This is a genomic window from Azospirillum sp. UENF 111221 (assembly GCF_058780625.1).
Genome location: NZ_JBSNCH010000002.1, coordinates 671,698 through 787,040, shown reverse-complemented (window position 1 = coordinate 787,040; position 115,343 = coordinate 671,698). Strand labels below are relative to the sequence as shown.

General features: G+C 66.5%; 89 protein-coding genes and 6 pseudogenes (2 of these 95 only partly in view). 47 read left to right on the top strand and 48 right to left on the bottom strand.

Annotated features, from left to right (window positions below):
- The 4 genes from ACWPN3_RS08145 to ACWPN3_RS08130 form a co-directional block, all read right to left on the bottom strand.
- Positions 1-1,823, bottom strand: partial view of an Ig-like domain-containing protein gene (locus ACWPN3_RS08145; RefSeq protein WP_492261227.1) — the start only. 10,015 nt of this gene lie to the left of the window's left edge; only the first 1,823 of its 11,838 coding nucleotides appear in the window; the start codon lies at positions 1,821-1,823; the stop codon falls past the left edge of the window.
- Positions 1,824-2,355: 532 nt separating this feature from the next.
- The gene (locus ACWPN3_RS08140) at positions 2,356-3,042 is read right to left on the bottom strand and encodes a phage tail protein (RefSeq protein ID WP_492243594.1); all 687 of its coding nucleotides are present in this window, start codon (positions 3,040-3,042) and stop codon (positions 2,356-2,358) included.
- A gap of 77 nt (positions 3,043-3,119) precedes the next feature.
- Complete coding sequence (locus ACWPN3_RS08135; RefSeq protein ID WP_109095380.1) at positions 3,120-3,440, bottom strand: DUF6916 family protein; 321 nt, start codon at positions 3,438-3,440, stop codon at positions 3,120-3,122.
- Positions 3,441-3,550: 110 nt separating this feature from the next.
- Positions 3,551-4,222 carry a phage tail protein gene (locus tag ACWPN3_RS08130; protein WP_492243595.1) on the bottom strand — a complete coding sequence of 224 codons (672 nt, stop codon included), beginning with the start codon at positions 4,220-4,222 and terminating at the stop codon, positions 3,551-3,553.
- 421 nt (positions 4,223-4,643) lie between these two features.
- On the opposite strand from ACWPN3_RS08130, the gene ACWPN3_RS08125 reads away from it, so the two are divergent.
- From ACWPN3_RS08125 to ACWPN3_RS08115, 3 genes are all read left to right on the top strand, one after another.
- On the top strand, positions 4,644-5,213 hold the full coding sequence (locus ACWPN3_RS08125) for a GNAT family N-acetyltransferase (protein WP_492243596.1): 570 nt from the start codon (positions 4,644-4,646) through the stop codon (positions 5,211-5,213).
- A 217-nt stretch (positions 5,214-5,430) separates the two neighbouring features.
- On the top strand, positions 5,431-5,922 hold the full coding sequence (locus tag ACWPN3_RS08120) for an RT0821/Lpp0805 family surface protein (RefSeq protein ID WP_492243597.1): 492 nt from the start codon (positions 5,431-5,433) through the stop codon (positions 5,920-5,922).
- Between the two features lie 115 nt (positions 5,923-6,037).
- Entirely contained in the window at positions 6,038-8,404 is a 2,367-nt protein-coding gene (locus ACWPN3_RS08115; protein WP_492243598.1) for an HAD family hydrolase, read from the top strand.
- Here the strand turns inward: ACWPN3_RS08115 and ACWPN3_RS08110 are convergent, their stop codons facing one another.
- The 4 genes from ACWPN3_RS08110 to ACWPN3_RS08095 all read right to left on the bottom strand — a co-directional run bounded on the left by ACWPN3_RS08110 (position 8,405) and on the right by ACWPN3_RS08095 (position 12,495).
- On the bottom strand, positions 8,405-9,760 hold the full coding sequence (locus tag ACWPN3_RS08110) for a nucleotide sugar dehydrogenase (RefSeq protein WP_492243599.1): 1,356 nt from the start codon (positions 9,758-9,760) through the stop codon (positions 8,405-8,407).
- A gap of 71 nt (positions 9,761-9,831) precedes the next feature.
- Positions 9,832-10,956, bottom strand: coding sequence for a DegT/DnrJ/EryC1/StrS family aminotransferase (locus ACWPN3_RS08105; protein WP_492243600.1), 1,125 nt, complete (start codon positions 10,954-10,956; stop codon positions 9,832-9,834).
- Positions 10,953-11,537 (bottom strand): acyltransferase, encoded by a 585-nt coding sequence (locus ACWPN3_RS08100; protein WP_492243601.1) that lies wholly within the window; start codon positions 11,535-11,537, stop codon positions 10,953-10,955. The genes ACWPN3_RS08105 and ACWPN3_RS08100 overlap by 4 nt, the downstream gene beginning before the upstream one ends.
- 13 nt (positions 11,538-11,550) lie before the next feature.
- Positions 11,551-12,495, bottom strand: a complete 945-nt coding sequence (locus ACWPN3_RS08095) for a Gfo/Idh/MocA family protein (RefSeq protein ID WP_492243602.1) — start codon at positions 12,493-12,495, stop codon at positions 11,551-11,553.
- Between the two features lie 194 nt (positions 12,496-12,689).
- On the opposite strand from ACWPN3_RS08095, the gene ACWPN3_RS08090 reads away from it, so the two are divergent.
- Genes ACWPN3_RS08090 through ACWPN3_RS08065 form a run of 6 tightly spaced genes read left to right on the top strand, consistent with a single transcriptional unit; the run spans position 12,690 to position 21,258 of the window.
- Positions 12,690-14,519, top strand: a complete 1,830-nt coding sequence (locus ACWPN3_RS08090) for a glycosyltransferase (RefSeq protein WP_492261226.1) — start codon at positions 12,690-12,692, stop codon at positions 14,517-14,519.
- A complete protein-coding gene (locus ACWPN3_RS08085) occupies positions 14,507-15,805 on the top strand; it encodes an adenylyl-sulfate kinase (protein ID WP_492243604.1) in 1,299 nt (432 codons plus the stop codon). The genes ACWPN3_RS08090 and ACWPN3_RS08085 overlap by 13 nt, the downstream gene beginning before the upstream one ends.
- A gap of 8 nt (positions 15,806-15,813) precedes the next feature.
- Positions 15,814-18,168 (top strand): PEP-utilizing enzyme, encoded by a 2,355-nt coding sequence (locus tag ACWPN3_RS08080; protein ID WP_492261225.1) that lies wholly within the window; start codon positions 15,814-15,816, stop codon positions 18,166-18,168.
- Positions 18,165-18,767 carry a gamma-glutamyl-gamma-aminobutyrate hydrolase family protein gene (locus ACWPN3_RS08075; RefSeq protein ID WP_492243606.1) on the top strand — a complete coding sequence of 201 codons (603 nt, stop codon included), beginning with the start codon at positions 18,165-18,167 and terminating at the stop codon, positions 18,765-18,767. Before ACWPN3_RS08080 ends, ACWPN3_RS08075 begins: the two co-directional genes overlap by 4 nt.
- The gene (locus ACWPN3_RS08070; RefSeq protein WP_492243607.1) at positions 18,767-19,546 is read left to right on the top strand and encodes a phosphocholine cytidylyltransferase family protein; all 780 of its coding nucleotides are present in this window, start codon (positions 18,767-18,769) and stop codon (positions 19,544-19,546) included. Before ACWPN3_RS08075 ends, ACWPN3_RS08070 begins: the two co-directional genes overlap by 1 nt.
- Positions 19,547-19,560: 14 nt before the next feature.
- Positions 19,561-21,258 (top strand): hypothetical protein, encoded by a 1,698-nt coding sequence (locus ACWPN3_RS08065; protein WP_492261224.1) that lies wholly within the window; start codon positions 19,561-19,563, stop codon positions 21,256-21,258.
- A 12-nt stretch (positions 21,259-21,270) separates the two neighbouring features.
- On the opposite strand, the gene ACWPN3_RS08060 is transcribed toward ACWPN3_RS08065, so the two are convergent.
- From ACWPN3_RS08060 to ACWPN3_RS08050, 3 genes and pseudogenes are all read right to left on the bottom strand, one after another.
- Positions 21,271-22,506, bottom strand: coding sequence for a tetratricopeptide repeat protein (locus ACWPN3_RS08060; protein WP_492243609.1), 1,236 nt, complete (start codon positions 22,504-22,506; stop codon positions 21,271-21,273).
- 377 nt (positions 22,507-22,883) lie between these two features.
- Positions 22,884-23,641: pseudogene (locus ACWPN3_RS08055) on the bottom strand (IS5 family transposase).
- Positions 23,642-23,750: 109 nt separating this feature from the next.
- Positions 23,751-24,533, bottom strand: a complete 783-nt coding sequence (locus ACWPN3_RS08050; RefSeq protein WP_492243611.1) for a polysaccharide deacetylase family protein — start codon at positions 24,531-24,533, stop codon at positions 23,751-23,753.
- 244 nt (positions 24,534-24,777) lie between these two features.
- Here ACWPN3_RS08050 and ACWPN3_RS08045 point away from each other — a divergent pair.
- Positions 24,778-25,586 (top strand): annotated as a pseudogene (locus tag ACWPN3_RS08045) (IS5 family transposase).
- A 142-nt stretch (positions 25,587-25,728) separates the two neighbouring features.
- Here the strand turns inward: ACWPN3_RS08045 and ACWPN3_RS08040 are convergent.
- Entirely contained in the window at positions 25,729-27,069 is a 1,341-nt protein-coding gene (locus tag ACWPN3_RS08040) for an IS1380 family transposase (protein WP_492243612.1), read from the bottom strand.
- 361 nt (positions 27,070-27,430) lie between these two features.
- Here ACWPN3_RS08040 and ACWPN3_RS08035 point away from each other — a divergent pair, with 361 nt between their 5' ends.
- The gene (locus ACWPN3_RS08035) at positions 27,431-28,390 is read left to right on the top strand and encodes a UDP-3-O-(3-hydroxymyristoyl)glucosamine N-acyltransferase (RefSeq protein ID WP_492261223.1); all 960 of its coding nucleotides are present in this window, start codon (positions 27,431-27,433) and stop codon (positions 28,388-28,390) included.
- A 76-nt stretch (positions 28,391-28,466) separates the two neighbouring features.
- Here the strand turns inward: ACWPN3_RS08035 and asnB are convergent, their stop codons facing one another.
- Complete coding sequence (gene asnB / locus ACWPN3_RS08030; protein ID WP_492261222.1) at positions 28,467-30,323, bottom strand: asparagine synthase (glutamine-hydrolyzing); 1,857 nt, start codon at positions 30,321-30,323, stop codon at positions 28,467-28,469.
- A 495-nt stretch (positions 30,324-30,818) separates the two neighbouring features.
- On the opposite strand from asnB, the gene ACWPN3_RS08025 reads away from it, so the two are divergent.
- Positions 30,819-31,547, top strand: coding sequence for a class I SAM-dependent methyltransferase (locus ACWPN3_RS08025; RefSeq protein WP_492243615.1), 729 nt, complete (start codon positions 30,819-30,821; stop codon positions 31,545-31,547).
- Entirely contained in the window at positions 31,522-32,772 is a 1,251-nt protein-coding gene (locus ACWPN3_RS08020; protein WP_492243616.1) for a glycosyltransferase family protein, read from the top strand. Before ACWPN3_RS08025 ends, ACWPN3_RS08020 begins: the two co-directional genes overlap by 26 nt.
- Positions 32,773-32,914: 142 nt before the next feature.
- Here ACWPN3_RS08020 and ACWPN3_RS08015 read toward each other — a convergent pair.
- Both ACWPN3_RS08015 and ACWPN3_RS08010 read right to left on the bottom strand, forming a co-directional pair.
- Positions 32,915-33,678 (bottom strand): annotated as a pseudogene (locus ACWPN3_RS08015) (IS5 family transposase).
- A 243-nt stretch (positions 33,679-33,921) separates the two neighbouring features.
- Entirely contained in the window at positions 33,922-35,010 is a 1,089-nt protein-coding gene (locus ACWPN3_RS08010; protein ID WP_492243618.1) for a 3-oxoacyl-ACP synthase III family protein, read from the bottom strand.
- Positions 35,011-35,271: 261 nt separating this feature from the next.
- Between ACWPN3_RS08010 and ACWPN3_RS08005 the strand changes: the two genes are divergently transcribed.
- From ACWPN3_RS08005 to ACWPN3_RS07980, 6 genes are all read left to right on the top strand, one after another.
- Positions 35,272-36,048 (top strand): SDR family NAD(P)-dependent oxidoreductase, encoded by a 777-nt coding sequence (locus tag ACWPN3_RS08005; RefSeq protein WP_492243619.1) that lies wholly within the window; start codon positions 35,272-35,274, stop codon positions 36,046-36,048.
- Positions 36,049-36,057: 9 nt separating this feature from the next.
- Positions 36,058-36,726, top strand: coding sequence for a Rieske 2Fe-2S domain-containing protein (locus ACWPN3_RS08000; RefSeq protein ID WP_492243620.1), 669 nt, complete (start codon positions 36,058-36,060; stop codon positions 36,724-36,726).
- Positions 36,723-37,712, top strand: a complete 990-nt coding sequence (locus ACWPN3_RS07995; RefSeq protein ID WP_492243621.1) for an RHO alpha subunit C-terminal catalytic domain-containing protein — start codon at positions 36,723-36,725, stop codon at positions 37,710-37,712. Before ACWPN3_RS08000 ends, ACWPN3_RS07995 begins: the two co-directional genes overlap by 4 nt.
- The gene (locus ACWPN3_RS07990; protein ID WP_109095190.1) at positions 37,709-38,272 is read left to right on the top strand and encodes a GNAT family N-acetyltransferase; all 564 of its coding nucleotides are present in this window, start codon (positions 37,709-37,711) and stop codon (positions 38,270-38,272) included. The genes ACWPN3_RS07995 and ACWPN3_RS07990 overlap by 4 nt, the downstream gene beginning before the upstream one ends.
- Positions 38,273-38,345: 73 nt before the next feature.
- Complete coding sequence (locus tag ACWPN3_RS07985; RefSeq protein ID WP_109095191.1) at positions 38,346-38,591, top strand: FitA-like ribbon-helix-helix domain-containing protein; 246 nt, start codon at positions 38,346-38,348, stop codon at positions 38,589-38,591.
- On the top strand, positions 38,591-39,010 hold the full coding sequence (locus ACWPN3_RS07980) for a type II toxin-antitoxin system VapC family toxin (RefSeq protein WP_492243622.1): 420 nt from the start codon (positions 38,591-38,593) through the stop codon (positions 39,008-39,010). The genes ACWPN3_RS07985 and ACWPN3_RS07980 overlap by 1 nt, the downstream gene beginning before the upstream one ends.
- A 139-nt stretch (positions 39,011-39,149) precedes the next feature.
- Here the strand turns inward: ACWPN3_RS07980 and ACWPN3_RS07975 are convergent, their stop codons facing one another.
- The 4 genes and pseudogenes from ACWPN3_RS07975 to ACWPN3_RS07960 form a co-directional block, all read right to left on the bottom strand.
- Entirely contained in the window at positions 39,150-40,433 is a 1,284-nt protein-coding gene (locus ACWPN3_RS07975; protein WP_492243623.1) for a DUF1501 domain-containing protein, read from the bottom strand.
- A gap of 14 nt (positions 40,434-40,447) precedes the next feature.
- Positions 40,448-42,064: a DUF1800 domain-containing protein gene (locus tag ACWPN3_RS07970; protein WP_492243624.1), complete on the bottom strand. Its 1,617-nt coding sequence runs from the start codon at positions 42,062-42,064 to the stop codon at positions 40,448-40,450.
- Between the two features lie 99 nt (positions 42,065-42,163).
- A complete protein-coding gene (locus ACWPN3_RS07965; protein ID WP_492243625.1) occupies positions 42,164-43,282 on the bottom strand; it encodes an aromatic ring-hydroxylating oxygenase subunit alpha in 1,119 nt (372 codons plus the stop codon).
- A 350-nt stretch (positions 43,283-43,632) separates the two neighbouring features.
- Positions 43,633-44,409: pseudogene (locus tag ACWPN3_RS07960) on the bottom strand (sialidase family protein); the annotation flags it as partial.
- Between the two features lie 392 nt (positions 44,410-44,801).
- Here ACWPN3_RS07960 and ACWPN3_RS07955 point away from each other — a divergent pair.
- From ACWPN3_RS07955 to ACWPN3_RS07935, 5 genes are all read left to right on the top strand, one after another.
- The gene (locus ACWPN3_RS07955) at positions 44,802-45,416 is read left to right on the top strand and encodes an NUDIX hydrolase (protein WP_492243627.1); all 615 of its coding nucleotides are present in this window, start codon (positions 44,802-44,804) and stop codon (positions 45,414-45,416) included.
- A 6-nt stretch (positions 45,417-45,422) separates the two neighbouring features.
- Positions 45,423-45,716, top strand: a complete 294-nt coding sequence (locus tag ACWPN3_RS07950; protein ID WP_109095198.1) for a hypothetical protein — start codon at positions 45,423-45,425, stop codon at positions 45,714-45,716.
- A 136-nt stretch (positions 45,717-45,852) separates the two neighbouring features.
- Positions 45,853-47,781, top strand: a complete 1,929-nt coding sequence (locus tag ACWPN3_RS07945; protein ID WP_109095199.1) for a PhoX family protein — start codon at positions 45,853-45,855, stop codon at positions 47,779-47,781.
- Positions 47,782-48,058: 277 nt separating this feature from the next.
- On the top strand, positions 48,059-48,283 hold the full coding sequence (locus ACWPN3_RS07940; RefSeq protein WP_492243628.1) for a hypothetical protein: 225 nt from the start codon (positions 48,059-48,061) through the stop codon (positions 48,281-48,283).
- A gap of 57 nt (positions 48,284-48,340) precedes the next feature.
- Complete coding sequence (locus ACWPN3_RS07935; RefSeq protein WP_109095201.1) at positions 48,341-48,574, top strand: hypothetical protein; 234 nt, start codon at positions 48,341-48,343, stop codon at positions 48,572-48,574.
- Here the strand turns inward: ACWPN3_RS07935 and ACWPN3_RS07930 are convergent.
- The 5 genes from ACWPN3_RS07930 to ACWPN3_RS07910 form a co-directional block, all read right to left on the bottom strand.
- Entirely contained in the window at positions 48,535-50,124 is a 1,590-nt protein-coding gene (locus tag ACWPN3_RS07930; protein WP_492261221.1) for a glycosyltransferase, read from the bottom strand. The two genes, ACWPN3_RS07935 and ACWPN3_RS07930, sit on opposite strands and share 40 nt — an antisense overlap.
- Positions 50,121-51,155, bottom strand: coding sequence for a lysylphosphatidylglycerol synthase transmembrane domain-containing protein (locus ACWPN3_RS07925; RefSeq protein ID WP_492243630.1), 1,035 nt, complete (start codon positions 51,153-51,155; stop codon positions 50,121-50,123). Before ACWPN3_RS07925 ends, ACWPN3_RS07930 begins: the two co-directional genes overlap by 4 nt.
- Before the next feature lie 300 nt (positions 51,156-51,455).
- Positions 51,456-52,394 carry a hypothetical protein gene (locus tag ACWPN3_RS07920; protein WP_492243631.1) on the bottom strand — a complete coding sequence of 313 codons (939 nt, stop codon included), beginning with the start codon at positions 52,392-52,394 and terminating at the stop codon, positions 51,456-51,458.
- 164 nt (positions 52,395-52,558) lie between these two features.
- Positions 52,559-55,165 carry a right-handed parallel beta-helix repeat-containing protein gene (locus ACWPN3_RS07915; protein WP_492261220.1) on the bottom strand — a complete coding sequence of 869 codons (2,607 nt, stop codon included), beginning with the start codon at positions 55,163-55,165 and terminating at the stop codon, positions 52,559-52,561.
- Positions 55,166-55,354: 189 nt separating this feature from the next.
- Complete coding sequence (locus ACWPN3_RS07910; protein ID WP_492243634.1) at positions 55,355-56,407, bottom strand: M23 family metallopeptidase; 1,053 nt, start codon at positions 56,405-56,407, stop codon at positions 55,355-55,357.
- 29 nt (positions 56,408-56,436) lie between these two features.
- Between ACWPN3_RS07910 and ACWPN3_RS07905 the strand changes: the two genes are divergently transcribed.
- From ACWPN3_RS07905 to ACWPN3_RS07895, 3 genes are all read left to right on the top strand, one after another.
- Positions 56,437-56,790, top strand: coding sequence for a type II toxin-antitoxin system RelE family toxin (locus ACWPN3_RS07905; protein ID WP_492243635.1), 354 nt, complete (start codon positions 56,437-56,439; stop codon positions 56,788-56,790).
- On the top strand, positions 56,783-57,151 hold the full coding sequence (locus ACWPN3_RS07900) for a helix-turn-helix domain-containing protein (RefSeq protein ID WP_109095206.1): 369 nt from the start codon (positions 56,783-56,785) through the stop codon (positions 57,149-57,151). Before ACWPN3_RS07905 ends, ACWPN3_RS07900 begins: the two co-directional genes overlap by 8 nt.
- Before the next feature lie 145 nt (positions 57,152-57,296).
- Entirely contained in the window at positions 57,297-58,736 is a 1,440-nt protein-coding gene (locus ACWPN3_RS07895; protein WP_492243636.1) for a carbohydrate-binding domain-containing protein, read from the top strand.
- 68 nt (positions 58,737-58,804) lie between these two features.
- On the opposite strand, the gene ACWPN3_RS07890 is transcribed toward ACWPN3_RS07895, so the two are convergent.
- Complete coding sequence (locus tag ACWPN3_RS07890; protein WP_109095277.1) at positions 58,805-60,319, bottom strand: HlyD family type I secretion periplasmic adaptor subunit; 1,515 nt, start codon at positions 60,317-60,319, stop codon at positions 58,805-58,807.
- Positions 60,320-60,335: 16 nt separating this feature from the next.
- On the bottom strand, positions 60,336-62,627 hold the full coding sequence (locus ACWPN3_RS07885; protein ID WP_492243637.1) for a type I secretion system permease/ATPase: 2,292 nt from the start codon (positions 62,625-62,627) through the stop codon (positions 60,336-60,338).
- A gap of 288 nt (positions 62,628-62,915) precedes the next feature.
- On the opposite strand from ACWPN3_RS07885, the gene ACWPN3_RS07880 reads away from it, so the two are divergent.
- From ACWPN3_RS07880 to ACWPN3_RS07870, 3 genes are all read left to right on the top strand, one after another.
- Positions 62,916-63,908 (top strand): hypothetical protein, encoded by a 993-nt coding sequence (locus ACWPN3_RS07880; RefSeq protein WP_492243638.1) that lies wholly within the window; start codon positions 62,916-62,918, stop codon positions 63,906-63,908.
- Positions 63,909-64,131: 223 nt separating this feature from the next.
- Positions 64,132-65,388: an arabinose transporter gene (locus ACWPN3_RS07875; protein ID WP_492243639.1), complete on the top strand. Its 1,257-nt coding sequence runs from the start codon at positions 64,132-64,134 to the stop codon at positions 65,386-65,388.
- Between the two features lie 179 nt (positions 65,389-65,567).
- Complete coding sequence (locus ACWPN3_RS07870) at positions 65,568-66,806, top strand: glycosyltransferase (protein ID WP_492243640.1); 1,239 nt, start codon at positions 65,568-65,570, stop codon at positions 66,804-66,806.
- A 28-nt stretch (positions 66,807-66,834) separates the two neighbouring features.
- Here ACWPN3_RS07870 and ACWPN3_RS07865 read toward each other — a convergent pair whose 3' ends face one another.
- Positions 66,835-68,271 (bottom strand): Ig-like domain-containing protein, encoded by a 1,437-nt coding sequence (locus tag ACWPN3_RS07865; RefSeq protein WP_492261250.1) that lies wholly within the window; start codon positions 68,269-68,271, stop codon positions 66,835-66,837.
- On the opposite strand from ACWPN3_RS07865, the gene ACWPN3_RS07860 reads away from it, so the two are divergent.
- Positions 68,165-68,491: a hypothetical protein gene (locus ACWPN3_RS07860; protein ID WP_492261219.1), complete on the top strand. Its 327-nt coding sequence runs from the start codon at positions 68,165-68,167 to the stop codon at positions 68,489-68,491. The two genes, ACWPN3_RS07865 and ACWPN3_RS07860, sit on opposite strands and share 107 nt — an antisense overlap.
- Before the next feature lie 5 nt (positions 68,492-68,496).
- On the opposite strand, the pseudogene ACWPN3_RS07855 reads toward ACWPN3_RS07860, so the two are convergent.
- Positions 68,497-69,417, bottom strand: a pseudogene (locus ACWPN3_RS07855) (Ig-like domain-containing protein); the annotation flags it as partial.
- A pseudogene (locus ACWPN3_RS07850) lies at positions 69,410-71,779 on the bottom strand (DUF4347 domain-containing protein); the annotation flags it as partial. The pseudogenes ACWPN3_RS07850 and ACWPN3_RS07855, both read right to left, overlap by 8 nt.
- A 521-nt stretch (positions 71,780-72,300) precedes the next feature.
- Here ACWPN3_RS07850 and ACWPN3_RS07845 point away from each other — a divergent pair.
- The gene (locus ACWPN3_RS07845; protein WP_492261218.1) at positions 72,301-72,963 is read left to right on the top strand and encodes an SGNH/GDSL hydrolase family protein; all 663 of its coding nucleotides are present in this window, start codon (positions 72,301-72,303) and stop codon (positions 72,961-72,963) included.
- A gap of 20 nt (positions 72,964-72,983) precedes the next feature.
- Here the strand turns inward: ACWPN3_RS07845 and ACWPN3_RS07840 are convergent, their stop codons facing one another.
- The 8 genes from ACWPN3_RS07840 to ACWPN3_RS07805 form a co-directional block, all read right to left on the bottom strand.
- The gene (locus ACWPN3_RS07840; protein WP_492243643.1) at positions 72,984-73,709 is read right to left on the bottom strand and encodes a hypothetical protein; all 726 of its coding nucleotides are present in this window, start codon (positions 73,707-73,709) and stop codon (positions 72,984-72,986) included.
- A gap of 164 nt (positions 73,710-73,873) precedes the next feature.
- Positions 73,874-74,467 carry an IMPACT family protein gene (locus ACWPN3_RS07835; RefSeq protein WP_492243644.1) on the bottom strand — a complete coding sequence of 198 codons (594 nt, stop codon included), beginning with the start codon at positions 74,465-74,467 and terminating at the stop codon, positions 73,874-73,876.
- A 16-nt stretch (positions 74,468-74,483) separates the two neighbouring features.
- Positions 74,484-76,892, bottom strand: a complete 2,409-nt coding sequence (locus tag ACWPN3_RS07830) for a calcium-binding protein (RefSeq protein ID WP_492243645.1) — start codon at positions 76,890-76,892, stop codon at positions 74,484-74,486.
- Positions 76,893-76,991: 99 nt separating this feature from the next.
- Complete coding sequence (locus ACWPN3_RS07825) at positions 76,992-77,288, bottom strand: hypothetical protein (RefSeq protein ID WP_098734685.1); 297 nt, start codon at positions 77,286-77,288, stop codon at positions 76,992-76,994.
- 140 nt (positions 77,289-77,428) lie between these two features.
- Positions 77,429-78,994, bottom strand: coding sequence for a flippase (locus ACWPN3_RS07820; RefSeq protein ID WP_109095215.1), 1,566 nt, complete (start codon positions 78,992-78,994; stop codon positions 77,429-77,431).
- Positions 78,995-79,214: 220 nt separating this feature from the next.
- Positions 79,215-81,488 (bottom strand): UDP-N-acetylglucosamine 4,6-dehydratase (inverting), encoded by a 2,274-nt coding sequence (pseB, locus tag ACWPN3_RS07815; protein WP_492261217.1) that lies wholly within the window; start codon positions 81,486-81,488, stop codon positions 79,215-79,217.
- Between the two features lie 239 nt (positions 81,489-81,727).
- A complete protein-coding gene (locus ACWPN3_RS07810; RefSeq protein ID WP_492243647.1) occupies positions 81,728-82,981 on the bottom strand; it encodes a glycosyltransferase family 4 protein in 1,254 nt (417 codons plus the stop codon).
- 106 nt (positions 82,982-83,087) lie between these two features.
- Positions 83,088-83,705 carry a hypothetical protein gene (locus ACWPN3_RS07805; RefSeq protein WP_492243648.1) on the bottom strand — a complete coding sequence of 206 codons (618 nt, stop codon included), beginning with the start codon at positions 83,703-83,705 and terminating at the stop codon, positions 83,088-83,090.
- A gap of 407 nt (positions 83,706-84,112) precedes the next feature.
- Between ACWPN3_RS07805 and ACWPN3_RS07800 the strand changes: the two genes are divergently transcribed.
- Both ACWPN3_RS07800 and ACWPN3_RS07795 read left to right on the top strand, forming a co-directional pair.
- Positions 84,113-85,810 carry an ABC transporter ATP-binding protein gene (locus ACWPN3_RS07800; RefSeq protein ID WP_492261216.1) on the top strand — a complete coding sequence of 566 codons (1,698 nt, stop codon included), beginning with the start codon at positions 84,113-84,115 and terminating at the stop codon, positions 85,808-85,810.
- Positions 85,807-86,334 carry a hypothetical protein gene (locus tag ACWPN3_RS07795; RefSeq protein WP_492243650.1) on the top strand — a complete coding sequence of 176 codons (528 nt, stop codon included), beginning with the start codon at positions 85,807-85,809 and terminating at the stop codon, positions 86,332-86,334. Before ACWPN3_RS07800 ends, ACWPN3_RS07795 begins: the two co-directional genes overlap by 4 nt.
- 188 nt (positions 86,335-86,522) lie before the next feature.
- Here the strand turns inward: ACWPN3_RS07795 and ACWPN3_RS07790 are convergent, their stop codons facing one another.
- Together ACWPN3_RS07790 and ACWPN3_RS07785 are read right to left on the bottom strand one after the other, a co-directional pair.
- Complete coding sequence (locus tag ACWPN3_RS07790) at positions 86,523-87,164, bottom strand: replication protein RepA (protein WP_492261215.1); 642 nt, start codon at positions 87,162-87,164, stop codon at positions 86,523-86,525.
- 34 nt (positions 87,165-87,198) lie between these two features.
- On the bottom strand, positions 87,199-87,468 hold the full coding sequence (locus ACWPN3_RS07785; RefSeq protein ID WP_492261214.1) for a hypothetical protein: 270 nt from the start codon (positions 87,466-87,468) through the stop codon (positions 87,199-87,201).
- A 707-nt stretch (positions 87,469-88,175) separates the two neighbouring features.
- Here ACWPN3_RS07785 and ACWPN3_RS07780 point away from each other — a divergent pair.
- The 8 genes from ACWPN3_RS07780 to galE all read left to right on the top strand — a co-directional run bounded on the left by ACWPN3_RS07780 (position 88,176) and on the right by galE (position 98,279).
- A complete protein-coding gene (locus ACWPN3_RS07780) occupies positions 88,176-89,663 on the top strand; it encodes a mannose-1-phosphate guanylyltransferase/mannose-6-phosphate isomerase (RefSeq protein WP_492243652.1) in 1,488 nt (495 codons plus the stop codon).
- A 455-nt stretch (positions 89,664-90,118) separates the two neighbouring features.
- On the top strand, positions 90,119-91,240 hold the full coding sequence (locus ACWPN3_RS07775; protein WP_492261213.1) for a pre-peptidase C-terminal domain-containing protein: 1,122 nt from the start codon (positions 90,119-90,121) through the stop codon (positions 91,238-91,240).
- Positions 91,241-91,443: 203 nt separating this feature from the next.
- The gene (locus ACWPN3_RS07770; RefSeq protein WP_492243654.1) at positions 91,444-91,887 is read left to right on the top strand and encodes a hypothetical protein; all 444 of its coding nucleotides are present in this window, start codon (positions 91,444-91,446) and stop codon (positions 91,885-91,887) included.
- Between the two features lie 3 nt (positions 91,888-91,890).
- Positions 91,891-92,202, top strand: a complete 312-nt coding sequence (locus ACWPN3_RS07765; RefSeq protein ID WP_492261212.1) for a cysteine peptidase family C39 domain-containing protein — start codon at positions 91,891-91,893, stop codon at positions 92,200-92,202.
- Positions 92,203-92,240: 38 nt separating this feature from the next.
- Positions 92,241-94,094 (top strand): peptidase domain-containing ABC transporter, encoded by a 1,854-nt coding sequence (locus tag ACWPN3_RS07760; protein WP_492261211.1) that lies wholly within the window; start codon positions 92,241-92,243, stop codon positions 94,092-94,094.
- 252 nt (positions 94,095-94,346) lie between these two features.
- Positions 94,347-95,606 (top strand): HlyD family type I secretion periplasmic adaptor subunit, encoded by a 1,260-nt coding sequence (locus ACWPN3_RS07755; RefSeq protein ID WP_492261210.1) that lies wholly within the window; start codon positions 94,347-94,349, stop codon positions 95,604-95,606.
- Between the two features lie 141 nt (positions 95,607-95,747).
- A complete protein-coding gene (locus ACWPN3_RS07750; RefSeq protein WP_492243656.1) occupies positions 95,748-97,118 on the top strand; it encodes a DUF2142 domain-containing protein in 1,371 nt (456 codons plus the stop codon).
- A gap of 165 nt (positions 97,119-97,283) precedes the next feature.
- Positions 97,284-98,279, top strand: a complete 996-nt coding sequence (gene galE, locus ACWPN3_RS07745) for a UDP-glucose 4-epimerase GalE (RefSeq protein ID WP_492243657.1) — start codon at positions 97,284-97,286, stop codon at positions 98,277-98,279.
- Positions 98,280-98,318: 39 nt separating this feature from the next.
- Here galE and ACWPN3_RS07740 read toward each other — a convergent pair whose 3' ends face one another.
- From ACWPN3_RS07740 to ACWPN3_RS07705, 8 genes are all read right to left on the bottom strand, one after another.
- On the bottom strand, positions 98,319-99,275 hold the full coding sequence (locus tag ACWPN3_RS07740) for a UDP-glucuronic acid decarboxylase family protein (protein WP_492243658.1): 957 nt from the start codon (positions 99,273-99,275) through the stop codon (positions 98,319-98,321).
- A 46-nt stretch (positions 99,276-99,321) separates the two neighbouring features.
- Positions 99,322-100,185 carry a glucose-1-phosphate thymidylyltransferase RfbA gene (gene rfbA, locus ACWPN3_RS07735; RefSeq protein WP_492243659.1) on the bottom strand — a complete coding sequence of 288 codons (864 nt, stop codon included), beginning with the start codon at positions 100,183-100,185 and terminating at the stop codon, positions 99,322-99,324.
- A gap of 12 nt (positions 100,186-100,197) precedes the next feature.
- Complete coding sequence (rfbD, locus tag ACWPN3_RS07730; RefSeq protein WP_492243660.1) at positions 100,198-101,088, bottom strand: dTDP-4-dehydrorhamnose reductase; 891 nt, start codon at positions 101,086-101,088, stop codon at positions 100,198-100,200.
- Positions 101,085-102,152: a dTDP-glucose 4,6-dehydratase gene (rfbB, locus tag ACWPN3_RS07725; protein ID WP_492243661.1), complete on the bottom strand. Its 1,068-nt coding sequence runs from the start codon at positions 102,150-102,152 to the stop codon at positions 101,085-101,087. Before rfbB ends, rfbD begins: the two co-directional genes overlap by 4 nt.
- Positions 102,153-102,234: 82 nt before the next feature.
- Complete coding sequence (gene rfbC / locus ACWPN3_RS07720) at positions 102,235-102,786, bottom strand: dTDP-4-dehydrorhamnose 3,5-epimerase (protein WP_109095231.1); 552 nt, start codon at positions 102,784-102,786, stop codon at positions 102,235-102,237.
- Between the two features lie 3 nt (positions 102,787-102,789).
- Entirely contained in the window at positions 102,790-106,224 is a 3,435-nt protein-coding gene (locus ACWPN3_RS07715; protein WP_492243662.1) for a glycosyltransferase family 2 protein, read from the bottom strand.
- A 213-nt stretch (positions 106,225-106,437) separates the two neighbouring features.
- Positions 106,438-107,904 (bottom strand): ABC transporter ATP-binding protein, encoded by a 1,467-nt coding sequence (locus ACWPN3_RS07710; protein ID WP_492261209.1) that lies wholly within the window; start codon positions 107,902-107,904, stop codon positions 106,438-106,440.
- On the bottom strand, positions 107,847-108,695 hold the full coding sequence (locus tag ACWPN3_RS07705) for an ABC transporter permease (RefSeq protein WP_199237388.1): 849 nt from the start codon (positions 108,693-108,695) through the stop codon (positions 107,847-107,849). Before ACWPN3_RS07705 ends, ACWPN3_RS07710 begins: the two co-directional genes overlap by 58 nt.
- An 811-nt stretch (positions 108,696-109,506) precedes the next feature.
- On the opposite strand from ACWPN3_RS07705, the gene ACWPN3_RS07700 reads away from it, so the two are divergent.
- The 5 genes from ACWPN3_RS07700 to ACWPN3_RS07680 all read left to right on the top strand — a co-directional run bounded on the left by ACWPN3_RS07700 (position 109,507) and on the right by ACWPN3_RS07680 (position 114,168).
- The gene (locus ACWPN3_RS07700) at positions 109,507-110,337 is read left to right on the top strand and encodes a sulfotransferase family protein (RefSeq protein ID WP_109095234.1); all 831 of its coding nucleotides are present in this window, start codon (positions 109,507-109,509) and stop codon (positions 110,335-110,337) included.
- Complete coding sequence (cysD, locus tag ACWPN3_RS07695) at positions 110,327-111,334, top strand: sulfate adenylyltransferase subunit CysD (protein WP_282188090.1); 1,008 nt, start codon at positions 110,327-110,329, stop codon at positions 111,332-111,334. Before ACWPN3_RS07700 ends, cysD begins: the two co-directional genes overlap by 11 nt.
- A complete protein-coding gene (gene cysN, locus ACWPN3_RS07690) occupies positions 111,334-113,268 on the top strand; it encodes a sulfate adenylyltransferase subunit CysN (RefSeq protein WP_492243663.1) in 1,935 nt (644 codons plus the stop codon). Before cysD ends, cysN begins: the two co-directional genes overlap by 1 nt.
- Before the next feature lie 126 nt (positions 113,269-113,394).
- Positions 113,395-113,637, top strand: coding sequence for a DUF4160 domain-containing protein (locus ACWPN3_RS07685; protein WP_492243664.1), 243 nt, complete (start codon positions 113,395-113,397; stop codon positions 113,635-113,637).
- Between the two features lie 12 nt (positions 113,638-113,649).
- On the top strand, positions 113,650-114,168 hold the full coding sequence (locus tag ACWPN3_RS07680; RefSeq protein WP_492243665.1) for a DUF2442 domain-containing protein: 519 nt from the start codon (positions 113,650-113,652) through the stop codon (positions 114,166-114,168).
- A 40-nt stretch (positions 114,169-114,208) separates the two neighbouring features.
- Here the strand turns inward: ACWPN3_RS07680 and ACWPN3_RS07675 are convergent, their stop codons facing one another.
- Positions 114,209-115,343, bottom strand: partial view of a UdgX family uracil-DNA binding protein gene (locus ACWPN3_RS07675; RefSeq protein ID WP_492243666.1) — the 3' portion only. Its footprint extends 290 nt past the window's final position; 1,135 of the gene's 1,425 nt are visible here — the last part of the coding sequence; the start codon falls outside the window, past its right edge; its stop codon occupies positions 114,209-114,211.

Here is a 115,343-nt window from a genome sequence, read left to right as displayed (position 1 = left end):
CGGATGCGGTCGATGCCGCGGATGTCGTAGCTGCCGCCGTAGCGGTTCGTGTTGCTGCTGTCGCCGGCGTTGAGGAAGGTCGTCGCGGTCGAGGCCGGACGATAGTCGCGCAGGCTCTTGGTGGCGTTGGTGGAGTCGACGAAGATCGCGTTGCCGGTTATGGCGCCCTGGTAATTGCTTCCTGTGTTGAGGGTGACCTTGCCGCTGTTGTAAATGATTGCGTTCGGGTCGGAGAAGTTCGTTGTGCCAAGTTTTCCCGAGTTTCCGGCAATGATCGTGTTGTAGACATTGACCGTGGCCGTGCCCGTCGATCCGCCGTAATAGGTGCCGATCGCCGCGGTCTGGATGGCGGCAGCCGCGGTATCGTTGTTGATGTAGCTGTTGTTGGCAATGGTGACGTTCCGGATATTGGCCGTAAAGGCCGACGTGGTGCTTTGCACCATGATGACGCCACCCGGATAAGAGACCGAGGCTGCGCCAGCATTCATCAGGTATGTGTTGTCGACAAAGAGGCTGTTTTCGATCGTGGTCGTTCCTGTCACCAATGACTTGATCGTCGAGAAAGCAGCGGTCCCGACCACAACGCTCGAATTCTCACGAAATACGGAATTTTTGACCGTCAAATCTGTCGCTGTATTTGCTGTGGCGATGATGTTGCTCAAATTATTTTTGAAGGTCACGCCATCCACTACGAGAGACCCGTTCTGCAACGTCAGAAGGCCCTGGTTACCAAGCGAGGTGTAAAATCGCTCGAAGACCAAATTCTTGACCGTCAGCGTCTTGCCTGTCGCGTTGAAGGAGATGCCCCGGTAGTCACTCGACGTTGTTGTATTGTCACCATTGTCGCCGGAGATCGTGATATCGGCGATACCGTCGCCATCCACGTCGCCGTTGATCGTGAAGTCCTGAGCCGCCGCCGCCACGAGGGCCGTCGTGTTGCCCAGGGAAACCGTGCCGGACGTCAGCGTCGAGCTGAACTCGATCACGTCCCCGGCGGCCGCGTTCACGATCGCGTTGTTCAGCGTCCCGGCCCCCGTTCCAGTCGCCGTGGTGACGACGACGGTTGTCAGGCGCCCGGCGAAGCTGTCCATGGAGGAGCGGGCGAAGGGATTCGTCGCCTCGATGGCTCCGCTCTGCACCTCCAGCGTCCAGTTCTGCCCGGCGGCGTTGCCGGTCTCGTCGTTGGACACCGCCACGTCGGCGCCGGTGAGCCGATGGACCGTCTGAACGAACTCCTGCCCCGCCTGTCCGGCGCCGACGTTGCAGGCATAGAAAAGAATGTCGCCGCCGGGCTTCAGCGCGGCGCCGATCGCCTGGAGATCCTGCCCACGGTTCGCCAAGCCGTCCGCCCAATAGGAGCGGCCGGAGATATAAAGATGGCCTTCGTTGCCGTGACTGACGACCTGGACCGAATCCAGGCCGGACATCCCGGACAGGGCGTCCGCCATCTGGCCCAGCGCTTCCTTCTGGGGATCGAGCAGGACGACCTTGGCATCGGGGGCGATGTCCTTGATCAGCGTCTGGTAGTCGGGCACCGACGTATCGACGAACACCACCGACCGGTAGCTTTGCTCGTTCTGCGGCTGCGCGTCCGAGGGCAAGCCTGAAGCGGGGAAAGACGCCCTGTCGGCCGCCGGCGCATCCGGTGCCTGTGGCGTCGCCGCGGCATCGGGTTGCAAGGCGTCGGTGGCATGCGGCTGGCTGTCAGGCGTCGGTTGGTCAGGCTGGACATGCTGCTCTGCCGCCGTCGCCGCACCGGCGGCGTCGAACATGAAGCGCGGCTCCAGCGCCATGGCAAACGATGGGGTCGGTTTGCGCGCCATGCCGGAACCCTTCTTCCCGCCAACGCCCTTCGCATTCCAAATCCGCATAGTATCCCCCACCGCTAGACCGCCCGGTCCCATGCCGAAATCGATTATCTATGAGTGTGCAAAGTGGGTAAAAATACCCTTTATCTGGCGCATAGCAATAGCTTGAAAATCCAAATTGAAGCTGTCATCCGGACATTTTTTGGATATCTGCACGCATGTTGTGTAAAGTTGTTTCATCAAGAGACAAATGGTTTTAAGTCCTATACATATGACAATTTTGTCATAATCGCGTCGGCCCATCATTGGTCGGGGTCTGGCTCAGGGTCTTTTCCGTGCTGCATCAGGCACTTGCAGTCACAGCGGCAAAACCGGATTTGGATTGGAAATCCCGATTTCCGCCATTCCGGCCGGATGAAAACCGCGTGGAAAAATGATTTGATATCAATGATTTATTCCGAGAGAGGCCCCCAATTGTACGGTAGGGATCGGGACGCCGCATGGGAGAAGCGCCCCGGTCCACCGGACGGAGCCGGGGCGCTCCGTATCAATCACGCGACGGGAAATAGCCCAGCATGAAGATGAAGAAGAACAGCGACTGGTAGGGTTGCAGGTTGTTGAGCGGGACCGGGGTGGACACGACGCCTCCTCCCGGGCTCACCTGCACGGTGGCGCCCGTGGGGCCTCCGCTGACCATAGCCTGCGTGGAGAGCGCCCCCATCAGCGAGCTTCCAGTGGGTGGCGTCGGCAGGTTGGCGGCGTGGATGTACGGTCCGTCGACGGTCACGTCGGTGCTCGGGTCGATGAACGGTCCGCCCAGCACGGCAGGAATGGAGGACGGGATGTTGCTGGTGCCGACCGCGGGGTTCAGCGGCACGGTGACTGTCGCGTTGAACGGAACGGTGCCGCCCGCGCTGCCGCCCTGGAAGGTGGCGCCGTGGGTGTGCGCCGGCAGGTTGTTTCCGATGATCCCCGTGAACTGCGAGCCGCCCGCATTGCCGGTGTTGATCGTGCTGCTGGTGTAGGGGCTGGTGCCCGGCCCCACCATCACGCGGCCGCGCAGGTCCGGCAGATTGAACGTCGAGTTGTTCGATGCGCTGCCGAAGGCCCCGGCCGTGATCGCCCACAGGGCCTGGTATTGAGCGGAGTTCACCGCCTGCCCCAGGCATTGCTGCGTGTTCACGGGGGCGAAATTGCCGGCGAATGGAAAGACGGATCCTATGTAGAAATCCATGGCGAAATCTCCGGTGGAAACGATGCGCTGGGACGGACGGTGCGCGGTGTCGTGCGAAGGCGCCTGGCTGCCGGGGCTCAGTTCAGGATCAGCTCGAAGCAGCCCCGCTCGGGGTCGCGCGGAATGACGCGCACGATGTAGAATGGCCCCAGCGGTCCCATCGTCGGATGGTCGATCTGGAAATTGCCGTTCCACAGCTGGCTGGGGCCGTAGGTTTCGAACAGAGCCGAAAAGGACGTGCGTTTCGCCCAGCGCGGCGTGCATTCCGGACGAACCGTCAGCTTCGTCAGCTCGACGTCCATGATCACGGACCCGTCTTCCGGGGCCAGGAAGCGGAACGTCTGGCCGAGATGCGGGGCGAACATCTCGTGAGAGATGGTGGCAATGTCGATGGTCATCTCAAAGGTCCGGGCTCAAGTTCTGAAATCACGGCTGTCGTTCCGGTCATGCGGAGCCAACGCGCCGCGTCCGTCCATCCGGTGTTCGACGATCGGGGAAGACGTCCGGATCAGTCGCGCATCGGGAAGATGCCGCTGGTGACGATCAGCATGGTCAGTGCCAGATAGGGCTGCATGTTGTTCACCGGAGACGGGTTGGTGACGCCGCCGCCCGCCGCGATGCTGACCGTGCCAGTCAGTCCGCCCATCGTAACGGTGCCGGTGGCCGAACCGACCAGGGCGGAGCCGTTCGGCGCGGTGCCGGAGCTGTAGGGGCCCTCCATGGTGATGCCGGAGCCGTTGGGGTCGTTGATTTGAAAGGCGCCCAGATAGTTGCTGCCGCTTGCCGGGATGTTGCTGCCGCCGACGACGGTGCTCAGCGGGATGGCTGCGGCGGCGGTGACGGTCGCGCTGGTGCTGCTGCCGACCGGAGTGAAGGTCGCGGCGTGTGTGTGTGCCGGCAGGTTCTGCTGGGTGAGCGTGTTGTTCGCGACGCCGCCGAAGTTCCCTGGATTGAGCGTCTGGTTGTTGAGATAGGGGCTGGTGCCCGAGCCGACCATCACGCGGCCGCGCAGGTCCGGAAGGTTGAAGTTGGTCGTGCCGTTGCCGCCATACATCGCGCCGGTGATCGCGAACAGGGCCTGATTCTGACCGACCTGCATCTGCTGGCCCAAGCACTGCGCCGTGTATTGCGGAGCGTAGGCTCCGGTGAACGGGAAAACCAGACCGAGGTAAACTTCCATGGCGAAACCTCCTGAATATGAAACCCGTTGCGACGAGCTGTGAGCGGCATCCCTTCGAGGACGCGTCACCACGTCGAATGCGATAAAAGCATGCAGACACACTCTCTTATCAGGTTGATGGGGTGGCAATGGCCGATACAAAAAGTTACTTTTCTTCACAAAAATTTTTGATGATCTCGCCCTGATTGCATACTTTGATATGTATAATGGGCCGCGGTGCTATCCGGTGAGCTATCCGGGGCGTCCCGCTGGGGGGGCCGTCCGTTTGTCTGTCCGGCAGCGCGGGAATCATTGCGCAGAGCGGCCGTTGCCTCCGTCGACCCGCATGGCGCGCCGATGGACCGGGTGGCGATTCTTGCGTTGGATGCGCGTCATCGGCTATGCAGAACCCTCGCATATGCTACCGGGAGGGGTGTGGCCGATGGCCGTTCTGAATGGGTCGCTGCCTCTGCTCGGCGGGCTGACGGTGCGTTTCCCGCGCCCGTCGGACGATGACTTCCTGCTGGGCCTGTTCATGGACGCGCGCCCCTGGCTGGGCAAGGCGCACCACGACCGCGACTTCATCCGGACGCTCTACGAACAGCAGTACAGCGCGCGGCGCATGGGGCAGGAAACCCGCTATCCGGAACATCTCGACTTCGTCGTCGAGAAGACGGGACAGCCGGTGGGACGGATCGTCATGGATCTCGGCCGCTACGACTGGCGGGTGTCGGAGGTGGAGATCCATCGTCTGGCGCGCGGCAAGGGCATCGGTACCGATCTGCTGCGCAGCTTTCAGGGAACTGCGGCGCAGATGCGCATTCCGATCACCCTGTCGGTGGCCGAGGTGGATACGCGCGTCCACTGGTTCTACCACCGGCTTGGCTTCGATCTCCTGGCGAAGACGTCTCCGTCGCTGGAACTGATCTGGCTTCCGCCGGGCCATCCCGGTATTCAGCACCTGCCGCCGCAGATCCTGCCCGCCCAGATGCGGCAGGGCGGAGCCTCCTGACCTGACCCCGACGGTCGGCAGTGACGGCCGGGCGGACCGATGTCGCGGAGGTTGAACGCACCCCCTCGCTCCATGGCTCCGCAAGCTGGGTGGAATTGATGAGGTCGACCTGGAACGCCGCTGTGCCCTGGTGGCAGGCGTTCCGCCAAGGACGTCTGCACAAACGGCAGCGCTTGCGCTATGATCGGGGAACAATCCTCGGAAAAGAGAGCCTCCGATGCGTGCCCACATCCGCCCCACCCGTATCGCTGCCGTCGCTGTGCTTGCGCTGTCCACCGCACTGGCCGGCTGCCAGACCGGCTCGATGGGGACCAAGGAGGGGGTCGGCACCGTCGGCGGCGCCGTCGCCGGCGGCCTGATCGGGTCGCGCTTCGGCGGCGGTTCGGGCAAGCTGGTGGCGGTCGGCATCGGCACGCTCTTGGGCGCCTTCGCCGGCCGCGAGATCGGCGCTTCGCTCGACCACGCCGACCAGCAATATGCAGACCGCGCCGCCTATCAGGCCTACAGCGCGCCCATCGGCCAGCGGATCAGCTGGAACAACCCGCAGTCCGGCAACCAGGGCACCGTCGTGCCGGTTCGCGACGGCTATGACGGGTCCGGCTCCTATTGCCGCGAGTTCCAGCAGACCATCGTCGTCGGCGGCCGCACCGAACAGGCCTTCGGCACCGCCTGCCGCCAGGCGGACGGGTCGTGGAAGATCGTGGGGTAGGGGAGCAGGAGGGAGCAACGGCTTTTCTGCGTCCGCTTGCCGACCTCCGCTTGACGAAGGAAGATGGGCGGCGCTTCCCGTCGCTCCCTCTGTCTAACGATCCCGGCCAGCTCCTATGAACCTGTCCACCATTCTCGACCGCCAGCCTCTGCTGGTGTCGTTCGACGTCTTCGACACCCTCCTGCTGCGCCGGTTGGAGCAGCCTGGCGACCTGTTCGAGGTGGTGGGAGAGCGGGCGCGCGCCGCAGGGCTGATCGATCCCGGATTGACGCCCGTGCTGTTCCGTCTGGCACGCGAGGAAGCGGAGCGCCGGGCAAGGACCAGGGGCGCAAGCGCAGAGGTGGGGCTCGCCGCCATACATGCCGAACTTCGCCACCTCCTGTCCAAAACGGCCGATCCGGCGATGCTGGCCGCCCTGGAACTGGAGGTGGAGGCCGAATGCATCTTCGCCAATCCTCTGCTGCTGACCGTGCTGCAAGACCTGTCGGCAGCCGGGGTCCCGGTGGTCCTGCTGTCTGACATGTATCTGGCACCTGCCGATCTGGCGCGGCTGCTGACGGGAGTCGGGATCGGGTCGGAGCTTTATGGCCACCTTCATGTCTCCGGTGCCGAGGGCTGCTCGAAACGGGACGGCGGTCTGTTCCGGTTGCTGCTGGCCACCCATCCCGGGATCCCTCCCGGACGCATCATCCATATCGGGGATGATCCGTTGGGCGACGTCGCCATGGCGCGCGCTGCCGGGCTTGAGGCGATCCATTACGTGCCGGGACCAGGACTGACGCGCTTGCGTGAGCGCGAGCGCGGCGTAATGGGGCTGGCGGGTGAGGCATCCCCCCCGCCCCGACGGCTGGCCGCACTGGCTGGACGGGAGGACGGGGAGGACGAGGCCTTCCCGCTGGAGTTCGGCGCCCTGGTGTTGGGACCGGCGGTGGCGGAATATTGCTGTTGGGTGGTCGAGGAATGCCGGCGCCAGAACATCCGCCGCATCGCCCCGCTGATGCGCGAGGCGGCGCTGTTCGCTCCGCTGATGCGCGACTGGATCGCCCATCGCGGCTATGCCATGGAGGTGGTGGCGCTCCACCTGTCCCGTCAGGCGCTGATGCCGCTGGAGTTGGCAGGGTTGGACGCCGCTGCGGCCCGCCGCATCCTGGGGGAAAGGCCGCATCTGCCCTGGGACGGGCTGCTGGTCCAAGCGGGTGGGACGGTGTCGGCAGCTTTGCTGGACCTCGCCGGACTGACGCTGGAAGAACTTCTGGCCAAGCCGGCGACGGATGGAGGGAGTGCCGTTGACCGGGTGCTGACCCTGTTCGATGATCCGGAGCTGCGTTTCCGCGCCGCACGTCTGGCGGAGGAGGCGCGTGAGCGGCTGCTCGACTATCTGGCGCAGGTTCTGGGGCGGGAAGAGCCGGTGGCGCTGGTCGATCTCGGCGCGCGCGGCAGCACGCCCGCCGCGGTGGCCCGGCTGCTGCCGGAGGGGCGGCGGCGCTGCCGCATCTTCCTGGCCTATGCGGTTGCCGACATCGTCGCCGCCCTTGCCGACGGCATCAGAGTCCAGATTTTTGCAGGACAGGACAGGACGGGGATGGTCCTGGGCCGTGTGCTCTATCGCAGTCCGCAAATCCTGGAACGGGTGCTGACCGGGCTGGACGGCACGACATTGGGTCATCGGCGGGATGCCGATGGACGGGTGGTTCCGCTTTTGGCCCAACCTCCAGCGGCTGGGGAGGAGCGGCAGCTTTTGGCTCTGCTGCAGCAGGGCATTCGCCGCTATGCCGGCCTGATGACCGCCGTCTATCCGGCGCGGAGAGAAATGGCGGTGACGGGTGTACAGGCCCTCCTGCCTCTCGCCGCGGCACTGCTGCGGCCAACTGCGCAGGAGGCTGACATCCTGGGCGGCCTTGCCTATGACCAGAATGACGGAACGGAGGGGGAGCGCGTCCTCTGCGACGCCACGGCCCTGGCAACCGTGCAGCCGTTGGCAGAAATGGGGGAGGGGCCGGTCCTGGCCCTGGCGTTGGGGGTGCGGCCGGCTCTCGCCCCCTGGCCGCAGGGCGCGTTGACCCGCCTGGTTCCCGGGATCTTCCACCAGCCGGCCGACAGGCTGGGGTTGGAGAGCGGACATGGCCCGGTTTGCCGTGGGCTGGTGGAGCGGTTGCGGGGATGGACGGACGGACGCTTCGGCATCTTGGCCGTGGGCGGCGACGGCGGGATGGGACCGGACTTCATCCGCTACGCCCGCGAGGCCGGGCTGGAGCCGGCGGCCTATGCCGACCTGATGGGCCATCTCGTCCCGCCACGCCTGTTCCATGGGGTGGCGGTGCGGGACATGGGCGAGATGGCTAGTCTGAACCTACCTCTGGTGCTGGTGACGCTGGGCTATGCCGACCGGCTGGCGGGACTGATGCGCGATCAGGCAGCGGCTGGCGGATTGCCGCCGCCCTGCCTGATCGCCTTGGGCCGGCCAGACTTGGAGCGGGGCTGATTAGGCGGAGATGATGGTCCCCCGGGCGTGCCGGCCGGCCATCACGTTGCGGGTGTCGACAATCAGCCCCGCATAGCCTTCCAGCAGCCCGTAGTCGACGGCGTCATGGTCGGTGCAGATCAGCACCGCCCCATAGCCAGCCAGGGCCTCTGCGGTCAGGGCAACGCTGCGGCGCCCGGAATACTGGGCATGCTCGCGGGTGGGCGGGATCTCCGGCACATGCGGGTCATGATAGTTGACGACCGCTCCGCGCTCTTCTATCAGGGACAGCAGGGCGAAGGCTGGGCTTTCGCGCACATCGTCGACATTCTTCTTGTAGGCCATGCCGAGCAGCAGGACCCGGCTACCCCTGAGCGCCACGCCAGCATGATCGTTCAGAGCGTTCTGCAGCACCCCCACCACATAGCCCGGCATTTGGGAGTTGATCTCTCCCGCCAGTTCGATGAAGCGGGTGTTGACGTTGAATTCCCGGGCCTTCCAGGTCAGGTAGAAGGGGTCGATCGGGATGCAGTGGCCGCCCAGACCTGGGCCAGGATAGAAAGGCATGTAGCCAAAGGGCTTAGTCTTGGCGGCGTTGATGACTTCCCAGACATCGATGCCCATGCGGGAATAAACGACCTTTAGCTCATTGACCAAGGCGATGTTAACGGAACGGAAGATATTTTCCGTCAATTTGACCGCCTCCGCCACCTGAGTGCTGCTGACCGGCACCACCTCGCCGATGGCCTGGCGGTACAGGGCGGCAGCCATGGCGGTTGCCATCTCGCCGTCGCCGCCGACGACCTTGGGAATGGTGCGGGTGGAATAGCGGGCATTGCCCGGATCCTCGCGCTCCGGCGAATAGGCGAGGAAGACATCGCGCCCGGCGACCAGACCGCCCCGCTCCAGAATCGGGCGCATCACCTCCATCGTCGTCCCAGGCCAGGTGGTGGATTCCAGCACCACCAACTGGCCCGGCTTCAGATAGGGCTCCAGGGCCGCCGCGGTCTTCTCGATATAGCTGAGATCGGGTTCGCGCTGTGCCGTCAGCGGGGTAGGCACGCAGATGATGGCGGCGTCGGCGCCGGCCAGATCCGCCATTCTGGCGGTGGCCTTCAGCCTGCCGGAATCCAAGAGTGAGCGCAGCGGGGTGGAATCGATGTGCTGGATGTAGCAGTCGCCGCGCATCAGTCGCTCCGCCTTCTCCGGAGCGATGTCATAGCCGATGACATTGAAGCCGGCCTGCCCGAAAGCCAGGAGAAGCGGCAGTCCGACATAGCCCAGCCCGATGACGGCGACGGTTCCCCGGCGAGCCTCGAAACGTTCGGTCAGCAAGGCCGGATCGGGAAGGGAATGCTGTGGCGTCATCATGCTCATGTGGCGTTGTCCGAGGATAGGTCCCGATCATGCCCGCTGGCACAGCGGGGGAAAAGCAGCCTGTGATCCGGTCATGCCGCCAAGGTGTCGCGGACGGTCCGGATGATGCGGTCCTGCACCGCCGGCTCCAGATAGGGGTGCATCGGCAGACTGAGCACCTCCGCAGACAGGCGGTCGCTGACCGGCAGGCTGCCGACGGACGGAAAAGCGCAGTAGGCCGTCTGCCGATGCAGAGGCTTGGGATAATAGATCGCCGTCGGAACGCCTGCGTCCTTCAGCCGAGTCGCCAGCATGTCGCGCCGGCCGCCGCCGACGCGTACCGTGTATTGCGCCCAGACCGAGGTCATGCCGTCCGCTGTTGCAGGCACGCAGAGGGCATCGCCCAGTCCTTCGGCATAGCGGTCGGCGATGCGGTTGCGCGCCTTGATCTCGTCGGGGAAAATCTCCAGCTTCTCCAGCAGGATGGCGGCCTGAAGCGTGTCCAATCGGGAATTCAGTCCGACTCGGGCGTTGTCGTATTTGTCGCCGCCCTGACCATGCGCCCGCAGGCTGCGGAGCGTCCGCGCCAGATCGTCGTCGTCCGTAAACAGCGCGCCACCGTCGCCGTAACAGCCGAGCGGCTTGGCCGGGAAGAAGCTGGTCGTGGTGATCGTCCCCAGCGTCCCGACCTTTCCCTTGGGATGGATGCCGCCGAAGGACTGGGCGGCATCGGCGAGAATCCAAAGCCCATGCCCGGCGCAGACGGCGCCGATCCGCCCATAGTCGGCGGCTTGGCCGAACAGATCGACCACCACCGCCGCCATCGGCCTCAGCCCCTGGGCACGGGCGGTTTCAAGCCCCGTCTCCAGGCTGGCGGGGCAAAGATTGAAATCCTCCCCCACATCGACGAAGACCGGGGTGGCGCCGGCCAGGACCACGGCTTCGGCGGAGGCGGCGAAGGTGAAGGATGGCACCAGGACGGCATCTCCGGCCCCGACCCCCTTGGCCATGAGGGCGAGCACCAGGGCATCGGTCCCGTTGGCGCAGCCGATGGCGTGGCGGGCACCGCAGAACCCGGCGAGACGGCGTTCAAGCTCCTGCACCTCCGGACCCAGGATGTAACCGCCATGGTCCAGGACCCGCTCCATAGCCCGGTCCAGGCGCGCACCCAGCCGGCGGCGCTGGGCGGCCAGATCGATGAAGGGGATGGCCGTCATGGCATCGGCTCCAGCTGCTCGGGACCGGAAAAGCGATAGCGCGTTCCGTCGATCGGACAGACCAGATCGGCTCCCAGCCGCGCGCCGGCCCTGCTTATCCAGCCGTCCCGGCGGGCCGGCACCCCCACCATCAGCGCATAGTCGGGCACATCGCGGGTGACCACCGCACCGGCCCCGATGAAGGCATATTCGCCCACGGTGACACCGCAGACAACGGTGCAGTTGGCCCCCAGCGTGGCGCCCCTGCGGATCAGGGTATCGCGGTATTCATCCTTGCGCGGCATCTCGGCGCGCGGGTTGACGACGTTGGTGAACACGCAGGACGGTCCGCAGAACACGCCGTCTTCCAGAACCACGCTGTCATAGACCGAGACGTTGTTCTGGATCTTCACCCGGTTGCCGATGCGCACCAGGTTGGCGACGAACACGTTCTGCCCAAGAGAGCAGTCCTCGCCGATCACAGCACCGCCGCACACGTGCGTCCAATGCCAGATGCGGGTGCCCGCGCCGATCCGCGCACCGTCGTCGACGATGGCCGAGGAATGGGCGGTCCAGCCAGTTTCAGTCAGGGATTCTGTCATGGTTCGAGCCCCGTCAACCGAGCTGCCGGGCAAGCGGATGGTAATCCCCTTCCAAGCCAAGAGGTTGGCCATTGCGGATCGCATGGACCAGTTCGATGGAAGGACGGGCGTCCTTCAGCCCATAGCCCCGTCCGGCCAGGATCTCGGAGTAGCTGACGGTGTGCAGATCGGTGAAGCCCTCGCTGAACTCCAGTTCCGTCCCGTCGATGGTGATCGAGCGCCACGTGCGCTGTCCCCTCGCCCTGGCGGCATCGGGCAAATGATCGGCGTTGATGGACAGGAACCAGCGCACCCGGGCACGGGAGAACTCGAGCAGGCCCGCCGCCGCGTCGGGCCGCAGCATATGCACTCGATTGGCTCGGCTAGGCCCGAAGATCCAGCCCAGCATGTCGAAGAAATGCACGCCGATGTTGGTGGCGATGCCTCCGGACTGGTCGTCCCGCCCCTTCCAACTGGCGAAATACCAGTTCCCGCGCGAGGTCAGATAGGACAGGTCGACATCGAACACCCGGCCGGGCGGGGCTGCCGCCACCCGGTCGCGCAAGGCCAGGATCGCCGGATGATGGCGCAACTGTAGGATGGTGTGGACACGCCGTCCGGACTCCGCCTCCAGGTCGACTAGACCGTCGATGTTCCAAGGATTGAGCACCAGGGGCTTTTCGCAGATGGCGTCAGCGTGGCTGCGCAGGGCGAAGCGGATATGTGCGTCGTGCAGGTAGTTGGGGGAACAGATGGAGAGATAATCGATCCCCCGGTCGCTGCGCCGGAGCTTGTCGAGATGCCGGTCGAAGCGTTCGAACTCAGTGAAGAAATGGGCATCGGGGAAATAACTGTCGATGATACCGACACTTTGATTGGGGTCCAAGGCAGCGATCAGTCGGTTCCCAGTCTCCTTGATTGCCTTCAGGTGGCGGGGGGCTATGTAACCGGCAATACCGGTAAGGGCAAAATTTTTCATGCTGAAAGTCTTTCTTTGCCATCCGCCCCGCAAGGGCATCTGAACGTTCTTGGCAGGACCTGCCCCATCCTGTGTAGGGCGCTGCTGACAATAGTTACGCGGCCCGGAGCCGAGTTTCCAGAGTTACATGCAAGCGGATATTCAGTCCACGAGGGCAGATCACTTTCCTCTTGCCGAGGGGGAGCTGAATCAAGATGCTGACCCAGTTTAGGCCAAGCACAAGGCTAGGCTTTCAGGTCACTCTCGGAAATTGCTCCATGAACCCAAACGGTTTCCAAGCGATGAGGCGGCCCCCGACCGTTTGGTTGGTAACGCATGAGGGACATGGCGGCGGCCGTATTCTCGCCCCGATTGCCGCGTTTCAGGAATTGGGCTGGAATGTTCAGTTGTTCCATGATGTTGTCTTGCCGTCGCGAATCCAGCAACGGCAGAGGGATATTCGAGCCCCCGCATTCTCGTGGGAGACCATATCGCTTCGGTTCCGGTCGTTTGATGATTGCCCGTTCGCTAGTGTTACCCGTCTCCTGTCACCGCTCCGTCAGGCTATAAAGCGCGGCTCCCAAATTAATGCTTTAGAAAGATATATTAACACAGGGTGGTCATTTAGCAGTTTTTTCAAAAATGACGGAACAGTTCTGGTTTTTATTAATAAGCTACGCAGATTTTCGCAGGACTTTGTTTCCGTTTTTGTTTATGATTCTATTTCTGATAATATCGCCCTGATCAATGTTGCGGCAAGCCGCCTGCATCAGGGGGCGGCGGTTTTCTATGCCGTAAAAGAACTTCGCCCTGATTTAATTAGCAGAGCTTTTGCCAATTGGTGCTTCGATTGCCCCGTCAGTTTTCGTGAGAAAGGCCTCCTGTCCTCACAGAATGGAAAGCGTTGGTCCTTTGACCCAGCCAGCGGGCAGGGGAGTGTCGACGGCCGTCCTTTGCAAATCGTCAATCCTGATATTTTCCAGCATTCCTCTGAGGTTGACCAAGCCTATGATCTGATCTGGAAAGACCTCCCGGCCTCCCGGCCAATTCGCCGCTTGGCGGCGCATTTGATGCCCAGCAACGAATTGTCCCCTCCTGACCTCGTGCTGGTGGCGGATTTGCCAATGCTGGCGGCGGGGGTGCATGTATCCCGACGTTACGGATGTCCACTGATTTATGATGCCCATGAATGGTGGGCTGAACAGGAACGGGTGTGGAATTCGCACAACAGACAACGGCAGGAGGCCATGGCGCAGTTGGAGCGGCTTCTTTATCCCGAATGTGATCATCGGCTGACCTGCGGAACCCATCTGGCGACAGCCATGGGGGCGGAAACCGGGACATATTTCGCATGTCTCTATACGGCCGCTAGCCTGCAAAGAAAACTTACTCATTCTCCTCCCCCTGATGAAAGCGACTTGGGCAGGTTCTGGCAAGAGTGCGGGTTGCAGGCGAATGCGCAGGTTGCACTTTTCGTTGGCAACCTGACGGCTGAACGAAGTCTGGAAGATCTCATGGAGGCCAGTGCCCACCTGACAGACGGTCAATTTATAATTGTTATAGGGGACGGCTCCTATCTAGCTCGGATGCGGGAGGCATTGAACACAAGAGGAAACCCTGATCGGGTGAAATTTCTTGGAGCCATGAATTTCGAGCGGATGGCCGCCTATCTGAGACATGCCCATGTCGGCGTGATCCCGTACCAGCCAGCGGTTGTCGCGCGACCTGCGTATTTTTCAATGGGAATGCCCAGCAAGTTTTCCGACTATCATGAGGCTGGATTGCCCATCCTGGTGCATGCGGAAATGCGGGAATGCTCGGATATCGTCCGCGCGCAAGGAATCGGGTTGATATGGGATGGCGGCGGGGGTGCTGATCTGGGGCGGGCGGTGCAGAGAGCCCTGTCCAATCACGATGCTTTGCAACGATACCGTGTTGCCTATTCGGCCGCACCACCCCTTTTCAGTCTGGAGAGACTCATTGAGGAACTGAGATCTTTACTGCCGCTTCACCAGCAGAATACGGTATCCGCATGCATCCGCTGATCTCCGGTACTGTTTATTGGATTACAGGACTGTCGGGAGCCGGAAAAACAACCCTAGCAGGAAAGTTTGCCGACTGGCTGCGAGAACGCGGACGTTCGGTGGTGCATCTGGATGGAGACGCCTTGCGTGACCTGCTGGGGCAACGGGGAGACTATTCCTGGGAAGACAGGCGAGCGCTTGCCAGACGATATGCAGGCCTGTGCCGGGAAATTTCTCGCCAAGGGATGGATGTGGTCTGCTCTACCATCTCCATGTTTCATGAAATACACCGGTGGAACCGGGCGAATTTCCCTGACTATGTGGAGATTTTTCTATCTGTCCCGTTGGACGTCCTGAAGTCGCGAGATCAACGCGGAGTATATCAGTCGGAAAGTCCGGTGATGGGGATGCATCTGGCCCCGGAGCTTCCGGACAGCCCTGACATTGTGATATACAATCATGGCGATACCGATATTCACAGGGCTATGATAGAGCTTTTGCGGTCACTTAGCAAAATCAAACCAAACCATCCCCTTTTTCGTGAAAGAGACTTGAGCATGTCTGTTGCATGGGATTACACGACTTTGGCACCTGAGTATTCAAAGCGCCCCCCTTACGCTGATCGTGCGATTGACGACCTGATTTCCCTTGCTGGGCTGAAAGCGGGTACGGCTGCCTGCGACATTGGTGCCGGTACGGGACACCTGACCCTTGCTTTGGCTGCCCGGGGACTATCTGTTGCTGCGGTGGAGCCGAACGATGCGATGCGAGCGATCGGAATTGATCGCACCTCATGTCTATCCAATGTCCGCTGGCATGTCGGGACCGGAGAGGTGAGCGGTCAACCGTCGGATAGTTTCGACTTGGTAACCTTCGGTTCTTCCTTCAATGTCACCGACCGTCATGCCTCTCTCGTCGAAGCGGCGCGATTATTGCATGCCGGAGGCTGGTTTGCCTGCATGTGGAACCATCGCGATCTGTCCGATCCATTACAGGCCCGGATCGAGACAATGATCGCAGAAACTATCCCAGGCTATGATTACGGACTGCGTCGTGAGGATCAGACCGGCATCATCGATGCCAGCGGCCTGTTCGGCCCCGTGCATCGCCTTGAGGCCTGCTTAATTCAGCGTGTGCCGCTTGCAGATTGGCGTGACGCCTGGCGGAGTCATGCCACCTTGCAGCGTCAGGCGGGGGAACAGTTTCCGAAGATCCTGGCCGCCATAGATTCCCTTCTTGATGAGTTGAAGCTGGACGAAATACAGGTCCCCTATGTCACCCGCTTGTGGGCGGCGGAACGTCGGTAACGCAAAGCATGGCCGGTTCCGAAAAACCGATTTTCATGACTGGGAAAGCAGCAACGCTGGAGGCGTTGGCCTCCTGCCTCACCGGGGCGGAAATTCTGCCCATTTTTCGTTTCCCGGTGGAGGACTGGCAGGCCAATGCCGCAGTTGTCATCGACCGGCTGGCGGTATTGCCTTGGGCCCAGAAGTCTCTGATCGTTCGCAGCAGTGCGGGAAACGAGGATGGGGCGTGTGGATCGAATGCCGGGCACTATAAATCCATCAAGAACGTGAAGATTACGGACCTGCCATCGGCGGTATCAGACGTAATCTCTTCCTATGGACAGCCGATCCCCACTGGATCAGAAGTGTTAATTCAGCCACTCTTGATGGCGGTTTGGTTGAGTGGTGTTGCATTCAGTCATGATCCGGATACAGGCGCTCCTTACACCATCATCAACTATGATGAGGGGGATGATGCCTCTTCTGTTACTGGTGGACAAGGTCAGGGGCTGAAAACGCAGGTGATTTCCGTTGGGGCCGCTCCGGTCCGTGGACCGCTGGAGCAGGTCCGGACTCTTGTCGGGGAAGTGGCCCGTCTGACGGGCGGCGGGCCTGTTGATATCGAATTTGCGCTGACAAAGGGGAAGGAGGGCGAGCGCCTGTTCCTGCTGCAGGCCCGCCCTCTGGTGCTGCGGACAGGAAAAGAGTTGGACCCGGACAGCCAGAAGCGATCCGTCGCCGGCATTGCTGCAAGCATCGACCATGCAACCAGGCCACACCCTTATCTGCATGGCCGTCGTACTGTATTCGGAATAATGCCAGACTGGAATCCGGCGGAAATCATAGGGACACGGCCCCGACCGCTTGCCCTGTCGCTTTACCGTGAGATCATCACAGACTCGATATGGGCTTATCAAAGACACAACTATGGATACAGGAATCTTCGGAGCTTTCCGCTTCTGGTTAGTTTCTGTGGACTTCCCTATATTGATGTCAGGGTAAGCTTTAATTCATTCGTTCCCGCAGATATTGAGCAGCCTTTGGCGGAGAAACTGGTCAATTTCTATATCGACTCTTTGATTTCAGCCCCTCACCTGCATGACAAGGTTGAGTTCGAAATTGTCCATTCCTGCTATACTTTCAACATCGCGGATAGGATGGAGACTTTGAAAGCCCAGGGATTTACCCAGGAGGATGTGGAGTCGCTGACCGACAGTCTGCGCCGTCTAACCAACCATGTCATCGACCGGGAGCAGGGCCTGTGCCGACAGGATCTGAACCGTATCGAGACGCTAGTTCAACGACGGCAAACCATCATGTCTTCCGATCTGGACGATGTGGCTCGGATCTACTGGTTGTTGGAGGATTGCAAAAGATACGGCACATTGCCATTTGCCGGTCTGGCGCGTGGGGGGTTTATCGCCGTGCAGATGCTGGCTTCGTTGGTCACCATCGGAGTCTTATCACCAGAGGCGCAACAGGAGTTTATTGCCGGTCTGGACACGATATCGGCCCGTTTGGGTCGGGATCTGCAATCTTTGGATCGGGAACGGTTCCTGGCGCGCTACGGTCATTTGCGACCCGGAACCTATGATATTCTATCCCCCCGCTATGATGAGGCTCCGGATCTTTATTTCCCCTCTTCTTTCCCAATGGGGGAAGGAGTTACTCACCAGCCATCTGCTCCGCCTTTCCAACTCTCACTGGCACAACTGCGCCAGATCGGAAAATTGCTTCAAGATCACGGATTGAAAGGTGATGTGGTCGCCCTGTTCGACTTTTTGGAGACTGGCATCCGCGGGCGTGAGTATGCGAAATTCGTCTTTACACAAAGCCTTTCTGATGCCCTGGCGGTATTGGGACGGTTGGGTCAGCGATTTGGCTTCAGTCTGGATGATCTCTCGTATCTGGACATACATTGTTTGTATGATATCCATACTGGCAATCTGGATGTTTCCGAGGCTATGGCCCGCTCCATCCGACAGGGGCGTGAGATGTATGGCCGCACTCAGGAGCTGCGTCTTCCACCCCTGATCACTGGGCCAAAGGATGCCTGGGCATTCGAGTTGAAAACAGACCAACCCAATTTCATCACCCGCAGCCGTGTCACGGGCCATCTGACCAGCGTGGACCAACCGGAACGCATGCCCGGCAGCATCGTCATGATTCCCAGCGCGGATCCGGGATTCGATTGGATTTTCCATCGAGGGATTTGTGGTTTCATCACCGCCTATGGTGGTGTCAATTCGCATATGGCGATCCGGGCTGGCGAACTGGGTATTCCGGCGGTAATCGGGGCTGGCGAAGTCCTGTTTCGCCGCTGGTCCGCTGCCTCCGTCCTCGAGATTGATGCCGCCAACCGTCTCGTTCAAGTGATCCGATGAAGAGCATTGCCATAACCCAGCGTGTGGATATCCATCCTGGCCATGGAGAGCGCCGCGACGGGCTGGATCAGCGCTGGTGGCCGTTTCTGGCCAGATGCAATTTCACTCCATTGATTCTGCCCAATCAGCCTGAAGCCGCTCTGGCTCTGGTTGACAAAGCGGCTGGTCTGTTGCTGTCTGGGGGCAATGATCTGGTCGCCTATGGGGGCGACGCGCCGGAAAGGGATGCAACGGAATACAGGCTTCTGGACAAGGCCCTGGCCAGCGGACTGCCGGTATTCGGCATTTGTCGTGGCATGCAGGTGATCCTTGACCATTTTGGAGCCCCCCTGGTACCGATAGCTGGCCATGTGGCCCGCAGCCATACGATCTATTGGACAGATGGCCATACCCAACCGGTGAATTCCTTCCACAAAAGGGCAGCACTGGACCCAGGCCTCTTCCTGGAGGCGACGGCCCGATCGGCAGATGGCGTGGTGGAGGCGGTTCAGCATCCGACCCTGCCCTGCGCCGGCATCATGTGGCACCCTGAGCGGGAAAGTCCCTTTCACTTGGAAGATATCTCTATGCTGGTCAGCTTTTTCGGAAAGGACGGCTGATGCGCGCGATCTTGCTGGCGGCGGGCCGTGGCAGCCGCATGGGAAACCTGACAGAGGGCAGGCCCAAATGCCTAGTCGAACTGGGCGGCCATTCCCTGCTGGATTATCAGATTTCAGCCCTGCATGCTGCTGGAATTGAAGAAATCTGGGCAGTCCGGGGATGGAAGGGGGAATGCCTGGAGGGGCGGGGACTGTATCTGATCGACAACCCTGGCTGGGCACAAACCAATATGGTGGCATCCCTGGCACTGGCCCGCGATGTGCTCCGGCAGGCGCCCTGCATTATCAGCTACACCGACATTTTCTACACGCCGGAAGCTCCACGCCTCCTTATTGAGGCTCCCGCTTGCCCCCTTGCCATGACATATGACCCCGCTTGGCAAGCCCTCTGGACAGACCGTTTTGGGGATCCGCTGGCGGATGCGGAGACATTCCAGTTGAATGCCGATCGGACCCTCCGTGATATCGGGCGCAAGCCAACCAGTCTGGTCGAGGTAAATGGTCAATATATGGGATTGCTGAGGTTCACTCCCGAAGCCTGGACCTTGGCCGAGGAATGCCGGCATGCTCTGCTATCCGATGCGGCCGCCCGGCTTGACATGACCTCCTTGGTGCGCATGCTGATACAACGGGGCCTGCCGGTGACGGCCCTGCCTATCGGAAGTTCCTGGGGCGAAGTGGACAGTGCCGACGATCTGGCACTTTATCAGGCCCGAATGGACACGCCCCACCCCTTGCCCTTCAGAGGATTTTCCCAGTCTCGACACGAGGAGTCATGAGTAGCAGTGCGTCCGTGGAGATCCCGGATTTTGACCCCACCCTGTTGCCCTGGGGAAGCCGGCTTTTCATTTTCGGTACCGGGCGGGGTGCCCGCCTAGTGCATGATTCCCTGTGGCAGCGTCCAGATATCGTCATTGAGGGATTTGTTGATCGTAGCGCTACGGGACAGTTGCGCCAGCTTCCCATTTTTCGGCCGCAGCAAGTGCCAAAGCGGCATGATCGTCCGATCGTCATTGCCAGTAGTCATGCACCACAGATTGCCGCCGACCTGCGTCGCCAGGGGTTTCCGGCCCTTTGGGACGGTCGCGCTTCCATTGTCTATCGGCTGAGTACCCCCGCTGGTCGTTTGCTCGACTGGCATGACGTGCCGCCTTTGGACCGGATCCGGCAAATTCTGGACCGCTTCCGACTAGATGGGGGCGCGTCTGATGCCATTGACCTGCTCGTTCCCATGCCGATGGAAAAGGCAAGCCCATTGCACAGGCCCGAGCGGGTAAATCGGATCGTCGCGGTCGGCTTATGGGGACGCAGCGGTTCTTATCTGTTGTCGAACTTACTGGATGGTCATCCGCAGACCTTGGCATTGCCGCCCCACAGTTCGCACTGGATGACACATTTCATCGCCCTGTTTCTGGTCAGGGCAGAGGAGGGGGAGTTTGGCGAGGGCTGCCTGCTCGACCCATTTGTGACAGAGTTCTGTAACTGGTTCCCCAACCTGTTCAGCGACACCCAAGAAGCGCGGGCGGCCGATTACATCCGGTTAGGTCCTTTCGGCGAATGGCCGGCAGGCGTGCCGCGGGCGCAGTTCCGGACGCAGTTCCGGCAGGCTCTGGCCGGTTTGGCGGAACGGGGGGCACTGACGCCACGGACCATGTTCGCCGCGATCCACACCGCTTATGCCGCCGCTGGACAGATGAGAGTCGAACCAGATCCAGTTATAATCTGGCAGGCTCATAATGTTCAAAACTATCATTGGGAATTCTATGAAAATATCCTGGGACCAATTCAAGTACTTATGACAGTGCGAGAGCCGTTGCGCACCTATGATTCCTGGTTGTCCGCCACGCTCGACAGCCTCCCCTGTCCGCCCACCACAGTGACTGCACCCAGACTATTCCTGGACTACCTTCGGCTTACCGGCCATAATTCTCCGGCTGCCGCAGATCGGAACATCCGCGCCATTCGATTCGAGGATATGCATAATCGAACCGAACAGGTCATGCGAGCCATCGCCGAATGGATCGACATCCGCTGGGATCCCCTTCTGCTGGAGACCACATCCGACGGTAAGATCGTGTGGTTCAAAACCGGAGCCCGGCAAGTTACCGGCACGCGGCCGATCCCCCAGGTCCAGGCGATGCCAAAATTTTGCGGATGGCTTGACAGGTTGGCTCTGCAGATACTATTCGCCGATGCTTATGCCGCTTGGTATGGACGAAAAAACAGCCTCCTACGGGCAATCCGGCGACCGTTGATTGGGCTGCTTGCCTTGTTGGTACGGTTGGGCCTGTGCTTGTCTGGCGGACACTTTCAAGCACAGGTGATGGCAGTTCAGGTCGAAGGCGAGCCTTGGTCTCTCGCAGGACGATTGATTAGGGGCGAACGCCACAATCTATCCCGGCTGGTCTGGGCCCTGCGCGCGCACCACCGGCCCGTTCCCCTGCTGGCGCTTGGCGGTCCGCCGGAAGCGCAGGGCATCGCGCCGGGGTAAATGGCGGTAAACTTAGCCCAAATCCAGACAAATCCCTTCCGCGGCAAATCCGGCACGCAGTTCTGGCAGGATGCTTGGCCGCAGTTGAGCCAGGAAAGCGGCCCATTCGGGCCTGCGGCGGGCGATTTCACGAAAGAAGGGGGCGGCCTCCTGCGGGCGCCCCATGCGGCGCAGGAAGGCTCCCAGGCAACTGGCCGCCCAATCATCCGATGGAGCCAAGGCATGGGCGGTACGCAGGGCGGTTTCGGCGAGCGCCAGATTTCCATCCTGCAACCGGATCAGGCCCAGAATCGATGCCGAGAAGAACTGCTCTGCCGTCCAACCAGAGGCGTCCTGCTTGGTAATGCCAGTCCGCTCCACGGTCTGGCTAGCCGCCTGCAGATGCCCAGCCGCCAACTGCACCAGCGCCAGGGAATTGAGGGCGCGCCGAACAGGATCATCGCTGGTCAGAGTTACCGCCTGCTCACAATAGCTCAGTGCCGTGGAGATATCGCCGCCTGCCAAATAGGTTTGGCCAATATCCGTCAGAAGGTTGGCGTCGTCTGGGGATTTCTTGAGCCCGTCTAGAAAAAAATTGATGGCCTCCTGGAGATGGCCGGTTGCCTGCCCCAGGAAGGGCAACATCTTGAGGATATCTGCTTTCCCGGACTCAAATTTCCGTAGGGATAACAAGACGATCCTGGCTTCTGCAAGCTTGCCATTGTTGATCAATTCATTGCCGCATATCTCAAGATACTCCTGTATTTCCATGGGAATATGCGAGAGCTCCAGGTCATCGAGAGCCTTGAGGGATGTTTCCGCCGCGGCTACCTTGCCGCACCTTGCTGCGGCAGGAATATGCACCAGCAGGGCATGGATGTCGGTCGGTGCGATCGCCAGGGCAAGATCAGCTTCTGACAGAGCTTCGTCGCGACGGTCTTGCTGCAAGAGCGAGAGGGCCAGGGTGATTTGGCCGATCCGAGCAAAGTCCGGATCAATTCGCTGTCCAGCAGCACTCAAATCCCGTCCGCGTGGGGAGGTCTCCCCCAGAATCCGGATCAAGCGTTGCCGGCAGGCATGGTGCGCTGGCCAATGTGTCAGGGCCTTCTCAAGTTGCTCCATTGCCCGCTCTGTTTCCCCCGTGCGTGCCAAGGCCAATCCCATCTCGAAATGGTAATTGGCAAAGGTGGTTTGACGCACGGCCTGACGCCAGGCATCCACCTGACCGGCATCCGGCATCTTGGTTTCAGGCTGGGACATGACGGGCATAGGGCTGCCTTTCGTGCAGATTCCGATGAAGCGGGCCGGGTATTCCAATTTGGAGGCGGCCACCGTTCCGAATTGAAGCCCGCCAGGGTTCCGAAGCAAAGCGGCCGGGGTGGTTTATTCCCTCGAGGCGTTTTTCTGTCGCATGACCATAGCCTCGGGTCAAGCCGCGATAATCATATCGAGGTGAAGGATGTGCCCCGGCATTCCCTGGAACTTCGGAAGCGCCCAGCGGTCTCTGAGTTCCCCTTTGGCCAGAGTTGGCGACGTCGATCATGTCTCAGCATTTGGTGTAGCGGCGACAGGATTTTTACCATTGGCCGAGGTGGCGGTCATGCCCAAGTCCACCAAATCACCTCAAGCAAGATTAGGGTCCGGACTCATAACCAGTATGCGACGGTTGCAACGATGTGGACGGCGGCCATGCAGTTGATGGCGGACCGGTCGTAACGGGTGGCGATGCGCCTGAAATCCTTGAGGCGCCCGAACATGCGCTCGATGACGTTACGGTTCCGGTAGAGGTAGGGAGAGAAGCAGTTTTTCCAGCGCTTGTTGGCGCGTGGTGGAATGTTAGGCGCGGCTCCCGCCTCTTCGATCTTCCGGCGAACGGCGGCACTGTCGTAACCCTTGTCGCCGTGCAGGAGATCTGTGGCGGGCATCCAGTCGAGCAGACGGTCGGCGGCGGTGCAGTCGGCAACCTGACCGCCGGTCAATAGGAAAGCGAGCGGCCGACCGCGCGGATCGCTCAGGGCGTGGATTTTGGTGGTTCTCCCACCTCTGGACCGTCCGATGGCCTGGGCGCGCTCCCCCCTTTCCCGCCGCTCGCCGAACGATGGGCGCGGACCGCCGTGGAGTCGATCATCACCTGGGCCGGTGGGCCACCTGCCGCTGCCAACGCATGGAAGATGTCCTCCCACACGCCCTTGGCCGCCCAACGGACGAAGCGGTTGTAGAGCGTCTTGCGGGGGCCGTAGACCGGTGGAGCATCTGCCCAACGCCCGCCCGACTTCAGCACATGGACGATTCCGCTGATCACACGGCGATCATCCACGCGCGGCTTGCCGCGGGTGTCGCGCGGAAGGTGCGGCTCAAGCCGCCCAAACTGCTCCACCGTCAACCAGAACTGACCGTTGCTCATCGCATAGCCCCTTTCCAGAGCGTTGAATCACAACGGCTCCCTGGCGGAAAGGCTCTTTATGGGTCCGGACCATAAAACAATTGAAAATCGCAGCATACGATCTCCAAATTTATACCGCCTTGACAGACACTGTATTGAAAGGATCTGTTCGTGGTCGATAAGATTTGCAGTTGCGAGACAGTTCAGCCGTGAAATTCTCAATGCTGTTGTTGACATACTGGTCCAGGGCGTCTTGCGGTACGGTAGCTATGCCCGGCTGCCACCAGATCGGATGGGTCACCAGATGCAGGGCGCGTCCGGCCTGAACCGCCGGATGCTGCCAGGGAGGACCAAATCGCCAAGCGCCTGTACTGTCAGCGCAATATCCCATTTCCTTGAAATAGGCGGGAGCATAGCTATTGACCATCCCAGCGATCCGTTGCTGACTGCCAAGAAATCCGGAGGTTGGCCGATGGAAACTCACGCTTTCTACCGGACGGCCAAGGGCGGTGGCCAGCAGGGTCTTTTCCCAAGCGGCCATTGTCTCCAGGTCATGGGGCCTATCTCCATAGAGGGCGGCATCGAAATGTAGCCCGATACGATGTCCCAAGCTGGCGATCCGCTGCAGGCTGTCCAGATGGCGCGGCTCCAGCGGGTTATAGAGCGCACTGCGGACCAGCGTGAAATAGGTCGCAGCAACCCCCAGATCGGTCTCGACCTCGGCCATTGAGAGAGCGAGGCTCGGCGACATATCGATATCATGCCGCAAGATAAGATGCTGGGCTGTTGGGTCAGCCTTACCATAGTCAACAGCTTGGTATCCTTGCTCCAGGAACCAAGTTAGGAGAGCCTGATAGCCATCCAGAGAGAAGCAAAACTTGGCGGCCATTTCCGGATCGTAAAATTCAGGCATGGTCCATTGCTCCAGTCATTTCAATCTATCTCCCAGACGAGATTCCCAGCACAGATACCCGTGATGCTTGATATCCAATCTGCCTATGCTCAGCTTATGAAGAAAGAAGGGTCGGTGCGAGGTTAATTCCTGCCGTTTGTTGAGGGTCGCGGCAAAGGGTCGGACAATTCCGATAGCCCTGTAGTTGCGACTAGGTCCTGTTCTCAAAGTGCGTGACGGTTTATCCCTGCGCTGTTGAAGGGGTATGGCACGATCAGAATTGAGCAATGAGCAGCTTCAGCATCTTCTGGCACTGCTGCCGCCGGACCGCCCGAAGACGGGCCGTCCAGCGCGGGACCTGGAGCGGACGGTGCGGGCAATCCTATGGGTGAACCGCACCGGTTCTCCCTGGCGCGATCTTCCGGGCGAGTTCGGCCCTTGGCAGACGGCGGCGAACCGCTTCTACCGCTGGCGCAAGGCCGGGGTATGGGAACGTGTGCTGGAACTGGTCCAAGCCGAGGCCGATGAGGCGGGTAAGCTGGATTGGAGCCTGCATCAGGTCGAAAGCACAGTCGTGCGTGCCCATCAGCACGCCGCCGGCGCAAAAGGGGGCAACTGACCCAGGCGCTTGGCCGCTCGCGTGGTGGCTTCTCGACAAAGATTCACCTGCGTGCCGACCGTCACGGCCTGCCGCTTGCCTTCGTACTGAGCCCAGGGCAATCGGCCGACCAGGGCGCACTGACGGCGCTGATGGAAGCGGTGGCGATCCGCCGAACCGCGGGTGGACGGCCACGGCAAAGACCCGAACGCGTCGTCGCCGACCGCGCCTACTCCAGCCAAGCCATTCGCACCTATCTGCGCCGGCGCGGGATCGGCCCGGTCATTCCGCAACCCTCCAGTCAGAAGCCCTGCGCCCTGGTGGATTGGACCGCTTACCGGTCCCGTAACGCTATCGAGCGCCTGATCAATCGTCTCAAGCAGTTCCGTCGCATCGCAACCCGCTATGAGAAGCTCGCCGCCAACTACCTCGCCATGGTCCACATCGCCGCCATCCGCATATGGCTCAGAGTTTGAGAACGGAACCTAGCCCGGATCATTCATCAATGTTTTGGAACGGCTGCCCGAAGGCACGTCGATGGGTGGCGCCAATAGCGCGGCATGACTGGGCTGGAGGGTTGCGGGGACAGGTTCGTTCAGGGGCACGTCGCCCCAGCAGTCACGGCGGCAGCTTGGCGGCGCGGGCGGCCAGCATCGCGAGGCTTTCCTGGTAGGGGAAGCTGGTCGGCAGCGACACCTTGATGCGGGTCTTCATCTCGGTGACCCGCGCCGCCACCTTGATGAGGCCGAGTCGCAACGTGTCGAACTGCGCCTCGCGCCAGAACGACGCCTTCGGCGCCAAGCCGCGCAAGCTGTGCAGCAGCCAGTAGGCGGCGGTGTGGATGAGCAACTGGAACTGATTGGCGGTTGCCTTGCTGCACGACGTCCGGTCGGAGGCGAGATGCAGCTTGTGCGCCTTGATCAGGTTCTCCATCTGGCCGCGGGCGCAGTAGATCGTCTCGTACAGCGCCCTGGGCGTGCCCGCCAGATTGGTGACGATGAAGCGTGTGTCGGTGCCCTGGGCCGACGCCTCGGTCCGGGCGATGACCCGCCGCTCGACCTTCCAGGTGCGGGCGGTGTAGCGGAACTCGCCGAAACGCCGAACCTTGTCCGCCTCCCCGCCAAGCCGGCCCATGGCGGCGTCCTCGGCCAGATCGGTAATGCGCCCGAGCAGGACCGTGTTGCCGGCCAACCCGAAGACGTAGCCGATGCGGTTGTGCTCGCACCAGCTCATCGCCTCATGGCGGCCGTAATGGCTGTCGCCGCACACGAAGATATCGACGCGCGACCAGCGGGCGCGGATGGCGCGCACGACGTGGCGCAGCACCAACGCCACCTCGGCGCCGTCCGGCGTCTTGCCGGGCCGCAGGATGACGGCGACCGGCTTGCCCGTCGTCGCCTCGTAGATGTGCATCGGCAGGAAGCAGCGCCCATCGTAATGGGCGTGGAAGAGGGACAACTGCTGGGCCCCGTGGACGCGGTCCTCGGTGTCGTCGATGTCCAGAACGATGCGCCGCGGCACCGTGGCAAAGCTGTCGCAGAACAGGTCCAACATGGCGGCCATCATGCGCTTGAGCGCCAGCGGGCCGGGCAGGTTCTCCAGTCGGCTGATGATCGGTTGCGAGCACAGGTCGCCTCCGCTCTCCTGCAGCCGGCCGACCACCATCTTGAAGGCGGGATCGCTGCGCAGGGCGTCGCAGTCGTTGGCGTCCGGGTAGCCGGCGGCGATCAGCAGGGCACGGAAGCGGATCATCTCGGCCAGCGTGTGCCGAACGCGCTCGGGCGCGCGGGGATCCTGTATACAGCGCGCCAGACGCTCGCAGATCCCAAGCCGCCGGTCGATCTCGGCCAGCAGCAGAACGCCGGCGTCGGAGGTGAGGCGACCGCCATTGAAGGCGATGATGACCGGATTGCCAGCAACCGGTGACAAGCCGGGCAGAACCCCGGTATTCTCGGCCATAGCGGGCGTGAACTCCGTTGATCCGTGGTGAGACTGTTTCAGCACCAGAATCATACACGAATTCAGCGGCTTAACCTCGCGCCTGCCGCCGCAGCTTCAGCTCTGGTGAATTATCCGGGCTAAGAGCGCGGATCAAAACCGAGTAGGACCGAGGAAAATCAACGGATTCAGCCCACTCCGCTGGGGTTTTGATAGGAACTCTAAAACCCTGATTTAGTGTTCTCACAGCGTCTTCAGGCGAACGCTAAAATAGCTGGCGTGCACCGGAATCAGGGTAGATAGTACTACATAAATTCATATCCGAAAGAGTCGACAGAAAATAGTTGCGGGTTCCATGAAAGAAAAGGAAGGGAGGAGCGCCATGGTCAGTGCTGGTCCCGATTACACTGCGCAGGATGTCATTGCGTTGTTGGAAGGGGAAATATTGTCCGTCTTTGGAGATATGAGGCGGTCGTTCCGGCATCCCAGGTCGTTGTCGGAAGCTGATGAGCAATCTCTGACATTCTGCCGCAACCCAGACTCCGCTCTGTCTTCCTGCCCAGCCGCGGTTGTAATCACCACGACCGCCGCGCCTGATTATAAGGGAGGGGCAACCCTGATTCGGGTGGCAGAGCCACGTCTTGCCTTTATCCGCGTTCTGCAATCCCTGTTCGCTCCAGTTCGCCCCTCTGGAATTCATCCCAGTGCTATCATTGATTCAACCGCACAGATCGCCACTGATGTCTATGTTGGGGCCCATGCGGTTGTGGGGCGCTGTTTAATCGCGGCGGGTTGCGTCATTCATGCCGGGGTTATTCTCTATGACAATGTCCGAATCGGACGAAATGTCACTATCAACAGCGGAACGGTGATTGGGGCCGATGGATTCGGCTATGAGCGGAACGACGCCGGTGAGATGGAGAAGTTCCCCCATTTCGGCGGGGTATTGATTGAGGATGATGTGGAAATTGGATCTAATACAAGCATAGACCGTGGAACCCTGGGAGATACAAAGCTGCTTCAGGGGGCGAAGATCGATAATCAAGTTCATATTGCGCACAATGTGGTGGTAGGACGGCATGCCGTCGTCATCGCGCAAGCCATGATCGGCGGCAGTGTTATGATCGGGGACGAAGCATGGATTGCTCCCAGTGCCTGCATTCGCAATGGCATTCGCATCGGAGCACGGGCCACCGTAGGCTTGGGGGCTGTTGTCGTCAAGGATGTACCGGACGGGACGACAGTCATGGGATCCCCAGCCCGCAACGCGGCGGAATTCAAGGCCCTGACCGGGCTTTTCAATAGCATGATCCGGGACGGCGGCAGAGATTCTACCCTCTGAAGAAGATATTGCCTCGCATCTCAAAGTGAGGGTTTTACACTGTCGGCCCTGGTATTCAGCCAGGGCCGAGCGGGGATTACGTCATCTTCCGCGCAGTAGTGCGGGCCATGGCAAACAGATCCAGGACCCGGGATGCATGAATGAACGGCCAGAAATACAGCAGGGCTAACCCATGCTCGTCTTTCAGGGCCTTCTCCAGCAGATCACGCACCCGAGGGCCGTCCCAGTAGGGGGATTGTTGGAAGCTGGCAGAGGCTGCCGTATCCCGCATATAAGCGGCCAGCGGGCTGACCACCCAATCGAACACCGGAGTGACAAATCCCAGCTTCTGGCGCCGATCCCTGACGAGGGGCGGGAGCAGATCGCGCAACGCGTCCCGCAGAATAAATTTGCCAAACCCATGCCGCACTTTCGTATCCGGAGGAAGTGCAAAGGCCAGACACACCAGCCGCCAATCCATGAAGGGAGCTCTGATCTCTACCCCATGGGCCATAGAGCATCGATCAAAATTGCGCAGGATCGTTGGCAAGGTGGTGAAGTGCAGGTCGGCGTAAGCGCAGCGTGTCAAAGGATCGAACCGGTTAAAGCGCTCCAGATCCTCGTCACGTCCGGGAAGTTGGGGCGGTCTGGGAGGAGAGGCCACCAGGGAGGCGCGCGGCACCCAGTCACCGGCGCTGCCCTGACTGTATCCGGGAACAGAAAATCCGGTCAGAGCTTCCTGGTATTCAGCTCGGAGAGCGGGATCGGACATTTCGGCCAAAGCAGAATTCAGCTGCGAATGGTAACCGATAAAAAGTTCATCCCCTCCATGGCCATCCAGAGAGACGACGACACCATCCTGTCGCATTCGGCGGTACAAAATCCAGGGGGCAGAAATATTCTCGATGACTTCCTCAATATCGAATATAATCTGATCCGCATGGCTGGAGACAGCGTTTACTGCGATATTCTCAATGATCCCCTGAGCCCCGGTCTTTGCAATCACCGCCTCTGCAAAAGCCCGCTCACTTTGCAGGCTTCCAGCATAATCGGCAACATAGGCCCGTTGCCAATTGGTTGTCGTGCGCGCGCCGCCGCCATGCTGCATCAACTCGGCAAGCGCACAATGAACTGAACTGGAATCGAGGCCACCACTGAGAGCGGTGGCGATCGGAACGTCACTGCGCATTCGGATACGACAGGCATCCAAAAAAAGGGACCGGACCAAATCACGTTGATCTTCGTAGCTGTTAGGAATGGATGGAAGGTGATTCAGTGTGTTCCACCACCGGAAAAGCTGCGGTGGGCAACCCGGCTCAACAACAAGATGATGTCCGGCCGGGAGTCGGCGGATGACCTTGAACAGGCAATCTTCCGTTCCTTCCAGACGGCTGGTGAAGGTGATGCCCACAGCCAAGGCATTGGCATCGACTTCCCAGTCCATCCAGGACAGGGGCAGGAACCCTTTCATGACAGAGGAAAAGGCGAAGCATCCGTCTTTCCAGACATAATGCAGGGGCTTGACCCCGAACCGGTCGCGCGACAGGAAGAGCCGACGCCTTTCAGCATCCCAAATGGCGAAAGCCCACATGCCGTTGAATTTGAGCTGACATTCCTCTCCCCACTCGATGAAGGCTTTCAGAAGAACTTCTGTGTCGCTATTGCTGCTGAATGACCAGCCATGCTGTTGAAGTTCTTCCCTAATCTCGAGGAAATTATAGATTTCCCCGTTAAATGTGACCCAATAGCGGCCCTCTGGGCATGACATGGGCTGTTTGCCGGCCGTCGTCAAATCCAAGATTGCCAGTCGCGTATGGACCAGACCGGCACTTCCAATGATCTCCGCACCCCATCCGTCCGGCCCTCGAGTCTTGAGTTGTGCAGCCATTCCGGCCAGTTCTGCCTGATCTGGTCGCGCGTATTCGGGGAGCAAGACCCCGGCAATGCCACACATAGTTCTTCCCCAGGTTGATGCCCTTGTCCGGCATGAAGAATGAGCCCCCATCAACGGAGGGCATAATATGCAACTTTAACATCCGAGCCTGAGCCCGGGGGTAGGAGCGGGTGGCTGCGAAGGCGGAGTTTGACGACCCGGGTTTCTGCTTCTCACCAGTCCAGGGCTGATGATACCTATTTCGTATGCTCCTTGGAAAGACCAGAGAGAGGGCTTGGGATGGGGCCAAATGCCGGTACGCCGGTCTTGATGGAACCGATGACGTCGACGGCTGTGCCGGTGGAAATGGCTGCCAGTCTGTGCGGCGATGGGCCGGGACCCAGTTGCATCATCTGCCGACGTCTCTATCCGGAAGGACGGGAAATCCGGCGCTGCCCGGCCTGCGGTCATCTGTGGCGGACGGAATCCAATGCCGTTCCGCAACCATCAGCACCCATCTCTCTGTCTGAGATCCAGGTCCCATGGATAGCGCCGGCTCTCCACCTGAGGCCAGGGATGACCGTGCCTGCTCAGCAAGGGCTGGCCTACGGTTTGGTCGTCCTGGATGACGTGCTGACCTTTGTGGCGCAACCGCGCGCCCTGCTACGGCAGATACGTCGGCTATTGGCACCGGCAGGCTGGCTGTCAATTACTGGGGCGGACAGACCAGATACGGAGCCACTGACCTTGGACGCCGGCGCTTGCCGCCATTTCACTTCTCAGCAATTGGAACGCCTCACACACACCGTGGGCTTTCAAAGCCAGGATCTGCGTCGCCTGGGCGGCCGGTTTGTCCTAACGCTCAAGCTGTTGGAGGAGGTCACCCCAGCCACCATAGCGACGGGGTTCATTGCCGCGTTGAGGCACCGCCGCTGCTTAGCAGCGGAGCGCTGCAGAGCGGTAGCACTACAGGCCGATCAAAGTGCCGTGTGGGGCCTGGGTTCGGATTGGCAGGCCATGGTATCGGAGGAGCCCACTCTGCTCGATGTACTGAGCGGAGGGCGGCTGTCGTTGTTCGACCAATCTCTGGCTGGAAGTCAGGCTTGGGGCCGGCCTATTCTTTCGCCAATGGAATTGCCAGGATTTAGCGGTCCGATCTTGATAACCCCCAGTGTTCCACGCATCCGGGAAGAAATGTGTAATCGTGCCTTGACGGCCGGCTTTGCGGACCGGCTGTTTGACCCGTATGACAGCGACCTAGTCCAACCCGGAGATAGCAATGTACAGACTGGCTGTCATCACTGATACGTTTCAACCATATCAGACCTATTACAATCAGTATCCGGATTTGAAGGATCAGGATTATGAGACGCAAATAAATTACTTTCGCAACCTCCCCCCTGGGTCCTATATGCCCTATGATTACTATTTGCGCGAAATGGGAGTAGATGCCAAGTGCTTTTTTTTCGATGCAGAATATATGCATCGAACATGGGCAAAAGAAAGAGGTATTACCCTTGACCAAACATTGACATGGACGCAACAAGCGCCCGGCCTTTTACTTGGTCAATTGGCTGAATTCAGACCTGATGTGGTTTTTATCTACGCCCTTCGCTGGCGTAGCGATGATTTTCTAAATGCACTGAAAGATAATATTAGATCGATTAGAATTATCGCTGCACAGGAAGGGGGTATTCTGCGGCCAGGAAGTCTTCGTGACCTTGATCTATTGTTTGTCTGTGTCCCGTCCTATGTCGGAATGGGAAAACAAATGGGTGTCAGAACCGAACTTCTCTATCATGCATTCGACACCAGAATTCTTGATTATGCCCCGAACAGGTCAGCGGATCAACGGGACATTTCTTTTAGCTTCTCTGGTGCATCAGGCTATGGCATGGGACCTTTCCATCTACCTCGCTTCTGGGGGCTGCTGGACCTTTTCCAAAGAACCCCGCTGGAGGCATGGCTAGATGAGGCTGCGCTTTATCAACCGGAAATGATGCCGACAGCGTTAGAGATCGATGCGCGGATTTCCAAAGCATCGGATCTTATTGGAAAATATAAATCTGGCACTGTTGCAAATAATCTGCGAGCAGTATTTCAGCAACCCGGACACTCTCCACCTTTTCCCCTATCCCGCTTGTTCCCAAATCGATGCCATCCCGCCGTTTTTGGACTACCGATGTTCGAGCTATTGGGACGGTCCCGCCTGACCTTCAACATGCATTCAACTCCTCCCGGCAAAAATGTTGGGAATATTCGCCTGTTTGAGGCCACGGGCATGGGAGCATGCCTTATTACCGATTCGGCCGATAATTTAGCCGATCTCTTTGTCGAGGATGAGGAGGTGGTTTCATATAGGAACATCGATGAGGCGACAGATAAAATAAACAACCTCCTTATGAACCCGGGACTGCTGCGTAAGATCGCTGCTGCAGGAAATAAAAAAGTCAAATCTTCTCATTCATATATGAATAGGTCGGAGAAAATCAATGAGATTTTCATTGATTCAATATCAAAATCTATCTAAGACTTTGATCTTATAAGCATTAGAACATTTTCCTGTCGCTCGGAATTAAAGGGGTATTCGCGAGAAGAGTGAAATCTGATTCAAGACGAGGGCTGGGGAAGACCAGCCCACATGACAGCACCTCTTTTCCTAGGCCGTAGACTCATAATCCCTGGCACCATAGCCTGACGGCGACGAGCTTCACGGCCGCCAGGAAATTTTCGGGTCGTTTGTCGTATCGGGTGGCGATACCTCTGAACTGCTTGATCTTGTTGAAGAACCTTTCGACAAGGTTCCGCTGACGATAGACCCAGGACGAGAAGACGAAGCTGCCCTTGCGGTTGGTTTTGGGCGGAATGTTGGCCCAAGCCTTCCGCCCGGCGGCTTTGGCGCGGATGGCATTGCTGTCATAGCCTTTGTCGGCCAACAGGATGGCCCCCTCGCCAAGATCCTCCGTCAGGGCGTCGGCTTCGGTGCAGTCGGCAACCTGCCCGGCAGTCAGGCGCAGACGGACGGGGCGGCCTTCCGCATCGACGAGCGCGTGGATTTTGCTGGTGAGGCCCCCACGGGAACGTCCCATGCCGCCATCGTCTCCAGCCCCCTTTTTCCCGTGGCCGCGTGCTGGTGCACGCGAACACAGCTGCTGTCGATCATCACGATGTCGCCGTCGTAGGCTGCCGATACCGCTTCCAGAAGCCGATCCCAGACCCCGGCCTTCCGCCATCGCACGAACCGGTTGTAACAGGTCGTCGAAGGACCATACCGTTCCGGTATCTCCGCCCAGGGCGATCCGGTGCGGAACCGCCACAGAATACCATTCAGAACCCGGCGATCATCCACACGCCGCACACCGCGCGGCTTGTTCGGCAGTAGCGGCGATAGGATCGACCATTCCTGGTCCGTGAGTTCGTAGCGGCGGCGCGTCATCAAGGGCTCCTTCGGGAAACCCTTGAATCACGACACCACTCTCTAGGCCAAGACGATTTATGAGTTTACCGCCTAGGTGACGTCGTGGTGATGGACAATCTTCCCGCTCGTCATCAGGAACGCGATGGGCAGCCGATGATATCGGTCAGAGCGGAGATCGTCACCATATCCTTCCACCGCTGGACCTTATGATGGCTTAGCAGCGCTCCACATTTTCCACCGGAGGCATAGCGGTGTTTGCCTTTACACCGCCAGCACCGGATACCCCTCCGGCAAATCCACCACCTGCGGCTCCGGCATCGGGCCCAGCTCCGCCACCATCGCCCCCCAGGACCAGCCCACCCCGAAGCCGGCCATCAGCGTCTTCACCGGCCCGGCAGCCAGCGGCGCGCCCATGGTGTGGCAGATCGCCAGCGGGATGGAGGCGGAGCTGGTGTTGCCGAAGCCCTGCATGTCGATGATGAACTTCTCCGCCGGGACCTTCATGCGCTTGCGCAAATGCTCCAGCATGAAGGCGTTGGCTTGGTGCAGGACGAAGCGGTCGATGCCATCGACATCGGTGCCGGCATGCTCCATCGCCTCGCGCAGCAGCGGCGGCACGGCGCGGAGCGTGAAGGAGAACACCTCCGCCCCGTTCAGCGTCAGGCGGGAGTCGCGCTCCAGCTGGGCGGCGGCCTCGGCGATCCGGCCGGCGGTGCCGACCGGCGGGATCAGGCTATGGCGCTTGCCGCCAGCCTTGACGAAGATGTGCGGGGCGCCGGCGCCGTCGGTGCCGATCACCACAGGGATGGGGGATGCTGCCGGGTCCACCTCCAGCGCGGTGGCCGATCCGGCATCGCCGAACAGGGGCAGGGTGGCGCGGTCTTCAGGATGCAGGTGACGGGTCGGGTTGTCGCCGCACAGCACCAACGCGCGTCTGGCCGAGGATCCGCCCAGCAGCTTGGCCGCGATCCACAGGCCGTAGACATAGCCGGAGCAACCCAGCGGCACGTCGAAGGCCGCCGCACTGGTCGGCAGCCCGAGCCGGTGCTGCATGATGCAGGCGGTCGCCGGCAGCACGTAATCGGCGTCCTGCGAGACGAAGACCAGCACCTCCACCGTCGCCGGTTCCCAGCCCAGCTGCTCCATCAGCCCTTCCGCCGCCGCGAGGCAGAGATCCGACGCGCAATAGGGAGGCGGCAGCACGCGGCGCTCCTGGACGCCGATGGTGGCGGCCAGCTTCTTCGCCTCCTCCACCGTGAACATGCCCGGATCCTCGACGAAGGAATGACGCTGAGGCGGCACCACCGCGCGCAGGCCGGCGATCCGGATGCCGTCGATGATGGCTTTCATGGCTGTCCTGTCCTTCGCGTCTTCGCAGCCCGGCAGGGGCGCTTGTCTCGGTCGGTGTCCGGCACCATAGCGCACAGTGACGCCGGATTGGTTTCCGAAAGATTGATTGCGCCGCATGGCTCCACCGTCACCGCTGCCGCCAATTGGGAAAGGGGCATGGCGCCCGGCACCAAAAGGCCGCAGCCCCGGACGCACTGATGTCGGCCGGCCGTCGTGCTATGGTCCACGTCCCGATCCGCCACCACCCTGGATTTCCCCGCCATGACCGCCCGCTCCCCGGCCGCCTACAACCCCATGGACCTGACCGGCCGCCGCATCCTGGTGACCGGGGCGTCGGCCGGGATCGGCCGGGCGACGGCGGTGGTGCTGGCGAAGCTGGGCGCCCGGCTGGTGCTGAACGGCCGCGACGAGGAGCGGCTGGCAGAGACCGCCGACCGTCTGGAAGGAGACGACCACGCCATCGCCCCCTTCGACCTGTCGGACCTCGAAGCCGTGCCCGGCTGGGTGAAGGGGCTGTGCGCCGACGACGCCCCCTTCGACGGCATCGCCCACTGCGCCGGCATCCAGACCTTGCGGCCGATCCGCATCTTCTCAGCCGCCTTCTTCGACGAGGTGATGCGGGCCAATCTGGGCAGCGCCTTGGCACTCGCCCGCGGGCTGCGGCAGAAGGGCTGCCATGCCGAGCGGGCGGCAATCGCGCTGATCTCCTCCACCGCCGCCACGGCGGCCTCGCCCGGCAACGTCGTCTATGCCGCCAGCAAGGGCGGCATCATTGCCGCCACCAAGGGGCTGGCGGTGGAGCTGCTGAGCGACGGCATCCGCGTCAACTGCGTCGTTCCCTCCATCGTCGAGACCGAGCTGATCGAGCGCGGCAAGCAGAAGCTGACCGCCGAGCAGTACGAGCATCTGCGCACGCTCCAGCCGCTGGGCTTCGGCCATCCCGACGACATCGCCCACATGATCGCCTATTTGCTCGCCGACACCAGCCGCTGGATGACCGGGTCCATCGTCACGGTGGACGGCGGCCGCACCGCCTGAGGCCCCACGATGCCGAACGAAGCTCCCGAAAGCCGCCGGCCCGAAACCCGCTGGTTCCACCTTTGCCTGGCGGACAACCTCGCCAGCCCCAACGCCTTCGTCACCACGCGGGTGGGGGCGGTGCCGCTGGTGGCGCAGAACATCAAGGGGCGGGTGGTCGCCTTCCGCAACGTCTGCACCCACCGCTTCGCCGTGATCCATGGCGAGCCGGCGGGCTGCGGCCCGCTGCGCTGTCCCTATCACGGCTGGAGCTTCGACGCCGACGGCCTGCCGGTCGGGCTGCCCTTCAACCCGACCGACTTCCAGCTGGAGGCGGAGGGGCGCCGGCGCCTGGCCCTGCACCCGGCCTCCCTGGCCCGCTGCGGCCGGCTGGTCTTCGTCCGGGTGGCCCTCGACGGTCCGTCGCTGGAAGAGGAGTTGGGCGCCGACCTCTTCGCCCGGCTGGCCGCTTTGTCCGACGCCTTCCCCCACCGCGGCGTCGCGTTGGAGCCGGCGGACGGTTGGGAACGCATCGAAGCCGCCAACCTGCGCATCCATCGGGCGCCGGACGGTGCTCTGGTGCTGCACAGCGCCGCGCCAGACGGTGCAGACAGCCGCTTCTCCCGCACCGTCACCCTTTATCCCGCCACCGCCCTCACAACCGCCCCAACAACCGCCGATGCGGAGCTGCCGGCATGAGCGCACATTCCGTCCACAGCATCGTCCCCGAAAACGGCGCCTTCCTGCCCCACAGCCATTTCTGGACAGAGGAAGCCTTCGCGCAGGAGCGTGAGCGGCTCTTCGGCCGCTGCTGGCTCTACATGGGCGTGTTCGACGCCACGAATGTCCTGACCGCCGAGATGGCCGGGCTGTGCTTTGAACTGCGGCGCCAAGGCGAGGCCATGGACGGCGTCTGCCGCGACGGGGATCGGGTGCGGCCCCTGCAGATCGACCGCTGCGGCGCCCTGGTCTTCGCCCGCATCGCACAGGACAACGGTCCCACCCTGGCTGAGCATCTGGCGCCCTATGGCGAGCGGCTGGTCATGATGTCGGCCAACTGCCTCAACCCGCAGGCCCCGGTCGGCATCGCCTTCCAGGCCAACTGGAAAGCGCTGGTCGAGAACACGATGGACGATTTCCACGGCTCCACCGTGCATCCCGACACCATCCATCCCGCCGTGCATCCCGACTGGCAGAACGGGCTCGTCACCGAACGCCATGGCGCCAACAGCGACTCCCACTGGCTGCTGGCCGACGGCACCGCCGGCTGGTGGGCGAAGCTGGACGCCAAGCTGCGCCTGCGCCGCTTTGCCGAAGAGCCCGTCTACCGCCACATTTTCATCTTCCCGAACTTCTATCTGGCGACCTTCTACGGTGCCACGGTGATCCCGCACCGGGTCGATCCGGTCGCTCCCGATTCCGCGGTCCTGCGGTGGCAGCTGTTCCTGCCCACCACCCGGCTGGAAACGGCGCGCGAGCAGGCCTTCCACCGCTCCACCGCCGCTTATCTGATCGAATCCGCCAGCACTGTAATCGCCGAGGACCGCCCGGTCTGCGAGGCGGTGCAGCAGGGCCGCCCGGGCATCGCGGACCTTCCCCACATCACCGGCATCTACGGCCGGCGCGAGCGCCGCATTCTCGACTTCCATCAGGCGATGCTGCGCCAGTTGGGAGAGGCTGCATGAGCGGAACCCTCACCTTCATCGAGCCGACGGAGGACCACGCCCAACTTATGCTCGACTGGCGCACCCGGCCCGACATCGCCGGCCAGATGCTGAGCGTCGTACCCTATGACGTGGAGCGCCAGAAGGCATGGCTGCGGCGCTGTGCGGAACGGGACGACTATGTCCACCGCATCCTCTGCGTCGACGGCGTGCCGGCCGGCCATGTCTCCATCACCATCACCGAACCGGAGTGGCGGATCGCCACCATCGGCGTGCTGATGGGCGAGCGGGCAGGGCGGACGGGGGCGGCCCCGCTGAACTTCGCCTACATGCTGAACCACGTCTTCTTCACGCTGGGGCTGCGCAAGGTGGTGAACCACATCCTGGGCACCAACAGCCCCCGCCTGCTGAAGGGCCAGCCGATGATCGGCTACCGCCCGGTCGGCGTGCTGAAGCGCCAGGTGGTGAAGGACGGGCAGGAGATCGACCTGCACATCTTCGAAATGCTGGCCGAGGACTGGCTGGCGGTGCGCGACCGGTTCAGGGTCTATCAGGACATGGACGGGCGGGAGTGGCGGTGAGGGGGAGAACGCTATCATTGAAATCGATGCAATCACGACCTAACCTTCTTCCCAACATGCCGAGGAGCACAGGATGGCCAGCCTCACGATCCGGAACCTTGAGGATCCGTTGAAAGCCCGGCTGCGGATCCGTGCCGCCCATCACGGGCGTTCCATGGAGGATGAGGCCCGCCACATTCTGCGTGCAGCACTTACGGAAGAGCGGCAGCCGGTTCCGGATCTCGGCGCAGCAATCCACCGGCGCTTCGCGCGGCTCGGCGGCGTCGAGGTAACGGAGGCAAGACGGGAAGCCCTGCGACCTCCGCCCAGCTTCGACTGATGATCGTCCTCGACACGAACGTGCTTTCGGAACTGATGCGCCCGGCCCCGTCCGAAGCCGTACTTCGCTGGTTCGCCGGACACCCCGCCGCCACCCTGTTCACGACGACGATCACCCAAGCGGAGATTCTCTTCGGTCTCGCCCTGCTGCCGGAGGGGCGGCGGCGAAGCGACCTGCTAATGGCGGCGGAGCAGATGTTTGCCGAGGACTTCGCCGGCCGGGTGCTGCCCTTCGACAGCATGGCGGCAAAAGCCTTCGCGCCCATCGCTGCGGGACGACGGCAACAAGGCCGGCCAACCGGGGCCTTCGATGCGCAGATCGCTGCTATCGCTGCATTCCGTGGCGCTTCCTTGGCAACCAGGAACGTGGCGGATTTTCTGGATTGCGGGGTGCCAATCATCAATCCGTGGGAAAGTTAAAGTCAGCCGCCCTGCCAGACCGCGACCATTTTCCCCTCAACTCGCTGCCCCCGGATGCGGAGAAGCGGCGCAGCGCCGACATCCAGAATGTTCCCGTCGATCCGCGGCTCTTCACACCAATGTCGGCGGACTGACCGCCTTACCCCCGCAGCACCCCCAGCGGCGCCCCCTGGAATCCTGGAAAGCCGCGCGCCGCCGGTGCGCCGATCAGTTCCGACAGCACCGTCCGGTAATCGGTGGTGACCGCCAGATCGACGCCGCGGTCCAGCTGGTGGCTGGCCAGCCCCGGCCAGCGGCCCAGCATGCGCCCGCCCGCCACCCGGCCGCCCAGCACCAGCATGGCGCCGCCATGGCCGTGGTCGGTGCCCTGGCTGCGGTTGCCGCGCAGGCGCCGGCCGAACTCGCTCATCACCACCACCGTCAGGTCGCGCTCATAACGCCGGGTATCGGCATGGAAGGCGGCAAGCGCGCGCGACAGCTGACCGGCGGCACTGGCGAAGCGCCCCTGCTGGTTCTCGTGTGTGTCCCATCCGCCGACATCGACGCAGGCCGCCCGCAGGCCGATGTCCATCTTCAGCACGCGGGCCACCGTCTGCAACGCCCGCCCGGCCTCGGTCTCCTCATAGACGGCCCCGCCCTCTGCATCATATGCGGCGACCTTGCCGTCGGCCCCGCGCGGCAGTCGGCCATCGACCGCCGACAGCCCGTCGAGCGCCGCCCGCGCCGCCCGCTCATAGGCGCCGTCTCCCTGCCGGCAGAGCGCCGCCAGCACCGCCGCCGCCTGCGGCCCGCCGGGAGGGGCCAGCCCGCCGCGTAGGTCGGGCACGGCGAGCGCGCCACCCATACCGGCCAGGGCGGCGGCCGGAGCGGCGGCGGTGCCGATGGCCGGAACGCGTCCTTGCAACCCCTCGGCGTGCCCGCCCTCGCCAAGCCAGCGGGCAACCCAGCCGCTGCCGGTGCGGGCGAGGTCCTCCTCGCGGGCGATGCCGCGCTCCATCAGGTCCTGGGCGACGAAATGGCTGCGGGTGCCGTCGGTCAGCCCCACCGCATGGACGATGGCGAGCCGGCGGGCGGCATACAGCTCCGCCAGCGGGGCGGCGTCCGGATGCAGGCGGAAGTCGAGGGAAGGGGCCAGCGTCTGGTCCAGCCGGATGCCGGCCTTCGGCCCCTCCGCCATCACCCGCAGCTCCGGCGTCCGCGCGGCGCGATAGTCGGGGTCGTCGGCCGGCGCCACCAGTGCCAGCATGTCCGCCCCGCCGCGCAGGAACACCACCACCAGCGTGCCGGCCGGCGCTTCGGCAGAAAATCCATCGGCGGCAAAGGCGAGGCTGCGGACGCCGGGCAGCCCCGTCAGCACGCTCCCGGCCAGCCCGAGTCCGGCCGCCAAGCCGCCCTGCATCACACCGCGGCGTGAAATCGTCATGGCTCAAGCCTCCCTCAACGCTGGTTGAAGCGTGGCGCCATCGCCACGAAGGCGGCGATCCGCCGCAGCCGGCCATCGTCGGTCTTGGCGCCCGCCGTCGTGCCGGGCGTCAGCATCGCGTCGGCCGCCAGCCCCATGCCGGTCAGGATGGCGGCGGTGGTCGCCCGATCCGGCTCGCGGCCATGCAGGATCTCCTGCCAGCGGTCCACCGCCGCCGCGGCCGACAGCGGGGCCGGGAAACGGGCAGCGAGGTCGATGGCCCCGGTCTCCCAGCGGTTCTCCGCCAGCCCGAGCAGCAGCGACCAGCGCCGGCGCATGGCGGCGGCTCCCAGCCACGCCTCCATCCGGTCGGGATGGCCGACCGGGGCGGGCCAGCCGAACAGCCGCTGGCCGCTGCCGTCCAGCTCACCCAGCAGGGCGTTGGTGGGGACGAGATCGATGCCGGCGCCGCGGGCGAAGGACGCCACCAGCTCCAGCGGGCGCTTCACCTTGGCGTCGCGGATCCGGGCGAAGTCGGGGGAGAGCGCGATGGCGCGGACGACGCGGGCGATCTGGTCCGGCTTGCTGCGGCTCTCCGTCCACACCCGCGCCGCCAGGGCGACCAGCCCGGCCGGCGGATCGTCGGCGACCAGCCGCCGGCACAGCGCGGTACAGAGGTTGCGCGCTGTCGCCGGATGGTCGGCAACGAGGTCGAGCACGCGGCGCCCGTCGTCCATCGGCGACTGGAAGGGGTCGAACTCCCGCCCCAGCACCCGCTTCTGGTAACTGTCGTGCCAGCCCTCGACATAGGTGAAGCGGCCGGTCACCGGCAGCCTGGCGTCGCCGCCCAGCCCGGCGCCGTCCTCCAGCGTCCAGCCGGTGAAGGCGCGGGCGGCCTCGTAGACATCCTGGTCGATGTAGCCGTCGGGGGCGCCGCGCAGCGCCCCCGGCACGTCGCGCCAGCGGTTGTAGAGCGCGTTCAGATAGGCGTCGCGCCCCAGCCCGTGCAGCTCGAACAGCTCGCGGGCGTAGTTCTCGTTGGCGGCGCCGGCACGGGACGAGCGGTTGTTCAGATAGACCTGCATGGCGCTGCTGGTCGCCACCGCCTCCAGGAAGGCGCGGAAATTGCCCAGCGCATGGCGGCGGATCACGTCGCGGTCATAGACGGGGAGGGCGGCGGCCACCGCCGGCTCGCCCGCCGCGTTGACGTTGAAATGGTTGTGCCAGAAATCGACCAGCACCTCGCGCAGCTGCCAGCGGCTGTGGACGGCGCGGATCAGTGTGGCGGCTGCGGTCTCCAGCCGCGGCCTCTGCCGCTCCGGCCCGGCGACCGCCGGACGGTTGGCGGCCAGCGGCCACAGCGCCTCGATGGGTTGGCCCAGGCAGGCCAGCGGCCGGTCCTCGTCCACCGCCTCCCAGCCGTCCCCGGCGGGATAGCGGATGCGCAGCCTGGCAGCTGCGAGATGGCGCTCGACCTCGGGGTCGTCATGACCATCGGAGGAAAGATCGGGAGACAGCTGCCGGTCGAGCCAGCGGGCCAGCCAGTCGGGCCGGCCGGTATCGATATCACCGGCGCCGATTTCCGCGGTTCGTGGACCGAAGGCAAGCCGGCCGAAAACGACGGCAGGGGGAATCGTCATGGTGCCGCCCATGGTGGATGAACCTCCGACGACCAAGCCCCCTGCCCGATGATGACAGACCCCCAGTTCCCCGGACAGCGACAAAAAAGCGGCGGCAGGGGGGAGACGGCGTCAGCCCATCATTCCCCGCCACACCGCGTGGAACTGCTGGATGCGCTCCTCGTTCAGGCCGAGCATCGCCGGGCGGTCCGTCTGGCGGCACCCCCGGAAGGCCAGCTCCGACGCCTCTTGGTCCTCGCGCAGCAGGGCGACGTTGAGATCGCGGGCACCCTCCTCGATCAGGCGGCGGGCGGCGGGACCGCCCCTGCCGGCATCGCCGTCCGGATCGGCCAGGAACAGGCGGAGGCTCAGCGCGCAGCGGTCGGGGCCCCGCGGATCGTAGGTCTGGACGCTCATCACAGCACCGCGGGTGAAGCCGATCTCCAGGTTGGGGAAGATGTGCAGGTGGTCGTACTCGCGCAAAGCCGGGCTGGGGCGGAAGCCCAGCCGGTCCGACACGCCGTCCCACCAGCGGGCACTCCTGTCCGACACCGACGTGACGCCGCGGGAGTGGGCGCCGTCATAGTCGCAGCGCCAGTCGCCCTTCACCAGCTTGCGGAAGGTGGTCGGGTGGGTGAGGTCGGCGTGATAGACCTCCAGCACGCTTTCCACCCCCATCTTCCAGTTGGCGGCCCACTCCATCGACTGCTCGTCGAAGGGGCGGACGAAGATCTCCGAGGCATGGCGCAGCACGTCGGCAGTGACGCCCAGCCAGTCGTCGAGATCCGGCCCCTCCGCCGCCACCCGCAGGAAGACGAAGCGCCCGCACACCCCCACCGCCACCGGGGTCAGGGAGCGGCCGCAGCGGCCCTCGCGGTCGAGACCGAAATTCGCCTCGTTGCCGGGGATGCCATAGGGCACGCCGTCGCGGTCGAAGGTCCAGCCATGATAGCCGCAGCGCAGCATGCCGTTGCCGCGCTGCGCCCGGTGGATCAGGGCGAAGCGGTGGGTGCAGACATTGCGGAAGCCCCGCAGTTCCCCCTCGAAATTCTGCACCAGCACATCCAGCCCGCCGATGCGCCGGGTCAGATAGTCGTTGGGCCGGGCGAGGTCGTCGGTGAAGCCGGCGAAAACCCAGGACCGGCGGAAGACCCGCTCCTCCTCCGCCCGGAAGATCTCCGGGTCGTGGTAGGCGGCGGGGGCGATGCCGGGAACGGCCTTGGCGGCGAAGAAGGGGAGGGGGCTTTCCATGATGCAGGAAGGGTAGCCTGCGCCCCGCCGGCCGGTCCAGGGCACAGCGGGTCGCAGGCACTCTCTCCCCTCACGGCCGGAACAGCGTCGCCTCGATCCCGCGCAGCCCCGTGGCGTCGCAGATGTAATAGGCGACCATGGCACGGCCGTCCGGCAGCACCGCCGCCCAGGGATATCCCAGAATCCGGTGCCGGCCCGTCGTCGCGCAGCACCAACTCCGTCCCCTCGTCCGGCTGCTGGCGGCGCGGGTCGTAGAGGCGGGCGCGGACTCCATAGGGCGCATGGCGGTAGCCGCCGGCGAGCAGCAGCCGGCCATCCGGCAGCGGGCAGGCGTCATAGGGATGGCCGACCACCGCATGGCGCCGCCAGGGCTCCCAGCTGTGGCCCATGTCGGTGGAGCGCGAGGTCGCCAGATGGTCGTCCAGCCCGGTGGTGCGGTGGAAGGCGTGCAGCACGCCGTCGGCGTCCAGATGCAGCGCCGTCTCGCAGAAGCCGGCCCTGGCCTCGGGATCGATGGCGATGACCGCCCGGTGCCCCCAGCTTTCCCCCCGGTCGGTGGAGGCGAAGAGATGGCTGGCATAGGTGCCGGTGGAGGGGTGGTGGGTGTAGCCGGTCTGCAGGATCGTGCCGTCCGGCGCCTCCACCGCCCGGCCGCGCACCGCCCCGCCATGGAAGGGCCGCCGGCCCGGCACGATGTCGGGATGGCCGGGCAGCGGGGGCAGGTCGCGGTGCGCGGTCCAGCTCCGCCCGCCATCGTCGCTGTGCCGGCTGTAGCCGCCCCAGAAGATGTAGAGGTCGCCGGTCTTCTGCGGGTTGCCGGTCAGCCCGATCCCCAGCGCGCGCAGCGCGTCCCCCTGGGACGACGGCACCGGATACCAGCGGAATCCGGTCAGCAGGATGCGGCCGTCGCGAAGAATGAGCAGGCTGGCGTCCTGGTCGGCCGCCTGCGGATCGGCGGGCAGGGCCGTTTCCTCTCCCAGCGGCTCCGCATCGGGGCCGAGCCGCAGCAGGACGGTCTGGGAGCGGGAATCGAGATGGTCGACATGGTTGAACCCGGTCTCTCCCGCCCGGTATTCTGCCCCGCGCAGCCAGCGATGGTCGCGGGCCCGCCGGAAGGCCAGCAGCATCGTTCCCTCCTGTCCCGGCACGGTCGGGGCCAGCGACGGGAAGGACGCATAGAAACGCGGGTCGCGGTACAGCACGCGATGCTCGACACCGGTCATGGCCATCGGGTTTCCCTGCCTTCTTCAGTCCTCACAAGACCGCAAGGCTTATAACCCGTAACGCCGCGCCTCGGCAGCAGAGCGGCAAGGCGAAGGCCGACGGTTCCGGCCCGACGGCCCGCAGGGGCTGGAGGCGGCGGGAGTTTCGGCGGACGGGCTGGCCCCTTCGTGAACCGGCTCTCCGCGGCGGCCTGAAGCCCCATCCCGGTCCTTCCCCATGAGGGGGACTGGACGCCGGTGGGCGGGGGCTGATAGGCGATAGGGCCAACCGCACCCGACACAGAACAGCCCAGCCGATGCCCGGACACCGCCCCTACCGCCTGCACCGCCCCTGGACCGTGCTGGGCAGCCGCGAGCTGCTGGACGCCGATCCGTTCCTGAAGGTCCGGGTCGAGACGGTGGAGCTGCCGGACGGGCGGCGGATCGACGATTACTACCAGTTCGACCAGCCCTCCTTCGCCTGTATCTTCGCCGAGACGGCGGACGGGCGGATCGTCACCTACCGCCAGTACCGCCACGGCCCGCGCAAGGTCGGGCTGGTGTTTCCAGGCGGGCATCTGTCGCCCGGCGAGGATCCGCTGGCCGCCGCCAGGCGCGAACTGATGGAGGAGACGGGGATGGAAGCGGAGGCCTGGACCGACCTCGGCGCCTACATCGTCAACGCCAACCAGGGCGGGGCCTGGTCGCACATGTTCCATGCCACCGGCTGCCGCCGGGTCGCCGATCCGGTCTCCGACGATCTGGAGGACACCGAGATCCTGTTCCTGACGCGGACGGAGCTGCAGGAGGCCATCGGCCGCGGCGAGATGCATCTGCTGACCCAGATCGCCCTGGTCAGCATGGTCTGGCAGGCCGAGATCGCCCGGGCGGTCTCCCGTCCCCAGTCACCGGACACAACCAGCCAAGGATAAAGCCGGATGATCCGCTCTCCCCATATGCCCCTGATGGCCGCCCTGCTCCTGGCCGCCGCCCTCCCGACCGCCTCGCCCGCCGCCGCCGAGCCGATGAAGGGCCGCTACGAGCTGCGCTGCCAGGACCCGCAGACCCGGCAATGGACGGTCGCCGGCCAGGTCACCGACCCGGAGATCGCAGAACAGCCGGCAGCCGGCGGGAAAGCCGGCGGACGCGTGGTGCGCGGCACCGGGGCGGACGGCAAGCCGGTGGCGCTGCCGATGCCGTCGGACCGCACCTGCATGCTCAGCGCCCGCTGACCGTCAAACTGTAACATCCCCGCGGTAGCTTCCCGACGCTCGCCAAGAACAAGGCTGCGCCGAACGGGCTCCCATGGCCCGGCGGCGCGCCGCATGCCAGCCGCTTGCCCTGATGAGGGTTCGGGAGACATCCGCCATGACCGATCTGTCCGTCCATCTGCCTGAAACGTCGCGCCGTTCGGTGCTCCGCGCCCTCGCCGGGCTGCCGCTGCTGCCGGTCGCCGGCATCGGCGCCGGCGAGCTGCTGTTCGCCTCGGGCGCCGAGGCCGCCGCCGCCAAGGGTGCGCCGGTCGCCGTCGAGTTCGTCGGCATGGCCGCCCCCACCGCCGCCGCGGCGCAGGCGAAGACCACGGTCGAATCCAGCATGGTGGTGACCTGGGCCGACGGTTCCAAGCAGAGCTTCGCTCTCGGCTACCAGCCGCTGTTCATCACCGGCGATCACGTTCCGGACGGCAAGGGCGGCACCATCCTGGCCGGCGGCTACGTCGACATCGCCGGCAAGCCGATCCTGGACGCCTCGCTGGCGACCCCGTCGCAGTTCTTCTCCGACTGCCCGGACGGCTGCAACCTGCTGGCCCCGATCCCCGGCGCCAAGGTGGCCGGCGTCACCGGCAACACGCTGTTCGCCGTCGTCCAGTTCGAATACACCACCCGCGATTCCAAGGACGCCTCGATGTACGGCAAGCTGCCGTCGCCGATCGCCGTCCTGACGCTGGACCAGAACAAGGAGACCGGCGCGCTCAAGCTGGTGCAGTACCACAATGTCGACACCAGCGGCGTGCACGGCCTGTGGATCACCTGCGGCGCCAGCCTGTCGCCCTGGAACACCCACCTGTCGAGCGAGGAGTACGAGCCGGACGCGGCCGCGCTCGACGACCAGTTCCGCGCCTACAGCAAGAACCTGTTCGGCGACGAGACCAAGGCCAACCCGTACCATTACGGCCACCTGCCGGAAGTGACGGTGAACCTGGACGGCACCGGCAGCATCAAGAAGCACTATTGCCTCGGCCGCATCTCGCACGAGCTGGTGCAGGTGATGCCGGACGAACGCACCGTGCTGATGGGCGACGACGCCACCAACGGCGGCCTGTTCATGTTCATCGCCGACAAGGCCAAGGACCTCTCCGCCGGCACCCTCTATGCCGCGAAGATGGAGCAGGAGGCCGGCAAGGATCTCGACAAGGGCGGCGCCTTCGGCCTGAAGTGGGTCAAGCTGGGCCATGCCACCAGCGCCGAGATCGAAAAGCTGGCCGACAGCCTGAAGGCCGCCGACATCGTCGAGGTGAAGAAGGAGGATCCGAAGGACCCGTCCTTCACCCTCATCCCCTTCAGCGGCAAGACCCAGTGGGTCAAGTTCAAGCCGGGCATGGAGAAGGCCGCCGCCTTCCTGGAGACCCACCGCTACGCCCCGACCGTCGGCGCCACGCTGGCGCTCACCAAGCTGGAGGGCGTCACCGTCAACGCCAAGGACAAGACCGCCTACATGGCGGTGTCCTACATGTACAAGTCGATGAGCGACGGCAAGAGCGGCATCAAGGTCGACGCCATCAACGCCGGCGCCGTCTATCAGCTGCCGATGAAGGCCGGCCAGACCGACATGGCCGGTGCGGCCATCGACAGCGAGTGGGTGCCGGTGCATTTCAGCGCCGTCCCGGCCCTGGTCGGCCGTGACCTCGCCACCCCGGACGCCATCGGCAACACCGCCGACGCCGACCGCATCGCCAACCCCGACAACCTGAAATTCTCCGAGAAGCTGCGCACGCTGCTGATCGGCGAGGACAGCGGCGCCCACGTCAACAACTTCCTGTGGGCCTACAACGTCGACACCAAGCAACTGTCCCGCCTGCTGTCCTGCCCGGCGGGCGCGGAGTCGACCGGCCTGCAGGCGGTCGACGACGTCAACGGCTTCTCCTACATCATGAGCAACTTCCAGCACCCCGGCGACTGGGAGAAGGGCCTGCACGACAAGGTCAAGGACAGCGTCGCCGGCCTGATCGACGATGCCTACCGCAACCGCCGCAGCGGCGGCGTCGGCTACATCCACGGGCTGCCGCAGGCGGTCTGAGAAACACAGCCGGGCAGGGTCTCTGCGGGGGCTGGACGGGCAGGGAAGAACGCGGCCGGGCAACCGGCCGCGTTTTTTCATGCCTGCATCGTTCATGGCCGGATCGAAAGAAGTAACACTACCGCCAAATCGCGCAGCTGCGTTTTTCTTGGAAGAGGTAATCACCAATCGACCTAGGACCAATCGGTGATCTTAACACCTCGTTAACTGGCGGAATGGCTCAATAAGCTCATCAGAACGGGCAAGAGCCTCCACCTCGAATACAGGGATCGCCACCATGTCCAAGATCGAATGCGCCGCCAGCATCTTCGCTTCTGCTTCCCTGCACCTGGATGTGGTCGATGAGTTCATCGCGATCACCCAGTCGAAGCTGGACGGCAGCACCAGCGATTTCACCCGCGACAGCCTGGCCGACCTGCTCGCCGGCCTGACCGAGCAGCGCGAGACCTACCGCTCGGTTCTCGCCGCCGCCGAACCCGCCATCACCGCGCTCGCCGCCTGATCCGGCCGTTCCGGTCCGCTCCCGCCGCCACCCTCTCTTCCGCGAAAGACCGCCATCATGACCGCCCAGAACGCTGCTCCCACCGCCGCTCCCATCGCTCAGGACGTTCTCGCCTCCGCCACCCTGCACCTGGACGTGCTGGAGGAGTTCATCGCCGTCGTCCGCCGCCGGCTGGCCTCGACCACCGACATTTTCGCCCGCGACAGCCTGACCGACCTGCTGCTGAACCTGACCGAACAGCGCGACGGCTATCAGGCCTTCCTGCCGCTCGCCGCCGCCGAACCGGTGTGAAGGCTCAGAAAGCCTTCAGCTTCTTCCAGGCGAACACCACCATGCGGGCCAAGAGCCAGCCGTGGGTGAAACGGGAGATTCTGGGTTTCGCCATAGCTGCGGTCGGCGTAGCGCACCGGCACCTCGACGATCTTCAGGTTCTGCTTGGCAGCGCCGAAGATCAGGTCGAAGTCGCCGAACGGGTCGAAGTCGCCGAAGTAATGGCGGTTGGCGACGATGGTCTCGTAATCCTTGCGCCACAGCACCTTGGTGCCGCACAGCGTGTCGGTGAAGCGCTGGTTCAGCAGGAAGGAGAAGATGCGCGCGAAGGCCCGGTTGGCCAGGAAGTTCAGGAAGCGCATCGCCTCCGGCGCCATCGGGTAGACGAGCCGCGTGCCGTTCACGAATTCGCCGCGCCCCGACACCATCGCCTGGTAGAATTTCCCCATCGTCTCCGGCGGCACCGTCAGGTCGGCGTCGAGGATGATCAGGATGTCGCCGCGCGCCACATTGAAGCCGGCGCGCACCGCGTCGCCCTTGCCCTTGCCGGGCTGCTTCATGACCTTGATGTCCCAGTCGGGATAGGCGTCGCGGACGCGCAGGCATTCCTCGTAGGTGTTGTCCTGGCTGTTGCCCTCGACATAGATCACCTCGACGTCGGGAGCGAAGCGGGGCAGCCGGCGGATGGCGTTCTCGATGTTGCCGCGCTCGTTGCGGCAGGGGATCAGCACGGTGACCGAAGCCGGCTTGCCGTCGACCGTCACCGCCTCGACGGTGGGCTGCGGCCGGGCGACGACATAGTTGCGCACGCACAGCCGGCGGATGCCGGGCAGGGGGGCGATGTAGCGGTTGACCAGCGTGCCGAGCCCGAGCAGCCGCTTCGGGATCAGCTGGCGCCATTCGCGGCGCACCGGCTCCCAGCCGGCCAGATCCAGCAGGTTGACGATGTCGCTGGTCGACAGCCAGTTCTGCTTGCCCTGCGGCATGCGCATCCTGAGCTTCTCCGCCGCCCACAGAATCGGTTCCCAGACGCGCGAATGGTAGCTGACGATGATGCGGGTCTTCGGCGTCGCGACCCGGCGCAGCAGGCGCAGCGTCTCCTCGATGTCGTCCAGGAAGCCGATGGTGCCCGACAGCAGGATGTGGCTGAACGGCCCTCCAATGGCCGCTATGCTGTCGATGGTCGCCGGATCCTCGGCGTCGGCGGCGATCAACTCCAGCTGCGGATGGCGGGCCTTGGCCTCGGCGATGGTCGCCGGGCTGAGGTCGATGCCGACGCCGCGCGCCGGCTTCAGCGCCGCCAGCGTGTCGCCGACGCCGCAGCCGATCTCCAGCACCGTCGCCCCTTCCGGAATCAGGAAGCGCAGATAGGCGCGGTCGGCGTCATGGAAGGCGCGGTTGCGCTCGGCCCAGCGGTCGCGCAGGGGAGCCATGGCGTCGAACAGCGAACGGATGCGCTGCTGGCGCGGGGAGAGGCCGCGCGTCCCGGCAGCGGCGTGGGGCGTGGCATCCGGCATGGCAGCCGTCACGGTGACGGGCTGGGAAAGCGTCGAGGTCGGCTGGTCGGTCATCGCGAAAAATCCGTGGGAAAGGCCTCAGCCCCGCCGGGAGCGGTCTGAAGGGACGTTTGGTCGGCCGTTTGGGACGGTGTCTGGGCCGGTGTCCGGTGGTCTGGCTGGATGGCAGTCTCGTTGCGCAGCAGCAGCCAGAAGACGCCGCCGGGCAGCGACAGGATGGCAATCGACAGTCCGATCAGCAGCGAGACCAGAAGGGCCGCGTCGGCATTGAAGCCGAGCAGCGCGAAGCCGGCGACCATCGCGCCCTCGCGCACGCCCCAGCCGCCGAGCGAGACGGGCAATGCCGCGGCGACGATGGCGGCCGGCACGATGGCCAGCCCGTCGAGCCAGCCGACCGGCAGGCCGACGGAGCGGGCGAACAGGATGGTGGCGCCGATGGTGGCGAGGTGGACACCGATGCTGTGGCCCAGCGCCGCCCAGGCGGCCGGGTTGCCGCCCATGGCGCGCAGCTGCGCCACGGCGGTCCACACCGTCCGCCCCAGCGCCCCGTCGCGCAGCCGCTTCGGGATCGGCAGCCGGTCGCGCGGGATGCGCCCGGCCAGCAGCAGAAGCCCCATGGCCACCGCCAGCACCAGCGCCCCGGCCAGCACGGTGGCGGCGACGGCAGGCGGTGCCACCGCGGCCAGATGCGGCAGCCCGACCAGCCCGATCAGCACGACGCCCAGCAGGGCCATCAGCCGGTCGACCAGCAGGGCCAGCATCACCGGGCCTGCGGGATGGCCGAGCCGCCAGGTGAACCAGCCGCGCAGCAGGTCGGCCCCAACCGATCCCGGCAGGATCTGGCCGAGGAATCCGCTGGCCATCTGCAGGCGGAAGGCGGTCCAGCGGGTCAGCGAGAATCCGGCGGCGCGGCCGACCGACCGCCACCGCTGCGAGGCGAAGGGGAGGGTCAGCGCCTTCACGGCGAAACCGGCGGCGAACAGCAGGGGATCGGCGGCCGACAGGCGCGCGGCGATGCCGGACCAGTCGGCTCCGGCGGCGAGCGCGCCCAGCACCGCGACCGTCACCGCCAGCTTGACCAGCACCGGCCACCGCCGTCCGGCCGGCTTCTCCGGACCCGGTTGGCCCGAGCTGGGTTGCCCTGGGCTGGGTTGCCCTGGGCTGGGTTGCCCCGGACCGGGAGCCGGGCCGGAACCGGGCTTCGCCGATTGGGCGAAGGGGGTGTCGAGCAGAGCCTGGGCCATCATTCCCGCATGGAAATCCGGGTGCCGCGGGACAGCGGCGCCGAACGGGCCGTTGTAACGGCTCACGCCCGGCTTGTCACCCGGTCAGGCGGGAGAGGGGGCTGGCGGGAGAGGCGGGCAGGGGGGCTGGCGGAAGGGAAATCAGCCTGCCGTGCGCCCGGCCGCCCCTTCCTTGAGGATCGACATGACCGTATCGACCAGCTTGCCGGCATTCTCCTGGACATAGCCCGGTTCGCTTCTCGACTGGATCATCAGCCAGGGCTGGGCGCTCGTCCCCTGCTCGGGATCGAAGAAGCCGAGCCGAGCCTTGGACTTCTGGAATTCCGAATGGTGCTCGCTGTCAGCCCGCATCGCGGCACCGAACGCACCATTGTCCACCGCCGCCTGCGACGCCGCGGCATCGGGACCGTTCAGCATGTCGACCAGACCGGCCTTGACCTCGTCGGCCGACATCTTGCCCAGCTTGTCGAAGGCCCGGTTGTCCAGCCAGATCTCCACCTGCTTGTCGTCGGTTCCCTGGGATCCTGGCAGGAACAGCGTGATCAGGGAGGATTTGTCCCAGCCTTCCGGCGGTACCGACGCTCCCGATTGACGTTTGGCTTCCCAGTCCTTCACCTCCTGGGATTTTTCCGGCATGGCGATGCCCCTCGACACCGCCTGCCGCTCCACGACCTTGCCGATCTCGCCACTCAGCAAGACGTTGCCGGTGCTTTCGCCCTCCGCCTCGAAGCCGAACTGGCTGCGCAGCGACTGCATGCTTTGTCGGATGAAGTCTCCTCTCGCCAGGTGATAATCCATGACCTTCTCCATGCGCGCACTCATCGCCTTGAAATCCGCGAAACTGAGGTCGCCTTCGATCTTCAGCTGGACCGGCGGTGCGGACGGACCTCCCGGAGCGTCGGCTGCCCCGGTCATCTGCGAGATCGCCTGTGCCGACAGCGACACCGTATCGCCCGCAGTCTTGGTCTGGGGCGAGGCTGGCGACGCGGTCTTGAAGGATGCGGGAGAGGAGGATGGAGCAGGAGGAGGCGCAGAAGGCGGTGCCGACTTCAGCTTCGTCAGCAACGAGAGCGGCGACATGGCGCCTTCCTGTATAACCTTGGCAACCATGTTATCCCCCCACGAAAGGATGTATCCGTGGAAGGATAACGTCGTTACCGGCTAATAATTAATTAATTCCTGCAATCTGCGGTAAACGCCCCTCTCGGTCGAAGGGTGCCCCGGACCGATGATGCCGTGCATGCTCACCCCATTCCGGCGGCGGCCAGCATGGCGCTGTCCGGCAACAGGCCCGCCGCCGCCGCGCGCGCGGGAGCAGGGCTCAGCGCCCGGCCTTCCAACCGGCCGTTCAGGATGTAGTGCCGCATCGCCGCCGTCAGGTCGCCGCCGGTGGCCGCCGCCACGTCGGCGTTGGCCGCCAGATAGGCCGAGGCGTCGAAGCCGGTGCTCCGCCCCTCCGTCCGGCCGCTGCCCAGGTAATGCAGGTCGGCCCGGGTGGTGTCGGTGCCGAAGGCGGCGGCGAGGTCGGCATTGGCCGCCAGATAGGACAGCGGGTTGAAGCTGACCGTCCGCCCCTCCGCCCGGCCGCTGCCGATGTAATGCATCGCCGCCGCCGTCCGGTCGGTGCCGAGGGCGGCCGTCAGGTCGCCATAGGAGGCGATGTAGGCCAGCGGATCGAAACTCACGGCTCGCCCCTCCGCCCGGCCACTGCCGATGTAATGGGCGGCTCCGGCATCGCCGTTGGCACCGAAGATCGCCGACAGGTCGCCGTAGGAGGCGATGTAGGCGAGCGGGTCGAAACTCACGCTCCGGCCTTCCGCCCGTCCGCTGGCCGCGTAATGCGCCGCACCGGCGGCGGCGTTGGCGCCGAAGGCGGCCGACAGGTCGGCATAGGAGGCGATGTAGGCCAGCGGCGAGAAGGCCGGCCCGGCCGCGGCGGCGGGGGTGTTGCCCGTGCCGGTCGCCGGGGCGGTCCCGCTTCCCGATCCTCCACCGGCGCCGGGGCTGGGAATCCCCGGCACGGTCAGTGGAGCGAAGCCCATCCGGCCCCAATCCAGGTCATGGATGCCCAGCGCTGCCGCAGCACCGCTGCCCAGCCGGAAATCGCCGGCCGCCGGGTTGGCGAACAGGCCGGACGACAGGGTGTCGCCGCCGTTCAGCCCGCGGATGCCCTGCAGCAGGTTGCCGCTGACGGTGTAGGAGCCGGGGGTCCAGAACTCCCAGTAATCCGTCCCGGTGGAGGAGGAGATGACGTTGCCGGTCACCCGGTTGTTGCTGAGCAGCCCGATGGTGCCGGCGCTCGGCACCCATTCCAGCCGGATGAAGCGTTCGCGCGGGTTGGACAGGGTGGCGAAGTTGTTGGTGACGGTGTTGGAATCGCCGCCATGGATGAAGACGCTGGCCCAGCCGGTGTTCTGGATGAAATTGTCCTGGACGGTGACGCCGTTGGCCATGTCGTCCAGATAGATGCCGAAGCTCTTCTGGCGGTCGAGCCAGCCCGACCCGTCGGTCGCAAGCCCGCCGACGTTGCGGATGTCGTTGCCGCGGATGACCGTGCGGGTGTCGACGTTGGACCGGCCCAGCATCTCGATGGCGCCGCCGTCGGCGGTCTCGGTCATCGTGTTGTAGAGGCGGTTGTATTCCACCACCGTGTCGGTGTTGACGGTGGCGCCGTCCCAGTTCTTGATCGAGATGCCGTAGCGCGTGCTGTTGCGGATGTCGTTGCCGGAGATCAGCGTGCCGCTGGTGCCGTAGAGCTGGATGCCGGCGACGTCCTTCAGCACTTCGCCGATGCCGTCCATGCTGTTGGCGCTGATGCGGTTGCCGTTGCTGCCATAGGTGACCTTGATGCCGCTGGCTCCCAGATGCTCCATCCGGTTGGCTTCGATGGCGTTGGCCGACGATCCGGTCAGCGTCATCGCGGTGCCGACATTGACGAAGCGGTTGCCGGCGACGCTGTTGCCCGACGCGTTGGTCAGCGTCAGGGCCGAGCCGTCCCACGTCGTGTCGGCGAAGGTCAGCCCCTGGAGGGTGACGCCGCTCGCCCCGTTCAGCGAGATGAGCGTTCCCAGCCGCGCCACCACGGCACCCTGGCTCAGCAGGGCGCCGGGGTCCTGCGGCTTCACCACCAGCCGGCCGGTCTCGGCGCTCCAGGCGAATTCGCCGGCATCGCGGATGAAGGCGTCGTCGTTCAGCAGGCGGTAGGTGCCGCCGCTGCGCAGGGCGTATTTCGCCGCTTGCGTGAAATTGACGGTCCGGCTGCCGGCATCGATGGAGGCGACGCCGACGATGTTGTCGGACAGCCGCTCTGTGTCGAAGGTCTGGACCATCGTGCCGGGCTGCACACCGGCGGCCAGCACCGCCGCCATCGCCCCGTCGCCGGCGCCGATGCGCAGGCTGGTCCTGCTGGCGCCGCCGGCCGCCGCCTCCAGCACCGACCAGCCGGACTTGGCATCGCCGGCATTCCAGTCGCCGGTCTGCGCCACCTTCTGCCGCACCCCGCCGATGGAGAGGTCGAGGCCGGTCGCAGACGTTGCCGCGGCATAGAGCCCGCCGCCGATGGCGGTGAAGCCGCCGACCCGCTCGCCGCCGCTGAAGACCGGCGTCTCGCCCGGAAAGGCCATGATGCGCACGCCGTTGTCGGCCGCGGTCAGCGTCACCGTGCGGGCCATGGCATAGCTGCCGCCGCGCACATAGGTGTCGCGGATGCCGGTCGCCCGCATCGCGCTCTGCGCGCGTTCCAGCGTGGCGAAGGGACCGTCGGTGCCGTCGGCGTTGGGTGCCGCCAAACGCCCCGACCAGGAATCGTTGCCGTTGGTCGCGACGTAGAAAGCCTGCTGAGTGTCTGTCATTGCCGGATTGCCTTGCCGATACCGGGCAATCTCACGGCAGAAACACTTAATAAGGAGGTAGCCTCATCCTTTCGGAGATACTCTTTCGTACGAAAACGCGGTGTTCATTTCGTGACAAATGGCCGCGCCGCCGCAGTTGTCACTTGCCTTGTCTTTTTCGGTGTCTGCGCCGGACTTTACTCAACCCGGTCAGCGCAGCTCGACCCTCCGCTCCTCCCGCAGCACCGTTTCTTCGCCATGGCTCAGCGTCACCGTCACCCGGTAGGAGCCGGTCGCCCAGGGGGCAGGGGCGGGTTTCTTCACTTCGGTGCCGAAGAAGAGGACGGCCAGCGGACGCGGCACCGCGCCCTCTTTGCGGAACAGGCGGCGGCCGTCTGGGCCGGTCACCTCCAGCGTCACCCGGTCGCCCTGCCGCCCGCCCATCAGCTCCGTCCACACACCCAGCACGGGCGCGTCGACCGGCACAGGCTTGCCGCCATAACCGCCGTTCCGGGCCACCTCCGCCTTCGGCGCCTCGGGCGCCAGACCGGCGCCGAGCACGGCGCTCGGCCGGTAGGCGAGCGTCCGGCGCGCCTCGGCGCTCCACAGCGTGCCCGACGGCACCGGCGCGGCGCCCTGATCGGCGGTGCAGGCCGGCGCCTCCGCGGCCCCGACCTCCTTGCCGGTATAGGGGTCGAGGGTGCGGCCGTCATGGCGGATGCCGAAATCGACATGGGGGAATTCGGTGTTGCCGGACAGCCCGACCTGGGCCAGCGGCGTGCCGGCCTCCACCCGGTCGCCCGGCTTGACCGCGATGCTGCCGCGTTTCAGGTGGCTGTACTGGGTCTCCCAGCCATTGCCGTGGTCGACCACCACCGCATTGCCAGCCTCGCGCCCGGCCGGCGCGCCGCCGCTCTGGCGGATGCTGACGTCGTCCATCCCGTCGCGCACGCGCGCCACCGTTCCGGGAGCGGCAGCCACCACCGCCACCCCGCGCCGCATCGCCTCCAGATCGGGCAGCCGGAAATCGGTCCCCTTGTGCCCGTCATAGGTCAGCCGCCCGCAGGCGAAATCCCGCATCCCCGGCCCCGGATCGGCATCGACGTAATTCTGGACGAAGCAGTCCGTCCCGATCCGGCAGCGCACCGGAACCTCCAGCGCCGGTGCCCCGGCGGGAGCGGTGGGGGGAGACTCGGCGAAGGCCGCCGATGGCAGCAAGGCCAGGGCGGCAAGACCCCAGCGGTAATGGACCGGCACCCTCATCCATCCCCCTCGCACAATACGGCTCCCTCTTGCTTGATCGCATCCAACAGGTGGGATGGCTGAGGACATGGGCCAATCTCTGCCGGCTTGCCATTGCAATGTACATTACAAAAAGCAATAATTCTGCCATGCACACGATCAGATACACTGCCGCGGCCTTGAAGGCTTTGCGCCGGATACCGCGCAACGTCGCGGATCTGATCCGTCAAAAAGTGCAGGACGTGGCGGCGGACCCAGCGACAGCCCGAAACGTGAAGAAGCTCAAGGGCCGCGACGGCTACCGGCTGCGCGTCGGAGACTGGCGGGTCGTCTACGACATCGAGGATGGGGTTCTGGTGTTGATCGTGATCGATGTTGGACCGAGAGGAGGCATCTATGACTAGCCCGGCGCAGATCATCCGCGACGGCAACGGCAAAGCCGCCTTCGCCGTGCTGCCGATTGCCGAATATGAACGCCTGCTGGAGGCCGCCGACGAAGCCGCCGCGATCCAGGCTTACGATGCCTACCGGCATTCCTCACCGGAAACTTTTCCCGACGAGGTCGCGGAACGACTGCTCGAGGGAGAGCACCCTGTGAAAGTGTTCCGCGACCACCGCGGCCTGACGCAGACCCAACTCGCCGAAGCCGCCGGCCTCAAGCAGTCCTACGTCTCGCAGATCGAGGCCGGCACGCGGAAGGGCTCGGTAGACGCCTTGAAGCGCATCGCCGAAGCGCTACGCGTGGAGTTGGACGACCTGACCTGATCTCCATGCGCCCCCTATGCGCCGTCGCATAAGGGGCACCACGCCCGAAATCCGCCCCGTCCTTATCATCCGAAGGCCACATCGTCAGCCCGCATACTCCGCCCCGCATCTTCATCGACGACGGCAGCAGGACGGGACCGACAGCATGGCGAACAGCACCTATACCGGCCGGGGCGAGACGGTCGTCGTCATCGACAGCGGCTGGTCGCCGACCTGGGAATCCGCGTCGCGCATCGTCTATCAGCACGACTACGCCAACAACGACGCCGATGCGCGCAACCCCAACGCCGACACCCATGGCGCCCTGGTGACCTCCAGCATCCTGTCGCAGGCGCCGGACCTCAACATCGTCGCGCTGAAGGTGATCCCGGACGGCACCTCAACCGCGTCGGGGGCGGCGATCGAGCAGGCGCTGCAATGGGTCGTGGCCCATGCGTCGGACTACAACGTCGTCGGCGTCAACCTGTCCCTGGCCGGCGGCTCCGCCGCGTCGGAGATGACGACCCTGCTGTCGGACGAGTTGGCGAGCCTCGCCGCCAAGCGGGTGCTGGTGTCGGCCGCCGCCGGCAATGCCGGGCAGAACGGGACGGCGACCGACGTGTCCTATTTCGCCGCCGACCACAACACGATCTGCGTCAGCGCGTCGGGCGGCGACGGCACCATGCCGGGCTGGGCCCAGCGCAATCCGGGCATCACCGACCTCTGCGCCGACGGCACCGACATCCGGCTGACCGATCTGGCCGGGCGGACGGTGACGGCCAACGGCTCCTCCTTCTCGGCCCCTTCGGTGACCGCCGCGGTGGCGCTCGCCCAGCAGGAGGCCATCGCGCTGCGCGGCAGCGCCCTGACCCAGGACGAGTTCCTGTCGCTGGCGAAGCAGACCGGCACGCCGATCGCCGGCACCGGCTACACCGACCTCAACACCCAGGCGCTGCTGGCGAAGATCGGCCAGCTCTATGGCACGACGGCGACGCCGACGGTACCGGATCCCGGAACCGGCGCCCCCGCCACCACCACGGCCGCCATCCTGGTCAACGCCAAGGGCACCGCGGCGGCCGGCGTGAATGCCCATTTCACCCTGCTGGTCGACGGCCATGCGGTCGGCAGCGCCACGGTGGGTGCTGCGGCCAAGAACTACGCCTTCACCGCCACCGTGTCGGCCGACAGCGCCCACACGGTGCAGATCCAGTACGACAATGACGGCTTCTCCGGCGGCCAGGACCGCAACCTGTTCGTCAACAGCGTCAGCGTCAACGGCCACGGCTATGCCGCCACCGACGCCGCGGTGACCTACGACAAGGGCGCGCTCGACGGGCACGACGTGGTCAAGGGCCAGAGCGGGATGTGGTGGAACGGCACGCTGGTGGTCGCCGCCGACAAGAGCCTGTTCGGGGTGCAGGCCCCCGCGCAGGCGCAGGTGGCGGAGCTTCAGGCCGGCGACCTGCTGGGTCACGCCGTGTCGGCCGATGCGGCCACGCCGGTGGCAGCCGACGGCGCCGGCTGGACGCCGGAACTGCTCCCGGCCTTCGAGTATGCCGGCCACGGCCTGCACGCCTGGTACGACACGCACGACATGGCGGTGTAAGGAGCCGAGACCGGAGCGTATCCCCTCTCCCCGGGAGGGAGAGGGGGATCCCCGAGAAGGCACACATCTCACCGCTCGTGCATGGCCTCCTGGGCGCTGCGCGACAGGGGGGAGAGCAGATAGTCGGCGATGCGGCGGCGGCCGGTCTTGATCTCGGCACTGACCGTCATGCCCGGCTGCAACCGCGTCTGCTTGCCGTCCACCTCCAGCGTGTCGCGGTCCAGCGCGATGCGGGCGGCATAGACCGATCCCGCTTCCGGCGTCTTCGCCGTGCTCTTGTCCGTCCCCTTGTCGGCCTGCTGCTGCTGTTGCACGGCGTCGCTGGACAGCGAGGCGACGCGGCCGGGGATCAGCCCGTATTTGGTGAAGGAGAAGGCCTCCACCTTCACCTCGGCCACCTGTCCGGTCTGGACGAAGCCGATGTCCTTGTTGGGGATGAAGGCCTCGACCTCCAGCCGGCTGTCCTCCGGCACGATGACCATCACCGGCTGGGCGGTGGTCACGACACCGCCCACCGTGTGCACGGCCAGCTGCTGGACATAGCCGTCCACCGGTGCCGTCAGCCGCAGGAGGTCGACCTGCTGCTCGGCCTTGGCCAGCTCCTGCTCCAGCGAGGCGGCCTTGCGCTCGGCCTCGGCGAGGTTGGTGTAGAGCTGGCGGCGGAACTCGGCCTCGGTCTGGCGGCGCTGCTCGGCGGTGGCGGCGATGGAGGCGTCGGACTCCGTCAGCTTGATCTTCTGGACCAGAAGCTCCTGCTCCTGCCCGACCAGATCCTGCTGGAGCTGGAGATACTGGAAGCGGGACGAGGTGCCGCGCTTCGACAGGTCGTACAGCGCCTCCGCCCGCTCGCGGATCAGCGGCAGGGTGGCGTTCAGCTTGGCGATGGTCTGCACCACGGTGGCGCGGTCGGCCTCGCGCCGGGCCTGCTCGCGGTCGAGTGCGGCCAGCTTGGCGCGCTGCTCGGCGATCTGGCTGGCGAGGAGCTGGCCCTGCATCCGCGCCAGTTCAGGCGACAGGCCGGCCGGGGCGGCGAATTCGGCGTTTGGGTTGCCGTTCACCACCTCCAGCGCCGCCCGCAGCCGCGCCGCCTCAGCCCGCGCCGCCGACAGGTCGGAGCGGATGCGGCCCCGGTCGGCCACCGCCTCGGTCGGGTCGAGTTCGATCAGGGTCTGGCCGGCCTTGACCAGCTGGCCGTCCTCCACGGCGATGGCGCGGACGACGCCGGTCTGCATCGGCTGGATGGTCTTGGTCCGGCCGCTCGGCACCACCCGGCCCTGCGCCACCGCCACCACGTCGACATGGCCGAACCAGGCCCAGGCGCAGGCGGCGGTGAAGGCCAGCATGATCACCGCGGTGAAGGTGCGCGCGGTGGGGGAGGGCGGACGCTCCAGGATCTCCAGCGCGTCGGGCAGGAAATCCATCTCGTCGCGGCGGCGCTTCTGCAGCCGGCCCTGGGGTTTGGTCGGCGGACGCGGGCCGCCGGGCGTGCCCGGCGCGTTGGCGGGCGGCTTGATGCCGGGAGGGGTGGAAAGAGGGGCTGTTCCGGCAGGGGTGGTCTGCACCGCGGCGGTCGTCTTGCTCATGGCGTTCATTCCCCCGTTAGCCCGCGGCACGCTGTTCGATCAGCCCGTCGGCGGGCGGCGGGTTCGCACCCGGCAGCTGCCCCATCTGGCCCCGGAACAGCGTGGCGTAACGCCCGCCGCGGCGCAGAAGCTCGTCGGGCGCACCGTCCTCGACGATGCGGCCGCGCTCCACCGTGACGATGCGGTCGGCGATGGCGACGGTGGACAGGCGGTGGGCGATGATCAGCACGGTGCGGCCGGCGCAGATGCGGCGCATGTTGGCCTGGATGATCCGTTCCGATTCATGGTCGAGCGCCGAGGTCGCCTCGTCGAAGATCAGGATGCGCGGGTTGGTGACGAGCGCGCGGGCGATGGCGATGCGCTGCCGCTGCCCGCCGGACAGGCTGGCACCGCGCTCCCCCACCACCGTGTCGTAGCCGTCGGGCAGCTCGACGACGAAGTCGTGGGCGCCGGCCAGCTTGGCCGCGGCGACGACGCGGGCCATGTCCATGGTCGGATCGGTCAGCGCGATGTTCTCGCGGATGGTGCCCGAGAACAGGACATTGTCCTGGAGGACGACGCCGATCTGCCGGCGCAGCCACACCGCGTCGGCGGTGGAGAGGTCGGTGCCGTCGACCATCACCCGCCCGCGCTCCGGCACATGGAAGCGCTGGAGCAGCTTGGCCAGCGTGCTCTTGCCCGAGCCGGACGTGCCGACGATGCCGACCACCTGCCCCGCCGGGACATGCAGCGACACGTCGCTCAGCGTCTCCGGCCCGTCATGGCGGTAGCGGAAGGTGACGTGGTCGAAACTCAGGTCGCCCTTGATCGCCGGCATGGCGGCGCGGCCGGCGCTCTGCAGCGGTTCGGGTGCGGTGTTCAGGATGTCGCCGATGCGGTGCATCGACAGCCGCACCTGCTGGAAGTCCTGCCAGAGCTGGGCAATGCGCAGCACCGGTTGGACGACGCGGCCGGCGAACATGTTGAAGGCCACCAGCTCGCCCACCGTCAGGCTGCCCTCGATCACCAGCTTCGCCCCCAGCCACAGCACCAGCATGGTCGAGATCTTGGAGACGAACTGCACCGACTGGCTGGCGACGTTGTTCAGGTTGCCGGCGCGGAAACCGGCGCGGACATAGCCCGAGAGCTGGTCCTCCCAGCGGCGCTGCATGCGCGGCTCGACCGCCATGGCCTTGACCGTTTCGATGCTCGACACCGTCTCGACCAGGAAGCTGTGGTTCTCGGCGCCGCGGGCGAACTTCTCGTCCAGCCGGCGGCGCAGGATCGGCGTCGCCACCAGGCTGATGGCGACATAGACGGGGAAGGAGGCCGCGACGATCGCCGTCAGCATCGGGCTGTAGACCAGCATGACGCCCAGGAAGACCACGGTGAACAGCAGGTCCAGCACCAGCGTGATGGTGGAGCTGGTCATGAAGTTGCGGATCGTCTCCAGCTCGCGCACCCGGGCGACGCTGTCGCCGACCCGGCGCGAGGCGAAATAGCCCATGGGGAGCGACAGCAGCCGCTGGTACAGCTTGGCCCCCAGCTCCACGTCCAGCCGGTTGGCGGTGTGGGCGAAGGTGTAGGTGCGCAGGCCGCCCAGCACCGCCTCGAACAGGATGACGGCCAGCATGCCGGCCATCAGCACGTCGAGCGTGCCCAGGCTGCGGTGCACCACCACCTTGTCGACCACCACCTGGAAGAACAGCGGCGTCACCAGCGCGAACAGCTGGATGAAGAAGGAGGCGAGCAGAACCTCGCCCAGGATGCCGCGGTATTTCCAGGCGACCGCGCCGAACCAGCGGGCGTCGAAACGCGGCTGGCCCATGCCCATCGTGCCCTTGCGGCCCAGGCAGATCAGCCGGCCGGTCCACAGCGGCTCGAACCCCTCGCGGTCGAGGATGCGGGTCTGGTTGGTCGCCGCGTCATGCACCAGCACGCGGTCGCCGCCGGCCTTGGCCAGCACCAGGAAGCCGCCGTCCGGGCCGGGGACCAGCGCCGGCAGCGGCGTGCGCTCCAGCCGTTCCCATTTGGTCTTCACCACCCGGGCCTTGGCGCCCAGCCGGTGGGCCTGGCGGACCAGCCCGGTCAGGTCGGGGGATTCGCCGCCGCAGGCATGGCGCACGCCGTCGTAATCGGCCGGAATGCCCAGGATGCGCAGCGCCGACACCAGCCCGGCAATGCCGGGATCGAGACGGGGCCCAGGGTTGGAGCCGGGGTTGGGGCCGGTATTGAGACCGGGGCTTGGACCTGCCTGGGCTCCAGGGGGAGGAGGGGAGGAGGGGTCCCGCGCCGGATCGGCCGGCGACCCGTCTCGCATCTGTTCCATGAAGGCTTCCCGGTTCCGAAACTCTAAGGGGTGCCGCCGGACGGCTGCGGCCAACCGAAGGTGAGGATCGCGTCCCCGCGCGGCCACCCGAACGATGGGGTACCCCGCATCGTCGGTGTGCGAAGGGAGGGAGCCGAAGGGCGGCCAGGCGCTCTTCCGGGGTTTCCCCGATGGTCCGCCTCGACAGGCTGCTTTTTCTAGACCCGGTGCGGTGCTTGGGAGTAGGCATGCAGGACAGCCGGGCCAGCGGGACCGGCGCCGTTTTCCCTACACCGGACAAAAGCCGCCTTGTCGCCAATTCCCCAGCTCCTGCGCCTTCTGATCCTGCTGCTGACGCCCTTCTGGCTGTCGCTGGCGGTGGAGGGGCTGGGCCTGTACGGGTCGATGCCGTCGCTGCTGTCCAGCTGGCGCCGCCCCGCGGACGTGGACACCGCCACGGCGCAGCCGACCGGCTGGCGGGAACGCGCCTATCTGGCCGCCAATCCCGACGTCGCCGCCGCCGTCCGCAGCGGGCAGCTCTCCAGCGGCTACGCCCACTATGTCCAGCAGGGCCGCGCGGAAGGCCGCCGCGGCGGCTTCGTGGAGCAGGTCAGGAAGCCGGCGGAGGCGCAGCCCGCCGCAAGCCAGCCGGCAGAGGCGCCGCCGTCGGCGCAAACGGCTGCTCCCGTTCAGGTGGCTCCGGCCCCTGCCCCCGTTCCTGCCCCCTCTCCCGCCTCCGTCCCGGCTGCCCCGCTGCCGGCGGCGAAGCCCGAACCGCAGGACGCCGCCCCCGCTCCGCGGACGGAGCCGGCGGTGGAAATCCTGCGCCCCGGCGTCAAGCCGGTCCCCGACGCGCCGGCCCGGCCGGCCGGCATCCAGACCGTGGCAAGCACCGCGGCCCCCCGCACCGTGGAGCGCATCCGCACCGCCAACGGCGGCGACGGGCTGCGCGTCGTGATGGATTTCGACCAGGAACCGCGCTTCGAAACGCCGGTGCGCCGCCCCGACGGCCGGCTGGAGCTGACGCTTCCCGGCACCCAGTGGCAGGCCCCGGCGGCGGGCCGCCTGCCGGCGACGGCGCTGGGCTACCGGGCGGAGCGCACCGGCAGCGGCACCCGCCTGCTGTTCAGCGACGAGGATGGCGGAAGCGACGGCAGGGGAGATGGCAGGGGGGATGGCAAGGGCGAAGCGGTCCGGCTTCTCGCCGTCTCCACCCTGGCCCCCGACAAGGACCGAGGCCACCGTCTGGTGATCGATCTGATGCTACCCTCCACGGCGAAGGCCGACCGCAAGAGCCGCTGAAACACCCGCTGGGCGGGCTGTGCCGATGGCGCTTGGCCGCGGCCATACCCCCATTGCCTTCGGGGTTGTGCTGCTTGACCGGATCGGTTAGCTGTCTGTCAGTCGTCAGTCACACTGGCCGTAAGCGTTCAACGTCAACCAACGCACTCAACGATCCCCAGCGGTCGGAGTGCGTTCGCTTGTCCGGAACGCGCGTCGACCGCGGACCAGTGTGGAGCACACCATGCGTCCCCAGCCGACATACGATCCGGCACGCGGCCAGCCGCAAAATCCCTCGCACGACACATCGCCGGACCGGTCCCAGGCCCGCCTGTTCGTCCTGGCCGCCATCCTGTTCGTCTCCTATCTCTGCGTCGCCATTTCCCTTCCGGTGACGCCGCTGTTCGTGACCCAGACCCTGGGACTGGGCAATTTCTGGGCTGGGCTGGGCGTCGGCAGCGCCTTCCTCGCCACCATCCTCACCCGCAGCTTCGCCGGCAATTTCGTGGACGGCGGCGGCGCCAAGCCGGCGGTCGCCCGCGGACTGGCGCTCTACATCGCCGGCGGGCTGGTCTCGCTCGGCGCCGGCATGCTGCCGCACCTGCCTTGGGCCGGCCCCTGGACGGCGTTCGCCGTGCTGGTGGCCGGGCGCCTGCTGATCGGGCTGGGCGAGAGCCTCGTCGGCGTCGGCGTGATCGCCTGGGGGATCGGCATCGTCGGGCCACAGCGCTCGGGCAAGGTGCTGGCCCTGGTCGGGGCGGCGCTCTATGGCGCCTTCGCAGCGGGCGGGCCGCTGGGTCTCTTGCTGCTGGACGGCATCGGCTTCGCCGGCACCATGGCGATCGGCGCCCTGCTGCCGGCGCTGGGGCTGCTGGCGCTCCGCCCGATGACGGGGGTCGCGGCGCATCCCGGCGCGAAGCGCCCGCCCTTCCGCAGCGTGCTCGGCCGGATCTGGCTGCACGGCGCCGTCGTCAGCCTGCAAGGCATCGGCTTCGCCGCCATCGGCGCCTTCTTCTCGCTGCACTTCGTCCATGAATCCTGGCCGTTCGCCGGGCTCGGCCTGACCGCCTTCGGGGTCGGCTTCGTCCTTGTCCGCTTCGCCTTCGGCCATCTGCCGGACCGCATCGGCGGCCTGCCGGTGGCGATGGGATCGCTGGCGGTCGAGGCGGTCGGCCAGCTGCTGGTCTGGAGCGCCGGCGACCCCACGCTGGCCCTGGTCGGCGCCTTCCTGACCGGGCTCGGCTGCTCCCTGGTCTTTCCCGCCATGGGCCGGGAGGTGGTGCATCTGGTGCAGCCGCATCTGCGGGCGACGGCGCTCGGCGCCTTCGCCGCCTTCCAGGACGTGGCCTATGGCCTGACCGGCCCGGTGGCCGGGCTGCTCGCCGACCGGGCCGGCTACGGCAGCGTCTTCCTGCTGGGCGGGGCCGCGGCGGCGGTCGGCTTCCTGACCGCGCTCCATATGCGCCGGACCCTGGTCGCCGCCGGCCCCCCGCCGGCCTGAAAACGCCGGCTTGAAAAGGCCGTGTCTGGTCGCGCGAAACCGGATCCATCCAGAAGCGTGGGAGGCGGAATTTATCAGCACTTCACATCGAATGCGGGAAATTCCGGCGGGGACTTGCCGCTGCCCCGTGGCATGATCGCCCCCTTCGCAGCCTTTTCCGCCGGACCGTGACGCCCTCCATGAAGATCCTGTTCATCCATCCCAGCTTTCCCGGCCAATTCAAGGCTCTGGCCCCGAGCCTGGTGCGGCGCGGACACACGGTGCATGCCCTGAGCCGGACGATGGAGGTGCCGTCCGGCTGGGGCGGGATCACCGTGGCCGCTTACGCACCGTCACGGGCGCCGGCCTTTGGCGTCCATCCCTGGGCCACCGAATTCGAAATCAACACGATCCATGGCGAGGCCCTGTTCCAACGGGCGCTGACGATGAAGGCGGAGGGCTATGGTCCCGACGTGATCGTCGCCCATCCCGGCTGGGGCGACAGCCTGTTCGTGAAGGACGTCTGGCCGCAGGCCCGGCTCGGCATCTATTGCGAATTCTATTACCGAATGGAGGGCGCGGATGTCGGCTTCGATCCCGAATTCCCGTCGCAGGATGTCGGCGAGCCGTGCCGCCTGCGCCTGAGAAACGCCATAAACCTGCTCCAGTTCGAGACCGCCGACGCCGGCCTGTCTCCCACCCGCTGGCAGGCGGACAGCTTTCCCCGTATTTTCCGCGACCGCATCACCGTGGTGCATGACGGCATCGACACCGGGACGGTGACCCCGAACCCCGATGCCCAGGCCATCCTGAACGGCACCCTCACGCTGACGCGGGCGGACGAGGTGGTGACCTTCGTCAACCGGAGCCTGGAGCCCTATCGCGGCTATCACAGCTTCATGCGTGCCCTGCCGCGGCTGCTGGCCCAGCGCCCCCGGGCCCATGTGCTGATCGTCGGCGGGGCCGGCACCTCCTATGGGGTGCCGCCGCCGTCTGGAAGCTGGCGGGACATCTTCATCGAGGAGGTGCGCGGCTCCATTCCGGACGCCGACTGGGCACGGGTGTTCTTCCTGGGCAACCTCCCCTACGACCACTTCATTCCTCTGCTCCAGCTTTCCTCCGTCCACGTCTATCTCTCCTACCCCTTCGTGCTGAGCTGGAGCCTGATGGAGGCGATGAGCGCGGGCGCCGCCGTGGTCGCCGGCGATACCGCTCCGATCCGCGAGATCGTCGAGCATGACCGGACGGGGCGGCTGGTGGACTTCTTCGACCATCGCGGACTGGCCGACAGCGTGGCCGATCTGCTGGCGGACCGGGCGGCGCGCGACCGGCTGGGCGCCGAGGCCCGTGCCTTCATCCGCGCCAACCACGATCTGCACAGCGTCTGCCTGCCGCGCCAGTTCGCCTGGATCGATGAATTGGCGGACGGGCGGGGCTAAGGAGCTCCCCCATATATTCATGAAATCATTATATAGAATAATGAATGTAAAACTTGATCATGCCGGTTCTTTTCCGCCTGGACGGGAAGCGCTGAAGCATTCGCGCACCCGCATCGACTGAGACGGAAGGCTCACAAAAAAGAAGGGCGGCTTGCCGCCGCCCTCCATGGTTCCACCCCGATGGGTCCATCCCTTGTCCGCCGGCGACCATGGGCTGCCGGCGGACAGGCGGGAGGGAGGTTACGCGGGAAGCTCCGTCCGCTGCCGGGTGGACAACCCGCCGTCGCCCGCCGCCAGCAGGCCGGACGCCGTGCCCGACGAGGCATCGTGGAAGCCGCCGTCGATGCCCAGCGACTGCGACCCGGTCATCCCGGCCGCCAGCATGGTGACGGCGATGGGCGCCTCTGCGTTGGCCGCTGCCACGGCCTCCGCCGCGGTGGAGGTGCTGCGCTTGATGTAGGCCAGCTCGACCGCGGCGGCGCTGGTGCCGAACTCCGCGGCGATCTCCGGATTGCTCGCCAGATAGGCCGCCGGGTCGAAGGCGGTCAGCGACCGGTTCTCGGCATAGCCGCTCTGGACATAGTGGATCTCGGCCGCCTGGACGTCGGGACCGAAGGCCTGGATCAGGTCCGGGTTGCTGGCGATGTAGCGCAGCGCGTCGAAGCCCTGGGCCGGCCGGCCCTCGGCCTGGCCATGCTCGATGTAGTGGCGGGCGGCGGCATCCGCGTTGGTGCCGAAGGCGACCGCCAGGTCGCGGTTGGCCGCGAGGTAATTGTAGCCGTCGAAGGTCGTGCTCCGACCCTCGGCATAGCCGCTCTCGATGTAATGCCGGGTGCCGGCATCGGCGTTGGCGCCGAAGGCCGCCGACAGGTCCGGGTAGGAGGCGATGTAGGCGAGCCCGCTGAAGTTGGGGTGCCGGCCCTCGGCATAGCCGTGCTCGATGTAATGGCGGGCGGCGGCGTCCGTGTTGGTGCCGAAGGCCGAGATCAACTCGGGATAGGAGGCGGTGTAGGCCAGCGGGTTGAAGCTCACTGTCCGCCCCTCCGCCTGCCCGGCCTGGAGGTAATGCTGGGTCGCGGCGGCGGTGTTGGTGCCGAAGGCGGCGATCAGAATCCGGATAGGAGGCGATGTAGGCGAGGGCGTTGAAGCCGGCCGGCAGGCCGCCGGCGGCCGGCGGGGTGGTGGAGGCGGGATCGGCCGCCGGCACCACCTGCAGGGCGATGCTCTGCGCCGCGACACCGCCATGGCCGTCGGCGACGATGTAGGAGAAGGACCCGGCATCGCCGGCAGCACCGGCGGCGGCCAGGAAGGTCAGCCCCGGCAGGTCGGCCGCCGTCAGGGTCTGGTTCGCCGTCACGGTGCTGCCGTCGGCCATCCGCACGATGCCGCCACCGGGCAGGCCGGCCACCGTCACCGTCAGCGCGTCGCCGTCGATGTCGGCGGGGGCCGCGATGCCGAGCGACACCGCCGTCCGGTCCTGGGCACTCACCGTCTTGTCGGCCTGCACCGTCGGAGCATGGTTGACGGCCGGCTCCACAACGGGATCCACGACGGGATCCGGCGAGGAGGTGACGGGCGGCGGCGGGGGAGGAGGAGGCGGGGGCGGCGAGACGACCGGCGCGGCCTCCACCGTCAGGGCGACGCTCTGGGCCGCCGTGCCGCCATGGCCGTCGGCGACGCTGTAGGCGAAGGAGCCGGCGTCGCCGACCGTCCCGGCCGCCGCGGTGAAGGTCAGGGCCGCGAGCTGGGCGATGGTCAGGCTCTGGTTCGCCGTCACCGCCGTGCCGTCGGCCAGCCGGACGGTGCCGCCGGCCGGCAGGCCGGTCACCGTCACGGTCAGGGCGTCGTTGTTGGCGTCGGTCGGAGCGGCGATGCCAAGCCCGACCGTGCCGCCGGCCTGGGCCGTCATCGTCTTGTCGGCCTCCGCCACCGGGGCGGCGTTCACCGTCAGGGCGACGGTCTGGGCCGCCGTGCCGCCATGGCCATCGGCGACGCTGTAGGCGAAGGAGCCGGCGTCACCGACCGTGCCGGCCGCCGCGGTGAAGGTCAATCCTGCGAGCTGGGCTGCGGTCAGGCTCTGGTTCGCCGTCACCGCCGTGCCGTCGGCGAGCGCCAGCGTGCCGCCGGCCGGCAGGCCGGTCACCGTCACGGTCAGGGCGTCGTTGTTGGCGTCGGTCGGGGCGGCGATGCCGAGCCCGACCGGGGAGCCGGCCTGCGCCGTCACCGTCTTGTCGGCCTCCGCCACCGGAGCGGCGTTCACCGTCAACGCCACGGTCTGGGCCGCCGTGCCGCCATGGCCGTCGGCGACGCTGTAGGCGAAGGAGCCGGCGTCGCCGACCGTGCCGGCCGCCGCGGTGAAGGTCAATCCTGCGAGCTGGGCTGCGGTCAGGCTCTGGTTCGCCGTCACCGCCGTGCCGTCGGCGAGCGCCAGCGTGCCGCCGGCCGGCAGGCCGGTCACCGTCACGGTCAGGGCGTCGTTGTTGGCGTCGGTCGGGGCGGCGATGCCCAGAGCGACCGGGGAGCCGGCCTGCGCCGTCACCGTCTTGTCGGCCTCCGCCACCGGAGCGGCGTTCACCGTCAGCGCGACGGTTCTGGCCGGCGGTGCCGCCATGGCCGTCGGTGACGGTGTAGGCGAAGGAGCCGGCGTCGCCGGCCGTGCCGGCGGCGGCGGTGAAGGTCAGGGACGACAGCTGGGCGAGCGTCAGGCTCTGGTTGGCGGTGACGGCCGTGCCATCGGCCAGCTGGATGGCGCCGCCGGCCGGCAGGCCGGTGACCGTCACGGTCAGGGCGTCGCCGTCGGCGTCGGTCGGCGCGGCGATGCCGAGAGCGACCGGGGCGCCGGCCTGCGCCAACACCGTCTTGCCGGCCTCCGCCACCGGGGCGTTGTTGGCCTGGACGATGGTGACGCTGCCGCCAGTGCCGACCTGGAACTGGCTGGCGGCGAAGCTGCCGGTCAGCGTCACTGCCAGATCGGTGCCGACCCGCAGGGTGGTGGAGGTGGCGCCCGTCTCGACCTGCATGGCGGTCAGATCGGCGCCCGTCATCACCAGCCGGTCGCCGACGGCGGCATCGGCGATGGTGACGGAACCGGTGGTCCCGGCGGCGATGCGGATGACGTCGTTGCCGCCATTGCCGGTGACGGTCGCCCCGGCCCCGACGGTCAGGTCGTCGGCCCCGGCGGTACCGGTCAGGGCGACCCGGTCGAAGCCGGTGGCGCCGGACAGATCCACCGAGGCCCCGGTCCCGGACGCCGTCACGGCGAGCGCGTTGCCGGTGCCGGTGCCCGTGCTGGTCAGGGCCAGCCCGGCCAGCTGCGAAGCGGCGAGCGTCAGGGTGGCGTTGCTGCCGGTCACCTCGATGGCCTCGATGCCCGACATCGCCACCCCGGACAGGTCGGCGCTGCCGGCGATGCGCAGGGTGTCGGACGCGGCACTGCCGGCGATGACCTCGAAGCCGGCCGCCTGCGCGCCGGTCAGGGTGACGTCATGCGCCTTGCTGCCGGTCAGCTCCAGCCGCTCCACCCCGGTCAGCGTCATCCCCGTCAGGTCGATCGCGGGGGAGGCGACGGCGGTGTAATATTCCAGGTCGTAGCCGTTGTAGCTGCTCAGGTCGTCGGAGTGGATCTCCAGCGTGTCGGTGCCTTCGCCGCCGTCGAAGCTGACGGTGCCGGCATCGTACTGGCTGACCACGATGTAGCGGTCGTTGCCGGCCTCGCCGAAGATCTGATCGGCCTGGAGTTGGCCATAGCTGCCGGCGCTGACGATGCCGGCGAGGATGGTGTCGTCGCCGTCGCCGCCATGGATGGTGTCGCGTTCCCAGTCGCCCTTCAGCAGGTCGTTGCCGGCCCCGCCATAGATCAGGTCGGCACCGCCGCCGCCGGCCACCGTGTCGTCGCCGGCGTCGCCGTGCAGCTCGTCATTGTCGGCGCGGCCATAGATCAGGTCGTTGCCGCCGCCGCCGAACACGGTGTCGTTGCCGTCGCCGGCCTCCAGCGTGTCGTTGCCGGCCCCGCCATGCTCCAGGTCGTTGCCGCCATGGCCCCAGAACCACACGGCGGTGTCGCCGGCGGTCAGGCTGTCGTCATGCTCCGACCCGACCCAGCGCTGGATGTCGACGAAGGTGTCGCCGGCGGCCTCGCCGGTGTTGTTGGCACCGTTGGTCAGGTCCAGCGTGATGCCGGTGGTGGCGTTCTCGTAGGTGACGATGGTGAAGCCGTTGCCGCCGACATAATGGTCGGCGCCCAGCCCGCCGTTCAGCGTGTCGCCGGCCGACTGGCCGCTGTTGCCGCCGCCGACCAGCGTGTCGTCGCCCGCCCCGCCGATCAGGCTGTCGTTGCCGGTGCCGCCGACGATGCTGTCGTTGCCGGCCCCGCCATTGATGGTGTTGCCGGTGTCGTCGCCGATCAGCGTGTCGTCGCCGTCGCTCGGCGTGCCGGTGTAGGCCAGCCGCTGGACCCAGGCGCCGGTGTCGGAGACGGGCAGGGCCGCGGCGATGGGCCCGGTGGTCACGTCGAGGTCCCAGGAGGCGCCGAGCGACGGATGGCCGACCGGATGGCTGGCGGCGGCGACGCGGGCGCCGGTCGCCTGGGCGAGCGCCTGGGCGAACCGGCCGCCGTCGGCGCCGGTGTCGCAGGCATGGATCAGGATCTCGGTGTCCGGGGCCTGCGGCCAGGACCGTCCATCCGCCTCACGGCCGGACAGCGCCGCGATGTCGAGCCGGCCTGCACCCAGCCGGACCGCGCCCGGCTCGCCATGGGCCAGCAGATGGATGGCGGCGGGACGGTCGGCGAGTGCGGCGGCGAGAGCCGCCCCGCCATCCTCATCGGCCGCGACCCGGACGATCCGGACATCGGGCCGGCAACGGTCGAGCAGCAGATCGAGATCGTCGAGGCTGGCGTCCGCAATCAGTACGTCGCGCACGGATGATCCTCCTTGATGGCGGCAGGGCAGAGGAGCTGGGACAGGGCAGTCCATCGGCCGTCGGTCCACACCGCACTCCGGTGATGATTATTGAGGCCAATCGGCCGTATTCACCCAAATGTGAGGAGGAAGACGCCACTAACAACTCAATAAAGCGGAGTATCTCCGGCAAGAATGGGGGAGACTTGCAGTTAAATAAAAAGAAGGCAGCCTCATACGCAGTCGGGTATTTCGTCTTTTCTCCATACCACCCAGAGATATTCCAAAAAATCCGCCTTCTGATAGGGAACCTTTTTTCCCACACGAAAAAGTGGTAGGGCGGCTCCGGCCGAAGGCCTGGCCCGGAACCGCCGCAAGGCGGACCGCGACAAGAGGAACCGAAATAAAGAGGGGTCCGCGACAAGGCTCCAAGTTCAGCGGCGCAATGTTCAGCCTCAACCCCATCGGGGGTTGCGCAGGCGACTCTCCCCCACATCACATCGCCGGCCCTGGCCTCCGATCCGCAACCCGGATCGTTGGCTTCCGCCAGGATACCGGTATGGTGGGCGGCGAGGCGGGCAGGGGCAGGGCAGGCGATGCACAGCTGGTATTTCGTCGGTGACAGTCATGTTCAGGCCTTGGAAATTGCCGCCACGTTCGGGCTGTTCCGCCGGCCGTCCCGGTTCCTCATCGTCCCCGGCGCCACGGCCGTCGGCCTGCGCAATCCTGAAAGCCACACCCAGGCCATCACCCTTTTCCGGGAGGGGCTGCTGCCCGCCCTGCCGGACGTCGTGCCGGTCATCCAGCTCGGCGAGGTCGATTGCGGCTTCGTCATCTGGTGGCGGGCGCAAACGCTGGGCGAGTCGGTGGAAACACAATTGGCGGCGTCCATAGAGGCTTACGCCCGTTTCATCGACACGCTGATCGATGCCGGCTACAGCCGGGTCGTGGTGACCGGAGCCGTCCCTCCCACCATTCCCGACGGTCATCGCCAAGGTGCCGTGGCGCGCGCCCGCCACATGGTAACCGCAAGCCTGCGCGACCGCACCGAGCTGACGATGCGCTACAACCGGCTGCTTGCGGCGGAAGCGGCCCGGCGGCGGCTCCCCTATACCGACATTTCAGCGCATGTCCTCGATGCCGGAACCGGGCTGATCGCCGACGCCTACCGCAGCCCCAACCCACGCGACCACCATCTGCATCCGATCCAGGGCGCCTATGCCTGGGCCGAGGCGATCAACGGCCTGGAGGCCCGGTGAACGGACATGGCGGACGATTCTCAGACCGCGCCGCGCCGTGACGGCCGGCGGGTCTCCACCACCGCGAAGGCGATCAGCAACCGCCGCTCACAGGGAGCCGCAACCGGCTCCACCCCATGGAACGAGCGGTCGGACGGCGCATAGGCCAGCAGATGGTTGGGGCGGTAGGGAGCCTGGGCCACCAGCTCGAAATCCGCGCGCCGGTAGCGCTCCACCCCCCGTCCGCGGAAATCGGGATCGCGGGGCCGGTACAGCGCCGTGCCCAGGGACGATGCCTGCGGGTTGGACGGGCCGCCGTCCGCCGGCATGTAGAGCAGCATCGAGAACATCGTCGCCTCGATGTCCGTGTGCGGCAGCATGGCGTGGCCGGTATGGTCCTCGATGATGCGCATGTTCAACACCGGCGGCGCGTCGACCCAGCCCAGCTTGTCGCGGACCTGGGGAAAGCGCTCGGCCATCGCTGCGACGATGTCGGGATTGAACAGGCAGTCGCGCACGTCGCACCAGACCGCCGCCCGTTCCCCGTCGCACCGGGCCAGCCAGCTTTCGGTCAGCGGCACCTGATGGCGCGACGGCAGCTCATCGGGTTGAAGGATGCCGAAGGCAGCGGCATCCGGCCATTGGGCGCAGGCCCGGGCATAGAGGTCGGCGGGCAGGAAATCCGGCACGACCAGATGGGGGAAAGGATCGGTGCTGATCGCCGTATCGGACAAGCGGTTCAGAGCGTGCAATGCGGCGTCGGTCATTCATCCTCCGGATACTACCGGGGAAACAATAGCAACCCATGCTTGGGCGGGCAACGCAACCGCCCCGCCACGTCATGCACGCAGAAGGACGGAATTTCGGCCCCCTGCCTTCCAGGCAGGAGAAAACACATAAGAATGCTTATGGAAAAATATACGTCAGCCGCTCATTCCCCGCTGCGCTCGACCACCGCCTGCCCGCGGGAAATGTCGGTGACCAGCCGGACGAAGGCATCCGCCCGGTCCTGGGGAAGCGTGACCAGAAGCTGGACCCCGTCGGCGGTGAAGCCGGTGGTCTCCACCCGCGTGCCGGGGAAGCTGCCGAGGCTGGAGCGGATGCGCGCCTCCTCGGCGAATCCGCAGGCGACCGACAGGGTGGCATAGGCGACGATGGGCTCGCGCTCCGCCGCTTTCAGGCAGCTTGCCGCCGTGCCGCCATAGGCGCGCACCAGCCCGCCCGCCCCCAGCAGGATGCCGCCGAACCAGCGGCTGACCACCACCGCCACCCGGTCCATTCCCTGCCCTTCGATGGCCTGGAGGATCGGCCGCCCAGCGGTCCCGCCCGGTTCGCCGTCGTCGCTGAAGCGATAGACGTCGCCGACCCGCAAGGCCCAGCAATTATGGCCGGCATCCGGCAAGCTGCACGCGGCGATGAAGCGGCGCGCCTCCTCCTCGCTGCCGGCCGGGGCGGCCTGGGCCAGGAAGCGGCTTTTCTTGATCTCCTGCTCGAACCGTTCGGTCCTGACGAGGGTGAACATCATGAGGGTGACCGCCGGCCTACAGCACGAAGTCGAAGGCGGAGAAGCTGTAGTTGGCGATGTTGACCTGGATGCGGAAATCGGCCGTCCGGTCGCCGTTCACATCGCCCTCGATCAGCGTCACCGAACCGGAGGACTGGTAGCGCAGCTGGCCCGCCGCGCTGAAGGCGGCGGTGCCGATGAAGGTGAAGGCGTCGTTCGCGGTGGTGCCGGCGATGGCGTCGATCTCCGATAGGTCGATGCGGTCGCCCTCGGCGCCGGCGGTGGCATAGCTCGCCAGCCCCTTCAGCGCCGCCGCCGCCACGACGGCACCGTTGAAATTGACGATCACGTCGGGGGCGGCGAGGGTCGATTCGTTCAGGTTGCGGATGGAGAAGACATCCGCCCCGGCACCGCCGTCCAGCAGGTCGGCGGCGTAGCCGCCGATCAGCGTGTCGTTGCCGTTGCCGCCCAGCAGCACGTCCTCATAGCCGGTGACGGTGTCGTTGGGGTTGACCGAGATCTCGTGGCTGCGGTCGGAATAGACGTCGCCGAACAGCACGTCGTCGCCGCTGCCGCCGCGCAGCACGTCGCTGCCCAGCCCGCCATAGAGCGTGTCGTTGCCGGCGCCGCCGTCCAGCCAGTCATTGCCGGCCCCGGCGTCGAGCCAGTCGTTGCCGTCCTCGCCCAGCAGGGTGTCGTTGCCGACGACGTCGATCACGTCGCCGCGCATCAGGTCGTCCCCCGCACCGCCGAACATCAGGTCGTTGCCGGCCCCGCCCTCCAGCTGGTCGGCGCCGTCGCCCCCCAGCAGGACGTCGTTGCCGGCATTGCCGAACAGCGTGTCGTTGCCGGCCAGTCCGGCGATGGTGTCGTTCCCGGCGCCGCCGCCGATGGCGTCGTTCTGGAGGCCGCCCACCAGATAGTCGTTGCCGGTGGTGGCCGCGGCCGAGACGGTCAGACCGCTCAGCGAGGGCTGGGAGAAACCGACCAGCGACCCCAGCGGATAGACCCCGTCGGTGGCCTGCAACAGCTCGATGCCGGTCAGCGTGTCGGTGCCGTCGGGACCGCTGATCTGCAGGGTGCCGCTGCCGTCGAAGGACAGGCTGTAGGAGGCGAGCGCCCCGGTCAGCACGAAGCTGTCGATCCCGGCAAGCCCATCCACCGCATCGCTGATCGGGTTGCCCAGCGCGTCATAGGCGGCGCTGCCGCTCAGCGTGTCGTTGCCGGTCGTGCCGGTCACCACCACCGGCGCCGCTTGCGGCAGCAGCAGGTCCGCCGCCCAGGCGGGAGCGGCCTGCGCCATGGCCAGCCCTTCGGCGGCAGCCGTCACCGACCGGCCGGGCGCCGCCCGCAGCGGCCGGCCCTCCCTGCGGCCGAAGGAGAGGTAATGGAGCTTGGCCGCGGTGGCGTCGCCGCCGGTGGCCGCCGCCACGTCGGTGTTGGCCGCCAGATAGGCGGCGGCATCGAAGGTGACGCCACGCCCCTCGCTCCGGCCGAAGCGGGCGTAATGGACCACCGCCGCCGCCGGATCGATGCCGACAGCGGTCAGCACGTCCGGGTTGGAGGCGAGATAGCCCAGCGCGTCGAAGCCGGCGGTCCGCCCTTCGCGGGCGCCATAGGCCAGATAATGCCGGATGGCGGCCCCGGCATCGAGACCGACCGCCGCCAGCACGTCCGGATTGGCCGCCAGATAGCCCAGCGCGTCGAAGCCGCTCAGGCTGCGCCCCTCGTTCCGGCCGTTCCAGGCGTAATGGGCAGCCGCGGCGATCGCGTTGTCGCCGAAGGCGGCGGCAAGGTCGCGATTGGCCGCCAGATAGCTGCGCGCATCGAAGGCGAAGGCCGCCGGAGCGGCGGTGCGTCCGTCGACGGTCAGCAGCTCGACATCGGTCAGGGTATCCGTGGCGAGGCTCGACACCACGGCATAGCGCCGGCTGTCCAGCGCCACCACCACCGGCGTCTCCGCGCGGTAGCTGCCGCCCTGGGCGGCATAGCGGCGCGGGTCGGCGGTGTAGATGGCGCGGTCGGTGCCGGCACCGCCATCGAAGCTGCGCCCGCCGGGAATCCCCAGATAGACGCTGTCGTTGCCGTCCGCCCCGACGAAGCCGTCGATCTGCTGGAAGATGCGGGCGCCTAGCCGGTCGAGCGTCCCGCCGGTCAGGGCGACATCCAGCCCGTCGATGCGGTAGCGCAAGAGCCCAGCCGCATCGCGGTCGGTCAGGCCGGTGAAACGGACGGATGCCGCCGCCCCGCTGCCGGCGGCGGCATAGTCGAGCGTGGCGGCATGCGCCCGGCCGGCGACCGTGCGGGTGACGGCCAAGCTGCCGGCGCCAGCGGCGATGGAGGAGGCATCCGGCACGGTGGTGAAGGCATCGGCGACGAAACCGTTCGCCAGCCGGGCCTCATCCAGATCGAGGGCGAAGCCCTGCCCCGCCACCAGCCGTGCCATGCACGCTCCCCCAAACCCCTACCGCAGGACGGCACCGGCCGCCGGGTCAGGGCCGATCAGGCAACGTCAACCGGATGACTGAGATCAGATGACCTCTGATCAGATGACCTGGAGATAGGCCGGGTCGAGCGCGCCGTGGCGGAACGGGATCCAGTCCTTGTGGTCGGCGCGGTACTGCAGGCCGTAGGGGTTCTTGAAGAAGATCTTCTGCAGCGGCTGGCCGCCCTCGGCGCGGGTGCGCTCCAGGTCGATCAGCGCCGACGAGGCGAACACCTTTTCCCACAGCTCGGTGTTGTCCACCTCGCGGCCGGCGTTCTTCACGTAATCGCGCGCGGTGTCGCTGAGCTGCCAAGCCTCTTCGACCATCGCGTAATAGTCCACAGTACCCTCGGCCATGGCCTTCGAACTCCAACCAGCGTTGCACAGAGTTTCCGCTCACATAGCGCATTTTCGGCGGCAAAGGAACCACCTGCGCGCCGCAGCGGCCGGGCATGGCCCCCCCCGTCCGGATAGACGGCCATGCCCCGACCGGGATGTTACGGGCGGTCCGCCGCCGCTCCGTCGATGGCCTGCCCGTTCATGCGGGGGGCCGGCAGCGCGGCGGGCAGCGGGACCGCCCGGTTCTTGCGCAGCGGTGCCGCCAGCTTCTCCCAGGACCGGGTGCGCAGCAGCCGGCCGGCGACCCCCAGCCCGACCGCCAGCAGGCCGGCCAGGCTGATCGCCGCTCCCACCGGCCCGCCGACCAGGAGGCCGGCCAGCCCGGCGACCCCGGCCAGCAGGGCGCGCAGGCCGATGGTCAGCGCCACCGTGCCCGTCCCCGGCGCCACGCGCGGCAGCAGCACCAGCAGCAGCCCGCAATCGACCGCCGTGCGCAGGCTCCAGGCCGCGGCGGCGCCGACCGCGCCATAGCGCTCGGCCAGCAGCCACAGCACGCCGAGATAGACCGGCAGCTCGGCAAGCTGCAGGCGCGCCGTCACGTCGACGCGGCCGACGCTCTGGATCAGCGTGTTGGGCACATAGGCGGTGGCGTTGAAGAAGACGCCCAGCATCAGGATCGACAGCACCGAGGCGCTGTTGGCGGCGAAGGCCGGCCCCAGCCACAGCTCCAGCGCCGTCTCGCCGCCGACGATGGTGGCGGCCTGCATCGCCAGGAACACCGCGAGCGTCAGGTGGCCGCCGGCGTCCAGGATGCGGCCCAGCGCCGGCGGATCGCGCCGGAACAGGCTGGAGGCCAGCGGGAACAGCGCCAGCGACAGGGCGCCGGGGATCACCATCAGCCGCGACAGCAGCTCGAACGGGGTGGTGTAGAAGGCGACCATCGCCGCCGGCACCAGGCTGAGCAGGATGAAGCGGTCGGCATAGAGCATCGCCGGGCCGACCAGATTGTTCAGCATCATCCAGGCGCTCATGGTGAACAGCCCGCGCAAGGACGGGCGGCCCCAGCGGCCGGGGCGCAGCAGATCCGGCACTTGGCCCACCGCCAGCACGCCATAGCCGACCAGCCCGATGAAGCGCCCGACCGCGATGGCGGCGATCACCGGCACCAGGCTCTGGCTGAAGGGCAGCACGAAGAGCGGGCTCAGATAGTTCAGCACCCCCACCGTCATCCGCACCAGGCTGATCGGGCGGAAGCGCTGGTGCGCCTCCAGCACGCCGCGCAGGCCGGCGGAGACCAGGGCGATGGGCACGATGGCCGCCGCCACCAGCAGGCTGAACCGGATCTCGTCCGGCGAGGTGCCGGTCTCCAGCTGGAAACGGTCGGCCAGCAGCCCGGCGCCCAGCGCGACCACCCCGCCGGTCAGGAGGCCGATGGCCCCCATCAGGGCGATGGCCGGCCCGGCGATCCCTGCCGTGTTCGCAGAGCCCTCCCCCTGCCCGTCCCCCTGCCCACCGGCATGGCCGATCCGGTCGGCGACGACCTGCACCAGCGACCGTCCCAGCCCGAGGTCCAGCACGCCCAGATAGCCGAGCAGCGCCCAGATCAGGGTCAGCGCGCCGAAGCGCTCCATCCCGACGGCGGAGATGAGCCACGGAATCGACAGCAGGGCCGCCGCCATGGGCAGCCCCTCGCCGAGCAGATTCCAGAGCGTGTTGCGAAGCAAATTCGGAGGTCCGTACGCGAAACACTGTGAAACGGCATTCGGGACGACCCGACCTCGGCCATCCGGCTCTCCAGCCGTTCGACCTAGGTCTATGCCCTCCTGACGACGCCATTGTTATCGGTCCATCCCGTCCAAAACGCTAACGGAATCGCTTGGGCGAAATGGTCATGACTCTGAACGGCCACCTGAACGGCCGCACGCGTTCCGGGCTGGGCACCCGTCAGGACAGGACCCGCTCCAGCGCCGCGGCGACCCGGTCGACGTCGCCGTCGGCCATGGCCGGGAACAGCGGCAGCGACAGCGTCTGGGCGTAATGGCTCATGGCGCCGGGCAGGGCGAGGTCGCCGTAGCGGCGGCGCCAGTAGGGTTGGCGATGGACCGGGATATAGTGCACCTGGGTGCCGACGCCCAGGGCGCGCAAGGCCGCCATCACGGCCGAACGGGTCCGCCCGGCCGCTGCGAAATGGATGCGCGCGGCGCACAGGTGCCAGGCCGGCCGGCACCAGGGCACCAGGGCCGGCGGCCGCACCAGCGGGGCCAGCGGCCCCAGCCGTTCGGCATAGAGCGCCATCAGCCGAGCCCGCCGCTCGACGAAGCGGTCGAGCCGGCCGAGCTGGCTCAGCACCAATGCCGCGTGGATGTCGGACAGGCGGTGGTTGAAGCCCGGCTCCGCCATCTCATAGTACCAGGGGTTGGCGTTCCCCTCCGCGTCCAGGGCGGCGCCGGGATCGGCGAAGCCCTCCCCCGGCCCGGGCTCGCGCATCATGCCGTGGTTGCACAGGCGCCGTACCCGCGCCATCAGCGCCGGGTCGTTGCCGGTGACCGCGCCGCCCTCCCCGGCCGCGATGGTCTTGACCGGATGGAAGGAGAAGACGGTCAGCGATCCCGCCTCGACCTGCGGCCACCCGGCGCCCACCGGCCTCTCGGCTCCCTCCGACAGATCGCCCCCTGATGAATAGGCCGTGCCGATGGCGTGGCAGGCATCCTCGACCAGCGCCAGCCCCTCCGCCTGCGCGAGCGCCGCCAGCCCATCCATCGGCGCGGTCTGTCCGGCATAATGGACGGGGGCAAGCGCACGGACGCGCCAGCCGGCGTTGCGGGCGCGGGCGATGGCGGCCTCGGCCTCGGCGACGCCCATCAGGCCGCTGTCGGGATCGACGTCGGCGAAGGCGACCTCGGCCCCGGCATGGCGGGCGGCCGACGCCGTGGCGAGGAAGGTGTTGGACGGCACAACCACCGCGTCGCCCGGCCCGATGCCCAGCGCCGCATAGGCCAGCCGCAGCGCCGCGGTGCCGTTGGCGCAGGCCACGGCGTCTGCCGCCCCAACCCTCGCGGCGAGCGCCCGCTCGAACCCGGCGACCGCCGGCCCCTGGGTCAGCCAGTCGCCGCGCAGCACCGCCGTCACGGCGGCGACGTCCTCCTCCTCCACCGACTGGCGGCCATAGGGGAGGAACGGCAGATCCGCCATCAGGGCGCTTCCGCCAGCAGGTCGCGCAGCCGCTCGCCATCGAGCCAGTCGTCGTTGCCGTCGCTGGCATAGCGGAAGCCGTCGGCCACCGGGCGGGCATTCAGCCGCTCGTACGGCGCATGCTGCCAGAAGGTGAAGGCCGGCTCGATGACATAGCGGTCGGCCAGCTCGTAGGTTCTGGCGGGAATCGTCCTCGGTGATCATCACCTCGTGCAGCTTCTCGCCCGGCCGGATGCCGACGATCTTCTGCGGCAGGTCCGGCGCCATGGCGCGGGCGAGGTCGGCGATGCGCAGGCTGGGGATCTTCGGCACGAAGATCTCGCCGCCCTGCATCATGGCGAAGCAGGACAGCACGAAGTCGACGCCGTGCTGCAACGTGATCCAGAAGCGGGTCATCCGCTCGTCGGTGACCGGCAGATGGTCGGCGCCCTCGGCGATCATCTTGCGGAACAGCGGCACGACGCTGCCGCGCGACCCCACCACATTGCCGTAGCGCACCACCGCGAAGCGGGTGTCGAGCGCGCCCGACAGGTTGTTGGCAGCGATGAAGATCTTGTCCGACGCCAGCTTGCTGGCGCCATAGAGGTTGATCGGGTTGGCCGCCTTGTCGGTCGACAGCGCGACAACGCGCCGCACCCCCATCGACAGCGCCGCCCGCACCACGTTCTCCGCCCCGTAGACGTTGGTGTGGATGCATTCCATCGGGTTGTATTCGGCGGCCGGCACATGCTTCAGCGCCGCGGCATGGACGCAGAAATCGACGCCGCGCATCGCCAGCTCCAGCCGCTCGCGGTCGCGCACGTCGCCGATGAAATAGCGCAGCGTCGGCGCCCACTCCGCCGGCATGCGCTGCTGCATCTCGTACTGCTTGAACTCGTCGCGGGAGAAGATGATGACCCGGCGCGGCCGGGCGTGGCGCATCACCGTCTCGACGAAGCGGCGCCCGAAGGAGCCGGTTCCCCCCGTCACCAGCACCGACCGGCCGTCCAGCATGCGCAAGCCCGCCTCGAGCCCGGTGCCCGGCATGTCGGCCCCATCCGCAGGGATCCCCGGCTTCGTCGCGCCCGCCTTGCTGGAATGTATCGTCACCGCCGGTTCCGTCCTTTAAAGCCGCATCGCCCGAAGCCGCCGCACCCGGTGCCCACCGGCCCGATCCGGAGCGGGTGCTGCGTCGGGATCGAAATGAACCCCGACCGTAACCGGTGCTTTCTGATGATCGGGTTAATTCAGGATGTCCCCCGGCGCAAGGTCTGTTGGGACGCGGATCAGGCCGGCGGCATCCGTCCCGCCTGCAAATCCTCCAGCAGGCGGATCTGCGCCGGCAGGCAGACGGTGGCGAGGTCGAACCGCTCCACCGCCGTCCTCCTTGCCGCGGCCGACAGGGCGGCACGCAGTTCCGGATCGTCCAGCGCCGTCTCCACCCGGTCGGCGAGCGCCATGGGATCGTGGAAGCCGGTCAGCAGCCCGTTCACCCCGTCCTCGATCACCTCGGCGACCGGCGGCGTATCGGACCCGACGATGACGGCGCCGCAGGACATCGCCTCCAGCATCGACCATGACAGGACGAAGGGGAAGGTCAGGTAGATGTGGGCGCGCGAGATGCGCAGCACCGACAGGTAGCTGTCATAGGGCAGCTTGCCCAGCACATGCAGCCGCGACGATTCCGGCCTGGGAGTGCCGGAGGCGTCCAGCATCGTCTCCCGCCACATCGTCTCGCGCCAAGTGCCGCCGCCTTCCGGCGCCGCGCCATAGCTGACCTCGTCGCCGCCCACCATCAGGATGTGCAGCTTCGGCCGGCGCCGCAGCAGCTCCGCCGCCGCCCGCATGAAGGTGGGAAAGCCGCGGTAGGGTTCCAGGTTGCGGGCGACATAGGTCACCACCTCGTCCCCGCGCGACAGGGTGCGGCCGTCGGGCAGGGTGACGGTGGCGGCCGGATCCGGCCGGCAGACCGCGGTGTCGACCCCGTCATGAATCACCGAAATGCGTGGGCGGAAGGGCTCGGGATGCTGCTGGCGCTGCCACAGGGTCGGGCTGACGCCCCAGTCCATCGCGTCCAGCCCGGTCAGCAGCGAGGCGTTCTTGGTGCGGATGCGGCAGCGCGTCTCCAGCGTCACCGGCTTTTCCGGGTCGAAGCCGACATCCGACCCGTCGGCCCGGTAGAAGAACTCGCAATAGAGCAGCAGCCGGGCGTCCGGGAACAGGTCCTTCAGGAACAGGGCCTCGCCCCAGCCGGGATGGGCGCAGATCACGTCGGGGGTGAAGCCCTCCTTCTGCAGGGCAAGCCCGGCGCGCACGGCGCCCTGCCCATGCAGGACCTGCCCCTCGAACATGCGGATATAGGGGTGGGTGTTTTCCCCCGCCTCGCGCGTCGGCCGGTAGAGCGCCATCTGCACGCCGCCCGGCAACTCGCGCCGGACCTTGCCGATGAAGGCGACCTGGTGGGCCGGATCCGCCGCGAAATGGCGGACGAGATGCTTGTACTGGCCGGGGGTGTTCTGGTGGACGAACAGGATCCGCATGGAAAGACAATGCCCGGAAAACGGAGGAACGGGGCGACAGCCTGCAACCATCCGTCGCCGCTGTCGATGGCTAAGACCATCCGCTTAGTCAGGGCGCTTCGCCTTCTTAACGGCTGCGGACCAGCAGGGCCTCATAGCGCCGGACGGTCTCCCGCATCTCCTCCAGCAGCAGGCGCTGCTCTTCGGCCGCCGCCCGTGCCCGCTCCGCCTCGGTCCGCGCCTGCTCGGCATAGAGACGGGCCTCCTCCTGGAGGCGCCGCGCCCTCTCCTCGGCCTGGCGCGCCTCTTCCGCCTCACACCTCGCCTGCTCTCCCGAGCGCCGCCTCTCCTCGTCCTCGATCCGCCAGTCCTCGGCTTCCTGCCGTTGCGCTTCGCCGGTGATCCGCCCTTCCTCGACCATCAGACGGGCGCCCTCGGCCTCCATGTGGTGGTCGAACGCCGCACTGCGCTCCTCTTCGGCCTTCTCGCGCCTCAGCTCGGCGGCACAGCGGGCCTCCTCGCCCCTGTTGCGGCGCGTTTCGCTGCGCCGCCGCCAGTCTTCGGCATCGGTCCGCCGGCCCTCGGCTTGCTCCAGGGGTGACTGGCCTGGGGGGACTGGTCCGGGGGGAGGTGTATTCGGGGCATGCTGCTTACCCTCCATCAGGCGATGGGACGCCGTCAGCGCCCTTTCGGTCAGGCGCAGGCGTTCGAGGCTCTGGTCCAGCAGGTACCGCCTTCGTTTCAACGACTGACGGAGGACCGCCTGCAGGGCCTTGAGGCGTTCGAGGGTTTCCATTCCACCGTCAACAGGCGAACCCGGCAACCCGCTCAAGGGCATAGACACAGGCCGTGAAATGGCCGGAGAGGGACCGTCCGGAGCAGGGTCCGCCGGAAGGACCCGTTTCCCCCTTGCCGCCTTGCGCCTATAAGGTCCTCTTGTCCGCCGGCGCTGCCCGGCCCATCGCGCGACGGAGCGCCGACGCCCCTTGCCCTCTTCCCGACCCTCGTCCTCCCTGCCCTCCTCGCCCTGGCGTTTCCTGTGGATGTTCGTGCGCGACGGTTTCCTCGGCCGCGCCATCCTGCTGAACCTCGCCGCCGCCGGCGGGATCGGGCTGATGGGGATGGAGCCGGTGGCGATGCGCGGCCTGGTCGATGCGCTCACAGGGATTCTCAGGGGCGGGGATCTCGGGGAGCCAGCCCTCCGGCTCCCCCGCCTGGACGGCGGAGGTGATGCGCTGGTTCCTGCTGCTGGGCGGGCTGTGGATCGCGTCGGCCCTGTTCAACCGCCTGCGCGAACTGGTCGACCTGCACACCTCGCCGGCCTTGCGCCATGCCATCCAGCTCCGGCTGTTCGATCACCTGATCGACCATTCGCCGCGCTACTTCCAGGACAATTTCGCCGGCAACCTGGGACAGAAGGTCAAGCAGGCCGGGCAGAGCGCCATCCAGATCCTGGAGATCCTGACCAACGACATCATCCGCATCGTCGTCATCCTGGCCATCGGCCTGACGCTGCTGGCCTCGGCCCAGACCCTGTTCGCCGGGCTGCTGGTCGGCTGGACCGTGGCGCATCTGGGCCTGTCGGCCCTGCTGGCCCGGCGATGCCTGCGGCTGTCGCACGCCTTCTCCGAGGAGGTGTCGTCGACCACCGGCCGCATGGTCGACATCATCGCCAATGCCGAGCTGGTGCGCGCCTTCGCCCGCCGCCGCCAGGAGCTGTCCGGCCTGTCCGACGCGCTGACCGGCGAGATCGACCGGTCGAAGGAGCTGCGCTGGTTCCTGACCAAGATGTGGTTCTGGCTGTTCAACGCCCTGCTGGTCTTCCAGATCATCCTGATCGGCCTCGCCGTGTCGGAGGCGATGGCCGGCCGCATGAGCATCGGCGATTTCGCCATGATCTTCTCGCTGGCCAGCATCGTCGGCGCCAATGTCTGGGGCCTGTCGACGCGCATGCTGGGTTTCTTCGAGCAGCTGGGCATCCTGTCCGGCGCCCTGGACCTGATCGTCCGCCCGCACGAGATCCCGGACCCGCCCGGCCGCCCCGACCTGACCGTCGGCGACGGCGCCATCCGCTTCGAGGAGGTCCGTTTCGCCCATCCCGGAAACGGGGCGGTGTTCGATGGCCTGTCCCTGACCATCCGGCCGGGGGAGCGGGTGGCGCTGGTCGGCCCGTCGGGGGCGGGCAAGAGCACGCTGGTCCGCCTGCTGCGCCGGCAGTTTCCGTTGCAGGGGGGCCGCATCCTGATCGATGGGCAGGACATCGCCGCGGTCAGCCTCGCCTCGCTCAACCGCGCGGTGGCCGAGGTGCCGCAACTGCCCAGCCTGTTCCACCGCTCCATCCGCGACAACATCGCCTATGGCAGCGAGGAGCCAGATGGAAAGGGAGTTGCCGACGAGGCGATCCGCGCCGCCGCCGCCCGCGCCCATTGCGACCGCTTCATCGAGGGCCGCGCCGCCGGCTACGACACCGTGGTGGGGGAGCGGGGCATCCAGCTGTCGGGCGGCGAGCGCCAGCGGGTCGCCATCGCCCGCGCCTTCCTGAAGGACGCGCCGATCCTGGTGCTGGACGAGGCGACCTCCTCGCTCGACTCCGAGACGGAGCATCTGATCCAGGACGCGCTGCTCGGCCTGTTCGAGGGCCGCACGGTGATCGCCATCGCCCACCGGCTGTCGACCGTCACCGGCATGGACCGCATCCTCTATATGGAGAAGGGGCGGATCCTCGAGGACGGCGACCACGCCACCCTGCTGCGCCGCGACGGTCCCTATGCCCGGCTGTGGCGCCGCCAGGTCGGCGGTTTCCTGCCGGACGATGCCGGCTCCACAGCCGATCTGGAGGAGACGCGATGAGACGCATCCTGGGACGGTTCCGCCCGATACTGCCGCTCGCCGCCAGCCTGTTCATCCTCGCCGCGGAGGCCGCCGCCATGTCGCCTGCCCTTTCGCCTGCTCTTTCACCCCTGCCCTTCTTCCAGCGGGTCGAGCGCGTCGGCCTGCTCTGCGCGGTGGATGCCGAGGGCGGCCCGGCCACCGATGTCGGGGATGACGCGCTGTGCGGCCGCGCCGCGGCGATGCTGTCGGGGCTGCTAACCTCCGGTCCGGCGGTCACGGCGCTCGCCCCCAACGATGCCCGCATCGCCGAGCCGGGCACCCTGCTGGTGCTGGTCCATGCCACGCTGCGGCATGAGGAGGGGCGCCGTCTGCTGGCGCTCGCCGCCACCCTTCAGCGCAGCGGAACCGCCGGCGACGCCCCGTTCTTCATGATGCCGCCCCAGGCATTGGCCCTGTCCGGCAGCCTCGATGAAAGCCTTCTGGATGCAGCGCTCCACCGCCTGCTGACCCCGTTGGGCGGAGCGCTGCGCGCCAATCCCTGAGCGGTTGGGCTGCTGCGGAGTTTGGAGTCTTGTCGCAGGGGGGTGGAAGCGACAGCCTGAACGGGAATTTCCATGAGCTGTCCTTCCCGTGAAGGCGGGAATCCAGCCATATCAGTCACTTATACAGAAACGCCGATCCCCACCTTTGCGGGGATCGGCGTTCTACGGGCGGTGGGTGCGTTTCGCCGTCACCGGCAAAGCTGTGCGAACTTGCGCTCCGGGATCGGCGGCGGCGAGGGATGCAGCATCAATCCCTGCTCTTCCACATCGACCCGCGCGTCCGGATAGACCGCAAGCGCCAGTTGGAGCGCCTCGATGAAGCGCTTCCTGAAATCGCGCAGGCGGCTGTATCCGGCGCCGAACTGCTCGAAAACCGCCGGCCAGGTGATCGGGGTGGAGCGGTTCAGGCTGTGCAGCCGGTAGGCCAGCCAGATATAGATGTCGATGCTGGTGCTGTTGTTCTGGATGTGGCGCAGCGCCGGCTCCCAGATCGGCACCGGATGGGCCTTCAGCTCGCGGAAGAAGGCCTCGGACAGCAGGACGCGGTCTTCCCACAGCGACCCCTGGCCCGGTTCCGCCCCGGCATTGGTCGAGAAATGGATGCCGCCCTTGACGATCGACCCCTTTTCGAAGCCGATGCTGTGGGCGTCCTCCCAGGCGAAGGTCAGGTTGCAGGCGGCGATGCGCGAGGCCTGCTCGCGGATGTCGCGGTAGGTCTGGCCGCCCACCGACAGGCCCATGCGGTCAAGCCATTCGTGCATGCTGCGGCCCAGCTCGACCTCGCGGCTGTCGGTCTGGATCGCCCGGGTCTGCAGATACAGGAGGATCATCCGCGCGCGGCTGCCGTACGGAACGCCGTAAAGCTTAAAGCCACCGTTGCGGATCGGCAGTCGTCCAGGCTCGATCAGCAAGCGGATTCTTATGTCCGCGACGCTCCCACGGCTGGTCATCGGGAAGACGACGATGCGGAAGGGCCGTCAGCGCAAAACCCGAATAGGTGATGCCAAGCTCCTGCCGCTCCTCTTCGAGGACGGCAGCAGCCACATCGACTAGCGAACGCTGATCCGGATCCGTCTGGAGCGCCTTCGCCTGGTCGCGTCCCAGCTGGGTAATCAGGGTGTGTATCTGTCCCATATCGAGCTGACCTTGGCACGACTTTGCGGTCAACGCTATATCACGGTCGGTTGGTGCCCAGCAATTTGGAGTCTTGTCGCTCAAACTATTTGTACGGTTATTTGATTCAGTTAATAGTTTGCGCGACAAGACTCCAGTAGAGAATCGCGAGTCGCGCGACAAAACTCCAGAACTCCCGCGACAAGACTCCAGCGGATAGTCCGTGTTGCCTGTGGATTTTTCGGCAGACGCGACAAGACTCCAGCCGGGACATTTCGATTCGACCCCGAATCGCTTCCGATTCGTCGATTTCCGAGTCGTGGAGGCCAAACGACCACGACTCGCCGGTGATTCGCCCCCCTGCACCGATGCTGTCGGCAGCCGGATTTGGAGTTCTGTCGCGCCCCACCCGGCCCAACCTTCCCCCGATTGCCGGCCGGAACCGCCTCCGGCCGCCGTCCGCCCCTGTCCGCGGCAGACGGACGGCAGGGGGGCGCGACAAGACTCCAACCTTGACCCTGGCCTATCGCCGCCGCAGGGGAGGGTGTTTGGAGTCTTGTCTCGCCCCCCGCCGGAAGAGGCGCTCCGGTCGGGTGGGTCTCGGAGGGGTGCTTGTGAAGGGCGGAAAGCGCGGTCTATAACGAACCGCCATGGCGCCGGCCCTCAGCTTTTGCCCCTGTGCGGCTGCCGGCGCCTGACCACATGCTCACACAACAGATGGCGGCAGGATGAACGGCAATTCCGCGCAGAAGATCGTCCCGGTGCTGCTGTCCGGCGGTACGGGGTCCCGTTTGTGGCCCTTGTCGCGCGAACTGTATCCCAAGCAGTTTCTGCCGCTCTGCTCCGACCGGACGATGCTCCAGGACACCGCGCTCCGGGTCAGCGCGCAATCCGGCTCCACAGGGTCCGGCTCCCCGGCTGCTGCCGGGGCCGCCGCGGAGGCCGTCTTCTCGGCTCCCCTGGTGATCTGCAACCAGGAACACCGCTTCCTCGCCGCCGAGCAGCTGCGCCAGTCGCGCTGCACGCCGCGCGGCATCATTCTGGAGCCGGCCGGCCGCAACACCGCCGCCGCCTGCGCGCTCGCCGCCCTGGCGGTCGCGGCGGACGATCCGGACGCGCTGCTGCTGATCCTGCCGGCCGACCACGAGATCCGCGACGCCGAGGCCTTCCGCCACGCCGTTGGTATCGCCGCCCGGGCCGCCCAGGCCGGCCGGCTGGTCACCTTCGGCATCGCCCCGACCCGGCCGGAGACCGGCTACGGCTATATCCGCCGAGGCCACTCGATGGACGAGGCCGACGGCGCCTACAATGTCGCCGCCTTCGTCGAGAAGCCGTCGCTGGAGGTGGCGGAGCGCTACCTCGCCGAAGGCACCTATGCCTGGAACAGCGGCATGTTCCTGTTCCCGGCCTCCCGCCTGCTGGCCGAGCTGGAACGCCATGCCCCGGCGGTGCTGGCCGCCTGCCGCGAGGCGCTGGAGCAGGGCTCGAAGGACCTCGACTTCTTCCGCCTGGACGCCGCCGCCTTCGCCAAGGCGCCCAGCATCTCCATCGACTATGCGGTGATGGAGCGCACCGACCGCGCCGCCGTCGTCCCCTGCGAGATCGGCTGGACCGACGTCGGCGCCTGGTCGGCGCTGTGGGACGTCGGCAACAAGGACGGCGAGGGCAACGTCATCGTCGGCGACGTGCTGCTGGAAGGCGCCCGCGACTGCTATGTCCGCAGCGAGAACCACCTGACCGCGGTGGTCGGGGTGGAGAATGCCGTGGTGGTGGTGGTGGACGACGCCGTTCTGGTCGCCGACCGCTCCCAGGCGCAGGACGTCAAGCGCATCGTCGACCGGCTGAAGGCCGAGGGGCGCAGCGAGTCCGTCAGCCACCGCCGGGTCCACCGCCCCTGGGGCTCCTACCAGTCGCTGCACACCGGCGAGCGCTTCCAGGTGAAGAGCCTGACCATCGCCCCCGGCTCGCGCCTGTCGCTCCAGAAGCACCATCACCGTGCCGAGCATTGGGTGGTGGTTAACGGCACCGCGCTCGTCACCCGCGGCGAGGAGCAGGTGATGGTCTACGAGAACCAGTCGATCTACATCCCGATCGGCACGGTCCACCGGCTGGAGAACCCCGGCAAGGTGCCGCTGACCATCATCGAGGTGCAGTCCGGCTCCTATCTGGGCGAGGACGACATCGTCCGGCTCGAGGACGTCTACGGCCGCAACTGAGCGGTCCCACCCGGACTTTCGACAGTCTGCCCGGCTCTTCCGGTCCACAGCCCTTGATGCTCGTTCATCAAGGGCTGTTTTCTTTTCAATGCAAATGATTCGGGAGATGGCTTGAAACTCCATCCCCAAAGACTTCCCCAAGGGAAAAAATGAAATTATATTATATTAAAGTGGCATTGAGCGCACTAATACAATCAACACATAGATTATTTTTGAAATACAAATGAGTGTATTTCAGAATAACTTCTTTAAAAAATATGAACATAGAATTTATCAAGAGTTAGATGCGTCATAATATGAGATTGATATCGTTTAATTATCTAAAAATAAGATTTCACGTGCTGCACATCCGAAAGGATCGCGGTAAAACTCTTTAAGGGGGTAGAGGAATGCCTATCGCCGGATTTGATGCTGCGACTTATTTGGCTGCCAACCCTGACCTTATTCGGGCCGGTGTGACCCTGAGCAATGCCGAGAGCCATTATCTCGCTGCGGGTCGCACCGAAAATCGCTCCACCACCTTCGACTCGTCGAGCTATCTCGCTGCGAACACCGACCTGCTCCGGGCCGGGGTGAGCACGAGCACGGCGGTCCAGCACTACATCTCCGTCGGCTATCGCGAGACCCGCAGCACGACCTTCGATGCGTCGAGCTACATGGCCGCGAACACCGATCTCAGCTTCTCCTCGTCCTCGCTGGCGGTTCAGCACTACATCACCTTCGGGTATCGCGAGACCCGGACCACCAGCTACGACTTCTCCAGCGTCGACATCTCGTCCTACCTGACGACCAACACCGACCTGCAGGCGGCTTTCGGCAGCAGCAGCAGCGACCGGTATCGCGCGGCCCTGGACCATTACCGGAACTTCGGCATTTACGAAGGGCGCCGCATCGTTCCGATCCAGTCCGCGAACCCGGCCACCGGGACCCCGACGCTCCCGACCACCGGCACCCCGGTCACCAACTCGCTCAGCATTGTCGGTGAAACCGATACCTATGCCGTGACCCTGCAGCGGGGTGTGCTCTATACGCTGCGCGAGAACGGTGCCAGCTCCAACAGCGGCACGTTGAGCGACCCCTATCTGCGTCTGTTCGACAGCAACCGGAACGTGGTGGCCCAGGACGATGACAGCGGCACCGGACGCGATGCGCTGATCCAGTTCCGCCCGACCCAGACCGGGACCTATTACCTGTCCGCCGGCAGCTTCGCCAGCGGCGGCACGGGCACCTATCAGGTCAGCGTCAGCCAGGCCAGCCAGACGGAGGTCTTCCCGCCGGTGTCCGACGTCCTGTCGTTCCCGTATGAGCGCGACAGCTTCAACGTGGCCCTGACCCGCGGCACCCGCTACCAGATCGACGTGGAAGGGGCGGACACCAACCGCGGCACCCTGACCGATCCCTATCTGCGTGTCTTCGACAGCAGCGGCACGCTGCTCCGCTACGACGACGATTCGGGCGCCGGTCTCAACTCGCAGCTGACCTTCACCCCGACCACGACCGGCAACTATACCCTCCAGGTGGCGGGCGTCGGTTCCCGCTATGGCACCTACACGCTGTCGGTGACGCAGCTCGGCTGATCGTCCTTCCCGTCGGTTGGGCATCGGTCATCCCGCCTGTCGCAAGCGGGCTTTGACTGTATTGTGACTTCTCCGTGCCGGGACTGTCCTGCGGGCGCTCTGACTTGGTGGTTTTCCCGTCTTTCGGGTAGAACGGTCAGGGCGCCTCCAGGCTTTTGCCCTCCCAGGTTTTTCCTTCGACCTCACTCCTCGCCGAGACACGCATGACCATCGATCCGCCGCCGGACGACCGTATCCCCGAACTTTACGCCGACGGGGTCTTCGACATCGGCTTCGGCAACGGCATGGTCCGCATCGACCTGTTCAGCCTGTCGGCGCTGCGCAAGGACGGCAACGGCCAGCCGCTGCCCGCCATCCGCCAGCGGGTGGTGATGAGCCTGCCGGGATTCCTCGCCAGCCTGTCCGCGCTGGAGGGCATGCGCCAGCGGCTGGAGGCGGCCGGCGTGCTGCCGCCCAATTCCGGCGCCATGCCGGCTCCCGCTTCCCCTCACGGCTCTCCTGCCGCTCCGGCCTTCCAGGGCAATGCGCAGGCTCCGGTGCCGGGGGCGGTGCAAGGGGGGGTGCCGGGGGCGGTCCAGCCGGCTTCCCCCTCCCAGGCGCCCCCGCCCGCTCCACCCACCCGGCCCCGCTCGCCGAATTTCGGCTGACCGATGCCGGACGCCAGCACCACCGTCGCCGCCCCGCCCCCCGGTCCGGAGGCCGCGCCGAACCACGACGAGAGCACCGCGCTGCGCTGCCTGACGCTGGTGGCGCGCCATCACGGCCTGTCGGCCTCGCCGTCCGCCCTGCGCGCCCGCGTCGCCCCCGGCAGGGGGGAGCCCTCCACCGCCGACCTGCTGCGCATCGCCGCCGCCACCGGCTTCAAGGCGACCGCCCGCCGGCTTGACTGGAAGGGCCTGCAATCCCTCCCCCCGTTTTCCCGCTGCTGGCCCGGCTGTCCAACGGCAACACCGTCATCCTGATCGGCCTGTCGCGCCCGACCCGTCCCGACGAAGAGCCCATGGTCGGCGTCGTCGATCCGCTGGCCGACCGGCTGGAACCGATCGACGTGCCGCGCGACCGCTTCCTGGAGCGCTGGGACGGCGAGCTGGTCTTCCTCAAGCCGCGCCACGGCCTTGCCGACCCGCGCCAGCCCTTCGGCCTGCGCTGGTTCGTGCCGGAAGTCCTGCGTCAGAAATCCGCCTTCCGCGACGTGGTGGTGGCGGCGCTGGTGCTGCACGCGCTCGCCCTCGTCGTCCCGGTCTATTTCCAGATCGTGATCGACAAGGTGCTGGTGAACGAGACCGTCGCCACGCTCCAGGTGCTGACCATCGGTGTGCTGGGCGCCCTGCTGTTCGAGGCGGGCTTCCGCTTCCTGCGCCAGTTCATCCTGCTGGCGGCGGCCAACCGCATCGACATCCGCCTGTTGAACCGCACCTTCGGCCATCTGCTCGACCTGCCGATCACCTTTTTCGACGGGCATTCGGCCGGCGTCACCGTGCGCCACATGCAGCAGGTCGAGCGCATCCGCGAGTTCCTGACCGGCAACCTGCTGTCGACCGTGCTCGACAGCCTGGTGCTGCTGGTCTTCCTGCCGGTGCTGTTCTTCTATTCGGTCAAGCTGACGCTGGTGGCGCTGCTGTTCGCAGGATTGATCGCCGGCGTGGTGGTAGCATTGGTGCCGGTCTACCGCAGCCGCTTGCATGACCTCTACAACGCCGATGCCGAGCGGCAGGCCATGCTGGTGGAGACCATCCACGGCATGCGCACCGTCAAGTCCTCGGCACTGGAGCCGCAGCAGCGCCGCAGCTGGGACCGCAAGGCCGCCCGCGCGGTGACCAGCCATTACCGGGTCGGCCGCATCTCCATCGCCGCCCGCACGGTGACCGAGTTCCTGGAGAAGGCGATGATGGTGGCGGTGGTCGCCGTCGGCGCCTTCGACGTCTTCGACCGCCAGCTGTCGGTCGGCGCGCTCATCGCCTTCCAGATGCTGTCGGGCCGGGTGGTGACGCCGCTGGTCCAGATCGTCTCGCTGATCCACCAGTACCAGGAAACGGCACTCTCGGTGCGCATGCTGGGCGAGGTGATGAACCACCCGGCCGAGCCCAGGCGCGAGGGCAGCGGCGCCTGCCCCGCCCTGATCGGCCGCATCGAGATCGAAGGGCTCGGCTTCCGCTACGACCGCAACCGGCCGGCGGCGCTCGACGGCGTCACCCTGACCGTGCCGGCCGGGTCGGTCGTCGGGCTGGTCGGGCGCAGCGGCTCGGGCAAGAGCACGCTGATGCGGCTGCTCCAGGGCTTCTACCCGGTGCAGGAGGGCAGCATCCGCTATGACGGGCTCGACATCCGCGAGTTGGACCTGGCCCATCTGCGCCGCTCCATCGGCGTGGTGCTTCAGGAGAATTTCCTGTTCCGCGGCACCATCCGCGACAACATCGCCATGACCATGCCGGAGGCCAGCCGCGAGGAGATCGTCGAGGCCGCCCGGCTGGCCGGCGCCGACGAGTTCATCCACCGCCTGCCCGACGGCTACGACACGCTGGTGGAGGAAGGGGCGAGCAACCTGTCCGGCGGCCAGAAGCAGCGCATCGCCATCGCCCGCGCCCTGCTGCCCCAGCCGCGCCTGCTGATCCTGGACGAGGCGACCTCGGCGCTCGACCCCGACAGCGAGGCCATCGTCATGGCCAATTTGCGGCGCATCGCCCATGGCCGCACCGTGCTGATCGTCACCCACCGGCTCTCCACCCTGACCGGCTGCGACACCATCGCCGTGCTGGAGCAGGGCCGCCTGCTCGACCTCGCCCCCCATCCCATCCTGCTCGACCGCTGCGCCGAATACCGGCATCTGTGGCAGCAGCAGAACCGGGGGCGCTGAAGCCATGCCCGACACGCAAATGCCCGAAGCAGGGGTGCCCGAAATCGACAGCCGGGACGCGGCACCGGCGGAGACCGGCCGCGAGGTCGTGCCGGCCAAGGCCGAGCCCCCGCCCGCTCCCGCCCCTGCGCGCCGTCGCCCTGCCCTGCCCGCCCCGTCGTCCCCCCGCCGGGCTTCGCGCTGGACTATCTGCCGGACGGGGCGGCCATCGAGCATGCGCCGCTGCCGCGGGCGGCGCGCTCCACCCTCTATGTGCTGGCCGGGCTGCTTGTGGCGCTGGTGCTGTGGGCCGGCTTCGCCCAGGTCGACCGCATCGTCACCGCCGGCGGCCGGCTGGTGACCACCGCACCGCTGGTGGTGGCCCAGCCGCTGGAGACCGCGGTGGTGCGCGGCGTCGACGTGCAGGTCGGCGACTTTGTCCGGGCCGGCGACCGTCTGGCGACGCTCGACCCCACCTTCGCCGCGGCGGATCTGGCCGACCTGACCGCCAAGCTCGCCAGCGTCGAGGCGCAGATCGGCCGGCTGCGCGCCGAGCTGGACGGCGGCGATTTCATTCCCGCCAACAACCCGGATGCGGCGGTGCAGGCCGCCATCCTCGAGCGCCGCCGCGCCGAATACCGCTCCCGCCTCGCCTCGCTCGACGAGAAGGCAGGCCAGCTGGACAGCGCCATCGCCGCCGGCCGCCGCGCCCAGGCCGGGCTTGCCGAGCGCCTCGCCGTGGTGGGCGAGGTCGAGGATATCCGCCGCCAGCTCCAGGAGCGCCAGACCGGGTCCCGCCTGACCTGGCTGGAGGCGCGGGTCGAGCGGCTGCGCATGCGCGATGAGCTGACGGCCCTCCAGGACCGCGAGCAGGCGAGCGCGCACGAGCTGCGCGGCGTCCAGGCCGACCGCGCCGCCTTCATCGACGAATGGAGGCGCAAGACGGCGGAGGAACTGGTGGAGCAGACCCGCCAGCGGGCCACGCTGGTCGAGCAGATCGCCAAGGCCGAGCGCCGCCGCTCGCTGGTCACCCTGACCGCCCCGGTCGACGCGGTGGTGCTGGAGGTGGCCAAGCGTTCCGTCGGCTCCGTCATCCGCGAGGCCGAGCCGCTGGTCACGCTGGTTCCCGCCGACGTGCCGCTGGAGGTGGAGGCGGAGATCCCGTCGCGCGACATCGGTCTGGTCCGTGTCGGCGACTTCGTGCGGGTGAAGCTCGACGCCTTCCCCTTCCAGCGCCACGGCACCCTGCCCGGCGAGATCCGCACCATCAGCGCCGACGCCTTCACCCACGATCCCTCGGGCGCCCAGGCCGCCGCCGCCATCAACCCGGACGGCCCCCGTCCAACTGCCGGCGCCGTCTTCCGCACCCGCATCCGCCTGACCGACACCCGGCTGGAGGGGGTGCCCGCCGGCACGCTGCTCAGCCCCGGCATGGTCGCCTCGGCCGAGATCCGCGTCGGCACCCGTTCGGTCCTGTCCTACTTCCTCTACCCCGTCATCCGCGCCCTGGACGAAAGCATCCGCGAGCCGTAACGGGCCGGGTCCGTCCCCAGTCCCTTCCCTGCCGCGTCAAAGTTTCCAAGTGGCGCCTGTCCGGCGGATGGGGTACCCACCCACCAGCCCCTTCAGCGACAGGTCTGGTGATGCCAGCGGATAGGTCCTTTCCTCTTTGCCGTGCTGGCAACCATCTCGGCATTCTTTCTGGTCTGGAGCCTGCCGCCCTTCCAGACCGCCGACGAGCCCGCCCACATCTACCGGGCCAACATGATCACCCACGGCTTCTGGGTGGCCGCCAAGGTGCAGACCGACGGCCGGATCGCAGCGGGCGGCCCGTCCGACGTCGCGATCATCGAGGCCTATTTCCCCTTCCACCATGTCCCCTTCAAGCCGGACGAGCGGGCCAACCTGGAGGATTTCGTCAAATCCTTCACCGCCCGCTGGGACGGCCGGGTCTTCAACGTCGCGGCGGAGAACACCGCCCCCTATCCGCCCTTCTTCTACCTGCCGCAGGCCGCCGCCATCGCGCTCGGCAAGGCCATCGACCTGCCGGTGGTGCAGACGCTCTATCTGGCGCGGGCGGCCAACGCGCTGACCTGCATCGTCGTCGGCTTCTTCGCCCTGCTGCTGGCCGGCCGGGCACATCTGCCGCTGTTCGCGGTGCTGCTGCTGCCGATGTCGGTCTCGCTCTACGCCTCGATGAGCCAGGACGGGCTGGTCATCACCGTCACCGCACTCGGCATCGCCTTCCTGGCCCGGGCGCTGTCGGAAGGTCGGCCGCTGCGCGGCGCGGAGGTCTGGGCCAGTGCCGTCTGCTTCGCCCTGGTGGGTATGACCAAGCAGCCCTACGCCCTGCTCTGCCTGATGCCGCTGGCGGTCCCGGCCGAGCGGGCGGCGGTGAAGCGCCTCGCGGTCGCCGCCTCGCTGGCCGCCGCCGTCGGCTGGGCGGTGTGGATGGCGCTTGCCGTGCAGACGCCGCTGATCCGTCAGGATGCCCCGACCGACGCCATGGGGCAGCTCCGCTTCCTGCTGGGCGACCCGCTGGCCGTCCTCACCATCGCGGTGAAGACCTTCCAGGTCTGGGGCGACGAGTATTACCAGCAGTTCGTCGGCATCCTCGGCTGGGTCGATACAAGGCTGCCCAGGCCCTATTACGCCGCCGCCTATCTGGTCCTGCTGCTGTCCTTCCTGCCGCTGCTGCTCGGCCGCCGGGCGGTGGACTGGTATTCCGGCGCGCCGGCGCGGGCCTCGGCGGTGACCGCGGCCATCGTGCTGGCGACCGGGGCGCTGCTGTTCGGGGCGCTCTACATGGTGTGGACGCCGGTCGGTCAGCTGTGGGTCGACGGCGTGCAGGGACGCTATTTCCTGCCGTTGGCGGCCCTGCTGCCGCTGGCCTTCGTCAGCGGCCGGCAGGAGGCGGGAGCCGGCTGGTCCTCCGGTGTCGCGGGCGTGCTTGAGCGCGGCCTGACCTGGATGGTCTGGCTCTTCCCGATCGTCAGCATCCTGGTGGTCCAGCGCACCGTCATCCTGCGCTACTACCTCGACTAGCACGTCCCCACTCCCCATCCGGCCCGCCCATCGGGGTGGGCCGGGGCGTTGGAGGCCGTTCCAATGATGTCGCCCGTTCGGCGGAAAAGCCCGCAGTGCAGCATGGGCGGGCGACTATCTTCCAACTCTGCCCCAATCGGCCCCAATCGAAGACGAAGAGCGGACATGACCACGAGCGACAACGCGACCGTGCTGGTGACCGGCGGCGCCGGCTATATCGGCTCCCATGTGGTGCTGGCCCTGCGCGACCAGGGACGCGCCGTCGTGGTGCTGGACGATCTCTCCACCGGCCGGCGCTCGGCCCTGCCCGATGGGGTGCCGCTGGTCGAGGGCGATGTCGGCGACAAGGCCCTGCTGGCCGACATTTTCGCCCGCCACGGCATCGGCACCGTGATGCATTTCGCCGGCAGCATCGTCGTGCCGGAATCGGTGGAGCGGCCGCTCGCCTACTACCGCAACAACACGGTGAAGAGCCACGCCCTGGTGGAGGCCTGCGTCGAGGCCGGGATCGGCCGCTTCATCTTCTCCTCCACCGCCGCCGTCTACGGCATGCCGGAGCGGCTGCCCATCGATGAGCAGACGCCGACCAGCCCGATCAACCCCTACGGCTCCTCCAAGCTGATGACGGAATGGATGCTGCGCGACACCGCGGCGGCGCACGATCTGAGGTATGTGGCGCTGCGCTACTTCAACGTCGCCGGCGCCGATCCGCAGGGCCGCTCCGGCCAGGTGTCGAAGGTCGCCACCCATCTGATCAAGATCGCCGCCCAGACCGTCACCGGCCAGCGGGCGGAGCTGCAGATCTTCGGCGACGACTACGACACGGCGGACGGCACCTGCGTGCGCGACTACATCCATGTCAGCGACCTCGCCGACGCCCATGTCGCCGCACTCCGCCATCTGGAGGCGGGCGGTGCGTCCGAGGTGATGAACTGCGGCTACGGCCGCGGCTATTCGGTGCGCGAGGTGCTGGCGATGGTGGAGCGGGTGACCGGCAAGCCGCTGCCGATGCGCATCGGCCCGCGCCGCGCCGGCGATCCTCCGGCCCTGGTGGCGGGCGTCGAGCGCATCGGCCGCACGCTCGACTGGACGCCGCGCCACGCCGATCTGGAGACCATCGTCGCCTCGGCGCTTGCCTGGGAGGAACGGCTGGCCCGATAAGGAAGCCCGCTCTCCCGCAAGGGAGAGCAGGTTTTTCCTTCAGGCGAAGAAGCGCCCGCGGAAATAGGCGATGGTGCGGTCCAGCCCCTCGTCCAGCGGCACGGCCGGTTCCCACTGCATCATGGCGCGGGCCTTGGCGATGTCGGGGCGGCGCTGCTTGGGGTCGTCCTGCGGCAGCGGCATGTGCTCGATCGTCGAGGCCGAGCCGGTCAGGCGGATCACCTTCTCCGCCAGCTCCAGCATGGTGAACTCGCCGGGGTTGCCCAGGTTGATCGGGCCGGTGGCGCCGGCCGGCGTGTCCATGAAGCGCAGGAAGCCTTCGATCAGGTCGTCGACGTAGCAGAAGGACCGCGTCTGCTGGCCGTCGCCGTAGATGGTGATCGGCTCGCCCTTCAGCGCCTGGATGATGAAGTTCGACACCACGCGCCCGTCGCTGGGGTGCATGCGCGGGCCGTAGGTGTTGAAGATGCGGATCACCTTGATGTCCAGCCTGTGCTGGCGGTGATAGTCGAAGAACAGCGTCTCAGCGCAGCGCTTGCCCTCGTCATAGCAGGCGCGCGGGCCGATGGTGTTCACGTTGCCCCAATATTCCTCGGGCTGCGGATGCACCGCCGGGTCGCCATAGACCTCGGAGGTCGAGGCCTGCATGATCCGCGCGTGCACCCGCTTGGCCAGCCCCAGCATGTTGATGGCGCCGATGACCGAGGTCTTGGTCGTCTGGACGGGGTCGTGCTGGTAATGGATCGGCGAGGCCGGGCAGGCGAGGTTGTAGATCTCGTCGACCTCGACATAGAGCGGAAACGTCACGTCGTGGCGCATCAGCTCGAAATGCGGGTTGTCCAGCAGGTGCAGGACGTTGTCGCGGCTGCCGGTGAAGAAGTTGTCGACGCACAGCACGTCGTTGCCGGCCGCCAGCAGCCGCTCGCACAGGTGCGAGCCCAGGAAGCCGGCGCCGCCGGTGACGAGGACACGCTTGCGGTTCGTCAGGGCCTGCATGGCGTCCATCCTGTCCGGTCGGCCAGTTTGTCCGGCTGGAACGGCATCAGCCCAGCAGCCCGAGCAGATAGCGCCCGTAGTCGTTCTTCTTCAGCGGTTCCGCCAGACGGCGGACCTGCTCGGCGTCGATCCAGCCGGAGGTGTAGGCGATCTCCTCCGGGCAGGCGATCTGCAGGCCCTGGCGGTGCTGGATGGTGCGGACGAACTCCGCCGCCTCCAGCAGGCTGTCGTGGGTGCCGGTGTCGAACCAGCCGTAACCGCGGCCCATCTGCTCGACCGACAGCCGGCCCAGCTCCAGATAGGCGGCGTTGACCGAGGTGATCTCCAGCTCGCCTCTGGCCGACGGCTTCACCGCCGCGGCGATGTCCAGCACGTCGTTGTCGTAGAAGTAAAGCCCGGTCACCGCCCATTTGGAGCGCGGGGCGACCGGCTTCTCCTCGATGCTCAGCGCCCGGCCTTGCGCGTCGAACTCCACCACGCCGTAGCGCTCGGGATCGCGCACGGCATAGGCGAAGACGCTGGCGCCCTCGGTCTTCTCGCCGGCGGCGCGCAGGATGTTGGTCAGGCCGTGGCCGTAGAAGATGTTGTCGCCGAGGACCAGCGCGCAGCTGTCGTTGCCGACGAACTCGCGGCCGATGATGAAGGCCTGGGCCAGCCCGTCGGGCGAGGGCTGGATGGCATAGGTCAGGTTCAGGCCCCACTGCGACCCGTCGCCCAGCACCGTCTGGAACAGCGGCTGGTCGTGCGGGGTGGTGATGACCAGGATGTCGCGGATGCCCGCCAGCATCAGGGTGCTGAGCGGGAAATAGATCATCGGCTTGTCGTAGATCGGCAGCAGCTGCTTGCTGATCGCCCGCGTCACCGGGTAGAGGCGGGTGCCGGACCCGCCGGCCAGGATGATGCCCTTCATGGTCTTACGCCCTCACGCCTGCGGCGGGTTGGTGAACAGCTCGTCGATCACGCGGTCGACGCTCTCCTGCCACGGCGGGCAGGACACGCCGAGACGCTCCCTGGCGCGCCCACAGTCCAGCCGCGAATTGGCCGGGCGGCGCGCCGGGGTCGGGTAGTCGGCCGTGCCGATGGCGGTCAGGCGCGGCCGCTTGCCGGTGCGCTCCTCCAGCCGTTGGAAGATGTGCTCGGCGAACTCGTGCCAGGTGGTGTAGCCGCTGCCGGTCAGGTGGTAGGTGCCCCAGGCGGCGCTGCCGGTCTTCTCGATGGTTCCGGCGATCTGCACGATGGCGGCGGCGAGGTCGGCGGCGGCGGTGGGCGAGCCGTGCTGGTCGGCGACCACCCGCATCTCCTCGCGCTCCTTGCCGAAGCGCAGCATCGTCTTGATGAAGTTGTTGCCGTAGGCGCTGTAGACCCAGGAGGTGCGCAGGATGACGTGCTGCGGCGTCGCCGCGCGCACCGCCTCCTCGCCCGCCGCCTTGCTGGCGCCATAGACGCCCAGCGGGTTGATCGGGTCGTCCTCGGTGTAAATCCCGTCCTTCGTCCCGTCGAACACATAGTCGGTCGACACATGGATGAAGGGGATGCCGCGCGCGGCGCAGGCCGCCGCCATGGCGCCCGGCCCGTCGCGGTTGATCGCGAAGGACAGGTCGACCTCGCTCTCGGCCTTGTCGACGGCGGTGTGGGCGGTGGCGTTGACCAGCAGGTCCGGCGCGTGGGCGGCGACCGCCTTCTCCACGTCGCCCGGCCGGGTCACGTCGAACTCGGGATAGGGCAGGCCGACCACATCGGTGCCCGGTGCCCATTGGGCGCGCATCAGCTCGAAGCCGAGCTGGCCGTTGCTGCCCAGGACGAGAACCTTCATTGCGCGGCCCCCTCTTCCTTCAGGCCGAGCCGCTCGCCCTGGTAGGAGCCGTTGAGGATGGCCTGCCACCAGTCGCGGTTCTCCAGATACCAGGCGACCGTCTTGCGCAGCCCGCTCTCGAAGGTCTCCTGCGGGGTCCAGCCCAGCTCGCGCTCGATCTTGCCGGCGTCGATGGCATAGCGCTTGTCATGGCCGGGGCGGTCGGTGACGAAGCTGATCAGGCGGTCGTGCGGGGCGCCGGCCGGGTCCATCTCGTCCAGATGCGCGCAGATGGCGCGGACGACCTCCAGGTTGGTGCGCTCGTTGTGGCCGCCGATGTTGTAGCTCTCGCCGACCTTGCCCTTCTCCAGGACCAGCCGCAGCGCGCGGGCATGGTCCTCGACATAGAGCCAGTCGCGGATGTTGTCGCCCTTGCCGTAGACCGGCAGCTTCTCGCCCGCCAGACCCTTCAGGATCATCAGCGGGATCAGCTTCTCCGGAAAATGGTAGGGGCCGTAGTTGTTGGAGCAGTTGGTCAGCACCACCGGCAGCCCGTAGGTCTCGTGCCAGGCGCGGACCAGATGGTCGCTCGACGCCTTGCTGGCCGAATAGGGCGAGTTGGGACTGTAGGCGGTGGTCTCGGTGAAGAAGCCGTCGTCGCCCAGCGTGCCGAACACCTCGTCGGTCGAGATGTGGTGGAAGCGGAAGCGCTCCTTGCGCTCCGCCGGCAGGGCCGACCAGTAGCCGCGCGCCGCTTCCAAGAGGCGGAAGGTGCCGACCACGTTGGTCTGGATGAACTCGCCCGGCCCGTCGATGGAACGGTCGACATGGGATTCGGCGGCCAGATGCATCACCGCGTCGGGCTGGTGGGTGTCGAACACCCGCCGCAGCTCGGCGGCGTCGCAGATGTCGACCTTCTCGAAGGCGTAGCGCGGATTGCCCTCGGCCCCCGGCAGCGAGGACAGGTTGGCCGCGTAGGTCAGCTTGTCGACATTGACGACGAAGGCGTCGGTTTCGGCGAGAAGCTGGCGGACCACCGCCGAGCCGATGAAACCGGCGCCGCCGGTGACGAGAATGCGCGTCATCAAACCACCTTACCGCCGAAAAGCGGGGCCGCCCGCGGCCCCCGTTGTGCGAAGAATGTCGTCTTGAGGCCCGGAACCGCCGTCAGAACAGGTCGGTCAGCTGCGCCAGGGTCGGATGCTTGTGGTCCTTGTCCGACAGCCGGGCCTTGTCCGCCGACACCGGCCAGTCGATGCCGAGCGCAGGGTCGTTCCACAGCAGGCCGCGGTCATGCTCGGGCGAATAATAGTTGGTCACCTTGTAGATGACCTCGGTGTCCGGCTCCAGCGTGCAGAAGCCGTGGGCGAAGCCGACCGGCACCAGGATCTGGTTCCACTCCGCCGCACTGATCACCGCGCTGACATGCCGGCCGAAGGTGGGGGAGCCCTTCCGGATGTCGACCGCCACGTCCAGGATGGCGCCGCGCACCACCCGCACCAGCTTGTCCTGGGCAAAGGGCGGCAGCTGGAAATGCAGGCCGCGGATGGTGCCGACCTCGGCCGACAGCGACTGGTTGTCCTGGACGAAGTCGTAATGCAGCCCGGCCGCCTCGAAGGTCTTCTTGGTGTAGGTCTCCGAGAAGAAGCCGCGATGGTCGCCGAACTTCTTCGGGCGGATGATCTTAACGTCGGGAATGTCGAGGGAGACGACGTCCATGGCTCAGATGCTTTCCTTCAGGCGCTCTTTGCGCAGCTCGGGGCAGGACTTGCGCAGCCAGGGCTTGACCGTGCGCGGCGGGAAGGCCAGCCCGAAATTCTCGGCGTCCAGCGTCAGGTTCGGGTTGTAATAGGGATCTTCCAGCAGGCTGTCGCCCCAGCGCTCCTGCATGTAGGCCACCTCGCCCATGAAGCGCTTGACCTTGTCGGGGGCGGTGTCCGGCCCGCGCGAGGCCGATTCCAGATGGTACAGCTCGGCGAACGGCGTCCAGACGACCAGATGGCCCGCCTCGCGGATGCGCAGGCAGAAATCGACGTCGTTGAAGGCGACGGCCAGCTTCTCGGAATTCAGCCCGCCGACCTCGTCGAAGATCTCCTTGCGCAGGATCAGGCAGGCGGCGGTGACGCAGGACAGGTCCTGGGTCAGCTGGGCCCGGCTGAAATAGCCGTAGGCGTCGCGGGTCAGGCCCTTGTGGACATGGCCGGCCACGCCGCAGATGCCGGTGACGACGCCGGCATGCTGGATGGTGCCGTCGGCGTAATAGAGCTTGGCGCCGACGGCGCCGACCTCCGGCCGCAGGGCGTGGGAGACCATCTCGGCCAGCCAGCCCGGCTCCATCACCTCGATGTCGTTGTTGATCAGGCCCAGCACCGTGCCGGTCGCCTCGGCGGCGGCGAAGTTGTTGATCGAGGAGTAGTTGAAGGGCGCCTTGTAGGTCAGCACCCGTACCCGCGGCTCGTCCTTCAGCGTGTCGAAATAGGCGAAGGTCGCCGCTTCCTCGCTGTTGTTGTCGACGATCAGGATCTCAAGGTCCGGATAGTCGGTGCGGTGCAGCAGCCCGTCGACGCAGCCCTTCAGCAGATCGGCCTTGTCGCGCGTCGGCACGATCAGCGACACCCGCGGCAGCTTGGCCGGCAGGGCGTAGCGGATGCGGGTGAAGCGGGCGGTCGACGGCGAGGTCTCGACCGTGGCGTCGATTCCGCGGCGCTGGAAATGCTCGGTCAGCGCCTTGTGGGCGGCGGCGGTGGCGCGCGGCAGATCGACGGTGGAGAAGGCCGCGGATTCCGGGAAGACGCGCCAGTGGTAGAGGATCGCCGGGATGTGGCGGATGCGCGCCGGTTCCGTCGCCTCGACCGCGCGCAGGGTCAGGTCGTAATCCTGGCTGCCCTCGAATCCCAGGCGGAAGCGCCCGGCCCGCTCGATCAGCGAGCGGCGGAAGACGCCCAGGTGGTTGACCATGTTCTGGCCGTGCAGCAGGTCCAGGTTGAAGCCAGACTTGAAATGCGGGTCGTAGCGCTCGCCGTCCGCATCGATCTTGTCCTCGTCGGAATAGAGGATGTCGGTGTCGGGATGCTGCGCCAGCTCGGCGGCGACGGTGTAGAGCGCGTGCGGCGGCAGCCGGTCGTCATGGTCCATCAAGGCCACGAAATCGCCGGTCGCCAGATCCAGCGCGCTGTTGCTGGCGGCGGAGATGTGGCCGTTGGTCTCGCGCCGGACGATCTTGATCCGGTTGTCGCGCGCCTTGTACTCGGCCAGCACCTTGCTCACGTGGGGGGCGGTGGAGGCGTCGTCGGCGATGCACAGCTCCCAGTCCGGGTAGAACTGGGCCAGCACGGAGTCCAGCGCCTCGCGCAGGTAGGGCTCCGGCGTGTTGTAGACCGGCATGACGACGGAGAAGCGCGGGCGCGCCGGCAGGCGGGCGATGTCGGCCTTGATCGCCGCCGCGTCCTCCGGCGTCAGGGTGTCGTACATCCGCACCCACGACTTGTAGTCGGCCGACCAGCGGTTCGGCTGCAGCTCCTGCAGGACGCGCTGCTTGGTCGCCTGCCAGCCGTGGCGGCGCAGGTAGTCCAGCACGCGCCCCGGCTGGTTCTGCCGGACATAGTCGACCAGGATGTTGGTCTTGCCGATCTCGCGGATGGTGAAGTCGGCGATCTCGAAGGACACCGGCCGGGTGGCCGGGTCGAAGCGCAGCGCCTTGACCGTCTGCGGCAGCAGGGCCAGCTGGCGGAACTCGCCCACCGTGTCGACCGGCAGGCGGATCATCGTCCGCTCGTCGAAGCCGTTGCCGTCGTCGACATAGATCACCGGCACCAGCGGGGCCGAGGCGCGGACCACCCGGTAGGAGATCACGCACCAGTGGCCGGGCAGCCGGCCGCGGTCGGACCGCAGCAGGAAGGCGGGGTCGCTGCCGGTCGCCTCGTAGCCGCCCTGCGGGCTCGGCACCACGTCGTGCAGCGGCTCCAGCGTGATGCTGTGCAGGCGGCGGCGGTAGAAGCGCCCGGCCTTCTGGGTCAGGCGGCCCAGCTTGCGCACCGGCGCCGACAGCTTCCAGGAGGTCGAGTTGACCAGGCTGTGGATGTGCTGGTCGCGGCTGGCCACCACGCCGTGCAGATGGGCGATGGCCTGTTCGCGGGCGACCAGTTCGCGGGCATGGGCGGCGAGGTTGCGCTCGCGGTCGGCCAGCTCGTGCTCGCGCTCGGCCAGCTCCTGCGCCATTCCGGCGAGCGCATCGCCCTGGCGGCGGATTTCGGCCTGATGGTCGCCGAGCCAGCCCTGGATGACGCCGATGTCGCGGTCGCGCGTCGCGATCATGCCCTTCAGATCTTCGCTGTGGGCGATCTGGTCGTCCAGCACCTTGCGGACCATCGCCACCTCGGTGCGCAGGTGTTTCTCCTGCTCTTCCAGGCGCTGGATGGTCTCGGTCTCGATGGCGGCGTCGCCCAGCCGGTCGAACCAGCTGCGGACGGCCCGCAGCCCCTCGCCGCCGGCCTTCTGCACGGCGAACAGCTCGCGCACCGCGTCCGGCAGATCCTCGCCGACGCCCAGCACGCCGAGGCCGTTGGAATGCAGGAAGCTGAAGGACGGGCGGTCGCGGGTGATCTCGTCCCACAGGCGCCAGACGCCAAAATCGTCCTTGCGCACGTTGATGTCGTGGAACAGCACCACGCCGCGGCGGCTCATCTTCGGCAGCCACGTCTCGAAATCGTGGCGCACCGCCTCGTAGGTGTGCAGCCCGTCGATGTGCAGCAGGTCGACGCTGCCGTCGGCGAAATGGAGCAGCGCGTCGTCGAAGGTCATCCGCAGCAGGCGCGAGAAGCCGGCATAGCGCGGGTCATGATAGGCGGCGAGCGTGTTGTAGATGTCGTCGCCGTAGAAGCCGGCCTGCGGGTCGCCGGCCCAGGTGTCGACGGCGTAGCAGGAGGTCGGCAGCCCGACATGGCGGACCGCCTGGCAGAAGGCGGCATAGGAGTTGCCGGTGTGCGTTCCCAGCTCCACCAGGCTGTCCGGGCGGAGCGCCTCGACGATCCAGAAGGCGAAGGGGACATGGCCGAGCCAGGAGGCCGGCGCCGTGACGAGATCCGGGGTCAGGAGCGTGATCGGCCGGCAGATGCGACGGAGAGCGTCCGATCCCTGGTCCTTCAAAAACGAATCCACCTGTGCCTCTTCTTCTGCCTGGCTTCGCGGCGGGGTGCGGTCCATCGGGACATTGTTTCAGGCCCGGCGGACAGTCCCGTCACAGCCGCCGACACACATACGCTGACACCAAGCCGGAATGCAAGCCGCTGTCCGGAGCCCGCTTTGCGGCGTCAAACAATGCCTGGAACTGCGGTTTTCCTGCCTCAGTCCGGGGGGATCCGCGCCCTGTCGCTATTTTGTCGCGGGTGCCGTTTGGGAGGTTGCCCGGGGTGCCGCCTGAGGGGATGAGGCCCCCTCCGCCTCCAGCGTGATCGCCAGCATCGGCATCCCGACCAGCCCGCGCACGACGTGGCTGGCATGGACCTTGAAGAACAGCGCGTCCTCGACCCAATGATGCTGGACGTGGTCCTCCTGCGTGCCCTCGGCGAGCGCCACGGTGATGGAGAAGTCGCCGCTGGGCAGGTAGGGCATCTGGAAGCGGAAGCGGGCGGCGAAGTCCTGTCCGGCCGGGATGGTGACGGGGTCGAGCTGGTAGCTGAGGAAGGTGTTGTCGCCGAACAGGTTCTGGCCCAGCTTGTCCTTCACGTAGAAGCCGACGATGGGGCGGTAGACCTGCTGCTCGGCCCGGCAGTCCACCTTCAGCACGATGACCTCGCCGCCCTCCAGCACGCTGAGCGGCTGTTCCTCGGCGTCCAGGATCGAGACGTTGGCGATGGTGGCGCCGCGGTTGCCGAACCAGGGGCCGCTGTCGTTGAAGTCGAACAGCTCGATGGCGTTGCGGAGCTGCGAGCCCTTCAGCAGCTCGGCGCGGGCGTCCTCCACCGGCTCCTCGCGCTTGGCCTGGGGCAGCGCCTGGCGCGCCCCGCCGATGCGGAAGCCGCGCGAGGTGTCCTGGTCGCTGTAGAGCGCCGCCAGATAATCGTGGCAGACTTCCCGTGCCGGGCCGATGGCCCGCACCGACCCGTTGTCCAGCCAGACCACCCGGTCGCAGAGGTTCACCACCTGTCCGGTGTCGTGCGACACGAAGAACAGGGTGCCGCGCTCCTTGAAGCGGTGGATGAAGCGCATGCATTTCTGGGTGAAGGACGCGTCGCCGACCGCCAGGATTTCGTCGACGATCATGATGTCGGCGTCGACATGCGCCGCCACCGCGAAGGCGAGGCGGGCGTACATGCCGCTGGAATAGAGCTTCACCGGCTGTTCGATGAAGTCGCCGATGCCCGCGAACTCGGCGATGGACTCGTAGCGCTGGGCGATCTGTTCGTTCGACAGGCCCAGCACCGAGGCGGCGAGATAGACGTTCTCGCGCCCGGTGAATTCGGGGTTGAAGCCGGCGCCCAGCTCCAGCAGCGCCGCGATGCGCCCGTCCACCGCGATGCGGCCGGAGGTCGGCGTCAGCGTGCCGCAGAGCAGCTGGAGGAAGGTCGACTTGCCCGAGCCGTTGCGGCCGATCAGCCCGACGGTCTCGCCGCGGCGGACCTCCAGGTCGACGCCGCGCAGCGCCCAGTACTCGTCGTAATATTTGCGCCTGCCGCGCACCAGCATCTGCTTCAGCCGGTCCTGCGGGCGCTTGAAGATGGCGTAGGCCTTGCCCAGCCCCTCGGCGCGGATGACGATAGGGGTGTCGGCGGCGGGAGTTCTCAGACGACATCGGCGAACCCCCGGCGGGTCTTCATGAACCAGAGATAGCCGAGCCACGCCACCACCCAGGCGCCCAGCGTCGCCAGACCCCACTCGAGCGGCGACGGGATGCGGCCCCAGAACAGCAGGTCCTTCGACTGCTCCAGGATCGCGGTCATCGGATTGAGGTGCAGGATGGCGCGGAAGCGCTCGGGGATCGCGGTCATCGGATAGAAGATCGGGCTGAGGAACATCAGCACGGTGACGGCCACCCCCACCACCTGCCGCAGGTCGCGCAGGAACACGCCGGCGGCGGCGAAGAACCAGCTGAGCCCCAGCGTGGTCAGGCACAAGGGCACCAGGATCAGCGGCAGCAGCAGCGCCGTCGGCGGCGGCAGCCCGGCCACCATCAGATGGAAGACCACCAGGATGACGAAGCCGATGCCGGCATTGAACAATGCCACCGCCAGCGACACCAGCGGCAGGATCTCCAGCGGGAAGACCACCTTCTTGATGTAGCTGACATTCTCCAGCAGGAGGCCGGGCGCCCGGCTCAGGCATTCGCCCAGCACGTTGAACAGGATCAGGCCGGAGAACAGCAGCAGGGCGAATTCCGTGTTGCTGCCCCCCGTCGCCCCCCAGCGCGCCTGGAACACCACCGAGAAGACGAAGGTGTAGACCGCCAGCATCAGGATCGGGTTCAGCACCGCCCAGACGATGCCCAGCACGGACCCGCGGTACCGGGCGTCGATCTCCCGCCGGGCCAGCCGCAGGATCAGCGACCTGTGATGCCAGGCGGTCTGGAAAAGGGCAAAGGGACCGGCGCCGAAACCCGCTACCGTAGGGTTCCCCGACTGAGAGTTAAACAATTTAGAGTATTCCCCGTCTGCGGCCGACCGACCATAACCCCCGCTCCGGCGGCGTTCAAGCGAAAGCATCGGCCCGGCCGGAGGGGTGGCGGAAGAGCGCGGAAGAGGCGGTCCGGTCCGAAAAAGAGCGGGTGGGGGAACGGACCTTTGGTTTCCCTCGTTTACCCGAAAGATCGGAGAGGTAGTGAAGCGGTCCAGGAATTTTCGTTATCACGAAGGAAAACAATAAAATAAACATTCGAGTAATTCGTGCTGTACGGGCTAGTTCTACAGATAAAGCAGGAGAATGCCGCCCTATGCGTATCAGTAAATGACGAGTACCGATCAAACGTGACTTCTCTATTGTGAAGATAGGGACATGCCTTCTCATGTGGTTTCTACGTAGCCTTTGGTCAAACATTGAGGATTGCATCCGTATATTTGTAAGACCATGGGGTTAGATCCGGATGAGATTTAAAAAAGCTTATCTGGCAGGACCATAACTAGCCTGGAGAGAGGGTGCTTGGCCGATTTTCAGGAAAGACGCACCGATTGCCGGGTTCACGGGAAAAACGGATCGCCCGGAGACAGGGTGACGCAAAAGGAGGCTGTTGTGTTTTGGAATGGAAAGACCCTGGCAGCCGATCACTATGCCACATCGTTAAGACATCATTTCGGTGACGGTGCGGTTCATCGTCTTCAAAAAGAGATCGGGTTCGTCGGGAAACGGCTTCTTCGACTTCCAAGCACAGAAAGATCGGCCTTCTTCGACCCCTGGTTCACCGAGGAGAACGCCCGCCATCTGCGCTCGGTCGCCCGATCCGTCCGCGGGATGACGTCCGATGCGCCGGCCCCGGCCCTGGCGTCCGCCCCCCGCATCGTCTTCCTGCATGGCGTGATGCCGCGCAGCGGCACCAACTATCTCCAGAGCCTGCTGGAGCTGCATCCCGACGTGCTGGTCAATCCCTACGGCATCCGCGAGCTTCCCTTCCTGAACACGCTGGAGGATGCGCGGACCTACGAGGGGCGCTTCCTGCGTCTTTACCGGCGCAACCGGGAGTCGTTCAGCGATCTGGAAACCTTCTGCTACATGGTGAACGGCTTCCTGCGCCGGATCGAAGCCGAGTTCCCGGCCGGCAAGACGGTGGTGATCAAGTCGCCCCACACCCGGATGATGCGCTATTTCCCCTACCTGTTCCCGGCGGAACGCTGCCTGATCGTGCTGCGCGACGGCCGCCGCGCCGTGCAGTCCACCATCGACACCTGGCCGCTGCGCTTCCTGGGCCGGACCTTCGCCGATGTCTGCCGGGAATGGAGCTTCGGCACCGAGGCGGCGCTGGAGGCGCAGAGCCGGATGAGCGCCGACGCCTGCCGGCTGGTCCGTTTCGAGGATGCGGTGGCCGCTCCCGACGGCACGGCCCGCGACCTCATGCGCTTCCTGGATTTGGACGAGGGCCGCTATCCGTTCGAGCGGATCGGCGACCTTCCCATCCTGGGATCGTCCCGCGCCTCGCGCAGCAACGGCGAGGTCAGCTGGACCCCCGTCAGCAAACCCGAAGGCTTCGACCCGTCGAAGCGCCCGATCCAATGGTCGCGCAAGCGTCTGACCGTGTTCGACGCCGTGGCCGGAGACATGCAGAAGAAGGCCGGCTATGCTGCTTGATCCACTGTTCGACACCCGTCCCGCGGCCAGGGATCTCCCCCAGCCCGCTCCCGCTTCCGGTGTTGAGGACGCGCTGCCCGCCATCCTGACCACGCCGGCCCGCCTCACCCACCTGCAAAGGCTGGAGGCGGAGAGCATCCACATCATGCGCGAGGTGGCGGCCCAGTTCCACAAGCCGGTCATGCTCTATTCGGTGGGCAAGGACAGCTCGGTCCTGCTGCATCTGGCGATGAAGGCCTTCTATCCGTCGAAGCCGCCCTTCCCGCTGCTGCATGTCGACACGACCTGGAAATTCCGGGAGATGATCGAGTTCCGCGACCGCATGGCGCAGGATCTCGGGCTGGACCTGACGGTCCACATCAACCGGGACGGCGTGCGGCAGGGCATCGGCCCGGTCAGCCACGGCTCGGCCGTCCACACCGACGTGATGAAGACGCAAGCGCTCAAACAGGCGCTCGACGCCCACGGCTTCGACGCCGCCTTCGGCGGGGCGCGCCGCGACGAGGAGAAGAGCCGCGCCAAGGAGCGCATCTTCTCCTTCCGCACGGCCACCCACCGCTGGGAGCCGAAGAACCAGCGGCCGGAGCTGTGGAACCTCTACCAGGGCCGCATCCACAAGGGCGAAAGCATCCGCGTCTTCCCGCTGTCGAACTGGACCGAGCTGGACATCTGGCAATACATCCACCAGGAGGCCATCCCGGTGGTGCCGCTCTATTTCGCCAAGCCGCGCCCGGTGGTGGAGCGCGACGGCACCCTGATCATGGTCGACGACGACCGGCTGCCGCTGAAGCCCGGCGAGGTGCCGGAGATGGCCTGGGTGCGTTTCCGCACGCTCGGCTGCTATCCGCTGACCGGGGCCGTGCGCAGCACCGCCGCCACCCTGCCCGAGATCATCCGCGAGATGCTGCTGTCCACCGGTTCGGAACGGCAGGGCCGGGTGATCGACCAGGACGCCGCCGCCTCGATGGAAGCGAAGAAGCAGGAAGGCTACTTCTGATGCTGACGGATCTCGACCCCATCGCCACCGCTCCTGCGGATGCCGCCCCCTCCGATGCCGCAAGCGAGGTGCAGGTGTATCTCGCCCGCCAGAACGGCAAGGACCTGCTGCGCTTCATCACCTGCGGCTCGGTGGACGACGGCAAGTCGACGCTGATCGGCCGGCTGCTCTACGACTGCAAATGCCTCTTTGAGGACCAGCTGGCCAGCCTGGAGGCGGATTCGGGCCGCTTCGGCACCACCGGTGCCGGCCAGCTCGACCTCGCTTTGCTGGTCGACGGGCTGGCGGCGGAGCGCGAGCAGGGCATCACCATCGATGTCGCCTACCGCTTCTTCACCACCGAGCGCCGCAAGTTCATCGTCGCCGACACGCCGGGCCACGAGCAGTACACCCGCAACATGGTCACCGGCGCGTCCACCGCCGACGCCGCGGTCCTGCTGGTCGATGCGCGCAAGGGCGTGCTGACCCAGACCCGGCGCCACAGCACCATCGTCTCGCTCCTGGGCGTGCGCCATGTCGTGCTGGCGGTCAACAAGATGGACGCGGTCGGCTGGAGCCGCGAGACCTTCGAGCGGATCGCCGCCGACTACCGCGTCTTCGCCCAGCGCATCGGCATCGACGAGGTCACCTGCATCCCGGTCTCGGCGCTCACCGGCGACAACGTCACCAGCCCGTCGGAGCATATGGGCTGGTACGGCGGCCCCACCCTGCTCGGCCATCTGGAGAGCGTCGACGCCGCGGCGGAGGAAAAGCTCGGCGCCTTCCGCATGGCGGTGCAGTGGGTCAACCGGCCCAACCAGGACTTCCGCGGCTTCTGCGGCACGGTGGCCGGCGGCGCGCTGCGCGTCGGCGACGAGGTCGCCATCCTGCCCGGCGGGCGGACCAGCCGGGTGGCCCGGATCGTCACCATGGACGGCGATCTGGAGACGGCGCAGCCCGGACAGGCGGTCACGCTGGTGCTGGCCGACGAGGTCGATGCCAGCCGCGGCGACATGATCGCCGCCGCCACCGGCCGTCCGGAGGTGGCCGACCAGTTCGCGGCGCATGTGGTGTGGATGGACGAGCAGCCGCTGCTGCCCGGCCGCTCCTACCTGCTGCGCGCCGGCACGGCGACGGTCGGCGCCCAGGTGACCGAGCTGAAGCACGCCATCAACGTCAACACCCAGGAGCATGCCGCCGCCAAGCATCTGGATCTCAACGACGTCGGCTTCTGCAATCTGGCGCTCGACCGGCCGATCCCGTTCGACGCCTATGCCGACAGCCGCGAGACCGGCAGCTTCATCCTGATCGACCGGCTGACCAACGCCACCGCCGGCTGCGGCATGATCCGCTTCGGCTTGCGCCGGGCGTCGAATATCCACCGCCACGCCTCGAAGCTGGACAAGGCGGCGCGGGCCGGCGGGCTGCAGAAGCCCTGCGTGCTGTGGTTCACCGGCCTGTCCGGCTCCGGGAAGTCCAGCGTCGCCGACCGGCTGGAGCAGGAGCTGCACCGTCTCGGCCGCCGCACCATGATCCTCGACGGCGACAATGTCCGCCACGGGCTGAACCGGGATCTGGGCTTCACCGACGAGGACCGGGTGGAGAACATCCGCCGCGTCGCCGAAGTGTCGAAGCTGATGGTGGACGCCGGGCTGATCGTGCTGGTCAGCTTCATCTCCCCCTTCCGCGAGGAGCGCCGGATGGCGCGCTCCCTGGTGGAGGACGGCGAGTTCCTGGAGATCTTCATGGACACGCCGCTGGAGGTCTGCGAGGCCCGCGACCCCAAGGGGCTCTACCGGAAGGCGAGAGCCGGCCAGCTCCCCCACTTCACCGGCATCGACAGCGCCTACGAGCCGCCGGACGCGCCGGAGATCACGTTGAAGGGCGCCGAACAGACCGCCGACGAGATGGTCGCCCAGGTGATCGGGGAGCTGCGGCGGCGCGAGGTGATCTGAGGGGGACGGGTGAGTTTCGCTCCCCCTCGCCCTGCAAGACAGTCTGCTTTCTAAAATCTCCACAAATATTGTATGAGGGAGAACACAAAAAATAGGGTATCTTGAGCCATCGATGGCGGAGCCAACTTGGGCAAGCTGACGACCTTCGGAAAGTTGCGGGTGGTCGTCCTGGGGCGCGACCACAATCCGCCCCACTTCCACGTCAAAGGTCCCGACGTCAATGCTCTGGTCGGTATCGATCCCGTCATCGTCATCCGCGGCAAGCTGCCGTCCGACCTGTGGCCTGAAATCCGGACCTGGGCCGTCATGCACCGTGCCGAACTGGTCGCCGCTTGGAATACCCTCAACCCGCACATCCCCACCGCCTGAAAGGGAGGTTCCATGTCAGAAGGCTTCGTCATCGGGACCGACCCCCGCCCCGTCCCGCTGATCGCTGCGGTCGAGGCCGGCCCCGGAACCATCCTGACTGTCGATTGGGTCGGTGGGGGCGGGGTGTCCGTCGATCTGGCTGGCTGGATCGCCTTGCACAAAATTGACGCTCTGCGCGTGCCCACCATCTTCGCCAAGCCCGAGATCGGTGATGACGGCGACACCGTCCAATGGGCCGGGGACGAGGAGCTGTCGATCGACAGTGTGCACCTGGAGTTGCTGGCCGAACAGCAAGCCGTCTTCGGCGCGGCCGAACTGTCGGAGTGGCAGGACCGGCATGGTCTGTCCAACACCGAGGCGGCCGACCTGTTCGCGCTGCATGTCAACACCTGGATCAACTATCGCACCGGTGTCAGCTCGGTCCCGCGGGCGCTGCTGATCGCCTGCCGCGCCATCGACCGAGACCCCTTGCCTCTGGCCGCTTTCCTGCGTCCCCGCCGCCCCGGTCGCCCGCCGGCGGCGGCTGAGTGAAGCACCATCATTCCGGATAAATTCTCATCGATACAAGCCGTCAACCCACCCCCTCCCGTGCCCGCCGCAGGTCGGCGACGAAGTCGCGATAGGCCTGCTCCGCTCCTTCCCCGGCCGGCAGGCGCAGCAGGTAGGACGGGTGGACGGTGACGAACCCCTCCCAATCGCCGAACCCCATCGGCCCGCGTTCCCGCAGAACCGAGACGCTGCGCCCGCTCAGCGCGAGGGCCGCGGTGGCGCCCAGCGTCACCACCAGGCGCGGGCGGACGAAGGCCAGCTCCTTCATCAGCCACCAGCGGTAATGCTTCACCTCGCCGGCGGTCGGCGACTGGTGCAGGCGGCGCTTGCCGCGGGCGACGAACTTGAAATGCTTCACTGCGTTGGTCAGGTAGGCGGCGCTGCGCTCGATCCCGGCCTCCTCCAGCGCGCGGTCCAACAGCTGGCCGGCCGGGCCGACGAAGGGGCGGCCTTCCAGATCCTCCTGGTCGCCGGGCTGCTCGCCGACGATGGCGATGGCGGCCCCCTCCGGCCCTTCGCCCAGCACCGCCTGCGTCGCCCCCGGCACCAGCGGGTCCGCCGCCCGGATGATGCGGTTCAGCTCGGCCAGCGTCGCCGGTTCCTGCCGGGCCATGGCGGCGACGGCCTTGTCGGGGTTGCGGCGGCGGGGGGCCGCGGCCTCCGCCTCGATCATCGCCTGCACCCGCGCAGGCGCGGAGCGGATCATCGCCGGGATCGCCGCGGCCTCCGGCAAATTGGCCCAGTATTTCCGCGGCATCTCCGCCCGCATCGCCGTCGGGTTCACCCGCGCGGGATTGAAGGTGCTCTCGTAATAGCGCTGCCAGCCTTCGGCGAAGCGGTCGTCGCGGTCGAGCCCCTCCGGCCTCAAAGCCGCCGGCCCGACCGTCAGCGAGCGCCGGTCCCAATGCAGAGATCCCACCGGCGTCAGGATCGTCCAGACCAGGCTCTCGAACCGTTCGACGAAGAAGGGCGCGGTCGCCTCGACGATGAAATGGTCGGGCTCGAACCACGCGACGTAGCGCTCCCCGCCCCGATCTTCGGAGTTGTCCGGATCCCGAACCTCGCGGAAGCGCAGGAAGGCGTGCATCTTGTGCAGGTCGCGCCGCACCGCCTTGTCCAGCAGCGCCAGCCGGTGGATCAGCGGGTCGGCATGATGG

Coding starts and splice junctions, on each gene's coding strand:
- ACWPN3_RS08140 (WP_492243594.1), bottom strand. CDS start 3,042: ATGGATTTCTACATAGGATCCGTCTTTCCATTCGCCGGCAATTTCGCC.
- ACWPN3_RS08135 (WP_109095380.1), bottom strand. CDS start 3,440: ATGACCATCGACATTGCCACCATCTCTCACGAGATGTTCGCCCCGCAT.
- ACWPN3_RS08130 (WP_492243595.1), bottom strand. CDS start 4,222: ATGGAAGTTTACCTCGGTCTGGTTTTCCCGTTCACCGGAGCCTACGCT.
- ACWPN3_RS08125 (WP_492243596.1), top strand. CDS start 4,644: ATGGCCGTTCTGAATGGGTCGCTGCCTCTGCTCGGCGGGCTGACGGTG.
- ACWPN3_RS08120 (WP_492243597.1), top strand. CDS start 5,431: ATGCGTGCCCACATCCGCCCCACCCGTATCGCTGCCGTCGCTGTGCTT.
- ACWPN3_RS08115 (WP_492243598.1), top strand. CDS start 6,038: ATGAACCTGTCCACCATTCTCGACCGCCAGCCTCTGCTGGTGTCGTTC.
- ACWPN3_RS08110 (WP_492243599.1), bottom strand. CDS start 9,760: ATGAGCATGATGACGCCACAGCATTCCCTTCCCGATCCGGCCTTGCTG.
- ACWPN3_RS08105 (WP_492243600.1), bottom strand. CDS start 10,956: ATGACGGCCATCCCCTTCATCGATCTGGCCGCCCAGCGCCGCCGGCTG.
- ACWPN3_RS08100 (WP_492243601.1), bottom strand. CDS start 11,537: ATGACAGAATCCCTGACTGAAACTGGCTGGACCGCCCATTCCTCGGCC.
- ACWPN3_RS08095 (WP_492243602.1), bottom strand. CDS start 12,495: ATGAAAAATTTTGCCCTTACCGGTATTGCCGGTTACATAGCCCCCCGC.
- ACWPN3_RS08090 (WP_492261226.1), top strand. CDS start 12,690: ATGCTGACCCAGTTTAGGCCAAGCACAAGGCTAGGCTTTCAGGTCACT.
- ACWPN3_RS08085 (WP_492243604.1), top strand. CDS start 14,507: ATGCATCCGCTGATCTCCGGTACTGTTTATTGGATTACAGGACTGTCG.
- ACWPN3_RS08080 (WP_492261225.1), top strand. CDS start 15,814: ATGGCCGGTTCCGAAAAACCGATTTTCATGACTGGGAAAGCAGCAACG.
- ACWPN3_RS08075 (WP_492243606.1), top strand. CDS start 18,165: ATGAAGAGCATTGCCATAACCCAGCGTGTGGATATCCATCCTGGCCAT.
- ACWPN3_RS08070 (WP_492243607.1), top strand. CDS start 18,767: ATGCGCGCGATCTTGCTGGCGGCGGGCCGTGGCAGCCGCATGGGAAAC.
- ACWPN3_RS08060 (WP_492243609.1), bottom strand. CDS start 22,506: ATGCCCGTCATGTCCCAGCCTGAAACCAAGATGCCGGATGCCGGTCAG.
- ACWPN3_RS08050 (WP_492243611.1), bottom strand. CDS start 24,533: ATGCCTGAATTTTACGATCCGGAAATGGCCGCCAAGTTTTGCTTCTCT.
- ACWPN3_RS08040 (WP_492243612.1), bottom strand. CDS start 27,069: ATGGCCGAGAATACCGGGGTTCTGCCCGGCTTGTCACCGGTTGCTGGC.
- ACWPN3_RS08035 (WP_492261223.1), top strand. CDS start 27,431: ATGGTCAGTGCTGGTCCCGATTACACTGCGCAGGATGTCATTGCGTTG.
- asnB (WP_492261222.1), bottom strand. CDS start 30,323: ATGTGTGGCATTGCCGGGGTCTTGCTCCCCGAATACGCGCGACCAGAT.
- ACWPN3_RS08025 (WP_492243615.1), top strand. CDS start 30,819: ATGACCGTGCCTGCTCAGCAAGGGCTGGCCTACGGTTTGGTCGTCCTG.
- ACWPN3_RS08020 (WP_492243616.1), top strand. CDS start 31,522: ATGTACAGACTGGCTGTCATCACTGATACGTTTCAACCATATCAGACC.
- ACWPN3_RS08010 (WP_492243618.1), bottom strand. CDS start 35,010: ATGAAAGCCATCATCGACGGCATCCGGATCGCCGGCCTGCGCGCGGTG.
- ACWPN3_RS08005 (WP_492243619.1), top strand. CDS start 35,272: ATGACCGCCCGCTCCCCGGCCGCCTACAACCCCATGGACCTGACCGGC.
- ACWPN3_RS08000 (WP_492243620.1), top strand. CDS start 36,058: ATGCCGAACGAAGCTCCCGAAAGCCGCCGGCCCGAAACCCGCTGGTTC.
- ACWPN3_RS07995 (WP_492243621.1), top strand. CDS start 36,723: ATGAGCGCACATTCCGTCCACAGCATCGTCCCCGAAAACGGCGCCTTC.
- ACWPN3_RS07990 (WP_109095190.1), top strand. CDS start 37,709: ATGAGCGGAACCCTCACCTTCATCGAGCCGACGGAGGACCACGCCCAA.
- ACWPN3_RS07985 (WP_109095191.1), top strand. CDS start 38,346: ATGGCCAGCCTCACGATCCGGAACCTTGAGGATCCGTTGAAAGCCCGG.
- ACWPN3_RS07980 (WP_492243622.1), top strand. CDS start 38,591: ATGATCGTCCTCGACACGAACGTGCTTTCGGAACTGATGCGCCCGGCC.
- ACWPN3_RS07975 (WP_492243623.1), bottom strand. CDS start 40,433: ATGACGATTTCACGCCGCGGTGTGATGCAGGGCGGCTTGGCGGCCGGA.
- ACWPN3_RS07970 (WP_492243624.1), bottom strand. CDS start 42,064: ATGGGCGGCACCATGACGATTCCCCCTGCCGTCGTTTTCGGCCGGCTT.
- ACWPN3_RS07965 (WP_492243625.1), bottom strand. CDS start 43,282: ATGGAAAGCCCCCTCCCCTTCTTCGCCGCCAAGGCCGTTCCCGGCATC.
- ACWPN3_RS07955 (WP_492243627.1), top strand. CDS start 44,802: ATGCCCGGACACCGCCCCTACCGCCTGCACCGCCCCTGGACCGTGCTG.
- ACWPN3_RS07950 (WP_109095198.1), top strand. CDS start 45,423: ATGATCCGCTCTCCCCATATGCCCCTGATGGCCGCCCTGCTCCTGGCC.
- ACWPN3_RS07945 (WP_109095199.1), top strand. CDS start 45,853: ATGACCGATCTGTCCGTCCATCTGCCTGAAACGTCGCGCCGTTCGGTG.
- ACWPN3_RS07940 (WP_492243628.1), top strand. CDS start 48,059: ATGTCCAAGATCGAATGCGCCGCCAGCATCTTCGCTTCTGCTTCCCTG.
- ACWPN3_RS07935 (WP_109095201.1), top strand. CDS start 48,341: ATGACCGCCCAGAACGCTGCTCCCACCGCCGCTCCCATCGCTCAGGAC.
- ACWPN3_RS07930 (WP_492261221.1), bottom strand. CDS start 50,124: ATGACCGACCAGCCGACCTCGACGCTTTCCCAGCCCGTCACCGTGACG.
- ACWPN3_RS07920 (WP_492243631.1), bottom strand. CDS start 52,394: ATGTCGCCGCTCTCGTTGCTGACGAAGCTGAAGTCGGCACCGCCTTCT.
- ACWPN3_RS07915 (WP_492261220.1), bottom strand. CDS start 55,165: ATGACAGACACTCAGCAGGCTTTCTACGTCGCGACCAACGGCAACGAT.
- ACWPN3_RS07910 (WP_492243634.1), bottom strand. CDS start 56,407: ATGAGGGTGCCGGTCCATTACCGCTGGGGTCTTGCCGCCCTGGCCTTG.
- ACWPN3_RS07900 (WP_109095206.1), top strand. CDS start 56,783: ATGACTAGCCCGGCGCAGATCATCCGCGACGGCAACGGCAAAGCCGCC.
- ACWPN3_RS07895 (WP_492243636.1), top strand. CDS start 57,297: ATGGCGAACAGCACCTATACCGGCCGGGGCGAGACGGTCGTCGTCATC.
- ACWPN3_RS07890 (WP_109095277.1), bottom strand. CDS start 60,319: ATGAGCAAGACGACCGCCGCGGTGCAGACCACCCCTGCCGGAACAGCC.
- ACWPN3_RS07885 (WP_492243637.1), bottom strand. CDS start 62,627: ATGGAACAGATGCGAGACGGGTCGCCGGCCGATCCGGCGCGGGACCCC.
- ACWPN3_RS07875 (WP_492243639.1), top strand. CDS start 64,132: ATGCGTCCCCAGCCGACATACGATCCGGCACGCGGCCAGCCGCAAAAT.
- ACWPN3_RS07870 (WP_492243640.1), top strand. CDS start 65,568: ATGAAGATCCTGTTCATCCATCCCAGCTTTCCCGGCCAATTCAAGGCT.
- ACWPN3_RS07845 (WP_492261218.1), top strand. CDS start 72,301: ATGCACAGCTGGTATTTCGTCGGTGACAGTCATGTTCAGGCCTTGGAA.
- ACWPN3_RS07840 (WP_492243643.1), bottom strand. CDS start 73,709: ATGACCGACGCCGCATTGCACGCTCTGAACCGCTTGTCCGATACGGCG.
- ACWPN3_RS07835 (WP_492243644.1), bottom strand. CDS start 74,467: ATGATGTTCACCCTCGTCAGGACCGAACGGTTCGAGCAGGAGATCAAG.
- ACWPN3_RS07830 (WP_492243645.1), bottom strand. CDS start 76,892: ATGGCACGGCTGGTGGCGGGGCAGGGCTTCGCCCTCGATCTGGATGAG.
- ACWPN3_RS07825 (WP_098734685.1), bottom strand. CDS start 77,288: ATGGCCGAGGGTACTGTGGACTATTACGCGATGGTCGAAGAGGCTTGG.
- pseB (WP_492261217.1), bottom strand. CDS start 81,488: ATGCCGGGCACCGGGCTCGAGGCGGGCTTGCGCATGCTGGACGGCCGG.
- ACWPN3_RS07810 (WP_492243647.1), bottom strand. CDS start 82,981: ATGCGGATCCTGTTCGTCCACCAGAACACCCCCGGCCAGTACAAGCAT.
- ACWPN3_RS07800 (WP_492261216.1), top strand. CDS start 84,113: ATGCGCTCACAGGGATTCTCAGGGGCGGGGATCTCGGGGAGCCAGCCC.
- ACWPN3_RS07795 (WP_492243650.1), top strand. CDS start 85,807: ATGAGACGCATCCTGGGACGGTTCCGCCCGATACTGCCGCTCGCCGCC.
- ACWPN3_RS07790 (WP_492261215.1), bottom strand. CDS start 87,164: ATGATCCTCCTGTATCTGCAGACCCGGGCGATCCAGACCGACAGCCGC.
- ACWPN3_RS07785 (WP_492261214.1), bottom strand. CDS start 87,468: ATGGGACAGATACACACCCTGATTACCCAGCTGGGACGCGACCAGGCG.
- ACWPN3_RS07780 (WP_492243652.1), top strand. CDS start 88,176: ATGAACGGCAATTCCGCGCAGAAGATCGTCCCGGTGCTGCTGTCCGGC.
- ACWPN3_RS07770 (WP_492243654.1), top strand. CDS start 91,444: ATGACCATCGATCCGCCGCCGGACGACCGTATCCCCGAACTTTACGCC.
- ACWPN3_RS07765 (WP_492261212.1), top strand. CDS start 91,891: ATGCCGGACGCCAGCACCACCGTCGCCGCCCCGCCCCCCGGTCCGGAG.
- ACWPN3_RS07760 (WP_492261211.1), top strand. CDS start 92,241: ATGGTCGGCGTCGTCGATCCGCTGGCCGACCGGCTGGAACCGATCGAC.
- galE (WP_492243657.1), top strand. CDS start 97,284: ATGACCACGAGCGACAACGCGACCGTGCTGGTGACCGGCGGCGCCGGC.
- ACWPN3_RS07740 (WP_492243658.1), bottom strand. CDS start 99,275: ATGCAGGCCCTGACGAACCGCAAGCGTGTCCTCGTCACCGGCGGCGCC.
- rfbA (WP_492243659.1), bottom strand. CDS start 100,185: ATGAAGGGCATCATCCTGGCCGGCGGGTCCGGCACCCGCCTCTACCCG.
- rfbD (WP_492243660.1), bottom strand. CDS start 101,088: ATGAAGGTTCTCGTCCTGGGCAGCAACGGCCAGCTCGGCTTCGAGCTG.
- rfbB (WP_492243661.1), bottom strand. CDS start 102,152: ATGACGCGCATTCTCGTCACCGGCGGCGCCGGTTTCATCGGCTCGGCG.
- rfbC (WP_109095231.1), bottom strand. CDS start 102,786: ATGGACGTCGTCTCCCTCGACATTCCCGACGTTAAGATCATCCGCCCG.
- ACWPN3_RS07700 (WP_109095234.1), top strand. CDS start 109,507: ATGACGTCCGATGCGCCGGCCCCGGCCCTGGCGTCCGCCCCCCGCATC.
- cysD (WP_282188090.1), top strand. CDS start 110,327: ATGCTGCTTGATCCACTGTTCGACACCCGTCCCGCGGCCAGGGATCTC.
- cysN (WP_492243663.1), top strand. CDS start 111,334: ATGCTGACGGATCTCGACCCCATCGCCACCGCTCCTGCGGATGCCGCC.
- ACWPN3_RS07680 (WP_492243665.1), top strand. CDS start 113,650: ATGTCAGAAGGCTTCGTCATCGGGACCGACCCCCGCCCCGTCCCGCTG.